Genomic DNA, 115,343 nt, shown 5'->3' with positions numbered 1-115,343 from the left:
GACCAAATGTCCTTTCGTCATGAAAATCACCTTATACAGCGGGATAAATCGGATTGACTGTCATCTGGACTTTGAAAATAATGCAAGGGATCACAGGCTCCAGGTACAGTTTCCGTCAGGAATACGGACGGAAACCAGTGAGTCTTACCAGATTTTTGATATAACAGAGCGTCCCGTTGAAGTAGAAGTTCCGGAAAAATGGATGGAATATCCACAGTCCACACATCCTAATCACGGTTACGTTGGAGTTCATGACAGTTGTGAGGCGATGAGTGTGGGAACAACAGGGCTCCCGGAATATGAAGCAGTACAGACAGAAGCGGGAACAGCCGTAAACTTGACACTTCTCCGGTGTGTGGGGTGGCTTTCCAGAACGGATTTGCTGACACGGCATGGAAACGGAGGCTGGACAATTGAGACGGAGGAAGCGCAGTGTATCGGGAACCACAGCTTTGATTTTTGTGTAGTATATCATCCAAACCGCACGGCCGAAGCCTTTGATGTGATAGAGAGATTCCGCTGCCCTGTCTATACGCAGTCTTTAAAAAGCGGGTGCAGGAGTCTCCTGGCTGAAGAACATACGGGCAGTTTTATGAATAAGCTGCCAAAAGGCGTTCAGCTTTCAGCCCTGAAGATCTCGGAAAGGCAGGATGGAGTTATCCTGAGGATCTACAGCATTCTGGACAACAGGCAGGAAGTGGTTTTGCCGGTGCTGCCCGGAATGGATAAGGTATACATGGCGAACCTTGCGGAGGAAAAGCAGAAAAAACTGGAAGTGCGAAACGGAGAAATAAGATTTGATATCAAACCCGGACAGATTATAACGTTATATATCGATACAAAACCTTAGGAGGCGGAAATGAGATTCAAAGAGGATATTGATATAGTAAGAAAAAGACTGTATGCATTCTGGGACAGAGAGATGATAGACAGGGTACTGATATCAGTGACAGCCCCGAAAGAAAAGGGGAAAAATATTTCCATGTTCCATAATTCCCAAGATCTTACAGGAAAGCCCGAAGAGCTTCGGAAATACTGGGAAGATCCGGAGACAATATACCGAAATAACATGGAAAGGCTTGAAAATACGTTCTTAGGGGGCGAAACTCTCCCCATTATCTTTCAGAATTACGGAACCAGCGGGCACTGTAATTATTACGGGGCTGTCCCTGCTTATGGGAACGACACGATCTGGTTTGACCCGGTGTGGGAGGATTTATCTGAAGCAGAGGGCAGTTATACGGAAATACGCCTGAAACAACATCTTGAAATCACCCGCTGTCTGACGGAACACGCCAAAGACAGCTACTTTATAGGAATGCCGGACAGCAGCGGAACACTGGATGCACTGGGGCACCTCTACGGAACGGAAAACGTTCTGATGGATATGCTCTCCCAGCCGGAAGAAGTAAAGAAAGCAGTCCGGATTCTGAATGAAGGATGGATAAAAACGAATGAAATGTTTTATGGGATAACCGAGCAGCTCAATGGAGGCGGGGCACATGCCTGGATGCATCTTCTTGCTCCGGGGAGACTGGCGCATATGCAGTGCGATATGTCGGTGATGTTCTCGAAAGAGATGTACGGAGAATTCGTGGTGGATGAACTGGAACAACAGATGGAATGGCTGGAATACCCCGTGTACCATTTTGACGGTGTTGAACAGGAACAGCATCTGGATTACATACTGGGCCTGGAAAAATTGAAAGCAATTCAATGGACTCATGTCGCAGGACAGCCCCCGGCCTCCCATTACCTGCATATTCTGAAGCGCATGCAGGAGGCGGGGAAAGCCCTGATTATCATGGCGCCTCCGTCTGATGTCCCAATCCTGCTTGAACATCTTTCCGGGAAGGGATTGTATATTCATACAGAGACGGAGGAGATGGAGTCCGCAAAAGAGATTATAAAATATGTAGAGAAACACGGAAAGGAATAGATATGGAAAAAAGATACAAAGAATATCAGCATCATTTTCCGGCGGTTCTGAAGGGGGTGGAGACGGAAGGCGGAAACTTCAGAATCAAAGCGCTGGATAATTTCGGGGAATCAATCAACCTCTGCCTTTGTGCATTTCAGTCAGGTATCATACGGGTAAGGATTGCCAGGGGAGAATTCACACCGGTGAAGTATCCGGTGGTCAGAAGAGAATTTCTGCAGGAGGCATCTGTAAAAACAGCAGAGACAGAGGAAATGTACTGCATCACTACGGAAGAATACCGGATAGAAATAAAAAAATCCCCTTTTAGCTTCCGGATCTGCCATGCAGACGGAAGGATTGCCTGCCGGGAGAGCCAAAACGATGTGGATTCTGTGGGGGACGGATATAACCAGATACCACCGGCAGGGTACAGCATGGACGGAGACGAATTAAAGGGGATGAATCTGGGGTTTTTGCTTCATTATGATGAAAGTATCTATGGACTGGGCGAGCATTTTACACAGTTCGATAAGCGGGGGCAGACAGTGTCCATGCGGAATTTTGACACCCTGGGATGCAGGGATGAAACGGCATATAAGAACATTCCATTCTATATGAGTAGCTATGGCTATGGACTTTTTGTGCATCATCACGGAATCTTTGATTTTCATATCGGGAGTGAATCAGCGGCTACACTCAGTGCTCATATTCCGGACAGCTCGCTTGAATACTATCTGATTGTCAGACCGTCCCCGAAGGAGATACTTTCTGCCTTTGTAAATTTGACCGGGCCGGCTGTACTGCCTCCGAAATGGTCCTTTGGGCTGTGGTACTCAACGGGCTTTAAAGGGAATTCCGAAAAAAATGTGGAGGAGGACGCAAAGCGTTTCCGGTTGGAAAAGATTCCGTGTGATGTCATGCATTTTGACTGTTACTGGCTCAGAGAAGATAAATGGTGTGATTTTGTGTGGGATGAAGCGCAGTATCCGAACCGAAGCGCTATGATAGCCGGACTGAAGGAAAATGGCTACAAAATCAGCCTGTGGATCAATCCCTATGTGACAATTACCACGGAAATGTATCAGGAAGGAAAGGAAAAGGGTTACTTTGCAAAGAACAAAGAAGGAGAACCTTATGAGGCGGACTTATGGCACGGACTGTTGTCGCCCTGCGTCCTTCTGGATTTTACCAATAAGGATGCGTCTGCATGGTTTAAGGCAAAGTTGAAAACTGTGCTAAAGGAAGGTGTGGATGTCCTGAAGACTGATTTTGGCGAAGACATTCCTTATGATGCTCTGTTTTCTAACGGGATGACAGGAAAAGAACTGAGGAATGTATATTCCAGGCTTTATAATCAGGCGGTATTTGAGGTTTCACAGGAATGCAAGGGAGCGGGAAATGCTCTTGTCTGGGCCAGAAGCGGCTGTGCAGGTATGCAGCAGTTTCCGGTCTGCTGGTCCGGAGATCCTCATTCCAGCTACGAAGGGATGGCCGCAACACTGCGTGCAGGCCTTTCTATGGCGATGTCAGGTGTCCTCTTCTGGAGCCACGACATGGGAGGGTTTTATGGTGACGTAACAAAAGAAATCTTTATCCGCTGGTCGCAGTTCGGTCTGTTTACATCGCACAGCCGCCTGCATGGTACAACCACAAGGCAGCCATGGGCTTACGATGAGGAGACGACTGACATTCTCAGACAATTTATCAGTCTGCGTTACCGGCTGATGCCGTATATCTGGAAAACCGCATCCGAGTGTGCAGGAAGCGGACTTCCGTTTATCCGCCCCATGGTACTGGAATATCCCGAAGACAGAAATGTAAGAGGGATGTATGACCAGTATTTCTTCGGAAAAGATATCCTTGTGGCCCCTGTTTTCGGCGGCAGAGATGCTGTCAGGCAGGTATATCTGCCTGAAGGAGCCTGGGTGGAGATGCTGGGGGATAAACGGACCTATACGGGTGGAAAATGGTATTCTTTCACGTGTCCCCTGGATTATATGCCTGTTTTTGCAAGAAAGGAAGCTGTCATTGAAACGGAAGCTGTTAAAATGTATGTGGAGGATGAAAGATGTTACTGTTCACACCCTGCGGGCGTACACAGTAACGGCATCTGCCCATTTAAAGTCGCCTACGGCGAGGGGCAGATGCTCCGAGACCATCACTTCAGCGGCTCCGATGCCGTGCAGCGAGGTGCACGGCACGGTCTGAACAGTAACAGAAAGATGACATCAAAAGAAAGAATGCTCTGTGCAATTGAGGGTGGGATCCCTGACAGACTGCCGGTGACGGTTCATCAATGGCAGCCGTATCATTTAAAAACATATATGAACGGAATGAGTGATATTGAGGCAAATAAAGCGTGTGGTCTGGATGCTTCGATCAATGTATTTTCTGTGTCAGGCGAAGAAAGCGATACGTGGAAAGTAAGCAGTACACGGGAGCAGAGGGAAGGCTTTTATGTGAAGCACTACACGATTGAGACGCCGGATGGAATACTGACGACCTCAGAAGGCATCAGTCCCATGACCAGCTGGGTGATGGAACATTTGATAAAAAAGGAGGAGGATATCCATCTTCTCAGGAAATACCGGCCTGTTCCAAAACTGGATCGAAAACTAGCTGTGCAGACTTATGATGCATTGGGAGAGGATGGTATATTAAGAACCTTCATATGGGGAAAACAGGGCGGTTGCTGGCAGGACGCCTGTGAATTGTATGGTGTCGAGAACCTGATACTGATGACCTATGACGATCCGGAGTGGGTACACGAGCTGCTTCAGATTTTGTTGGAGCAAAAGCTGGCTTATATTGAGGAAAATCTGCCGGGGATGCCCTTCGACCTTGTGGAGACCGGAGGCGGAGCTTCCAGCAACACCGTGATCTCACCCGATATCCACGAAGAATTCTGTCTTCCTTACGATATAAAAATGCATGATGCCCTGAAAAAGCACGGGTTTCGTTCCGTCTATCACACATGCGGGGGGATGACACGGATTGCGGATTTGATAGCAAAAAATCACTGCAGCGTATCGGAGACACTTTCTCCTGTGGCAGTTGGCGGGGACATCGGTAACAGGGCGGATGAGCAGAAAGTTTACAATGCACTTCATCCGTTTGTGGGGCTGATCGGGGGAATGGACCAATTCCATATTCTGGAGACGGGCACAAAAAAAGAGATCGAAACAGAGGTAAGACGGCTCTATGAAAGTTTTGGTCTGGACGGAGGATACATTCTGTCTGCCTGTGATCATTTTTTTGAAGTGCCGCCTCAAAACCTGCGCTATTTTTCCGATGCAGCTAAACATATTTTTTATTAATTTAAAGTCTTTCTGACGGGGGGGCGCACTGCGGCGTAAGAGGCTGCTGCTGCGATGCGGCCGCCGAAGGCACGGGTTTTGTGGGAGAAACTCTATTTGATGAGAGGAAAATAAAGGAGGTATCTATGATAGCGAGAGAACAGTATGAAGAATACAAGGTGAATACGCTTTCTGCACTCGATAAGGCAGGCATTGCCCTTACTGAAGAAGAAAAGAATCAGGTTGAAGTTGCAGATTTTGGGTTGAATCGGCTTAATGAAATCGGGCTGCAGGTTATTACATATGTAAATACGCAGAGGTGCTGTGCAAAGGAACTGGTTCTGATGCCTTACCAGATCTGTCCGGAGCACAGACATCCGGAAATTGACGGATTGAAAGGGAAGGAAGAGACATTCCGCTGCCGCAGGGGAACGGTCTTCCTGTATGTAGGCGGATTTGCAGACAGCGGACAAAAAGAAGGGATTGCCGGGAAGATTCCAAAAGATATGGAAGAATACTTTACTGTTTTTCATGAGATCTGTCTGCATCCGGGAGAACAATACACACTTGTGGAAGATACCCTGCACTGGTTCCAGGCAGGAGAAGAAGGATGTATTGTCTCGGAATTTTCGACCAGAAGCGTAGACGAGGCTGACATTTTTACAGATATTCACATAAACCGCATGCCGCAGGTGGGAGAATAGGAGGCAGGAGTATGCAGGATTACAGCAGTCAGGCAGCCTATATCAGAGAACTTGCCAAAAAGCTTGCAGAACTGCCTGATACACAAGAGAACATCAGTAAGCGGAAACGCTGGGCAGATCATAACGATCTGAGATCCCCTCAGCAGCCATTAATCTGGGTCTGCCCGGATGATGACGGCGGGTGGCTGGAACTTGTCCCGGAGTCTTCTCTGCAGTGTGAAGATCCCCTTCTGAGGGATATGGAGAATAAAATCAAAAAGTACCTTTACCAGGCCCAATACCTGAAAGATGATTTTGTGTTTGAAAAGCGTCTCTATTTTTCTTATCCGGGCACTTACACCGGGTATCTCTATGGTAATGCCAGGCAGGAGACGGCATGGGGGATTTCCATAGTAAAACCGGAGATTGGAACGAATGCATACCACCTTGATAATTTCCTGAAAACAGAAAAAGACTATGAAACCCTTCTGAATCATGAAGTGGATTTCCTGCCTGATATAGAGACAAAGAATGCGATGCAGGAGAAAGCCGGAGACGTACTGGAGGGGATTCTGGATTTTGAGTTTCAGCTTCCCTACAGTGTTCTTGTACAGAGCCATCTGATAGAAATGGTACATTTAAGAGGCCTGGAAAATCTGATGTATGATCTGTATGATGAGCCTGAACTTCTGAACAGCGTGTTCAGACATATGGGAGAGAGTAAGGCAAGGCTTTTGAAACGTCTGGAAGAAAAGCGGCTTTTATTTGATAACCGGATTAATATCTATACGGGTTCCGGGAGTTTAGGCTACACGAATGCTCCCTGGAAAGAGCCTGAAGACGTTAAGCTGAAGGATATGTGGGGATTTGCAGATGCCCAGGAATTCAGTAATGTTTCCCCGGAGATGTTTGAAAAATTCGCAATTGCCAACCAGAAGATTGGGCTGAATTTATTTGGAAGGGGATGCTATGGCTGTTGTGAGCCTCTCGACCACAAGTATGAGGCTATATACAGACATATCACAAACATAAGACGTCTGAGCGTCAGTCCATGGTCGGATATAGATGAAGCTGCAGAACAGATAGGCCAAAAAGCAATCTTTTCGTGGAAGCCGGATCCGTCCAAAATATGCACGGGATTTGACGAAAATGAAATACGGAAGTATCTGAAAGAAGTTGCTATAAAGACAAAGGACTGTTATATGGAGGTGATCTTAAAAGATATACGGACATGCGGACATACAAACAGGCATCTTGTAAAGTTTATAGAACTGGCCAGGGAGGCGTTTTCGTAATATAGCAACTTCCAGACAAATTTCCTATATCACAAACCCCTCAGGGGGGATGCACATGCTGCGAAAAGATATATTGCTGCAATGCTGCATTGCGGCGGGGCAAAGTGCGTATCCATATGATAACCAGAGAGGATATTAAAAGAAAGGCGTCAGTATGACAAAAAAAGAGAGAGTATCAGCGGCAATCCGGCATCAAAAAACTGATCGGGTTCCAAAAGGCGAACTGCATATTGACGCGGAACTTGCAAACCGGCTTCTGGGCAGGGAATATCCGCTGACCTATGAGTGTTTTGAGCGGGAGAAGGCGATTCGTGAACTTTTGCGGATGGATCTGGTTAATGTAGGCGAATGGCCGGAGTGGGAGCTTTCGCCAGGACAAAATGGGAAGCATCTGATACAGACTGTTTACGGCCAGATTTACGAGATGGGATCAGGAAGCCGGCGGCTTGTCAGAGCGGCTGTAGAAGAAATAGAAAATGCAGAGGCATACAAAAAGCCCGATAGTTCAAAAGTAACGGGGGAGATTGTAAAGCGTTTTGCACAGGAGACGGACTTTTTTGTGTTTGCTCAGATTGGCGGACCTGTCACACAGCTTGATGAAATGTTTAGTATGGAAGATTTTATGGTTTACAGTCTGACCAATACAGACGATATGCATAAGATTGCGGTAAAAGTGATGGAATATGAGATTGAGAAAGCCAAGATCTTTCTTGACAACGGGGCCGACGGGATCGTAATCGGGGACGATGTGGCCTTTAATACCGGTGTATTTCTCCCGCCCCATATTATGGAGCAGAATGTTTTTCCATTTTGGGATCAGGCTGTAAAAGAGATAAAAGCCTATAAAAATGTCCCTGTATTTCTGCATAGTGACGGAAATGTAAATGCTGTTTTAGAAAAAGTAACAGAAGCGGGATTTGATGGGATACAGTCCCTTCAGCCATCTGCTGGGATGGATATCGGCGAGGTAAAAAAGAAATACGGTAACAGACTGTGTCTGTGGGGGAATATTGATTTAGACTACATAATGTGCCATGCATCACCGGATGAAGTCAGGGCTTCCGTGAAAAAAACCATCAAAAAAGCAGGAGCGGATGGGGGATATATTTTGTCAACATGTAACACTTTGATTTCGTCAATTCCTCAGGAGAATATTTATGCAATGATTGGAGCAGCAGAATAAGGTATACCTTATTCTGCTGCTATGCCGCAGACCCGCCCGCAGGGCATGAGTTACGGGGTGCCCTTTGGGTATACATTATTCTGCAGCTGTGCTGCAGACCCGCCCCGAAGGGGCATGTATTACGGGGTGCCCTTCGGGTATAGGATAAAAGGAGGATCAGGAAGTATGAAAAAATCAGGAATTCTAAATAGCGATATCTCAAGAGTACTCTCGTATATGGGGCATACAGATACCATAGCAATTGGAGACTGTGGGCTGCCTGTGCCAGAAGAGACAGAAAGGATTGACCTGGCTTTAAGAGAGGGGATGCCCTCCTTTATGGACGTGCTGGAGACAGTCTCGGCTGATATGAAAATCGAGAAAATTGTTCTGGCTGAGGAGATCAGGACTGACAATCCGATGGTTCTGGAACAGATCCTTGAACTTTGTGGAAATCTGCCGGAGCCGTGCAAGGTGGAATATATTTCACATGAAGAATTAAAACTTCGGCTTAAGACATGCAGGGCGGTGATCCGTACAGGGGAAGCGACACCTTATTCAAATATCATTCTGCAGTCCGGATGCAGGTTTTAAATAGGTGCAGGTATCGCAGCAAGGTCTAGTAAACAAATTTAATAGAATTTTTCTTGAATTCGCAGGAAGATTATGCTAAATTAAATGCACCCGGATGGGAAATATCCGGGTGCATTTCAAACATTCTTTCTATCTAATCATAAGGATTTCATTCTTTTGGACAAATTCGTCCGGTAATTCAATGTTTGAAAAAGAAATAAAAGTATATAAAAGCAGAAAAGGGTGATGCGTATTGACTGTGTAAATATGAAAGTCAAGGTTATTTTTTACATATAAATCATACCAGGAGAAAATAGAATATGGGAAAAAATGATGTATACATGAAACGATGGCTTTCCGACAAAGCCCGTTTTGCTGATTTGGTAAATGGTTTTTTGCTCCAGGGGAAACAGATTTTTTCAGGAGAATGCCTGTGCGTGGAATGTTATATGATGCTCTGAGCTATGCGGATCAGGTAAGCGAGATAAGAAAAAACAGAAAGAAAGACAGGACTTACGGAAGTCCTGCTGAATTTCTCTCAGGGTTGAACCAGACCGATCAGCTGTTTCCGATTATAACAATTATTTTTTATTATGGAGAAAAGGAATGGGATGGAAAGCAGGAATTACACGGTTTGCTGGGGATTGACAGAGAGGATTATAAGTTGCTGAAAAAGTATGTGCCCAATTACAAAATCAATCTGATTGATCCAAGAAAGTTGGATGAGTTAATGTGTTTTCAGACTGATTTACAGATTGTTTTCGGAATGCTAAAATGTAGAAAAAGCAAGGAAGAGTTATTGGGCTATGTGGAAAAAAATCAAGAATACTTTAGCAGTATAGACGAGGAGTCTTATAATGCGCTGCGGGTTATGCTTGGATCAGAGCTCGGTTTAAAGGAGAAGAAAGTAAAAACAGGAGGGATAGATATGTGCAAAGCATTGGATGACTTATATCAGGATGGAGTAAAGAAAGGATTAGAACAGGGAATTGAAGCGTTTATCGCCGATTATCGTGAAGAAGGCTTCAGTGAAGAGAAGATAAGAACAAAGCTGGTAAAACGCTTTTTAATAACCCCGGATCAAGCTCTGGATTATTGCAAAATGATTGTTTAGACAGAAAGGTGTAACAGTTCAGATAAGTCTGAACTGTTACATAAATGCTATATATCTTTCGATATATGTCAAAAACACGTTAATTTAACCGCCTCTTATAGAGTATCATCACTAATTTATCCGAAAGGTACATTGTAATTCATACCCTTTGGTTTAGAAAAAAGCAATGTCATAAGTTAAATACCCTGGTTGCAATACTGAAGTATACCAGTATAGAGCAGGTGTCTACCATAGTAGTAATAAGCGGTGAAGCCATAATCGCCGGATCCAGGTTCACCTTTCTGGCCAGCAGCGGCAGGATACACCCGATCAGCTTGGACAGGATGATCGTGATAACAAGGGAACACCCGATAACCAGAGCCAGCATCGAATCATGGTACATAATCAGGATCCGAATTCCGTTGGCCACTGCCAGTGCAACCCCGACGATGAGGGATACCCTGAATTCTTTGAATATTACTTTGAAAATATCCCGGAACTGAATCTCATTCAGCGCAATTCCCCGAATAATCAGCGTAGCACTCTGGGATCCGCAGTTTCCGCCGGTATCCATCAGCATAGGTATAAAAGAAACGAGCAGAGGGATAGCAGCAAACGCATCCTCATACTTTGTAATAATAGTCCCCGTGATTGTCGCAGAGAACATCAGGATCAGAAGCCATGCGATACGGTGTTTTGCGTGGCTGAACACGGAGGTCTCGAAGTAGGACTGTTCGCTTGGGCTCATGGCGGCCATCTTTGTGATATCCTCGGTAGCCTCCTCCACCATGACATCCATTGCATCGTCGAACGTGACGATTCCCACCATCAGTCCCTCGGCATCCAGTACCGGGAGAGCGAGCAGGTCATATCTGCGGAAGAGCTGAGCCACTTCCTCCTTGTCGGTGTGTGTGGAGACAGAGATGATTTCTGTTTCCATCAAATCCCGGATCAGCAGGTTGTCATCCGAGGTCATCAGTTCCTTGGCTGTCACAATGCCGATCAGTTTTCTCTTATCAGTTACATAACAGGTGTAGATCGTCTCTTTGTGAATTCCTGTTCTTTTAATATGGGCCATGGATTCCTCCACAGTCATTGACTGGCGCAGACCCACATATTCCGTCGTCATGATGCTTCCTGCGCTGTCATCCGGATAATTCAGGAGAAGATTGATCATGTTTCTCTCTGACTGGCTTACTGTATCCAGAATCCTAGTGACGAGATTAGCCGGAAGTTCCTCCAGCAGATCCACGGTATCATCCATATATAAGTCATCTAACAGCTCTTTTAATTCTTTTTCTGTAAACATTTCCACCAGATAAGTCTGCATGGAATTGTTCATATTGGCAAATACTTCTGCCGCTTTATCCTTGGGAATCAGGCGGAAAGCAAGGGCCAGTTCCCTGTCGTCTAAGTCCGAAAGAAGGGAGGCTATGTCCACTTCGTTCATGACATCCAAAATGCTCCTTACAGCTTTGTAGTGGTGCTGCGTAAGGAGTTCTACAAATATAACTTTGTCCATCATAATAACATCTCCAATCTGTATTCAATTCTAGTTTCTTACACGAATGATAACTGGCACCAGCGTCCATAACCTCACCACCTTTCTATAATGAAAAAAAACCGTCACTGCCTGAACAGTGACGGAAGCATAGCATACCCGTATATAAAAATCCACCGTTCAAGCTTTAGCATCACAGGGCATATCAATTGCATTAGGTTATGCCTTCACGACATAGCCTGCTAACCAGCTCGTTGTGTCTCCACAATCTCGCGGCAGCAATCTCAGGAAAATCCAAATCCCTGTGGTAGCCTCACCTACCGAAATGTTTTATTTAATTATCCTTACCCATTGTAGATCAACAAAAGAGATGTGTCAAGAAAAAACTGGAGATTAGTTGACGGGCTTTAGGGGGGGCGATGGTTGGGGGGCGCGATATGAAGGGATAGCCGCAAGCCGCCCAAGTGCACATATGCCGTTGCGGAATGCGGACACGAACCTAAGAAATTCTAGGAAGCCGGCAGCCGTGAAAGTGGAGCACGGGCATGACACATCACGAAAAATCTGATGATTTTTCGCGCTGGGTCAGCCGATTTTGTGATTCGGTGATCACAAAATCTCTCCGCTTTCACGGCTGCCGGCTTCCAAGAATTTCTAAGGTCCGCTTTAGCATTCCGCAACGGCATATGTGCATTTGGGCGGCTTGCGGCTATCCCTTCATATCGCTGGGCACATCCAATCGGTAGTAAAGATCGTCAACTGGGAGTGACTCCAAATCGGGGGCAGCGTATTGATTCGTTTGGCGGTATTGGATTGCTCCGGTACACTGTGCGTTTTCTGTTCAGGTGGTGCGAAAATATTGAACATTAAATGTGAACTATGCCAAGGAGAACTTTCATGTGCTTTCAGTGCAACTATTCCCGTTTCTGTAAGTTTATACTCTTACCTTCAATTAATGGAGCCTTTCTGTTCCACCAGACGAATCAATACGCTGTCCCCCTTACGGAACCGCTTCTGGTCGACGAGCTTAACTGCCGATTGGATGCGCCTAGCGAAATGAAGGGATTGCCGCAGGCCGCCCAAATGCACATATGCCGTTGAGAAATGCTAAAGCGGGCCTTAGAAATTCTTGGAAGCCGGCGGCCGAAAAAGCAGGGAGATTTTGTGATCACCGAATCACAAAATCAGGCGGCCCAGCGCGAGAAATCATCGGACTTCTCGTGATGTGCCGCCTGTGCCCTGCTTTTTTGGCTGTTGGCTTCCTAGAATTTCTTAGGTTCGTGTCCGCATTTCTCAACGGCATATGTGCATTTGGGCGGCCTGCGGCAATTCCTTTATTTCGCGCCCCCCCTCCCATGTTCTAAGGCCAGATTCCCCGCATATTTTTGGCGTCAATGACGCGCTTAACCGAGATCAGATATGCCCCTGTACGCAGGGAGACTTTCTTTTCCCTGGCGATATCCCATACGGACTGGAATGCCTGATCCATAATCTGCTTCAGCTGCTCGTTTACATGCTCCTCGCTCCATGAAATGGACTGGATATTCTGGACCCACTCGAAGTAAGAGACGACAACGCCGCCTGCATTGGAGAGAATATCGGGAACAACGGCGATTCCTTTTTTATCGAGTATCTCATCGGCGTCAATGGTTGTGGGGCCGTTGGCGGCTTCTACGATAACCCGGGCCTGTATCTTATCGGCGTTGGAAGTGTTGATCTGGTTTTCCAGTGCGGCAGGGATCAGTACGTCTACATCGAGTTCCAGTAATTCTGCGTTGGAAAGATGGATGGCGTTTCCGTCGTGATATCCTTCCAGAAGGTTGCCACGCTTCTGGGAAAGGTACTCCAGGATGGAAGGAATATCCAGTCCGTCCGGGTTGTACAGGGCGCAGGATACGTCGCTGACAGCGACGATTTTTAAGCCTTTTTCAGAGAGGAGCTTTGCGGACACACTGCCTACATTTCCCATGCCTTGAATGGCGGCTTTTGTATTTTCCGGATTCATCCCCAGAGCCTTTAGAATGTTCAGGGTTGTAATCATGACGCCGCGCCCTGTTGCCTCGTTTCTTCCCAGTGCTCCGCCGAGTTCAATTGGTTTACCGGTGACAACACCGGGGACGCAGTGGCCTTTCAGCATGCTGTACGTATCCATGATCCAGCCCATGACATTCGCATTTGTGCCGACATCAGGTGCGGGAATATCCTGGTCTGGCCCTATGATGGGGGCAATCATGGCTGTGAAGCGTCTTGTCAGGCTTCGAAGCTCGGTTTCCGAGAGCTTTGTGGGATCGCAGATAATACCCCCTTTTCCGCCGCCATAAGGGATATTAACAACGGCACACTTGAAGGTCATCCAGGCTGCCAGTGCCTTGACTTCGTCGAGGTCAACATTCTGGTGATAGCGGATGCCGCCTTTTGCAGGGCCGCGTGATGTTGAGTGCTGGACGCGGAACCCCTCAAAGACTTTTACGCTGCCATCGTCCATCCGGACCGGTACGGCAACCTTCAGTTCTCGTTCCGGGTATTTCACAGCCTCATAGTCGCTGGGTGTATAGCCGAGTATTTCGGCTGCATTGCTTACAACAGAGAGCATGTTTTCGTAGGGGTTATATTTTGCTTCCATTTTAATTATCTCCTTTCTGTTTGCTTTAAAATTTCAGCAGGGACGAGATGTCTGCAAGCTGGCATCCGGGGTTTAAATCACATGCACGCATTAGAAAGTTCAGCTTATCGATCCGTTCACCGGAGCGGGGAGCTCCGTTTTTGATGAAGCCAACCTGAAGTCCTACGGCGAAATCCATCACTACATCTCCAATAACGCCTCCGGCTCTTCCGGAAGGAATTGCAAGCAGACCATGTTCCTTTGCAAAGTTATAGGCATTCATAGCCTCTGTGATGGTGCCGACCTGATTTGGTTTTAGGATAAAACCGTCCAGAGCATTCAGTTCATAAGCTCTTTTCAAACGATCTAAGTTTGTTACAATAAAATCATCTCCGATGATATTCGTTCTGGTAATTTCCTTATGTGCTTTTGGATAAGACTCCCAATCTTCTTCGTCCAGCAGATCTTCGATAAATACAAAATTGAATTTCTGAGTCAGCATCTTCACATAATCGATCAGGGTTTCGGCAGTCACGCGCTCTCCCTTTAAAAGGTATGTATTGTTCTTCCGGTCGTACATTTCACTGGAGGCACAATCGAAGGCAAAACCGATTTTTCCTGTGTAACCGCATTTTTCTACTGCTTCAGAGATCAGATTCAAATTCACTTCCGGATCGGCAGACGGTGATGCATATCCATAGGAAGGTGCAACCACTGGTTTATGTCCCAAATACCTTTCAATTACTTTTTCCAGCTCTTGGAATGTATTGATGCCCATTTCAACTGCTTCGTAAATATCCGATGCACCGTATGGCATGATGATAAACTCATTGAATGGCTGTGTTAAGTCTGCGTAATGACCGCCATTTATTACATTAAAACTTGGAACCGGGACTGTTTGGATGGTATCACCGGCGATATACTGATATAATGTCTGGCGGGATGCCTCGGCAGCAGCACGAAATACTGCGATGGAAGTGGAGTAAATTGCGTTTCCGCCCAGACTCTTTTTTTCTGGTGTGCCGTCCAGATCGATCATGATCTGATCGATTTCTTTTTGCCTGGTGACATCCATACCGCATAATGCAGGCGCAATCAGATTGTTCACATTGTCAACCGCTTTATGTACACTCAAACCATGGTATTCGTCGGGATTGTTATCCCGCAGAACATAGGATTCAGACATGCCTACCGAAGAACCGGTGGGGGCGCACCCTCTGCCGAGACATCCGTCCTCAGTTACGACATCCACTTCTACCATAGGTCTGCATTTACAATCTACAATTTGCCGGGCATGGATTGATTTAATATTTGAATTCATAGCCTTAACCCTCAACTTTCGGAATATATAGTACGTTAAAGTCACAGAGATTTGTTCCTGTATTGCCGGTAAATACAGTATCTCCTATTGCTTCTAATGCCTCATAGCAGGCATGGCCCCGAAGGGCGGCGAATACATCGACGTCTTTATCAAGCGCCTGCTGATAGCTTCTGGAGTCACAAATACCTCCGGCTACAGGAGTAGTTCCGTCTGTTCCTTCGGAATCAATGGACAGCATGCAGGCCCCTTTTGTCTTTGCTGCAAGAATAGAAAAACTTAAAGTCAGTTCCTGTCCCGGACCGCCATGTCCGGTGATTGTACTGTTGTCCAGAATTTGTGTTGTAGTTTCGCCGGAACTTAAAATGACACAAGGCGGTTTGATTGGATTACCATATGCCTGTGCTTCTCTGGCGATGGAAGCGAAGAAGGAACCGGCGTCTTTACTTTCCCCTTCTAAAAAGGAAGAAAGTATGATAGCTGGTATCCCCATCTCTTCTGCGATCTCCTTTGCATAAATGCAGGAATCAGGCAGTGTGTTCAGCAGAAAATAGGTGTTGTCCGGAAAAGCCTTTGGTGTTTCTCCTTCTGGTCCGACGTTCATGAGATAATCTACGACATTTTTAGGAAGACGTTCGGCAACGTTGTAGTCCCGTATGACTCTCCTGGCATCTTCTAAAGTGGTCTTGTCAGGTCCCATTGGAGTACTTGCATACTTTTCGTAGGGCACGCCGATATCACCGGTTGCTGGATTGCCCACAGCATCGCTGATACCAAATCCAATCAATTCTGCCCCGACAGACTGGATCCGTTTTGCGAGCATCCCGCCGTTCATGGCGGAAATATGACGCCGGATGGCATTGATCTCATAGATTCCCGCACCGGATTTCAGCATGACGTCTGTAGTTTTGATTTCATCTTCCAAAGTGATTCCTTCGATAGGACAGCTCATAAGAGCAGAACTGCCGCCGCTGATCACAACGATAAATAAGTCATCCGGTCCGGCATGATCTACCAGATCTAGGATTTTTAGGCAGGCTTTGTAGCCGGCTTGATTTGGCAATGGATGGCCGCCTACATATACATCTGTGTTTTGAAAATGGTCTGTTTCTTCCGCAACTTTTACAATTGCGATCCCTTTGGTCAATTTATCACCAAGAACTTCATCTACAGCCATTGCCATATGATTGCAGGCTTTCCCTGCTCCGAGCAGATAAATATGTTTCTTTTTAGATAAGTCCCATGATTTGGAACCGATATGCAATATATCGCCGTTGAGTTTCATAATACTTTTTATGCGGTAATACGCATCGAGACGCTGTAATGTCTTATCTGTGATTTCGAGGACTACCTTCCTCGACTCCACATCTCCGTGGTCAATCAGTTTGTCGTAATTCTTGATTTTTTTCATAGATAGAATCTCCTTTAAATCTAACAACTAGCTGGTTAAAATATTAAATAAAACAAAAAACAGGATAAAAATGAAGGAATGTATTAAATTATACTTAAAGTATATTGCGATATATCAAATATGTCAATGTTAATTCTGAAAAATAAAATCATATTGGTGTTAATGCATAAAAAATGAGCGTATAATTTGGTAAAAATGGAAAAGTGAACAAAAAATAAGATAATTCGATTGACATATGCAATATATCAATATAAAATGGATGTATTAAATAAAACATTTTAAGGGAACGAAATGAAAGACAAATTGTTTTAGTATGGAAGGAGAAAAAACATGTCACACAAAACAGAATTTCTATATTTATCAGAAAGCGACACTATTGCGGCAGGGGTTCTTGATGCGGAAAAATGTATCGACAATGCAGAGGAGGTCTTTACTTTATTAAGCCAAGGGGATTATTTGATGGGAGGCAGTAATCATAACAGTCACGGATTGGGTATTGTATTTCCAAAAGAAACTCCATTTCCGAATATGCCGGTTGCGGGGCCGGACAGAAGATTTGTAGCAATGCCTGCTTATTTGGGCGGACGTTTTGATGTATGCGGAAATAAGTGGTATGGATCGAATGCCGAGAATCCAAAGAAGGGACTGCCGAGATCTGTTTTGACTGTAACCCTTAATGATAAGGATACAGGCGAACCGCTTTCTTTTATGTCAGCCAATCTCTTGAGTGCCGCCAGAACGGGAGCTGTTCCTGGTGTAGCTGCAAGGCATCTGGCGAGGAAAGATTCAGAAGTGATAACAGTACTTGGATGTGGTCAGATCAATCGCTCATGCTTACGTTCGATCTTAACACAGCTGCCCAATGTTAAGAAAGTTGTGTGTTTTGACATTTTTGAAGCTGCAGCACAGAAGTTCCTGGAGTGGGAGAAGGAAGAGCTGGGAGTTGACGGTGTTGTGGAACTGGATCTGGAAGCAGCATTGAAAGATGCAGATGTGATCACAGTCGCTGCCTCAAGACTAAAACCATTATATGTGAAAGACGAGTGGATGAAAGATGGCGTTACTTTGCTGATCACAGGACCAATGCAGACAGATGATTCTTATTGGATCAATACAAAACTGATCTATGATAATGTAAGACTTCATGAGGCTTACGTGCAGGAAGCAATCGAATCCGGGGATAAAGCAGGTTATTATAAAGGGGTGATTGGAGGTCCTATTTATACTTTGATTGATGACGGCAAGATGCCGTCTCTGGAGGAGTCTGCCAGTATCGGAGAAGTGATCATGGGAAGCAAGCCAGGCAGAACGGATGAGAAAGAAAGAATTACATTTGTTGCTTGTGGTATGGCTACATTTGATGTAGGTCTGGGGTATGATCTATACCAGACCGCATTAAAGGAAGGTATCGGAACGAAATTAACGTTATGGGATGATCCGTATCAAAAATAATGTGCGAAGGGAGTAATGAAAAGTGTCTTTATCTTTACTTATTATGATCATATGCTTTTTACTGCTAATGGTAATTGGCCTGCCCATCGCATATAATCTGATCGTCACGACACTCGTTTATACAATGGTCGCGGGATTTGATCCAATCCAGATGGCAATCAAAATGTATGGAGGAATGAACAGCTTTTCCTTTTTGGCGGTTCCGTTTTTTGTATTAACAGGACAGCTCATGCTCAGGGGCGGATTGCTGGAGCGGCTGATTAAGTTTGTAAATGCATGGTTCGGACGGTTTAAAGGGGCGATTGCGATCGTTACGATCGGGGCATCTCTGTTGATGGGATCGATCGTGGGGCTTGCAGTGGCATCGGCGGCATCTCTGGGAGCATTTTTGATTCCAATGATGAAAAAAGAGGGGTATTCAGCACCGTTTTCAGCAGCTGTCATGTCTTCAGCTTCCTTGCTCGGACCAATTATGCCACCAAGTGTTTTGATGATCCTTTACTGTACGGCAGTGGGAAAGACTTCCATTACTGGTATTTTTATGGCCGCCGTAACACCAGCCATACTGATTGCTCTGCTGCAATGTATGGTGGCGCACCGTGTTGCCAAGAAAAGGGATTATGCGTCTTATGGTAAGACGACCTTGTCGGAGAAGATGCATGCCACAAAGTCAGCGATTCCGGCACTGGTGCTGCCAGTGATTATTCTGGGCGGTATATTCAGCGGCATTTTCTCTATCACTGAGGCATCTGGCGTAGCAGTTGTTTATAGTGCTATTCTTGCTTTCTTTGTGAACAAGAGTGTGAAGTTAAAAGATATACCGGATATGATAATCGAAGCGGCTTCAACATCCGGCCTGGTATTGATCTTGGCAGGTGCGGGAACTGCAATGGCATGGGGAATTGCCAATGAACGAGTGATGGATATGCTGATCGGACCAATGTCAGCTCTTCCGCCGTGGGTGTTCTTGCTGATTGTGAATATAGTAATGCTGATCTGCGGGATGTTCATGGATGATTATGCATCTACGGTCATACTTGCACCTATTATTGGACCGATTGCATGGGCTCTTGGAATCAATCCGTTACATATCGGAGTGGTATTTTGTGTCAATCTGGTTGTGGGACTTGCGACTCCGCCATTTGGAATCACCTTATTCGTTACAAGCCCTGTAGCAGGGGTAAAATTGGAGGAAACGGCCAGAGAGTCCCTGCCATTTTTGGCAGTGACGATTGGAGTATTACTGTTAATCACGTTTGTGCCTCAGGTGGCACTTTGGCTGCCGAGTCTGATGGGATATACAGGATAAGAATAGAATATTAAGGAGAGAAAGATTATGAAGAAAAATATAAAACGATTTTTAGCAGCAGCTCTTGTCCTCTGTTTCAGTGTTTCAGCAGCCGGGTGCCAGATGAAGACCACGAACAGCTCCGGCGGTTCATCGGACGGAGGGGCTGCAGAGGAGGATGTTTCCGGAAATTACGTGATCCGTATCGCGTGTGAGAACTCAGAAACCTATCCTGCGACTCTTGGACTTGAGGTCATGAAGGAATATATTGAAAAAGAGACAGATGGTAATGTTGAGGTAAATATTTATGCAAGCGGTCAGCTGGGAGGAGAGGAAGAAACTCTGGAGCAGGTAGCTCAGGGCTCTTTGGAAATGGCAGTTGCATCTTTTGCTCCTGTGGTGACCTATGATCCGGAATTTGAAGTTATGGATATTCCGTTTGTATATAATACATATGAAGAGGCATGGATGGTATTAGACAGCCACATTGGAACAGATATGCTGGATTCTTTAAAAGAATGTGACATGATCGGCCTTGCATTTATGGAGAACGGTTTCAGACAAGTGACGAGCAGCAAGGCTCCGATTACCGGCATAGCTGATCTGAATAGTCTGAAGATTCGTACGATGCAGAATAATAACCATATGGAATTCTTTGCAGCGCTAGGTGCAAACCCGACTCCGGTAGCTTTTTCTGAACTTTATATGTCACTCTCTCAAAATACGGTAGATGCTCAGGAGAACCCGATCGCAAACGTTACAGATAAGAAACTTTACGAGGTACAGAAGTATTTATCGCTGACAAAACATATCTATGACGCAATGCCATTAGTCTGCAATCTTAAGTTTTTTGAAAGCCTGCCTGGAAAATATCAGGGCATCGTGAAAACAGGGGCCGTACTTGGTATGGAATACAGCCGGTTCTGTAACGCAGAGAGGGAAGAACTAATCTTAGATGAAGTGACCAATCTCGGAATGAAAGTAAATGAACTGGATGATGCGGCACGCGAAGAGATGAAAGCTGTTGCACAGCCAGCGGCAATGAAATCAGTTGCAAAGGATATCGGCCAGGATAAGGTAGATGCATATCTTGCTGATGTTGAGAAGGTACTTAATGAAATTAGCGATTATTAATCGGGAGAGGGTTAGAAATGATTGAAGCATTTGACAAAGTAATAACGGTTCTTTATAAAATTATAAAGGTGATTTTATGTGTTGTCCTGCTTACAATGGTTGGTGTATTGATGGCTCATATTATTTTCCGTTATGTTCTGAACAATTCTCTGACCTGGTCAGAAGAACTGTTAAAAATCCTGCTTGTATGGTTCGGGATGATGAGTGTGGCGATCTTAGCTGTTCGAAGAGAGCATGTATCGATCGTGATTTTTAAAGAGCATATGCCCAAGAAAATGTCCGCAGCCCTTACTAAGCTGACACAGATTATTACAGTTGTGATCTGTCTGATCGTCATTTACGTCGGCATACAATATGTACTTGCAGCCGGACATCGTCCCACACCTGCACTTCGTCTGCCATATGGATATGCATATGCATCAATTCCGGTATCTTTTGTCTTTGTAACGATTTTTGAACTTCGTAATCTGATCGTAGATCTGACCGGCAAAGGTAATTATGCCGCAATTGAAAAAAAAGAAGAAGATTTGACAGGCGGCAGTGATATGAAGCTGGATTAAACAGAAGCGGATTCTTATGTTGCTGGTACAGCGGTTTTTATGCGGATAGCAGAGAAACGCTGTGCCAGTTTTTGTATGGAGGAATGTGGAAGATGTATCATTTAGAAAAAAAGGATCAGTGGATTTATACAGACCGGGAACTTGATATGAAGGTCACAGTACCTTCAGGCTGGAACGCGGTCAAATTGGAGACGCCCAGGCTGCCGGCACTGCAAGATGAGGAAGCAGTAAAGAAGGCGATCAAATGCCCTGTTTATGGAAAATCGGTAAAAAATCTGGTTGTTGAAAAAAATGCAAAATCTGCATGTATTTTAGTATCGGATGCGACGAGAGCTGTTCCCACCGCGCGAATGCTGAAATATGTGGCAGAAGAGCTGCTCAGCGCAGGTATTCCTTATAATCAGATTTACGTTTTTGTGGCAATTGGTGTCCATCGGGAAGCAACGGAAATGGAGATGAAAAGTTTTCTTGGAGATCTTTATGGCAGGATATCCATTGAAAATCATACGCCTTTTGACAAGTCTAATTTGATCTTTTTAGGCGAGACAAGTCATGGTACACCTGTCTGGGTTAACCGGAAAGCATATAATTGTGATCTGCATATTCAGATCGGAAAGGTAGAACCCCATGAATTTGCGGGATTTTCAGGTGGGCGAAAATCTGTTTTACCGGGCGTCAGTGGGGAAGAAACAATCTTGATCAATCACAGGCCGAAAATGATCCTATCGGAAAATGCAGTCATAGGGGTGCTGGAAGGAAATCCGGTTCATGAGGACATGGTGGAGAGTGCGGAAATATTCAGGATTGACTTCGGAGTTAACTGTATTATCAACAATCGGCTGGAACTTTCCGCGGTTTTTGCAGGGGATATGACGAGGTGCCATTTGGCAGCGATAGAATATATCAAAAAATATCTTGGCGTCAAAATGAAGGCTCCGGACATTTTGGTAACTACACCGGGGCAGCCATTGGATATTGATTTTTATCAGGCAGTAAAGGCACTGATAGCTCTTACAGAAGTTCTCGATAAAAAAACGAAAGTGGTATTGTACTGCGAATGTCCGGAAGGAGTGAATTCGGAAGATATGCTGGGAGCTTTTAGAAGTGGAGAGAGTCTTGAACAAGTAATTTCTTATACGAAAGAAAACTATAAAATTCAAATGGATCATGTTTTGCTGCTTTCAAAGGTTTTGAAGAAAAATGTTGATATTTTTGTATGCTGTAAAAATGTTTTTGATGAAGAAATCAGGGAAATGTTCATGACTCCTTGTAAGACGCTCCAAGATGCGGTTGACGAGGCAGTCAAGCTTACAGAGAAGAAGGAAGGCGAGATTCTGTTTTATCCGAGACCTCAGACCGGGTTGCCGGTTTTGGAATAGGGATTCATTCTATTTTAGGCGCTGCAGTGCTTGGACTGAAAATATTCCAGGAACTGCAGCGTTTTTATAACCCCAGGTAAAATCCCTGGTTTAGAATAGATTCTGTCCGTTCGAGAACTCTTTGTGACTCTGCATAGTTCTTCTGAGCGATGGCGGCAATGAGATAATTGGAAAGGCTCAAAGGAGCTGCGTAAGAATTTTTGTAGGAAAGACTGGAAATGGAACAAGGCAGGATGACATCGCCATATCCCTGAACAGCACTATAGTTTTGACTGGTAAAAAGTATGATAGTGACCCCCTCGTTTTTCAGCCATGAAAGTACAGTGGTGCTTAGCTTTGAGTATCGGGGAAACAGATAAGCAACACAGACATCTCCTGGCTTTGCACTTACGATTTCTTCCGGATACAACATTCCTACGGATTGAATCAGATGAATGTTTTCCCGAATTTCACTTAAACGGGAAGCTGTGTAGTAGGATATGGAGAAGGAACTTCTCATTCCCAAAACATACACCGTAGGCGCGGTAGAGATCAGATCGATCGCCTTTTGCAGATCTTCTACATTTTGTGCCTCCAGTGTAGACTGAATGTTATGGATATCGTTTTGGAAAGAATCAGCCAATAGCGTGTTCGACGGATAGTCTTTGTGCAGTAATAATCGTTCTGGAAGGCTGACTTTTGTCTGGAACCCGTTTTGAATATCTTTTTGCATTTCTGAATAACCAGTGTATCCAAGCGCTCTTGAAAAACGTATGACGGTCGTAGTACTGACGCCAATACGGTCTGCAAGTTCTTCTAACGTACAGAATGCAATGGAGTTTAGGTTATTGGATAGATAATCTGCGATTACTTTTTGAGAGCGTGTAAAATCATTATAGTTATTATTTAAGGCTTGTAAAAAATTTGACATACCATATCCCCTGCCTATGTGTAATATATGTAGATTCTATCATTTGTTGAAAGGGGTGTCAACGAATGAAGTGAAAACGTCTTGCTGCTGTTCACGCCCGAAGCGTGAGAACAGTAACAATGTTATTCCTGCGTTGTGAGGAAATAATATAAAAATCTGGAATGTAGAATTGATTTCTGGTATGATTGAAAAAAGAAAGAGAGGTGCTGTGTATGCCATTGCCAAACAAAGAGTTAGCGTTTGAAAGGACATCAGCGAAACAGAGGGTATACGAGACCGTAAAAGACTGGATTATTGAAGGGCAGTTTAAACCTGGGGAAAAGGTTTCGGATATTGAGATCGCAGATTATTTTAAAGTCAGCAGGACTCCGGTACGTGAGGCGCTGCAGCTTTTGGAAGCGCAGAAATTGGTGAAATCTTACCCGGGGAAAGCGACAATTGTAACAGAATTAGAGAAAGACGATATTGAAAAATGGTATCTGCCGATGGCCATGCTGCAACAGCTGGCGATCACACTCGCTGTAGAGAAGATTACACCGGCCCATATAAATCATCTCAAAAAGCTGAGTGATGTGTTCAAAGAGTGCATAAAAGAACAGGAAAAGCCCATGCCTATATTAAAAGCGGATAAAGCTTTCCATAGCTGTATATTGGAGGCAGCTGGAAATGAATACATTACGGATTTTTGCGATGTGCTGTGGATACATATTCAGAGACTGGAATACAGCTTCTTCCGGGACACTCCTTTGGAAGCATCTGTGGAGGAGCATGAAAGGATGATTAAGGTGCTGGAAATGAAAGACAGTTATCTGGCTTCTGTACTTGCAAAGGAACATTGGGATAGGACGGCATTGTCGATCCGTGAGTTGAATAAAAATGTGTAGGAGATTGGGTGTAGAGGAACGGATCTGTTTTATTTAGGATCCGTTTTCTTCTATTCACCATTTGTCATACTCGTGACTGTTTACAACCTGCGGGCGTGTACAGTAACGCATACTCCACGCTGAATCCACGCTGAAGACAGGGGAAACAGTTGTCTTGTGCCGAATGTTTGTGATATACTATATAAGTTATGACAAAAGGATTTTTCTGAAATATCGGGAGGCTTACAGGTGGAGGCTTATACGAGTTTTGCGTCCGTGTACGATACATTTATGGACGATGTGCCCTATGAGGAATGGGGAGAATATCTGCACGGTCTTTTAAAAGAATATGGGATCAATGACGGCCTGGTGCTGGATCTGGGCTGCGGGACGGGGACGATGACGGAGCTGCTGGCGGATCTGGGATATGATATGATCGGGGTGGACAACTCTGCGGATATGCTGGAGATTGCATTGGAAAAAAAGGTGGAGTCCGGGCACGATATCCTGTATCTGCTGCAGGATATGCGGGGATTTGAGCTTTACGGGACGGTTCGCGCGATCATCAGTATCTGTGATTCGGTGAATTATATTACGGAGCCGGACGAGCTGCGCCGCGTGTTCTTTTGGGTGAATAATTATCTGGACACGGATGGGGTTTTTATTTTTGATTTTAACACAGAATATAAGTACCGGGAGGTACTGGGTGATACGACCATTGCAGAGAACCGGGAAGAGTGCAGCTTTATCTGGGATAATTATTATTATGAAGAGGAGCAGATCAACGAATATGAGCTGAGTCTGTTTATAAAGGATCAGGAATCCTCAACGGGTGGTGCTGAGATCTACCGGAGATACCAGGAGACGCATTTCCAGCGGGGCTATACCCTGGAGGAGATGCGGGAGCTTGTGAAGACGTCCGGGCTTAAGCTTTTAGCTGTGTATGACGCATTTACCAAAGAGGCTCCGAACACTGAGAGCGAGAGAATTTATGTGATTGCAGGAAAAGGACAAAGAACAGGAGAATAGGAATGGAAGATTATATTGTAAGAGCAACCGCTGCGAACGCGCAGATACGTGCATTTGCCGCATCGACAACAGAACTGGTGGAGCAGGCAAGACAGCGCCACAATACAAGTCCGGTGGCGAGTGCAGCGCTGGGACGGCTTCTGACGGGAGGCGTGATGATGGGGAGCATGATGAAGAATCCTACCGATATCCTGACGCTGCAGGTGAAGTGCGCAGGACCCATAGGCGGACTTACCGTAACAGCAGACAGTCAGGGGAATGTAAAAGGATATGTAAATAATCCGGATGTGCTTCTACCCCCAAAAAACGGGAAACTTGACGTCGGAGGAGCTCTGGGGGCAGGTTTTTTAAATGTAATCAAAGATATGGGGCTGAAAGAGCCATATTCCGGGCAGACTGTACTTCAGACAGGGGAAATTGCGGAGGATCTGACCTATTATTTTGCAACTTCTGAACAAGTGCCCTCATCCGTGGGGCTGGGAGTCCTGATGGAAAAGGACAATACCGTCAAATGTGCAGGAGGATTTATCGTACAGGTGATGCCGTTTATTGAGGATGAGGTGCTGGAACGTCTGGAAAAGAATATTCAGAATATCCAGTCCGTTACAGCAATGCTGGACAACGGTCATACGCCTGAGGACATGCTGGCAAAGGTTCTGGAGGGACTGGAGCTGGAGATCGTGGATACACTTCCGGCACATTTTTCCTGCAATTGTTCCAAAGAGCGGATTGAGAAAGCGATTATCAGCATCGGGAAAAAGGATATCCAGTCCATGATTGATGACGGAAAGGATATCGAGGTAAAATGCCATTTCTGCAATACCGCTTATAACTATACGGTGGATGAATTGAAGGAACTGCTAAAAAAGAGTAGATAGAGACGCGGTAAATGAGCACTCTGCATTAAAAAAGGAGGAAGTCAATGAAACAAGGATTTGTGAAGGTTGCAGCGGCAACACCGGATATCAGGGTTGCAGATGTGCCATATAATATGAAGAAAATCTGTGAGGCAATCGGGGAAGCGGCGCAGGAACGGGCTAAGATCCTGGTATTTCCGGAGCTGTGCATCACCGGATATACATGCGGGGATTTATTTACCCAGGAAGTGCTGCTGCGGGACGCAAAAGCTGCACTTTTGAAAATCGCAGCATTTACGGCGGATAAAGATATTCTGGTCTTTGTGGGTCTTCCTCTTTGTGTAGACGGAAAGCTTTACAACGTAGCGGCAGCGCTGAACCGAGGCGAAGTGCTGGGGCTGACGACCAAGATGTTCCTGCCAAATTACGGTGAATTCTATGAGATGCGCCAGTTTACTCCCGGACCGGATACCGCCAGAGAGATCCTGTTTGACGGGAGCCTCGTTCCCTTTGGCCCTCAGATTCTATTCCAGGCAACAACGATGGAGGAACTGATCGTATCGGCCGAGATCTGTGAGGACGTATGGTCTCCGATCCCGCCGAGCATTCACGCGGCTATGGAGGGAGCCGTAGTGATCGTGAACTGTTCCGCCAGCGATGAGACAATCGGAAAGGGACGCTACCGCAGAGAACTGATCCAGGGGCAGTCAGCCAGGCTGATCGCGGGCTATATCTATGCCAATGCAGGGGAGGGGGAATCCACCACAGACCTTGTATTCGGAGGACACAATTTGATTGCCGAGAACGGGGCTGTTTTAAAAGAGGCGAAGCGTTACTGCAATGATATTATTTATTCTGAGCTGGATATTCACCGGCTGACAGGAGAGCGGAGAAAGAATACTACATTTAAGACAACCGGTGAGCGCAGCCTTATCCGGGTGCCGTTCTATATGGATATAGAGAAAACGGCTCTCACCAGGCATTTCCCGAAGCAGCCCTTTGTTCCTTCTAATGAGAAGGAGCGGGCAAGAAGGTGTGACGAGATTCTGACGATTCAGTCCATGGGGCTGAAGAAGCGGCTGGCACATACCCATGCAAAATGCGCTGTCGTGGGAATTTCCGGCGGGCTGGATTCCACGCTTGCGCTGCTTGTAACTGCACGGGCTTTTGAAATGCTGGGAAGAGACAAAAAGGAGATCATCGCCGTGACAATGCCGTGTTACGGAACCACGGACAGAACCTATCAGAATGCCTGCAAGATGGCGGTTCAGCTGGGGGCCAGCTTGCAGGAGGTGCGGATTGCCGATGCAGTAAGCGTTCATTTCCGGGATATCGGGCACGATCCGGAGGATCACAGCGTAACGTATGAAAATGCGCAGGCCAGGGAGCGGACCCAGGTGCTGATGGATCTTGCAAATGAGATGGGCGGTATGGTTATCGGAACCGGCGATATGTCGGAACTGGCGCTGGGCTGGGCGACTTATAACGGAGACCATATGTCCATGTACGGAGTCAATGCGTCCGTGCCGAAGACGCTGGTGCGCCATCTTGTGAAGTACGCGGCAGATGTGACCAGAGACGGTCAGCTAAAGGAAGTATTATATGATGTTCTCGATACGCCTGTGAGCCCGGAACTGCTTCCGCCGAAGGACGGGGATATCGCGCAGAAGACAGAGGATCTGGTAGGACCCTATGAACTGCATGATTTCTTCCTGTATTATTTTGTGCGTTTTGGCTATGAGCCGAGCAAGATCTTCCGCCTGGCTGTGGAAACTTTTGAGGACAGCTACGACAATGTTACGATATTGAAGTGGCTGGAGACATTCTGCAGGAGATTTTTCTCCCAACAGTTCAAGCGCTCTTGTCTGCCGGACGGGCCGAAGGTGGGAACCGTGGCTCTTTCCCCGCGGGGAGACTGGAGGATGCCAAGCGATGCGTGTGTGGCTGTGTGGCTGAAGGATCTGGAAAATATTTCGCTGATGGATACGCTGTAGAAATAAAAAGTACGGTTGGGGATAAGGAGGAATTGCAGGATGAAGCTGATCAGAACAGAGGAGGCAGAGGGATGTGTGCTGTGCCATGATATCACACAGATTATCCCTGGAGTTACAAAAGATGCGGTATTTCGGAAAGGGCATATCGTGACAAAGGAGGATATTCCGGTGCTGCTGTCCGTGGGCAAGGAGAATCTGTTTGTGTGGGAAAAACAGGAGGGGATGCTCCACGAAAACGATGCTGCCGAGATCCTGCGCCAGGTATGCCAGGGGAGCTATATGGAACCCTCGGAGGTAAAGGAAGGAAAAATCGAGCTGACAGCTGCCTGTGACGGTCTTCTGAAAGTCGATCGTGATAAACTGAACCGGATCAACGGCATGGGGCAGATTGTGGTGGCTTCCCGGCACGGGAATTTTCCGGTCAGAAAAGGGGATAAGATAGCCGGCATGCGTGTTGTGCCGCTGGTGATTGAGGAAGAGAAGATGGAGCAGGTGAGGCAGGCATGCGGAGCCGGCCCTATTTTTCAGATTCTGCCTTTCCGGAATATGAAAGCAGGAATTGTGACAACAGGAAGTGAAGTATATTATGGGAGAATCCAGGATAAGTTTACCCCTGTGGTGATTGAAAAGCTTGAGGAGTACGGGATCGAGGTTCTTGGAAACACCGTGTGCAATGACGATTCGGAGATGGTGACCGAAGCCGTCCGGGAGTGGCTCGGGCAGGAGGCGGACATGGTGGTCTGTACCGGCGGTATGAGCGTGGATCCGGACGACAGGACCCCCCTTTCTATCCGCAATGCCGCGGATGAAGTCATCACATATGGGGCGCCGGTTCTGCCGGGCGCGATGTTCATGCTTGCCTATGCCGGGGATGTGCCCGTGATGGGGCTGCCGGGTTGCGTCATGTATGCCAAACGAACCATCTTTGATTTGGTTCTGCCGCGGATCGTGGCGGGAGAGAGGCTGACGGAAGAAGACTTTACGGTGCTGGGGCAGGGCGGGCTGTGCCTGTCATGCCCGCAGTGCACGTTTCCGAATTGTGGGTTTGGGAAATAGAGATTTGGGGCCGGTTTTGGGGGTGCGATGGGTGGGGGGACGCTGAAAAACCGGTCGCTGGGAAAAACCCGCCCTCAGGAGGGGCTCTAAAACGGGGGCGGCGTATTGATTCGATTGGCGGAACATGTAAGTTCCGGTATGTTATTGTGGATTATTTTACCTTTTTTATAACTGCTGCTATATATAGAGTGCGTATATGTAATTACAGTGAATGGTTATTACGTTAATCCTACTGACTAAAGAACATGCTATCTTCTTTACCTACTGGAGCTATTTTATACCACCAAACGAATCAATACGCTGGCCCCGTTATAGCGCCTCCCCTGTTGACGCGCTTTACTCCCGATTGGATGAACCCAGCGAAATGAAGGGATCGCCGCAAGTCTTCCAAATGCGTATATGCCGTTGCGTAGTGCTAAAACGGGCCTTAGAAATTCTTGGAGACCGACAGACGAAAAAGCAGGGAGATTTTGTGATCACCAAATCACAAAATCAGGCGGCCCAGCGCGAGAAATCATCGGATTTCTCGTGATGTGCCGCCTGTGCCCTGCTTTTTTGTCTGTCGGTTTCCTAGAATTTCTTGGATCCGTGTCCGCACAACGCAACGGCATATACGCATTTGGAAGACTTGCGGCGATCCCTTTATTTCGCGCCCCCATCCGTCGCCAAGTCTAAAGCTTGCCAACTGCAAAGTTTATATTGACAGTAAATTTCTGAGGTGTTAGGATTATATATATAGAATAATAAAATGAGAGAATACTTATATAGGTTCATAATCGGATGGACGTTTCTACCAACTACCGTAATAGTTGACTATAAGTATCTGCGGAGGCATCTCTGCAGTTACTTGTGCGGCAGGGATGCGGGAAGGAGGCGTCAGCAGATGAATGAATCTATTTTTATATTAAAAGGAAATATTGTATACAGCAGGAGTGCAGAGGAACTGGAGATATGCGAACACGGCTATCTGGTCTGTGAAAACGGACGGGTGAAGGGGGTGTACCAGACTCTGCCCTTTGTGTATGGAGGAATTCCGATTACCGATTATGAGGACCGGCTGATTATACCGGGTCTGGTGGATCTGCATGTGCATGCACCGCAGTATTCGTACCGGGGACTGGGAATGGACATGGAGCTTCTGGAGTGGCTGGAGACGAATACATTTCCGGAGGAGGCGAAGTTCCGGGAGACGGAGTACGCGAAGAAGGCATACCGCATTTTCGTGGATCGTATGCGCAGAAGTGCTACCACCAGAGCATGTATCTTTGCCACTGTGCACAGAGAGGCAACCCTTCTTTTGATGGATATGCTGGAGGAAGCCGGATTAAGTACGATGGTCGGCAAGGTGAATATGGACAGAAACTGCCCGGATTACCTGCGGGAAGAGTCGGCGGAAGTATCTGCCGCGGAGACTGTGGAATGGATCAAGGATGTGCTGCATAAGAAATATAAGCATACAAGGCCGATCCTGACGCCCCGTTTTACGCCGAGCTGTACGGATGACCTGATGGAGCGGCTGAAAATGATTCAGATGCGCTATGAACTTCCCCTGCAGTCACATTTGTCGGAGAATCCGGGGGAGATTTCCTGGGTGAAGGAGCTCTGCCCATGGTCAGAGTTCTATGGGGATGCTTATGACAAGTTCGGCCTTTTTGGTTCGGACTGCCCGACGATCATGGCACACTGCGTATATTCGGATGAGAAAGAAATAACCAGGATGAAGGAGAACGGCGTATATATTGCGCACTGTCCGGAATCCAATATGAACATTGCCTCCGGTGTGGCTCCCGTGAGAAGGTTCCTGGCTGAGGGACTTCATGTGGGGATGGGAAGCGATGTGGCCGGAGGTTCTACGGAGAGCATTTTTACGGCTATGGCCCACGCCATCCAGTCATCCAAGCTCCGCTGGCGGCTGCTGGACGATTCCTTAAAGCCGCTGACCGTGGAAGAGGCATTTTATATGGCCACAAAAGGCGGCGGAGAGTTCTTCGGCAGGGTTGGAAGCTTTGAAGAAGGCTATGAGATGGACGCGGTTGTGCTGGATGATACAAGGCTGGAACATCCCCAGCCACTGGATGTGAAAAAACGACTGGAGCGGATGATTTATTTCTCGGATGACAGAGAGATCTATGCAAAATATGTAGAAGGCAGCAGGCTGTTTTAACGTAGGTAACAGTCTGTCATGTGAATGATAGGATGCGGAGGTGGAAATATGGAGGAAAGGGAACACATTGTAGGGAAAAGTGTTAAGCGGGTGGATGCCTTTGAGAAGGTGACAGGACGCGCCAAGTACACGGACGACTTTTGCGATAAGAGCGCTTATGTGGCTAAGATACTGCATTCCACGGTTGCACACGGTATTGTGAAATCCGTTGATACAAAAGAGGCGGAGCGGATTCCGGGTGTTGTAAAGATTGTGACATGTTTTGACGTTCCAAAGAATTATTTTCCAACGGCGGGACATCCGTGGTCCACAGATCCCGCACACCAGGACGTGCAGGACCGTCTGATCCTGACGGACCATGTGCGGTTTTACGGGGATGATGTGGCGGCTGTGGTGGCTGAGAACGAAGTGGCCGCGGTGCAGGCCGTGCGTGCGATCAAGGTAGAATACGAGGAACTGCCGTTTGTGCTGGATGTCCAGAAGGCGATGGAGGCGGATGCCCCGCTGATCCACGAGGAGTATCCGGGGAATATTCTGAAGCACACGGCGATCAGGAACGGCAATTATGAGGAAGCGAAGAAAGAACCGGGCCTGATCCGTGTGGAGGGCTGGTATAACACACCTACGGTACAGCACTGCCACATTGAGAATTTTATCTGCTATGCCTATATGGAACAGGGGCGGATTGTGCTCGTCTCCTCCACACAGATCCCGCATATCTGCCGCAGAGTCGTAGGGCAGGCTCTGGGGATCCCCTGGGGGCAGGTGAGAGTGATCAAGCCATACATAGGCGGCGGGTTCGGCAATAAGCAGGATATCTTATATGAACCGCTCTGTGCATATCTGAGTACAGTTGTTGGGGGACGTCTTGTAAAGCTGGATGTATCCAGGGAGGAGACGTTTGTATCCAACCGGGTAAGGCACGCCATACGCACCCATATCATTTCCTACGTGAGGCCCGACGGCAGTTTTGCGGCCCGGAAGATCGAGTGTTTCTCAGATCAGGGGGCTTATGCTTCCCACGGGCACAGCATTGCGGCAAAGGGGCTGGGTGCATTTCCGCAGCTTTATCCCTGTCCGAATGTGGAGGGGGACGCATACACAGTATTTACGAATAAGCCGGTGTCCGGGGCCATGAGAGGTTACGGCATCCCGCAGGCAATGTTTGCGGTGGAGAGCCATACGGACGATGTGGCAAAGGCGCTGGGAATCCCGCCCTATGAATTCCGGTGGAAATATCTGATGCCAAAAGGATTTACGGACGGATTTTCTAAAAATAAGAACTATTATGATACCTTCCATCAGTGTATGGAAAAGGGAAAAGCATACATAGACTACGACAGGAAGCTTCAAGAATACAGCGGACAGACAGGAGAGATCAGAAAAGGCATCGGTGTGGCGGCTTTCTGGTATAATACGGGCGTGTGGCCCATTTCCCTGGAAACCTCTTCCTGCCGGATGGTGCTCAACCAGGACGGTTCCATACAGGTACAGGTGGGGGAGACGGAGATTGGCCAGGGTGCGGATACGGCATTCGGTCAGATGGCGGCGGAGACGCTGGGAATACCATTCGAACAAGTCCATGTCATGTCCGTGCAGGATACGGATATCACTCCGTTTGGAACCGGGGCATATGCATCCAGGCAGACCTATATGGCAGGCTTCTCAATCAACCAGACGGCGGCGCTTTTGAAGAGCCATATTCTGGACACGGCCCAGGAACTGACCCGGCATACAAAAGAAAGCCTGGACCTTATAGACGGCAATATTATCCGGAAAGGAGACGGGGAGATTCTCATGAGCCTGGCGGAGCTGGCCACAGAAAAGCTGTACAGCCTGACGAACAACGGGCATCTGACCGCGGAGAGTACCTATCAGGCGAAGACAAATGCGTATTCCTTCGGATGTACCTTTGCGGAGGTAGAAGTAGATATCCCGGCCTGCAGGGCGGTACTGACGAATATCGTCAACGTGCATGACTGCGGGAAGCTGATCAATCCGGCCCTGGCCGAGGCCCAGGTGCACGGGGGCATGAGCATGGGGATCGGGTACGGACTGTCGGAAAGACTGATTTTTGACGAAGAAACAGGAAAACCGCTGAATAATAACCTTCTTGACTACAAGTTATCTACCTTTATGGATCATCCGCACCTGGAAGGCCATTTTGTAGAAAATTATGAGCCCACCAGTGCATATGGTACGAAAGCGCTTGGAGAGCCGCCGGTCTGTTCCGTTGCTCCGGCAATCCGAAATGCCGTGCTGCAGGCGACCGGGGTGGCCATAGATGAGATTCCGCTGACACCGCATATACTTTTCAGGCGGTTTAAAGAAGAAGGACTGATCTAGTACAGCAGTATAGTCCGCTATACTTGTTCGTGAAGGGAGGATACGAGATATGTATGATATGAAAGCGCTGTACGAGGCAGAGAGCGTGGCCCATGCCATTGCGCTGCTTCAGGAGCATCCGCAGGCCCAGATCATTGCCGGCGGAAGCGACGTTCTGGTACAGATGAGAGAGGGCAAGCGCGCAGGAGCAGAACTGGTAAGCCTGTTTGGCCTGGATGAACTGCGCGGGGTAAAACTGGAGGAGGACAAAACCATCCGCATCGGTTCCCTGACCAGCTTTTCCCATATAACAAAAGATTCAATTATACAAAAATATATCAACGTACTGGGGGAGGCCGTAGACAAGGTAGGAGGCCCCCAGATCCGCAACATCGGTACCATAGGAGGCAATACCTGCAACGGCGTTACCTCTGCAGACTCCGCATCCACACTTTTTGCATGGGATGCCATCATCGAGCTGACCGGTCCGGAAGGGATCCGGAAGCTGCCGATCCGGGAATTCTACATCAAAGCCGGGAAAGTCGATTTAAGGCCGGCAGAAATACAGACAGGAATCCTCATCCCCCGTAAGTCGTACGAGGGATACTGCGGGCATTACATCAAGTACGCCATGCGGGGAGCCATGGACATAGCAACCCTCGGCTGTTCGGTTAACGTAAAGCTTTCCGAAGACAAAAAGCAAATAGAAGATGTAAGGATCGCCTACGGTGTAGCCGGCCCGATTCCCATGCGTGCCGTCCACGCAGAACAGGCCGGCAAAGGCCGGCAGATCGAAGATTCTACTATAGAATTAATCGGTGACACCGTATTGGAAGACGTAACCCCAAGAGACAGCTGGAGAGCCAGCAAGGCCTTCCGGGAACACATCTCAAAGGTCCTGTGCAAACGGGCCCTGAAAGAGTCGATCCGTCTGGCAGGAGGTGTTTATCATGAGTGAAAAGCAATATAAGCTTATAAAATGCACAATCAACGGAGAAAAGCGGGAAACCATGGTAGATGTAAGGGCATCCCTGACTGACATGCTCCGTAACGACTACCGTCTGACCAGCGTAAAAAAAGGCTGTGAAGTAGGAGAATGCGGAGCCTGCAACGTCATCATAGACGGAGAATGCTACAACTCCTGTATCTACCTGGCCGTATGGGCCGACGGAAAAGAAATCCGAACCCTGGAAGGTCTCATGGGCCCCGAAGGAGAACTCTCCGACATCCAGCAGGCCTTTATAGACGAAGCAGCAGTACAATGCGGCTTCTGCACCCCGGGAATCATCATGAGCGCTGTAGAAATCCTCGAATCCCAAAAACAATACACAAGAGAAGAACTAAGAAAATTACTGTCCGGCCATTTATGCAGATGCACCGGCTACGAAAACATCCTCAACGCGGTAGAGAAAACAATGCGGGAGAGAGGGGGTGGAGGTCGCCTGTCTGAAACGGGGAGCGTGCTGCCGCCGGGATAAAAGTGTATGGGGGCTGGGAGTAACCCACTTATGGAGAAGTACTAACGCAAAAGACGCCGCCCACGAGGGCACATCCAACATGCAGCCAGAAAGCCTGATGCTTTCTGGCCTTAGTTGGAATGGGAAATGATTTTGGAAAATCATTTCCCATCCCTCGTGGGCGGCGTCTTTTACGTTAGTACTTCTAAACCATGCGTTCTAAACTCCCAGCCCCCATACACTTTTATCCCGGCGGCAGCACGCTCCCCGTCTCAGACAGGCTAGGTGCCTCCAATCGGAGGGCCGGCAGCCCAGAAGGAACCGCCAGGCGGGGCCAGCGTATTAAACCGCCTACCCAGCACATAAACCCTTCCAGCAATTCATCGAACCGCGAGAGCGGGCACTGTCAAGCTGCCCGTACACGAGCCTGCCAAACAGTCCCCCTTTGCATATCCCCCACATTCCCAACCTAAAACTACTGGGTCGAACACGGGTCGTTTTGCCAGTTCAATACGCTGCCCCCCGTCACACCGCCATTCTAAAGCGGCTTCCCTATTACTGTCCGGTGCGGACAAAGCTAAGTAAAAGGCGAGGCAGACTCCCGGGGGAGCTGTCCATGCCATTTCAAAGTCCATAGAGAGCGCGGTTAGAATCCGTTAGAGAAAAAACAGGGAACTTGGAGGGCAGAATTTGTTTTCCGAAACAAATTCTGTTGCCGCCGGCGGCGCGAATGCATCGGCATTCGGGCCAACTGCGGCAAGCACCCTCCAAGTTCCCTGTTTTTTCTCTTACGGATTCTCCGCAAACGGTCAGGATATTGAAATGGCATGGACAGCTCCCCCGGGAGTCTGCCTCACCTTTTACTTAGCGTCTCCACTACCTGCATCATCCGGAGCCGCTTCCAGCGGAACCTCTTTGTCTCTTGGCAGGATGATGTTTAGCAGGACCGCTATGAGTGTTGCGATTACGACCGGTGATTTTCCGAAGATTGTGACAAACCAGTCCGGAAATGCTGCCAGCGCGCCGCTTGCTTGTGAGATCCCCATTCCCAGTGCGGCGGCGAGCCCTACGATGGATGTGTTGCGGTAGGACATATTTTCTGTGTTGATCAGCTTCATACCTGTCATGGCAATGGAGGCGAATACAGATACGGTTGCACCGCCAAGGACACTGTATGGTATGGTGGTCAGCAGGGATGAAAACTTGGGAATCAGGCCTGCTACCAGCAGGATGACCGCGGCCAGGCCGAGGACGCAGCGGTTGACTACCTTTGTTGTAGCAACGATCCCGACGTTCTGGCTGTAGGTTGCCGTGGGAAGGCCGCCCAGGAGAGCGCCGATGATGTTCGTGATTCCGTAGCCGACGATCCCGCCCTGCAGTTCATTGCTGGATGGCATACGGTTTAATCCGCCGCTTGTGGTGGCTGAAAAATCTCCGATGGCCTGGATGGCGTTGATGGCGAATAACAGTCCGATCGCTACGCAGGAGGAGATCTCAAATTTGATTCCAAAGTGAAGCGGCATGGGGAGCTGGAAAGCGGAGGCCTGGCCGATGGGGGTAAAGTCTACCATTCCGAAGCACAGGGCTACGATGTATCCTCCAATGATTCCGATCAGGATGGAGGCCAGTTTCCAGATTCCTTTTCCGTAGTGGTTTAATACGGTTACGATTGCGAGTGTTATGATCGCAACCAGCCAGTTCTGCCAGGAACCATAATCCGGGCTGCCTGTTCCGCCGGCCATATAGTTGATGGCGGTAGGGTACAGGGAAAGGCCGATTGTGAATACCACAGTCCCGGCGATCAGAGGCGGGAAAAACCTGCGGATTTTTTTAATAAATATACCTACCAGAATTGCCACGCAGCCGCCGACAATCTGTGCCCCGAGTATGGTGGGGATATCAAAGTCTGAGGCGATAGACTGCATGCTGGGCAGGTAGGCAAAGCTGATGCCCATGATGACAGGAAGTCCCGAGCCGATAGCAATCCACTTTGTTTTGATAAATGGAAACAGCTGGAGTAATGTGGACAGTGCGGATACGATCAGCGCTGCCTGGATCAGTATTACGGAGTCGCTTTCAGACAGGCCGCCGACTCCAGCAACGATGATTGCGGGCGTTACGCAACCCACAATCATCGCAACAACGTGCTGGAGGGCAAGAGGAAAGGCCTGTTTGAAATTAGGCACACCGTTAAGGTCAAATATAGTGGAACGGGTCACTTCTTTTTTCATGCGTTTATCCCCCTTTAAGCCTGACTGATTCTGGTGCCTGTGGTTCCCTTGATTCCGTCTTTGGCTTTTTCAAGAAGGGTAATCAGAGCCTGGCGTCCCGGCGCGGATTCCGCGAATTCTACGGCAGCCTGTACCTTAGGCAGCATAGATCCGGGGGCAAAATGTCCCTCAGACATGTACTGTTTTGCTTCCTTTGCAGTGATATTATCGAGCCATTTCTCGTTCGGCTTTCCATAGTTAATTGCCACTTTTTCCACAGCGGTCAGGATGATCAGAAAATCTGCATCCAGTTCCCGTGCGAGCAGGCTGCTTGCAAAATCTTTATCGATCACGGCGCTGGCGCCTTTTAGGTGGTTTCCCTGGCGGGTAACTGGAATACCTCCGCCGCCGCATGCAATGACAAGATCGCCAGATTCTACCATGGTACGGATCGTTCCGATCTCAATGATCTCCTGCGGTCTCGGGGATGCTACCACACGGCGGTAACCGCGGCCTGCATCTTCTTTCATGACATAGTCATATTTTTCTGCCATATCATCGGCCTGTTCTTTTGTTAGGAAACGTCCGATCGGCTTGGCGGGATTGCCAAATGCAGGGTCGTCCGCGTCAACGCGCACCTGTGTGATCATGGTTGCCACCGGGATATCATTGATACCGCGGTTCAGCAGTTCTTCGCGCAGGGCATTCTGCAGGTCGTAGCCTATGTATGCCTGGCTCATTGCCACGCAGACAGACAGCGGCGTATTGGGCTGCTGCGGGTCTTCGTGGGTCAGTGCCAGCATTGCGTTGTTTACCATTCCAACCTGTGGGCCGTTGCCGTGTGCGACCACGACCTCACAGCCCTCTTCAATCAGGTCTACAATGGCACGTGCAGTAATCTTTACCGCCGTCATCTGCTCGGGCAGGGTATTGCCAAGGGCGTTTCCGCCCAGCGCGATGACGATGCGTTTCTTTTTTGCCATTTTATTTTCCTCCGACATATGCGATGGTTTCTACTTCACAAAGAACTCCTTTTGGCAGATCCTTTACGGCAACACAGGAACGCGCCGGTTTTCCTACAAAATACTTTGCGTATATCTCATTGAATGCTGCAAAGTCGCCCATATCCGCGAGGAAACAGGTGGTTTTTACAACGTCTTTGAAGTCTGCACCCTGACTTTCCAGAAGGGCGGCTACATTTTTCATTACCTGTTCGGTCTGTTCCTGGATTGTTGTGCCCACTACTTCGCCGGATTCAGGTGAAAGCGGGATCTGCCCTGAAAAGAAAGCGATATCATTTACGATGATGCCCTGTGAGTATGGTCCGATTGCTGCTGGTGCGTTTTTTGTATCAACATATTTTAACATGTCAAATACCTCCTAATGTTTTTCTTCTTATTATACCAGTTACTGTGTGTGCTGCTTTTTATGTTTACGGTACGGCAAGGGTTTATTCAAAAACTCTTGGAGTGCCTTTTTCTTCCAGTTTCTTTAAAACATCGGCAGGATCTGCGAATTTTGCGAGGAAGATCATGGCTGCGATGATGTATGGTTTGTAGCTTGCTTCTTTGTAGAGAGGATCTCTGTAGCGGTCGAATACACTGGCGTCCACTTCTCCGGTCTCGCAGCTTACGCCTGTGATGTCAGCCGGCAGGCAGTGCATGTAGAGTGCCTTTCCGTCTTTGGTAGTTGCCATAAGTTCTTCTGTGCAGGCCCAGTCTTTATGCTCAGCATTTTGTGCAAGAAGTTCCTTTTCCAGTTTAGAGATGCCGTCGAAGTCACCGTTTCCATAGAGCTCTGTACGTTTTTCCATGGCAGCGAAAGGAGCCCAGCTCTTCGGATATACGATATCTGCGTCTTTGAAAGCCTCTGCCATATCGTTTGTTTTTGTGAAGGTACCGCCGGATTTTTTAGCATTGTCCGCAGCAACGGCTTCTACTTCCGAGAATACTTCGTATCCCTCCGGATGAGCCAGGACAACATCCATCCCAAAACGTGTCATCAGACCGATGATACCCTGGGGAACGGACAGAGGTTTTCCGTAAGACGGAGAGTAAGCCCATGTCATGGCCAGTTTTTTGCCCTTCAGATTCTCAACGCCGCCGAACTGGTGGATGATATGAAGCATATCTGCCATCGCCTGTGTCGGGTGGTCGATGTCGCACTGCAGATTCACAAGTGTCGGTTTCTGTTCCAGAATGCCGTCTTTATTGCCCTGTGTTACAGAGTCAACCACTTCATGCATATAGGCATTTCCCTTGCCGATGTACATATCATCGCGTATACCGATAACGTCAGCCATGAAAGAGATCATATTTGCTGTCTCGCGGACGGTCTCGCCGTGGGCTACCTGAGATTTTCCTTCGTCCAGATCCTGAACTTCGAGTCCCAGCAGGTTGCAGGCAGAAGCAAAAGAAAAACGGGTACGTGTAGAATTATCGCGGAAAAGTGAGATGCCAAGTCCGCTCTCAAATACTTTTGTGGAGATATTGTTTTCTCTCATGAAACGGAGCGCGTCGGCAAGAGTGAATACTGCCTCCAGTTCATCATCTGTCTTCTCCCATGTCAGGAAAAAGTCTCCGTTGTACATTTCCTTAAAGTTCAGTGCGTTCAGCTTATCAATGTAATCCTGTAATGTTTTCATCGTAAAATCCTCCTAAATTTTGTGAATATTCTGAATATGGTGTGCAAGGGGGTCAGACCCCTCGGCAGAGGGGTCTGACCCCCTTGCACCTGTTTGTTAAATTATTTGCAATAAAGTGTCGGCAGTGCAGCGTATACAGCAGCGCATACTATCAAATCTGCTTTCCATGTTTTCTCGTTCGGAGCATGAGCCTGCGCCTCTGCGCCAGGTCCAAATCCGATGCACGGGATTCCATTTCTTCCCATAATGGATACGCCGTTTGTCGAGAAGGTCCATTTGTCGGTTAACGGACGGGCTTTTCTCATTGCCTCTGTCTCTGCGGTTCCGATTCTGGTGTCGCCGTAGAGGCTGGTGTATGCTTCCTCAAGTGCTTTTGTTACGGCGTGATCCTCCGGGATGACCCATGTCGGGAAGTAGCACTCGATCGGATAGGTAAGTCCTGTGTAGGAGGGCCTGTCGTAGTTGTACATGGAAACCTTTACGTCATCACCGTATTTTTTCACGCTTGGAAGTGCACGGATCTCATCCAGGCAGCTCTCCCAGGTCTCGCCTGCCGTCATGCGGCGGTCCAGAGATACGGAACAGGAGTCTGCAACTGCACAGCGGCTGGGAGAGGTAAAGAAGATCTCGGATGTCGTGACAGTTCCTCTGCCCAGGAAACGCGCTTCTTTCCATTCCGGATTGAACTTTTCATCCAGCATCTTGACGAGGCCTTTGATCTCCGTGCCTTCCTCAGCGTCGTTTTCATTTAAAGCACGGATATCCTGCAGGATATCGGCCATCTTATAGATTGCATTGTCACCGCGCTCCGGTGCTGAACCGTGGCAGGAAACGCCTTTGACATCCACACGGATCTCCATGCGTCCGCGCTGTCCGCGGTAGATACCGCCGTCTGTCGGCTCTGTAGATACAACGAATTCCGGGCGTACCTTATCTTCATTGATAATGTACTGCCAGCAGAGACCGTCACAGTCTTCCTCCTGGACAGTTCCGGTTACGAGAACGGTGTATTTGTCGCTCAGCAGTCCCAGGTCTTTCATAATCTTTGCCCCGTATACGGCAGAAACAATACCGCCGCACTGGTCGGATACACCGCGGCCGCCGATCTCTTCGTCGTTTTCATATCCTTCGTACGGATCAAAAGTCCAGTTCTCAATGTTACCGATACCTACAGTGTCGATGTGGGCGTCAAATCCGATGATCTTTTCGCCTGTTCCCATGTAGCCGAGAACATTTCCCTGGGGATCGATTTCCACTTTATCAAAACCCAGGTTTCTCATCTCTTCGGCGATCCGTTCAATATGTGCTTTCTCATCACAGCTCTCGCCCGGGAATTTTACAATGTCCCTTAAAAATTTGGTCATGTCAGCCTGATAACCTTGTGCAGCTTCTTTGATTTTGTTAAAATCCATGATTACTTCTCCTTTTTAGAATTTATTATATTGAAATTGCTTCGTTTAACGGTCATTTCCGCCCCACACGATGGATTCGTATCTCTCCGGATCTGTATCTCCTTCGGTGGAGAAGAGAAGGACTCTTGACTCTTCATTCAGTCCAAGATGCTCTCTTAAGTCTTTATATTCATCCATACACATGATGCACGCCAGCGCGCCGAACGGTGCGGCTCCGGATTCCCCGGAAGTAACAGGTGCATCTCCCTTTACCGGCGCTGCCAGCATACGCATGCCTTTTGCGGCTACCCAGTCAGGCGCTGCGATGAATGTATCCACATGGTTCTTCAGGATATCCCAGGAGATCGTGTTCGGCTCTCCGCAGGCCAGCCCGGCCATGATCGTTACCATATCTCCATCCACGATCTGGATGCTTCCGTCCCCCAGGGCAGCACCCTTGTAGAGGCAGGCAGCGGCTTCGGCCTCCACTACGATAACTTTCGGAGGATTCTCCGGATAACGGTTGGCAAAATATCCCTGCACAGCTCCTGCAAGAGATCCCACGCCAGCCTGGATAAATACGTGTGTTGGTCTGCCGCAGCCATATTCCTTCAGCTGTTCATTCGCCTCCATTGCCATGGTTCCGTATCCCTGCATGATCCAGGCCGGAATCTCCTCGTAGCCGTCCCATGCAGTATCCTGCACCATAATGCCGTTTTCAGTCTTCGATGCCATGTCCGCAGCCATGCGCACACACTCATCATAGTTGTATTCCTCGATCGTTGCCTGTGCGCCTTCGGCGAGAATGTTATTGAGGCGGGTCTGTGTGGTGCCCTTGGGCATCAGCACGACGGCTTTCTGCCCCAGCTTATTGGCCGCCCATGCAACGCCGCGTCCGTGGTTGCCGTCCGTAGCCGTGAAGAAGGTTGCCTGGCCGAATTCCTTTTTCAGTTCTTCGGAAGTCAGCACCTGATAAGGAAGCTCAGAAACATCTTTACCCACCTGTTTGGCGATATAGCGCGCCATTGCGAATGAGCCGCCCAGCACCTTGAAAGCATTGAGGCCAAACCGGTAAGATTCATCCTTTACGTATACTTCCTTTAAGCCCAGCCGTTTGGCCATCTGATCCAGCCTGGCAAGCGGGGTGATACTGTACTGTGGAAAGCTTTCATGAAAAGCCCGTGCTTTTTCAACCTGGCTAAGCGCCATAACCTTCAGTTGTGCATCGTCTGTTTTAGGCATATGGTTCACTGCCCATTTGATTGATTCCATGTGTGAAAAACCTCCTTCTAACTATTTGAGCACTCACGGGAACTATCTTGCACCCATCTTTGCGGCTGATTTTCCGCGAGTACTCTATTTGCCTGCGTCCATGTAACTATAAAGTGTGAATTTTGAAATTCCCAAAAGAGAAGCAATTTTGTCTCCGGATTTAGTGATCAGAAAAGCGCCGGCGTTGTTCAGGTACTGAACGACTGCGACTTTGTCATCCTTATTCATGATAGCAACCGGTTTGCCAACGAGTGCAAGAGCCTGTTCGATCAGGGTATCCAGCAGCTCGTTTACATTGTGGGTGATTTTTGGGGGCTGGTTGTTATCGGTTTCCTGTTCCTTTTTTTGTTCCGTGCTGATGAATGAATGGATGGCGGATTCGACAGTGAGCAGTGAGGTGATGTCATAGTTAAGAGAAAATATGTAAGCGATGCTGTCATCATCATCCCTGATATACATGGTGCTGGATTTGAGAATCCTACCGTCTTCTGTCTTGGTGAGATAGGAAAGACGGTCCTGAATCTGTGACGGTTTCCGGCTCAGTGTCTCCAGAACCACGCTGGACGGTCCGTCGCCAAGCTTCCTGTTGGATACATGCCCATTCTCGATATAGACAATGGAGCTGTCCAGTTCTTTCTTTCTCAGATCGTGGATAACAATCTCACAGGAACTGCCAAACTGTACGGCAAGGCCGTGGGCGATCTGCTTTAATAAGTCTAATTTCTGGCTCAAAGTTACCATTCCTTTCGCGTGTGAGTATGGGAAATGATCCCGAAAACTTTTTGCTTCTAAACTCATCATAGCATAAAAAAAAATTAAATCAATACTTTTTCTAAAAATTTTTTAGGTTACCTAAATTTTTTTGAGATTCTGTATTGCAATTATCTTATATAAATGGTATTCTATATACAACAAAAGCAGTCCTTAAAAATCTGTGCGAAAAAGAAAGGCCTGTTTTTACAAAAGGATATACAAAATATAGTGCGACGTGCAAGGAAACCAACCCCCTTGTAGAATTTGTATACGCGGTGACATGCACCGGAAACCTTTAGGACATTTCATTAAGAAAAGGAGACGAATAGTATGCTTATTTTAGGAAACGGCAGGGTAATCACGCGTGACGAGAAGAATCCGTATCTGGAAAACGGCGCTGTGGCGATCGAGGGAAGCACCATCCAAAAGGTGGGATCCTTAGGTGAAGTCAGAGCGGCATATCCGGAGGCGGAATTTATTGATGCCGGAGGAAAAGTAATTATGCCGGCATTTATTAATGCGCACGAACATATTTACAGTGCCTTTGCAAGAGGGCTTTCTGTAAAGGGATATGACCCGAAGGGATTTTTGGATATTCTGAACGGCATGTGGTGGACCATAGACAGGAATCTCACACTGCAGGACACATATCTGAGCGCTATGGCTACGTATATTGATTGTATTAAGAACGGAGTGACGACCATATTTGACCACCATGCCAGTTTTGGATCAATCCGGGAGTCCTTATTCCATATAGAAAAAGCAGCTAAGGAAACAGGGGTGCGTTCCTGTCTGTGCTATGAGATATCCGACCGGGACGGCAGGGAGAAGGCAAGGGAATCTGTGATGGAAAATGCAGAATTTATCCGCTATGCCCGGCAGGACGGAAGCGGGATGATAGCCGGAATGATGGGGATGCACGCACAGTTTACCATATCAGATGAAACCATGGAACTGGCAGCAGCAAATAAGCCGGACGGTGTGGGTTACCATATCCATGTGGCCGAAGGGATTGAGGATCTGCACCACTGCCTGAAACACTATGGGAAGCGTATCGTTGACAGGCTGATGGACTGGAATATTCTGGGGGAGAAGACCTTGCTGGGCCACTGTATATACATTAACGGACACGAGATGGAGCTGATTAAAGACACTAATACCATGGTTGTACATAATCCTGAATCCAACATGGGCAACGCCTGCGGCTGCCCGCCGACGATGGAACTGGTGCACAGAGGCATCCTGACCGGTCTGGGGACGGACGGATATACCCACGACATGACGGAGTCTTATAAAGTAGCCAATGTTTTGCACAAACACCACCTGTGCGATGCGACGGCGGCATGGGGCGAGGTACCGCAGATGCTCTTTGACGGCAACGCTCAGATTGCAGGCAGATACTTTGACCAGAAACTCGGCGTTCTGGAAGAGGGCGCGGCAGGGGATGTCATCATCGTAGATTACGATCCGCTGACCCCCTTCGGAGCAGAGAACTGCAACGGGCATATCCTGTTTGGTATGAACGGGCGGAATGTAGTAACTACGGTGGCTAACGGGAAAATCCTGATGAAGGACAGAGAATTGCAGCATATCGACGAAGCAAAGGTGATGGCGGACTGCAGACAGGCTGCGGCAGAACTTTGGGGACGGATTAACAAGTAAAAGCGGAAAAGTGTTGCAAGGGGGTCAGACCCCTCTGCAGAGGGGTCTGACCCCCTTGCACTACCGTTTTCAGAATATTCAGATTATTTAGGAGGTTTACGCAAATGAGTGATATTATGACCCCGATGTCTTTCGGGCATTTAGTAGATTGGATGATGACGGAGCGTGAGAAGTCAGGCACTGTGTTCGGAGAGCATGCACCTTATCAGGCCGATTCCAGATATAACAGGACAATTTTCGGACGCCCGCTGGAGACTCCGGTCGGCCCGGCAGCCGGCCCGCACACGCAGCTGGCACAGAATATTGCGGCCGCTTATTATACCGGAAGCCGTTTCTTTGAACTGAAGACCGTGCAGGTGATGGACGGCGCCGAATTGGCGGCATGCGTGAGTAAGCCGTGCATCAAGGCTGACGATGAATGTTATAACTGTGAGTGGTCTACGGAACTCTACGTGCCGCAGGCAATGGAGGAATACATTAAGGCGTGGTTCCTGCTCAAGGTGATGGCAAAGGAGTTTGAGCTTGGCAGCATGGACGGATTCCAGTTTAACATCAGCGTGGGGTATGACCTGGAGGGGATTCAGTCTCCAAAGATAGACCGTTTTCTGAACACCATGAAGGATGCCGGAGATTCTGAAATCTTCAGGGATTGCAAAGCATATCTCCTGGAGCATGCGGACAGATTCCAAAAAGTAACAGAGGAAGATATTGAGAGTATCTCATCAGAGATCTGCAACTCCGTCACAATCTCCACACTGCACGGATGTCCTCCGCAGGAGATTGAAAAGATTGCAATGTACCTGGTTACGGAAAAGGGCTTCCACACCTTTATCAAATGTAATCCTACCTTATTAGGATACGAATTTGCCAGAAAGACCATGGATGAGATGGGATACGATTATGTGGCATTCGGGGACTTCCACTTCAGGGATGACCTGCAGTACGTGGATGCCGTTCCGATGCTCACCAGGCTGATGAAAGTGTGTGAGGAGCGTAACCTGGAATTCGGCGTGAAGATCACCAACACGTTCCCTGTAGATGTCAAACAGAACGAGCTTCCCAGCGAAGAAATGTATATGTCCGGAAAATCCCTGTATCCGCTCTCCATCTCTCTGGCCGCAAAGCTGGCAAAAGAGTTCGGCGGTAAACTCAGGATCTCATTTTCCGGCGGAGCCGATTTCTACAATATAAAGGGCATCGTGGACGCAGGTATCTGGCCGGTCACCGTTGCCACTACACTGCTGAAGCCGGGCGGATACCAGAGAATGTGCCAGATCGCCCGTATCCTGGAGACAGAGGGCGCTGTATTTGAAGGCGTAAGCATCGAAGGATCAAAAGCACTGGCAGAAGCCGCAATCGTGAGTCCCCATCATGTGAAGGCGGTCAAACCGCTACCATCCCGCAAGATGAACAAGGAGGTACCGCTTTTGGACTGTTTCGTGGCGCCATGTAAAGAAGGCTGCCCGATCCACCAGGATATCACCACATACCTGCAGCTTGTGAATGCCGGAAAATATGAGGAGGCAATGGAGGTCATTACAGAGAAGAACCCACTGCCGTTTATTACCGGAACGATCTGTGCACATAACTGCATGAGCAAATGTACCAGAAATTTCTACGAAGAACCGGTACATATCCGCGCTATGAAGCTGGAGGCTGCAGAAAATGGCTATGAGGCGTGGCTGGCAGATGTGTCGCCAAAGCCCCTGACAGAGAAAGGGAAAGCTGCCGTCATCGGAGGCGGCCCTGCCGGTATGGCAGCGGCATATTTTCTGAGACGCGGCGGCATGGAAGTTACCCTCTTTGAGCAGACCGGCTCCCTGGGCGGAGTGGTGCGCCACGTGATCCCGGAATTCAGGATCCCGGGAAGCTCCATTGACAAAGACGCAGAAATTCTTAAGGCAGCAGGCGTTGATATTCAATACAATACAAAAGTAGAAAGCGTGCAGCAGTTAAAAGAACAGGGGTATGGTGCGGTCATATTTGCAGTGGGCGCATACAAACCGGGTATGCTGAAACTGGAGGCCGGCGAGACGATGAATGCGCTGGAGTTCCTCGGGGCGTTTAAAGAAACAGAAGGCAGCCTGGACATCGGGAAACATGTCGTTGTCATCGGCGGGGGAAACACCGCAATGGACACGGCCAGAGCCGCAAAACGGACCAAAGGCGTCGAGACGGTTTCTCTGGTCTACAGAAGAACCAAACGCTATATGCCGGCGGATGAGGAGGAACTGCTGCTGGCAATTGAGGACGGTGTGGAATTTCAGGAACTGCTTTCCCCTGTCAAACTGGAAAATGGCAGACTGGTCTGCAGAGTAATGCAACTTGGCGATTTCGATGATTCCGGCAGAAGAAGTGTGATTGAAACCGAAGAGATCCGGGAAGTTTTGGCAGACACCGTGATTGCCGCCGTGGGTGAAAAGATTCCGACTGAGCTGTACGAGGCGAATGGTATCCATGTAAATGAGCGCGGGAAAGCAATGGTTAACGCGGAAACCTGCGAGACAAACCTGGAAGGTGTCTATGTAATCGGAGACGGCCTGGGCGGTCCGGCAACGGTAGTAGAGGGCATAAGAGATGGCCGGAAGGCGGCAGAAGCAGTGATTGGACGGAGCCTGGCGAAAGATTTCGACAGGCAGGCGGACGAGGCTAAGGTCTACAGCCGCCGCGGCATCCTGCGGGATATGGAGAACGGGAAGGCAGAGACAGAGCGCTGCCTGGGATGCTCCAGTATCTGTGAAAACTGTGTGGAAGTATGTCCAAACCGTGCAAACATCGCCATCCGGGTGCCGGGCATGGCAAAACATCAGATTATCCATATAGACTATATGTGCAATGAGTGCGGCAACTGCAAGAGCTTCTGTCCATATGAGAGCGCCCCTTATCTGGATAAGTTCACGCTCTTTGCCGGAGAAAAAGATATGGAAGACAGCAGAAACCAGGGATTTACGGTAGTGGACAGGGAAAAGGGAGTATGCAGGGTGAGATACCTTGGAGATACTTTTACCTGGACAAAGGGTGAAGAGACAAAGCTGCCCGCGGGACTGCAGCAGCTGATTGAAACAGTCGTTCAAGATTACCCCTACCTCCTGGGATAAAAGAGCACAGCATAAAAGGCGGGGCACGGCCCCGTGAATAGTATCCAATAAGCGCCCATGCACAGAAAGACAGAAAGAAGGAATGGTTATGAAACGTTTGTTTAAAGGCGGAATCATCGTCAGCGGCGAAGGACAAAAGAAGCTGGACATCCTGGTAAAAGGCGAAAAGATTCTGGCAGTCGGTGAAAATCTGGAATTCAGGGACGCCGAGATAGAAGACGTCCGGGGCAAGTACCTTTTCCCGGGATTTATTGATGCACATACCCATATGGCTCTGGAAGTCAGCAACACCATAACTGCAGACAAATTTGACACGGGAACCAAGGCGGAGATTGCGGGAGGAACCACCTGCATCATAGATTTTGCCACACAGAACAAAGGAGAGACACTTGCCCGGGCGCTGGATAACTGGCACCAAAAAGCAGACGGACACTCCTCATGCGACTATGCGTTCCATCTGGCGCTATCCGACTGGAATGAGAACGTCGGCCGTGAACTGGAGCAGGTTGTGGCGGAAGGAATCTCTTCTTTCAAACTGTATATGACATACGACAATATGGTCGTGGATGACAAGACCATGTATGAAATCCTGTCCCGTTTGAAAGAACTCGGCGGAATCGCAGGAGTACATTGTGAAAATAAGGGAATCATAGATGCAAGGCTGGAGGAAGTTCTGCAAAAAAAAGGAAACCGCAGGGATGTCTCTGATTATCCGGGAACGAGGCCGCCGGCAGCAGAAGCGGAGGCCATCAACCGCCTGCTTAAGATAGCGAAGTGTGTGGATACACCCGTCATTGTGGTGCATTTGAGTTCGGCAGAAGGCTACCGGGAAATCCAGCGGGCCAGGGACGAAGGGCAGACGGTCTATGTGGAAACCTGTCCCCAGTACCTCCTTATGGATGACAGCAAGTACTCCCTGCCGGATGGGGAAGGCAGGAAATACATGATCGCGCCGCCGCTGCGCAGAAAGAAGAATCAGGAGGTGCTGTGGAAGGCGCTTACGGAGGGCAGGATCCAGACAATCTGTACAGACCACTGCAGCTTTAATCTGGAACAAAAAAGCGCGGGGATCGAAGACTTCTCTCTGACACCGTGCGGAATGCCAGGCGCAGAAGAGCGTCCTGGCCTGATTTACCAGTTTGGCGTAAACGAGGGACGCATCACTATAGAACAGATGTGCAAATATCTGTCCGAGAATCCAGCAAAGTTATACCACATGTATCCACAGAAAGGAACGCTTTCTCCGGGAAGCGATGCAGATATCGTAGTATGGAATCCCGATACCGAGTGGATTCTGTCAAAAGAGTCACAGCAGACCAACATCGACTATTGCCCAATGGAAGGCACCAAGATTAAAGGCAGGGCAGAAAAGGTATTTCTGCGGGGCCGGCTGATAGCGGAAAACGGGGAAATTAAAATAGAAAATGCAGGGCAGTATATAAAGCATGGAGTCACGAAGGAAGCTGACAATTAAAGAAGGGCGGCACATGATAAAAGCATACCTTAATCCGCAGTTTACTGCGGATCCGCCCGAAGGGCATGGGTTAAGGGATGCCCTTTGGGTATACCGGGAGGGAAAACTGGTACAGTTCCCCTCTCTTCTGGAGGCATTAAATATAGAAAATTCAACGGCTCCCGTTCTCTCATTCACAGGAGCGGGAGGCAAGACAACACTGATTACACGGATGGCAGGCGAGTATCTGCGAAGGGGAACCAGAGTTGTCGTGACAACGACTACCCACATGATGGCCTGGGATTACCCGTGGTTTCTTTTGGAACCCTCGGCAGAGAAGATGGAAAGAATCCTGGCTGACGAAGGCATGGTATGGCTGGGCCTGCCCGCCGGTGATGGGAAAATGCAGGCTCCGCCCCGCGGGTTTCTGCAGCAGGTTTTGAAAAAGGGATACCCGCTGCTGATCGAGGCAGACGGTGCGAAGAGGTTCCCGGTCAAAGCGCCGGCTTCCCATGAGCCGGTGCTGCTCCCCGAGACGACACATGTGATCAATGTCTGCGGACTGGACAGCCTTGGAAAGCCCATGGAAGAAGTCTGTTTCCGGCCTGAAATTGCTGCCGGACTGCTTCATAAACAAAAAACGGATCCGGTCACGCAGGAAGATATTGTAGATCTGGCGCTGGACAGCCGGGCCGGAAAAAAGCATGTAATGCCCCAAATGTCTTACCATCTGGTTTTGAACAAAGCCGACGGCGCGAAGGAAGAGGCACAGGCCCTGGAAATCTGCAGGTTGGCAGAAAAAAGGGGATTCGCACAGATCACAGTAACAGCAGGAGGAAGACAGATACAGAGATGAAAATACTAATTAAAGGCGCGGGGGATCTGGCAACAGGAATCGCTTCGCGCCTCTATCACAGCGGGCACCAGATTGTTATGACAGAGATCGCAGTTCCTCTGACGGTGCGCAGAATGGCGGCGCTTTCCAGAGCTGTCTATGAGGGGACGGCCGTCGTAGAGGATATGAAAGGCGTTCTTGTATATTCGGAAAAGGAAGCAGAACAGGTTCTGGCGGACGGGAATATCGCGGTGATTGTGGACGCAAACGCTAAAATAGCCGCTGGACTTCAGCCGGATGTCATTGTGGATGCAATACTGGCGAAAAGAAATACCGGGACAAGAATAACAGACGCCCCCTTTGTGATTGGGGTGGGCCCGGGATTTACTGCGGGAATTGACTGCAATTGTGTTGTGGAGACAAAAAGAGGGCACACACTGGGGAATATCTTTTATTCTGGCAGTGCGCTTCCAAACACCGGAATTCCGGGGGATGTGGGAGGTTATACGACAGAACGCCTGATCCGCGCCGCAGCAGAGGGGGAGATGCAGCCGTTGGCAGCCATCGGGGATATCGTAGAAAAAGGCCAGGCGGTTGCCGTTACCGGTGGAAAAGAAGTATATGCCCGGATGAGCGGTGTGATCCGGGGAATGCTTCAGTCCGGTGTCCGTGTAAGTGAAGGAATGAAAATAGGGGATATTGATGCGCGCTGCGAAAAGTCCCACTGCTTCACCATTTCTGACAAAGCAAGGGCCGTGGGCGGAGGCGTACTGGAAGCGGTAACCCGGCATGAACACATGAAGGGGAAATATGCCCTTGTCTTGCTTGCGGCAGGAAAAAGCACACGGTTTGGGGAAAACAAGCTCCTGGCACAGATCTCCGGCAGACAGATGTTTGAATACATGCTGGACAAAATCAGCGCGTTCGGAGCCTTTCCCACATATATTGTGACGGGATATGAAGAGATTGAAAAAAAAGCAAGGCGAAAGGGGATACGGGTTGTGAGAAACGATGAGCCTGAACGGGGGATTTCCCGTTCCGTCAGGCTGGGAGTGGAAGCCTGTACAGAGCAGTTTCCTGATATTCAGGGCATTCTTTTTTCCGTGTGTGATCAGCCCGCTTTGCATGCGGCCACGATCCAGCGGATACTCAATGCAGCAGGGCTCCACAGGGGAAAGATTATCAGCGCCTGCCATAAGGACCGGCCGGGCAATCCGGTTCTCTGGGACAAAAAGTTCTTCCGCGATCTCAGGCAGCTTTCCGGAGACAACGGAGGGCGGCAGATTATGTCCGGTCTGCAGGACAAAGTAAGATATGTGGAAGCACAGGAAGAAGAATTAAAAGATATTGACTTCCGGTCAGATCTTTCAGAATAAAGTTCCGGGAAACGTAACAGTTCAGGCTTGCCTGAACTGTTACCGGGAAAAGGAGGGTATTATATGTTCACAGTACATGTAAATGGGAAAGATTATCAGGCAGAGCAGGACAAAAAGCTGATGCGGTTTCTGCGTGACGACCTCCGTCTGACATCCGTGAAAGACGGGTGCAGCCAGGGCGCATGCGGCACCTGCACGGTTCTGGTAGACGGAAAGACAACACGTGCGTGCATTCCCATGATTTCTAAGATGGAGGGCAAATCCATTGTAACAGTTGAGGGATTAAGCGAAAGAGAAAAAGAAGTGTATGCTTATGCTTTTGCCACGGCCGGCGCCGTTCAGTGCGGCTTCTGTATTCCCGGCATGGTCATGAGCGCAAAGGGCCTGATTGATGTCAACCCGGATCCGACCCGCCTGGAAGTGATAGCGGCGATCCGCAATAACATCTGCCGGTGCACAGGGTATAAGAAGATTATCGACGGAATCCTTCTCAGCGCCAGAATATTCCGGGAAAATCTCCCTGTGGCGGACAACAGCGGCATCGCACTGGTAGGTGATGCAATCCAGAGGATTGATGCCAGAGAAAAGGTGTTGGGAACCGGAGAATATCCGGACGATATCTATCTCGACGGCATGATCTACGGCAGCGCAGTGCGTTCCGAATATCCCAGGGCAAAAGTACTGGCGATCCACGCGGAGGAGGCTCAGGCGCTGGAAGGCGTGATCGGAGTCTATACCGCAGAGGACATTCCGGGGCAGGTAAAGGTGGGCCACCTGAAGCAGGACTGGGATACCATGATTCCGGTCGGGAAAACCACGCATTACCTCGGGGATGCGATCTGTCTTGTGGCGGCGGAAACACCGGAGATACTTGAACGGGCTAAGAGCCTTGTGAAGGTGGATTACGAAGTGCTGGAACCGGTGCTCAGCCCCTTTGACGCCATGAAAGAGGATGCGCCGCTTGTCCATGCATCCGGAAATATTCTGGCACATGAGCATCTGGTCCGGGGAAATGCCGACGAGGTCATTGCCAATTCGAAATATAAAGTAACAAAGCATTACGAAACACCATGGACCGAGCATGCATTTCTGGAGCCGGAGTGCGCGGTCGCCATGCCTTTTGACGACGGGGTATTTATTTATTCCACAGATCAGGGTACATACGATACCCGGCACGAATGCTGTATCATGCTGGGACTCCCTCCGGAGAAGGTGATTGTGGAAAACAAACTGGTCGGCGGCGGATTTGGCGGAAAAGAGGATGTCAGCGTCCAGCATCACGCAGCGCTTCTGGCGTACCTGACCAAACGGATCGTAAAAGTAAAGCTATCCAGGCAGGAAAGCATTGTCATCCATCCAAAACGTCATCCAATGTGGATGGATATCACAACAGCCTGTGACGAGAACGGCATACTGACCGCGATGAAGGCGGTAGTCGTATCGGACACAGGGGCCTACGCATCCCTGGGCGGGCCTGTGCTGCAGCGTGCCTGTACACATGCTGCGGGGCCGTATAATTTCCAGGTAATCGATATAGACGGAAAGGCGGTGTACACGAATAATCCGCCTGCCGGTGCATACAGAGGCTTCGGAGTAACCCAGACCTGCTTTGGATCCGAGCGGAATCTGGACCTGCTGGCAGAGATGGCCGGCATTTCTCCCTGGGAGATCCGTTACCGTAATGCCATCCGTCCGGGACAGGTGCTGCCGAATGGACAGATTGCCGATGATTCCACGGGTGTTGCGGAAACATTGGAAGCCGTAAAAGACATCTATGAGAGCGAACCCTATGCAGGGATTGCCTGTGCCATGAAAAATGCGGGCGTAGGCGTGGGACTGCCCGACTGGGGCCGCTGCCGCCTGCTGGTAAAGGACGGAAAAATACAGATCCATGCGGGTGCGTCCTGCATCGGGCAGGGGCTTGGAACGGTTCTGACACAGGTGGTATCCGAGACGACCGGCCTGCCGGTTAACTGTATCAAGTACTGTCCGCCCAATACCGCGGATTCCCCCGATTCCGGAACTACCTCCGGTTCACGGCAGACACTGATTACCGGGGAGGCCGCGAAGCGGGCGTCGGAAGATCTGAGAGAAGAGCTGGCAGGGCAGACACTGGCGGCTCTGGAAGGAAAAGAGTATTACGGTGAGTATCTCGCCAAGACCGACAGGATGGGCAGCGATGTGCCAAATCCGGTGTCTCATGTGGCCTATGGTTATGCTACTCAGGTATGTGTCCTGAATGAGGATGGAACGGTCAAGAAAATGGTGGCGGCCCACGATGTGGGCAAAGCCGTGAACCCGGTCAGCGTGGAAGGCCAGATAGAAGGCGGCGTTGTGATGGGAATGGGATACGCACTGACGGAAAGATATGAGATCAAGGAAGGGTATCCGGTATCCAGATTTGGTACGCTGGGGCTGTTTAAGGCGGATAAGGTGCCGGAATTGGTATCCCTTATTGTGGAAAAACCAGGCGTGGACGTGGGGTATGGGGCTATTGGAATTGGAGAGATCACATCCATACCAACGGCTCCGGCTGTTGCAGGGGCTTATTATAAATGGAATGGAGAGTTTCAGACTGTATTGCCGCTGGAGGGAACTCCATATACCAAAAAGAAGTAAATCGGGAGTTAGTGACGAGCTATAGTCTCGGCGCGGATGGGGACGCTCTATGAAGGGATAGCCGAAAACCTCCCGGAGAACATCCATGTCCTTTCAAAAATGCGGCCGCGGACCTAAGAAATTCTAGGCGGGAAACAGCCCTGAAAATGGAGCACTACTGACACATCACGAGAAATAGATGATTTCTCGCGATGGGTCAGCTGATTTTTGGATTCGGAATCCAAAAATCTCTCCATTTTCAGGGCTGTTTCCCACCAAGAATTTCTAAGGTTCGCGGCCGCGTTTTTGAAAGGACATGGATGTTCTCCGGGAGATTTTCGGCTATCTCTTCATGGAGCTGGCGCATCCGGCCGGCAGGACAAGACTCGTTACTAAGGTGGGACCTAATACGGGGGCGTCGTATGGGATTGGACTGGCGGGAATTTTATGGCTTTGGGAGGTGTTAGAAGACAGGGGGAATGAAAAAAAGGATTAAAACAGTGTGCTGAACGGTTTAAAATGAGCTGTATAAAAACAGTTTTAAACTTAACTGAAAACTTACCCGGAAATTTACCCCAAAACTTACCGGAGAAGCAAGTTGTTTTTATAAATAACTTGCTGTATAATATGTACAGTGGACTTTATATTTGATGATATGAGGTTTAATAGAAAAAAGGAGAAAGAATATGAAAAAGTTTAAAAGAGCAGGAAGTGTGTTTCTTATGGCAGTGATGATGGGGGTTTTGGTTTTTGGGTGTTCTTCTAACGAGGATGAGAAAAGGGCTGACGCGAAAGACGGTGCAAAAACAGAGGTACAGGATGCCGAGGATGAGGGGGCGGAAGAACCTGCAAAATTACTTGTTGCAGCGGCAGCAAGTCTGGAGTATTCTTATGAGGACGAACTGATTCCGATGTTTGAGGAGGAGAATCCAAATATTACCGTAGAGGGGACATACGATAGTTCGGGGAAATTGCAGACGCAGATCGAGGAAGGGATTGAGGCTGATGTATTTATGTCGGCAGCTATGAAGCAGATGAATGCATTGGTTGACGAAGATCTGGTGGATAAGGATTCCGTAGTGAAGCTTCTTGAGAATAAAATTGTGCTCATTGCCTCTGCAGATTCTGTCCTGGATCTGCAGGAATTTACGGATATTACGAAAGCCGGATCAATTGCTATTGGCGACCCGGCAAGTGTTCCGGTAGGGCAGTACTCACAGGAAGCGCTGACATCTCTTGGTATCTGGGACGAAGTGTCAGCAAAAGCGAGTCTTGGTACGAATGTAACAGAAGTGTTGAACTGGGTTGCAGAGGGAAGTGCGGAGGCAGGGATTGTTTATGCTACCGATGCAGCAACAACGGATAAAGTGAAAGTGGTAGCAGAGGCGCCGGAAGGCAGCCTTGCAGAAAAGGCAATCTATCCGGTAGGTGTTGTCTCTGCTTCAGCACAGAAAGAAGCAGCGGAGAAATTCGTGGATTTCCTGCAGAGTGACAAAGCAATTGCAGTATTTGAAAAATATGGATTTATACAGAATAAATAGTATAAGAAAATGAAAGCGGAGGGCTCAGGATGGATTTATCACCGATACTGATATCGATGAAGACAGCAATGACGGCGATTGTGATTACCTTTTTTGCAGGGATAGCAGTCGCATACTGGGTTGTAAACATGAAGCATGAAAAGATCAAAATGGTTTGTGACGGAATCCTGACCCTGCCGCTTGTGCTCCCCCCCACTGTGGCCGGCTTTTTCCTGTTGTATATTTTCGGGATTAAGCGTCCGGTCGGTAAACTGCTCCTGGATTTTTTCGGAGTAAAAATTGCATTTTCCTGGTGGGCAACTGTCCTCGCGGCAGTGGTCATATCATTTCCATTGATGTACCGCTCTGCGCGCGGGGCTTTTGAACAAGTAGACTTTAATCTGCTATATGCGGGAAGGACGCTGGGAATGTCCGAGTGGAGTATTTTTTGGAGGATTCTGATCCCAAACGCCCTCTCGGGCATCTTATCCGGGGGAATTCTGGCCTTCGCAAGAGGGCTGGGAGAGTTCGGGGCCACTGCCATGATTGCGGGCAACATCGCAGGAAAAACGCGCACCCTTCCCCTTGCGGTCTACTCCAACGTGGCGGCAGGGGACATGCATGGGGCATATCAGTATGTGCTGATTCTGGTTGTAATCTCGTTCTTTGTAGTAACAGGAATGAATTATGTAACCTACGTGTTTGGAAAATATGGCCGGAGATAAGCGCTGCCTCCGGAAGAATAAAAGAAAAAGGAAAAGAGAGAAGGTGCCGCTATGTTTCATCCGGTTATAAAACTGAAAGTCTACAATGAAGATCTGGTATTTGGTCCGGGGCTGATAACTTTACTGGAATACCTCAGGCAGACCGGTTCCATGAAAGAAGCATGCGCCGCCATGGGAATGTCCTACAGCAAAGGCTGGAAGATCGTGAACCGGGCGGAAAAAGAACTGGGATACGAGCTTTTACTGCGCCGGCACGGCGGCAGTATGGGAGGAAAATGCGAATTGACGGAAAAAGGGGACTCTTTAGTCACGCGGTACAGAAATATGGAAAAGATGGTAAACCAAAAAACTCAGCAGGCATTTAAAGAATACTTTCCAGAGTATACAGTTGAAACACAATGACTGACAGTACAAAAAATAAAGAATCCCTTTTGACATATCAAAATAAAGCGATCTAATAATTACATCCGTACTCCAGTCCCCATCCGTCTCAGCACGTCGATGCCCACCCGGTTACTAAGCCCTTAACTACCAATTGGATGCACCAGCGAATGCCAAGGCGAGTCCGGCGGCTGGCGGGGCAATGTCTGTTGGTGAAAAGTCCATAAAGCAAGCGTTAGAAGCTGTTGAAGAAAACGGAGCGGAAAGGGAGGGCAGAATTTTCCTTACCAGGAAAATTCTGGTGCCGCCTGCGGCGCGAATGCATCGGCATTCGGGCCAAATGCGGCACGTACCTCCCTTTCCGTTCCGTTTTCTTCTACAGCTTCTTAGCGAAGTGTCCGGACTTTTCACCAACAGACATTGCCCCGCCAGCCGCCGGACTCGCCTTGGTATTCGCGTCCCCTCTCCAATACTTAATTTTGGCTTAATAATCATCGTTTCGGTAGATTTCCACAGTCAATTGGAGTATAATAAACAAGGCTTGTGAAAAAGCTGATTATACAGGAGGTTGAGATTATGTGGACGAGATATGATTTAAAGATGAGAGGACGGGAGGCATTCCTGAGAAATTACTGGGCTTCGGTTGTTGTTGCACTGGTGATGTCCGTTGTAGCAGCGGTTTTCAGCGCCACAAGTTCTCATGGTTCCAGGGGATTCCGTGGAAATTATAGTGGGTGGGGTTATTTTTCAGAGTATTCCCTGCTTTGGGCTGCGCTTGCAGGAATCGCTGCAATACTGGGCATAGGTTTACTTCTGCTGGCCATTTTTGTCGGTAATGTACTTATCGTCGGCGGCTGCCGTTATTTTGTACTGAACCAGACAGAGATGCCGACAGTCGGATATCTTGGATACGGTTTCAAAACCGGTCATTATGGCAACATAGTCCTGGTCATGTTCCTGCGGGATTTGTTTACCTTTTTATGGACTTTGCTGTTTGTCGTGCCGGGAATCATCAAGCATTACGAATACCTCATGGTGCCGTATATTCTGGCCGAGAATCCCGGAATGGGAAGAGAGGAAGCATTTCTGATCAGTAAGAAGATGATGATGGGACAGAAATGGGAAGTATTCGTTCTTGATTTATCCTTCCTGGGATGGAGGATACTTGAATATATAACATTTGGAATAGTTGGAATATTCTATGTAGAGCCTTATTATCAGGGAACAATGGCGGAATTATATAGCGTAAACAGAACATTGGCTTACCAGAATGGGTATATTCGGTAGGGAGATGGGAGGGGGACGCCTGCCTGTGACGGTTTATGCTGTACCGGAGGGGATCTCTGTGGGTGCTTTGGGATACCGGCCGTTTAGCCTAGTTTTCGTAAGGATAAAATTGAAAAATCTGATGGAACCAGCGACATGCAGCCTCAAATCTGATGATTTGAGGCCTTAGTCGCCTCAGACTTTGCCTGGTAAGGCAAAGTCTGTCCATCAGATTTTTCAATTTTATCCTAACGAAAACACGGCACACTTAGAGGCATCCCAAAGCACCCACAGAGATCCCCTCCGGTGCAGCATAAACCGTCACAGGCAGGCTGGGCGCATCCTGGCGGAAGTGAGCATGTGGTTGGAAGGGTAAAAGGGGAACACTTTACGGTTGAAAACGGAATGGTAAAAGGAAAGAGCTGTTGCAGTTTGTATGTGCAGCAGCTCTGAGAAAAGGGAAAATCTATCTGTTGTTTTGAATTGTTTTATTAGGCGAAGTCCAATGGCCGCAGATGCAGTGCTGCAAGTGCAGCCATTGTCTTCTGTTTTTCATGTTTATAGAATATCAGGTAATTGTGAATGCATTGTGACAACATTTGGAAAATTTTATTAATTAAATATAAGATATTCATAAACTATATAATAGAAGAGAGGGCATATCGGATCGTGTATTTTATGATGTACTAGGGCCCTGCAGTTATATTTTCAATTGAATATTAACGGCTGTCAGGATATAATAATTTTATATTTATCTTGAAAGAAGATTCTGGGGGATTGGTTATGGAGAAGAATGAAATGAAAAAAGAAAAGTTTGCGTCTGATACTTCAAAACGGAGCGCAAAAGATTGGGTGAGGGCGCTGGCAGTCCTGTTGGGGGGATTGATCGTGGCGCATTTGGGGGTCACTCTTTTTCTGTTGTCTGAGCTGGGAACAGATACATTTACGGTCTTCATTCAGGGGCTTGCGAGGACGGTGCATTTGACTGTGGGGACGGTACACGTGATTATACTTTGCATCTTGATGGTTATTATGCTGTTGACCACAAAGGGGTACATAAAACCGGGAACCGTAGTGTGTGCATTCTGCGGCGGCCCTATTATTGATTTGTTTACGTGGATGTTTCAGGGATATATTAACGGAAGTGCTTCCTTGATACTTAGGATCGTCAGTATGCTGGCAGGATGTGTGATTCTGTCTGCAGGAATGTCGATTGTAATCAACAGTAATGCGGGCACCGGGCCGAATGATCTGGTTGCCATCATATTATCGGATAAATTGGAAAAAATAGAGTTCAGATGGGTCAGAGTCGGATGCGACTTATTCTTTGTTGTGCTTGGATTTTTCCTTGGAGGAACAGTTGGTATCGGTACAATTGTGGCTGTTTGCCTAACGGGACCGCTGGTTCAATTCTGGCTTCCGAAAACGAAAAAACTGGTGGCAGGGATCGAAAAGGGGCGGTAAGCCCCTGGGGGTTTAAACCTTTCATGGATCGTCAGACGGGGCATGGCCATCAGACGGTTCCTTTATGGACAATGTGCATGGCATTTTTGGAGGATTCCTGCCAAAGTTCTTTCTTCTGCTCATACATACTGTACAGCCATTCTATGGCTGAGTCCATGCCCTCGTCTGACATGGGAAAGGATTCATGCTCTTTCTTTTCTTCGGGGGTTTTTTCAAAAGACCATGGTTCCGGGTAAATAGTGGCCGTGAATGTCTCTTTGCTGTCATCTACCCTGAATATATAACGCATTCCGCCATGTGATCCGGAAAAGGGCTCCCTTTTTAGTCCCCCTACGGGGATTAGTTTTTTATCGATCATAAACGTCACATACCTTTCTGAATACTATTAGTAACGGGAATCCGTTCTGCAGAAGATTATAGCATATTTCAGGAGAATAGGGCAATTTAAGTTAAAACGTGGAAAAAATTAACGGTGATATTAAAAAAGTAATATAATAGAATAATCGAAGGGCATCCCGTAACACATGCCCTGCGGGCGGGTCTGCAGCAAAGCAGCAGAATAAGGTGTGATTAATTCAGTCTCAGGAGGGCAGATATGAATGATATGATGAGCAGTGCCGACAGTTTAGTCTATGTAATCGATGAAACATATCACATAGTTCATTTTAATGATGTGCTGCAGGAAGTGTTCCCGGAAATACATAACGGGGATATTTGTTACGAGGTGCTCTGCGGGGAAAGCTCTCCGTGCCGGAAATGCCCGCTTGCAGAGGGGAATGCTTCTACGATGGATATGTATAATGAAAAATTAAAGTGCTGGGTGGAACAGAGTACAGGGAAGATCGAATGGCCCGGGAAAGGAGCATGCAGCATTATTATTTCCAGAAATATTCCGGAACATAAACTGCCGGAGGCAAAAGAAGGCGGGGCTTGCGCAGAAGGCATCAATTCTCTCACCGGTCTCTATAAAAAAGGGAAATTCTTTCAGGCAATGGAGGCCTTTCTGCGGGACGCGGGGGAGGAAAGGTATTGCCTCGTGGCCGTGGATATTGAACATTTTAAGCTGTTTAACGAATGGTATGGGAAAAAAGCGGGGGATGAATTTCTGGTAAATTTCGCAAAGTGTCTGAGGGAGATCAGGAATGAATACGGCGGGCTTGCCGGTTATTTGGGTGAGGATGATTTTGGTCTTCTGATTCCCTGTGGTGAGGGACATCTGGACTGTCTGCAGAACCGCATTCTGAGGTTTGTCAGACAGTACAGAGGGAATGCCGGATTTCTGCCGGCCTTTGGTGTGTATGAGATTACGGACAGATCCGTGCCCGCCAGCATGATATATGACAGGGCTGCTATTGCGATGTCTATGGTAAAGGGAAATTATGCAAACCGGATGTGCCGGTATGATGCGGTTATGATACAGAGAATGGAAGAGAAACATTTGATGCTTTCGGAGGTGCAGAGAGGGCTGGAGAATGGCGAATTCACATTCTATCTGCAGCCAAAATGCAATATGAGTACCGGGCGCATTGTGGGAGTGGAGTCCCTGGTAAGATGGCAGCATCCGGAACGGGGGCTGGTCACGCCGGGAGCGTTTATACCGCTTTTGGAGCAAAGCGGATTTATTGCCAAACTGGATCTTTATATCTGGAAAGAGGTCTGCAGATATCTTAGAAAATGGCTGAATGAAGGGAAGACGCTTCTTCCGATTTCAATCAATGTATCCAGGGTGGATATTTACACGCTGGACGTGGTAGAGTGCCTGAAAAGTATGGCAGAGGAGTACTGCCTTCCGGCAAATCTTCTGGAGATCGAGATTACCGAGAGTGCTTATGCGGAGGAGTACCAGAAGATTACAGGTGTGGCGGAGCAGCTGCGCGGCGCAGGATTTACGGTTCTGATGGATGACTTCGGAAGCGGCTATTCTTCACTGAATATGCTGAAAGATATTAATGTGGATATCCTGAAAATTGATATGAAATTTTTGGATATGGATGAAAAGAGCGCGGATAAGGGGCTGGGAATACTCGAAGCCATTATCCGGATGGCTACGCTCATGGGACTGCGTATTATAGCAGAGGGGGTGGAAACCGAAGAACAGGTTAAGGTGCTCCTGGAAATGGGGTGCCTGTACGGACAGGGGTATTATTTTTTTCAGCCGCTTGCCATTGAGAGTTATGAAAGACTGCTGGAGACGCCGGAAAACTTTGATTACAGAGGGATAAAGGCAAGGGATGTAAAAAGTCTCAGTATTAAGGATCTTCTGAATGCGGACATATTCAGTGAGACAATGATCCATAATATACTGGGCGGGATCGGGATTTATAAAGTGTCCGGTGACCATGTAGAATTGCTGCAGGTAAATGAACACTATTATAAAGTTACGGGAAGCAGTCCGATTGATCTGGAAGCGCAGCGTATGCAGTTCCAGAGCGGAATATATGAGGCGGACCGGAAAGAACTTCTGGACATCTTTCAACGGGCGGATAAAAACAGGCTGAACGGCGGCAGCGGACAGATCCGTCATATCCTGGCCGATGGTTCTGTCATCTGGATACGGCTGCACGCCTTTTTCCTGAAGGCACAGGAGGACGGCAGAATCTATTATGGAGCCGTTTCAGACGTTACGGAACAGAGACGGCGGGAGCAGATCATCACGGAGAATATGAAAACACTGGAGATATTCCGCAGTCAGGCGCTGTATGATTTTAAAGTCTGCCTCACAAGGGATAGCGTGTGCGGCGGAAGTATTGACAGCTGGGTGGGTGAGACCGGATGCAGTCAGATTATGCTGTTAGAAGGTGCATCGGATTACATGTGCAGCGAACTGATTCTGCCTCGTTATCAGGATCTGTTCCGGACATTTACGGATAAAGAAAGAATGTATCAGGCATATCAAAACGGCAAGGTTATGGAAAGCATGGATTATCAGCGGATGTACAAGGGGGCTCCGAGCTGGATGCGGATGCTCATGCACTATACCCGGTCTGAGGAAAACGGTGAGGTCTATGCCTATATATTTGTGACAGATATCGACGCGCAGAAGAAGCAGGAGCTTCAGCTGGCCAGGATGGCCGAGACGGATGCTATGACAGGCCTGTATAACCGCTGCACTGCCAAGAAGAAAATTGAGGATTATATGAAAGAATATCCGGATGAGGAGTCGGCAGTGATTATGTTTGACATGGATAATTTTAAGACGGCAAATGATGTATTTGGGCATGCGTACGGTGATTCCATGATCCGTAAGAATGCGGAGAAGCTGAACAGTTATTTCAGGGAGAATGATATTGTATGCCGTATGGGCGGAGATGAATTCCTTGTTCTATGCAGGAATATCAGGGAAGAAGCAGTGAATGAGAAACTGAGGCAGATCCTTTCCGATATGGAGGTTACTTACCATACAGGAAAAAAGGCGATCAAATTTTCGATATCGGCTGGGTATGCGATGATTCCACGGCAGGGAAATACATTTGACGAGCTGTACAGGAAAGCGGATACTGCACTGTTCACAGCAAAAATGAATGGAAAAAGTACATTCGCTCAATACGATTCCGGTATGAAGGAGGTTCGTCCGGAGCTGGCAGATCCGGAAAAGACTTCGGAATAAAAGGAAAGAGTCACAGTAACTGTGACTCAAGGGGGAAAAAGTTTATGAAAAAGTGTTCTTTTCTTTTGAACAATTATAGTATACCTTTTACTTGTGGAAAAATTGTGATACATTTTTGAATGAATTGTAAACAGATATAAAATAAATTATGAAGAACGGCGATATAAAGAATGAAACGAGTATGGAAAAGAATCTTTCTGGCTGCGGGTATCATGTGCGCTTTGGATTGTGTGGCAGTAGGTACATTTTTTAGTATGGCGGTGGGGCGCTCCTGTGTCTTCTTTCGAAAAAAGAGAGACAAAAGGAAAAAAATGTGCAGGAGGACAGTACAGAAAGAGGCGGAAGAACTTAAAGAACGCAGTGAGGGAATCCAATGGATCGAGGGGATGCACTGTGAAAGTGTGCACATAAAAAGCGAAGACGGGCTGAGGCTAAAGGGATATTATCTGGAGGCAGAGCAGGCTGAGCGAATTGTTGTGATGTTCCATGGCTGGCGTGGATCCTGGCGGCATGATTTTGGGGCGTGCCTCAAATGGCTTTACGAAGAAAACAGCAGCCTTCTGCTCGTAGAACAGAGGGCGCAGGGGGAAAGTGAAGGAAAATATATGGGATTCGGGCTGCTGGAGCGCATGGACTGCCGGAAATGGTTAAATTGGCTGGCAGAAAGGAATGCCAGCCGCCTTCCTGTCTATCTTTACGGCGTATCCATGGGTGCGGCAACCGTACTGATGGCGGCAGGGGAGAAGCTGCCGGCAGAGATAAAAGGGGTAATTGCCGACTGCGGCTTTACCTCCCCTTATGAGATGGTATACCGTTTTGGACGAACGAACTTTAAACTGCGGGAACATCCGGTTATGGATCAGCTGAACTGGCTGTGCAGGAAGCGCGCCGGTTATGACCTGAAGGAATATAGTACGCTTGAGGCGATGAAACACTGCAGCGTGCCGGTTCTTTTTATCCACGGCAGGGCGGACACATTTGTGCCCTGTGAGATGACGCTTCGCAATTACGAGGCCTGTACGGCAGAAAAGAAGCTGCTGCTGGTGGACGGGGCGAAGCACTGTATGAGCTTTATAAAAGACCGGGAAGGGTATACGCAAGCGGTCAGAAAAATGTTTTCCTGTGAAGAAAAATGCGGTACCTGACTGCATCAGAGGGCGGTCAAATGGCAATACTCCGTTAAGTAGGCAGGGATAAAACGGACATGGTGTACTTCTCTTTTATTTTTATTGGTGCTATGCTTAGTGGCAGCAGTGCTGTTGAATCTTATCACTAAGATGGCAAAAGAGTATCCAAACAGCCATCCTTAACTACATCATTATTATGCTGGGAGGTAGAAAGATGCTTGAAGAGAATGTTTTAGTATCGTTTTTAAAAAAGTTTGATGAACATCCATTTCTTGTGAAGATGGACGACAAAGAATACTTAATCGGAGAAGGGGAACCTACCTTTACGATAAAAATCCATAAGATGATTCCGCTGACGGAACTGATGACAAGTACATCGCTTGCTCTTGGAGAGGCATACATGAACGGGGATCTGGAGGTTGAAGGCGACCTGTATGAAGCACTGAATCATTTCCTGGGGCAGATGGGCAAATTTTCAACGGACAAGAAAGCGCTTAAGAAGCTTATTTTCTCGTCCTCCGCAAAGAAAAACCAGGAGAAGGAAGTGCGCAGCCATTATGATATCGGGAACGACTTTTACAAGCTTTGGCTTGACGATACGTTAAGCTATTCCTGCGGGTATTTTGTGCATGAAGACGATACGCTTTACCAGGCTCAGGTCAACAAGGTGGATCATATTTTAGCAAAACTTTACCTTAAGGAAGGGATGACTCTGCTGGACATTGGCTGCGGCTGGGGGTTTCTGCTGATTGAGGCTGCGAAAAAGTATAAGGTACATGGGACTGGGATTACACTCAGTGAAGAACAGTATAAGGAATTTAACCTCCGTATCCAGGCGGAGGGGCTGGAGGATCTGCTTAAGGTGGAACTGATGGATTACCGTGATCTGCCCAAAACAGGGTGGAAGTTTGAACGCATCGTGAGTGTTGGGATGATTGAGCACGTCGGGCGTGACAATTACCAGGAATTTATAGACTGTGTAAACAAGGTGATGGAGCCGGGCGGCCTGTTCCTGCTGCATTTTATCAGTGCATTGAAGGAGCATCCGGGCGATCCCTGGATTAAAAAGTATATCTTCCCGGGCGGTATGGTTCCAAGTCTGAGGGAGGTGCTTGCAGACGCGGCGGAGGATAACTTCCATACGCTTGATGTGGAGAATCTGCGGCCTCATTATAACCGTACACTATTGTGCTGGGAGCACAACTTCAGGGAACATATTAACGAGGTGCGGCAGATGTTTGATGAAAAATTTGTTAGAATGTGGGATCTCTATCTGTCCTCCTGTGCGGCGACCTTCAATAATGGAATTATTGACCTGCATCAGATCCTTATGACCAAGGGAATTAACAATCAATTACCTGCTGTGAGGTGGTATTAAAGGATCAAGTCGGGCCGGCAGACCGTATGCAACGGCCACGGAACGTTCACCTTTTGGAAGATCCAAAATGGCGGACGTTCTTTTTGTGCAGAAAAAAATATACAGGTATGGTAACAGTTCAGGCCTGTCTGAACTGTTACCTGGTATGAATATCTTCAGCAAAACAATTGGTGATAGCGTTTGAAGCCGGAGCGTTTATATGATAAGATAAATTATAATACACTGAAAAATGGAGGAAGCTATGACAGCGCAGATAAAAAATGCATTGGCCATGACGGCCTTTGGGACCATCTCCATTTTTGTACGGGGGATTGCCCTTAGTTCCATGGAGATAGCCTTCTGGCGCGGGAGTATTGCGCTGGTGGTATTGTGGTTCATTAAAAAGGCCTTTTATAGGGAAAATAAAGTACATATCAGCAGGAAACAAAAAGTTCTCCTGTTTTTATCAGGGATGGCGGTTGGCTTAAATTGGGCGCTGCTGTTTATGGCTTATGAACATACGACTATCGCGGTGGCTACGTTGGCCTATTATTTTGCCCCGGTGATTGTGATGATAGTGTCGCCCCTTTTGTTTAAAGAGCGGATGACGCTGTTTCAGCTTTTGTGTTTCGTAATGGCAACTGCAGGGCTTGTACTTGTGGTGAGTGCCGGTAACAGTATGTCAGGCGGGAGCAGGGCGGGCATTGGCTTTGGACTGGGAGCCGCTGTGTTCTATGCTGCTGTAGTGCTGATGAATAAATGGATCCGTGAAGGGAGCGGGCTGGAACGTACGATAATCCAATTTTTCGGGGCAGTGGCCTTGTTGTTTGTGATTCTGATGGTGCAGGGCGGGTTCCGGATTCAGACTGCTTCCCCCGGAAGTATTGGAAATCTACTGATAGTAGGAGTGATTTATACAGGGCTGTGCTATTGGCTGTATTTTTCATCGATAAAAGATTTGGCTGGGCAGCAGACGGCCATCCTCAGCTATCTTGATCCCTTTGTGGCAATTCTTGTCTCAACGTTGTTTTTTCGGGAGCCTATACGGGTGCTTCAGGGAATTGGCGCCGTGTTAATTCTGGGATTTACCTGTGCTTACCAGCTTGACAGAGGCCAACGTGACGCCGCGGACAAGGAGTAGGCAGGGGGCTGCAGAATTTGTCAATATAAAGGTATCCCCAGAGGGCATCCCGTAATCCATGCCCTTGCGGGCGGGCCTGCAGCAGAACATTATATACTTAGGAAAATACAGGGTCAACTATTTACATGATACGTGAAAGCAGGTGTGATATGGGAATTCAAGAATATTTAGACGATTTATTAGGAAACCAGTTGAGAGAAATGAAATATCGATATAGACAACAGATTGCGGCCGATATAAAGAACAGAATGTGTTCCCTGTTATCCAAATGGGACGATGAGGAATACAGGCGGACAATCTTGTTTGTAACGGATGAAGAGGCATTGTTTTATGAACCTTATGCAGCAGCCGAGGTAAAGGAATTTGTCGTTGCAACGTTAAGAGATAGTATGCTTGAGGTAGCAGCAAGTGTTAATTGTACCCAATTTAAAATGCAGGATCCCCTGTCAAATGAAAAAATAAGACAGTTGACATCGGATGCGATTGTATATTTCAGGCAGTGCAGTTTCGCATCTTTACAGGAAGAAGCACAGAGTATGGAATTCAAAGATGTTTACGGACAAGCTATAAAGAAATATCCACTGGCATGGGAGATCTTGAAAAAGACGGCATTAATGACGGAAGAAATATTAGAATTTGCAGGTACTGATCAAACAGTTTCAGAATATGAAGACCAAAAACTGGAATGCAGAAAATATGATAAAGTGATTTGTGATGGATATAGCCTGGAGTTCGATGAATATTTGGAGGAATCGCTCGTAAATCTAATTTCAGGATATACGGAAGTGTTTTTTGTAGATTCGTTTAAAATATTATCGAGAAACTTTGAAAAGGTTTTGCATGTCCTTCAGATCATCTTTGAGAATGGGCGGACTTTCGTGACCTGCAATTATTATATTAGTAATGGATATATCGAAAAAAGAAAGGAAATATTGAGAGCAGCACATAGTGAAAAAAACGTACTGAAAAACCTGTGGAACATGAGGGGGACTCCGGCAGAGTTGAGAACTATCCTGAAAGGACTGGCGGATGCTGAGCTCTAAATGTACATTTCATATGCTCATGATGACAGAGTTTTATTAATATGAAGAATACTAGAGAGAACCCCGATATTTGAAGGTGATTTATGGAGCCATAAGATTGGAGACCGCTATGCCAAATTATAATTTTTACGATGTGTTTTTGGATTCGCCCATACGTTTCCAACAGTTCGCCTGTGCCGTGATCAGTGTCAGGGAAGGCTGTACATTTCAGCGGTTTGGCGAGGGCCGGGACGGGGCAATCGACGGACTGTTTGTCGCGGAAAATGGCAGAACTGTTCTGCAGGTAAAAAGGACAGAAGCCAAAGGTAAGGCGCTGATCGGAATGATGAGACAGGAGCAGAAACGGATCAGACCCGGGACCTGCGACAGATATATCCTGGTGATTGCTTCCAGAACGCTTCGGGATGAACTGAAAGAAGAAATAAGGAAGATGATTCCGGAAATACGGGATACCGGTGATATCGTGACCGGGATAGATTTGAATGGTTATCTGGAGAGGCCGGAGTACGCCCATATTGAAAAAGAGTATAGAGAGCTGTGGCTTCACAGCGGGAACTACCTGGAAGAGATGCTGTCGTCTTCTGCACTCCGGGAATTAAAAAAGCGCTCGAATCCAAAGTTCAAATTGATGGAAAAGGAGAAGAGAACTTTTGTAGAGACAAAAGCGTTCCAGGAGGCCATCCGGATTTTGGAAACATATCAACGGGTCGTTATTTCAGGAGACCCGGGTGTCGGAAAGACGGCGCATGCGCTTTGCCTCGCCGATTACTATCTCTGTACGGAGAAATATGAGGCTTTCTATTTCGTAAACTCTCTGGAAGAAATTGAACGGATCATGGGAGAAGACTCGGAAGAAAAGTCGGTTATAGTATTCGATGATTTCTGGGGACACAGTCATTTTTCTGAAAGCAGGCTGGAGTTAAACGCAGACAAAAAGATGCTGGATTTATTCCATGTGCTTTCTTCTTATCCCAATATACGTCTGATCTTTACGACCAGAGAATTTGTTCTTCAACAGGGATTTCTGTGTTTCCCGGAGCTGGAAGACTTTTGCGAGATAAGAAAAATCAATCTGCGGTTACGTTCTTATACACTGGCCCAGAAGGCGGAAATATTGTACCGGCATCTGGATGAGTCCTGGTTAGAGTACCGTTATGTAAAGGCAGTTTTTAATGCGCGGGAAAATATTCTGCACAGTGGAGCGTACAGTCCCCGGTCGGTAGCATATTATCTGGAACATGTCCTGCCGGGCGATGGTGAGGGCTCCGAAGAATATGCAGAAGCGTTGGCGGCGTATGTAAAATCACCGAAGGAATATTATGATAAAGTATTCAGCCAGCTTTCGTATGGGGCAAAAATAATTTGTATGCTGCTGGCAGTATCAGAAGAGGAAATCCGGGTTCATCACGAATTGAGACAGGGATTTATGGGAGTGGCAGATGCCTGCGGCGGAAAAGCAGAAAAGGAACAGTTTGATAATTATCTTCGGGAACTGGAAGGTGTCTTTACAACCATACAGGAATCTATGTTTGAAGAAACAGTAATTGTTTTGGATTTTCTGAATTACTCCATACGCGATTTTATGATTGAGTATTTAAGCCAGCATATAGAGGCTTATGAAATGATACTTGCAGAGAAATGCAATTGCTTTAATCAGCTTTTCTATCTTGCAACTGAGATGAAGGTTTCAGATACATGCCTGGCATATCTGATAGACAGAATGATGAATGAACGGAGAAAATTAAAATATTCATATGTGTATTCTATGGATGTGGATCCGTATTATTCAGTAGATGCCGCTTCGGATAGTTATGACAGCCATAAGGTGTGGCAGTTGAACCGGGTATATGAAATCACACATAATGCAGAGCTATCCCATTTTCTTACAACTTATACAGATGCTTTAATAACGGATCTGTATGAGGGAAGAGCGGATCATGAAGATATGGAAAATATCATAAATCTAATCCCGAGGATGTGTGAAAATGGGTATCGTATTGATTGTAAAAAGTTTCTGGAGGCTTATTATAAAAATATATGGTGGTCAACGGAATTTGGTTGGTTGAAATTTTTGAAATCCTGTTGTTTAGACTGTTATGATGCATTTATGGAAGATCATGTGCAAGAGATCAGGCAGAAACTGCCATGGTTGGTTTTTCAGGATATAGAATATTTGTTTGATGAGCTTGACTATGATGCAAAAATAGAAAATTTAATAATGCAGGTGCCCGACCTGTTCGAAACATTTGGAATTGACTACACAAGGAAGTATGAGAGGGAGTTATATGAAGCTGCAGAGCTTCCGCTGCCTAAGAAAATGAAAAAAGCAGATATAGGTCGGAAAGATGACGAACCGTCAGAATATCAGATAGATCAGGCAAATTACGAAGAAGTGACTACCCGCGCAGAAAGCTGGCTGGTGCCGGAGACAAAGTATTTGTCGCCGAAAGAGATTAAGGCCGCGGAACGCATGGTTGGGAAAGACTATCGCAAAGGGTATCTGACCAATGATAAATTCACGAAAGATGATTTTATGATTGTAATGGAATATCTGGAACATCTATCGAAACTGCCGCCCGATAAAAAGGAATTTTATAATGGCCTGTTGGATTATATGCTTGGGGAATTGACAGTTGAAAAAAGAAGCGTGCTATGGAAGGCTGCCAGGAAACTATCTGAAAATGCAGTTATTTATTTCACAGAGCGTGAATTAGAAAGGTACTGCGGCTGTGAAGATGGTAATGAGATGCTCCGGGCACTACTGGAGTCCGGGTTAATACATAAAAGCGGTAAATGGTATCATTTCTGGAATCATGATATGCTGTGGTATTTATCTTTAAAAAGCATTCAGGAGATGAGTGAGGAGAGGAAACAATTATATTATCAGGAAGACTTGCCGGTGCTTTGGGATGAGGAAGGTACAGAAGACTGGATTTCTTTTTTGAAAGAAAATGACTGGGAGAACTTTAAGGATTATTTAGTAGTTCCAGGCTTCTCTGAATTTCTCAATACAGCAGAACTTGAAGGTCAGAAGGCTCCGGAAAAATGGCTGATAGAGGAATTAAAGTTCGAATGGCTTGTTTTTGAAGTAAATAAAAGTGAAGAGGTACATATGATATTTTATTGTCCTTTTCCCATCATGATTTTGGAGAAAGTAAATGATTCGATAATATCTGATGTATACGATTTGTTTGAAGAAATGATAGATGAACAGATCGAACATGTAAAAGAGTTTAAAATACCTGACGGAGGACATAGTAAGATTACAATTCAAAGTTTACTTCATTCCAAAAAGGGGCAAAAACTTCTGAAAGAATACGGATGTTTTGAAGCAATGGAAAAGATACTGGATACGATGAAAGCATATTTGGACTAAACATGCCACCTGGAGATAGGGACGCGTGCTTTAAAAAAGGTACATTTATCTTTGGCAAATAGTTATAATTAGAATATCCCGCGGAGAACTCTGTGATGAAAAGCATCGAGTTCCACGGGATATTTTTTTGTAAAGGACTTAAAATCAGTATTAAGTGCCCCCGGACTTTTCCGTCTAATGCTTATTGAGCGAAAGATACTCGTTTACATTGTCGATCAGCGGCTGCAGGCTGCTCTTTTTTTTCATCAGAACGGATAGATACAGCGTATCCAGCAGACACAGCGCAGGCACACGCTTGGCCAGCACTTCGTCCATTACATCGTAAGAAAAAGAAGCGGTCAATAAAAGAATATCCGAGTGCTTTGCCAGCGGCGCTCCGGGAAAATTGGTGATGGTGATGACTTTAATGCCGTGCTCCCTTGCCACCTTAGCCAGGCTGCAGATATTGCGGGTCTTACCGGAATGCGAGATACAGATGAGAGCATCTTCAGGCGTCATCTGTGACAAAGCGATCAGCTGTGAATCGAAGTCTGAGGATGCCGTGGTCTGATAGCCGATGCGCATGAACTTTTGGGCGGCCGAGGCAGCTATAAAAGCGTCCCCCCCCTCACCAAGCGCTCTTAGATAAATTGCACAAAATCTCCCCCTCTGATTTGTGAATTTGTGAGAGTTGACAAACCGCTCATGCATTGTTAATATAATGTTAAATAATATTTATAAACACTATTTAGAAATATTATTTAGGAATAAAACCAATCAATGCTGAGAAAGAAAAGGAGAGAACTATTATGGCAAAGAATTTATTTACAACAATTTACGGAAGAAACCTGGTAGGAGAGCTTAAGAATATTGTGCAGAGGCCTTATCTGGTTGTTACGATGGAAGACCTGTGGGATACATTCAAAGATGAGTTTGACGATGACTGCATTGTACATTTTGTAAAGACGCTGGAGTACGATGAGATTATGGCGAATGTCGACAGCCTTCCCAAGTTTGAATCTGTGATCGGCCTTGGCGGCGGCCAGGCTGTGGATTATGCCAAGATGGTAGCCTGGAAGAGCCACATGCCTCTGTATCAGGTACCGACATCTATCGCAACAAATGCGGTATTCGGACACCGTGCAGGCGTTCGCTTCAACAGTGTAGTAAGATATGTCGGATATGTGGAGCCGATTGCAGTTTATGTGGATTATGACGTTATCCAGAACGGCCCCAAGGCGTTGAACAGAAGTGGTGTATGCGACGTCCTCTGCTATAACAATTCCATGTTTGACTGGAAGTATGCAAACGACCAGGGCAAATGCGAAGAAAAATGGCCATATGACCAGGAGATGGTGGATGAGGTAAGGGAAGTATATCAGTCGGTTGTCGACGGACTTGATGATATCTACGCTTTAAATGAAAAGGGAATCCGCATCCTGACAGAAGGACTGAGATGGGGCGGCGGAGCTTTCCATAACAACGGCTGGAATCCAAGACCAATCGAGGGAAGCGATCACTTCTTATTCTATACATTAGAGTACATGACAAAGAAGAAATTTATTCACGGACAGCCGGTGTGCCTTGGTATTTTCGTTGGTTCGGCTATGGGCGGCAACGATCCGGACAATATTCTGGATATTATACATAGAGCAGGCGTAGAGATCCGTCCGGAGGGTATGGGAATCACATGGGACGACGTATTCGCGGCAATCAAATACGAAAAAGAATTTTTGGAGAGCCACGGATACTGGTATACCGTAGTAAATGATTTCGAAGTGACAGACGAGTTCTGCCAGATGATTAAAGACAAGGTAACCGCAAAATATGGTGAATGGAAATAACCAATTTCCGGATCGGGGGATTTTATGAGGAAGAGATTAATGAGAGCGGCCGCACTTATGCTTGCGGCAATGATGATATGTACAACAGGATGTGGTTCATCGAAGAAAGAAACGTCAGAGGGCAAAGGAGAAGGCGCCCGTAAGTTTGAAGGAACGACACTTTATATGATTGCTGAGCAGCAGACCCCGACAATTGCACTTCAGTCTCAGCTGGATGATTTTGAGGAACTGACCGGGATAAAGGTAGAACTGCAGATGGCGCCTTATGATGATGTGGTACAGAAAGAGACGCTGGCTTTTGAAAGCAAATCCGGCGCCTATGACATCGTGGCGTCAGCGTACCAGTTCCTTGGTAATATGGTAGAAAATAATTATATTCAGTCCATTGAACCTTTTATGGAAGACGAATCTCTGGCGATTATACCGGATTATAACGCGGACGATATTATCGACGCGATGTGGGATGCTTCCGGCAACTGGAAGGGAACGATGTATGGTGTTCCCGCCAACTCCTGTATCGGATTCTTTGCATACCGCAAGGATTTGTTTGAAAATGAAGAGGAACAGGCGTCCTTTAAAGAGAAATACGGCTATGACCTGGAGGTTCCGAAAGACTGGGATACGTACCGTGATACAGCAGAGTTTTTCACCCGCGCAAAAGGCGAAAAGCTGGCCGGTGAGACTCTGGACCGGGATTTCTACGGAGTATCTATGGAAGGTAAGCGCCATGGCGCCACAACCTGTGAATGGATGAATTATATGTGGTCATTTGGCGGCGGCATCTTTGATGAAGAAGGAAATATCGCTGTCAACAGTGACAAATGCGTGGAATCTCTGGAATATTTTACAGATCTGACTCAATATGCACCTCCGGGTGTCACATCCAAGACATGGGATGAGCAGACCACAGAGCTGCAGCAGAGCATTGCGGCCATGGCTATTATATTCAATGACAATGCACCGGCTCTGGAAGATCCGTCGGCATCCGCAGTTGCGGGCAAGATGGGATACGGCGCAGTTCCGGTAGGCGAGGCACAGGCTGCCCATTATGGCGGCTGGGGCTACTATATTCCGACGGATTCCAAGAATCCGGAGGCAGCCTGGGTATTTATGCAGTGGTTTAATACACCAAAGGTACAAAAAGCCATTGCTTTAGAGGGTGGTTTTATTAATCTGCAGTCAGTATATGACGACGAAGAACTCAATGAGCTTCCGTACTGGCAGGCAAGCAAGGATGCATACGAGATCAGCAGCACGCGTCCTCGTATTGCTGAGTGGAATAATATGGACAATGTCCTGATGCTGGAATTATCGAATACACTGGCGGGCAAGACAACTCCAAAAGAGGCGCTGGATCATGCGGCATCGGAATTTGAAAAAATCCTGGACGGCAAGTTACCCGTCACTTACCAGTAAGAGCAGAATAAAAGTAAGAGTGTCAGGGAGAAGGTTACTGTCCACAGCCTTCGGGCGTGTACAGTAACAGTATCTCCCGCACAGGAAGGGACGCCTATGAAACACAGGAAACAGAAAAAATTAACGAATTATACAACGCTGGCTGTCAGGTTCCATCTGCCTACGTTCATTACGCTTACTTTGATTACCCTGGTACCGCTGCTTTATACCTTGAAAATAAGTTTTTTTGACTATCAGCTGTCCAATCCGGGCAGTGAGCACACCTTTGTCGGTCTGAAGAATTATATCGCTTTGTTTCAGGATCCGGAACTGATGAATTCCATGGGCAAGACCTTTATTTTTATGTTCTTTGCCGTCGTATTGGAGGTTATCATCGGAGTGGCTCTGGCCATGGCGCTGAACAGCATTCCGGCCTGTCGTAAGCTGTTTACCTCTCTGACCCTGATTCCCATGATGGTGGCTCCGCTGGTAATCGGCCTGATGTTCAGTTTTTTTACAAATCCGCAGTTCGGGCTTTATGTATGGCTGGTAGAGAAGCTGCATCTTCCGCTTCCCACGGTGCTGACGGACAATTCATTTACCGCTATGGTGATTGTCATCATCATGGATGTCTGGGAATGGGCTCCTTACCTTGGTCTGACCTTCCTGGCAGGACTTCAGGCGATATCCGGTGAATTTTATGAGGCGGCAGATGTGGACGGGGCCGGTAAATGGCAGACATTCAGATACGTGACACTGCCCCTTATGAAGCCGGTGCTGGCTGTCAGCATTCTTCTGAGGGCTATGGAGACATTTAAGGAATTTGATAAGCCATATATCCTGACCGGAGGCGGCCCTGGCAATGCGACCGAGGTGATTGACATCTATACTTACCGTCAGGCGTTTACGGCATTCAAATTCAGCTATGCGGCGGCAATCTGCGTTGTACTGTTCATCATACTGGTTGTATGCGGGATGGTGTACCAGAGAATCGCCATGGGAGGGGAGGATTAAATGAAACAAAAAAGAGGAAGAAGAGCAGTAATTATTTATATCATTTTGATCATTTTTATTCTTATCACCCTGCTTCCTTACCTGTGGCTGGTGCTGACATCGTTTAAGACAAAGCTGGATGCATTTTCAATACCCCCGAAGATCTTTTTCACGGCCACTTTGGATAATTATTACCAGGCATTTATAGAAAGAGGGATGCTTTCAAGCCTGAAAAACAGTCTGATCGTAATGATAGCTACGGTCGTGATCGGTATGGTGATCGGACTTCCGTCCGCATTTGCATTTTCCAGATTTAAGACCAGGGGAGATAAGCTGATGCTGAACTATCTGCTGGGCACCAGATTCACACCGTTCGTAGTCCTTGCGCTGCCGCTTTATCTGATTATGAGTAAATTCGGTATGCTTGACAGTTATGTGGGAATCATTATTGCACATATATCTTTTAATCTGCCGTTTATTGTATGGATGATGAAAGGCTTCTTTGATGCGGTGCCGAAGGAGATTGACGAGGCGGCCCGGGTAGAAGGGTACTCCTGGTTCCGGGTGTTTGTCTCTATTGACATACCGCTGGCGAAAAGCGGCCTGGCGGCAACCTCGGTGTTCTGTGCCATCAACTCATGGAATGAATTCCTGATGGCCCTGATTCTGACCGGAAGAGGGACGGCGACCATGCCGGTTGCAATTCCTGGTATGATGACTCCCCAGGGAACCCTGTGGGGGCAGATCGCGGCAGTCGGCACAGTGATCACAATTCCTGTCCTCATATTTGCCATCATGGTGCAGAAACACATGGTTGCGGGGATGACAATGGGAGCGGTGAAATAAAGGAAGGAAGAAAGAGGGTGGTCTTTTGGGAAAATCAATTATCGGTATCGATTTGGGCGGAACAAATTTAAGAATCGGTGCAGTAGAAGAGAATAACGAAGTGGTATCCTTCTGCAAAATTAAAAGTGACAGAATCGCCCGTTCTGCAGATCCTATGAAAGAACTGACTGCAATTATCAAGGAATATATAGAAGAAAACCATATTACCGAAGTACAGGCCGTGTCTATAGGAGTTCCATCTTCCGTGGCAAACGATAAAAAAACGGTTATCTGTACTACTAATATACAGAATACGAAAGGGGAACCTGTTTTTATAAATAGAAATATGGCAGAAGAAATTGAATCGTTTTTACACGTGCCTGTCTATGTAAATAACGATACAAATAATATCCTTTTATATGATGTGATGACAAATCGTCTGAATCAAGATTCCGTGATTATAGGGATATATATAGGCACCGGCGTGGGAGCGGCTGTTCTGATGAACGGGCAGATGCTCGACGGAAAAGACGGTGCAGCCCTGGATCTGGGTCATATTCCTTTCTATAACGGTGATATTCCCTGCAGCTGCGGAAAGAGGGGCTGCTGTGAATGCTATGCATCCGGCTGGAGGCTTCAGGAAATCCGCAGGGAATATTTCCCGGATACAAAGATAAAGGAACTGTTTCTGAAACATGGTGAAGAGAAGCCTTTGAGAGAATTTATCCGCTCCTGTGCCCATGTGTTCGCCGTGATGGCAACGATTTTCAATCCCGAAGTTATGGTGGGCGGAGGCGGAGTCATGGAGATGCCGGGTTTCCCAAGGGCGGAATTCGAGCGTGAGGTCAACGAAGCCACAGGAAAGGATGTTATGCAGTACGGCTTCCGGTATGTTTACTCGGAGGACGTGGAGAGTAAGGGGGTAGTCGGCGCAGCTCTTTTTGCAAGGAGAAAGATGAAGATTACGATTCCCGGGGCCGTGCACCACGCTGCAGGGCATCCGCGCCAATAAAGTGATGGGGGTGTGCCGCACCCCCTCATTTATTCAAAGCACTCATTAACACGCAGCTCATGAAGGAGAACTGGAATGAAGATTTACAGAACAGACAATTATGAAGAGATGAGCAAAAAGGCGGCCAATATTCTGGCAGCCCAGATTACATGGAAGCCGGACAGCGTACTGGGGCTGGCTACGGGGTCATCACCGGTGGGAATGTATCAGTATCTGGCAGAAAAATATGAGATGGGAGATCTGGATTTCTCAGAGGTCAGAACAGCGAACCTGGATGATTATAAGGGCTTGAAAAAGATGGATCCGCTGGGCTACCGTTATTATATGGAAGAACATCTCTTCTCCAGAGTAAATATCCGTAAGGAAAATACATATATCCCTGACAGCTCAGAGGAGGACAGTGCCAGGGCCTGTGCAGATTATGATGACGTCCTGTCAGAACTGGGCCCGGCAGATATTCAGGTGCTCGGACTGGGACATGACGGGCATATCGGATTCAACGAACCGTTCGCCAGTTTTTCGGAGCATACGCAGTGCGTGGATCTGAACGAGGCTACGATACAGGCAAACAAACGGTTTTTCGAGAAAGAGGAGGAGGTTCCGCGCCAGGCATATACGATGGGTATTGGTACAATTATGAAGGCTAAGATGATTCTTCTGCTGGTCAGCGGGGCTGATAAGGCGGAGATTCTTCAAAAGGTACTAAGCGCGGAAGTTACCCCGCAGATTCCGGGAACCATCCTGAGATTCCATCCCAATGTGATTCTCATAGCAGACAAGGACGCGCTGCCTTAGAAGTCCGCAGATAAAAGAGGGATCGGACAGGGGAGGCTAAGATGAAACAGATATTATGCTATGGGGATTCCAATACCTGGGGGTATATGGGAAGCGACCTGAAACGGTATCCGTGGGACATCCGGTGGACCGGAAGAGTGCAGGAGAGACTGGGGGATAAGTGGAGGGTTATTGAGGAAGGGCTGTGCAGCCGCACCGCGGCGGTGGAAGACCGGGTACAGCCGTACCGGAGCGGACTGGAATATATTGTTCCGTGCCTTATGTCACATCATCCTCTGGAGATGATTATTGTGATGCTGGGAACCAATGATACAAAGCGCAGATATCACCTGTCTCCTGAGGAGATCGGAATGGAAATGGAAGAATTGTTAAGGCGCATCAAAGAAACGCTTTACTGGCTGGAATCCCGGCACACAAAGATCCTTCTGGCAGCGCCCGCAAGACTTAGGGAACCTGTACTGGCAAATGGAGAGATCGACGGGACATCCGCGGAAAAGTTAAAAAAGCTGCCCGCAGTATATAAAGAAATTGCAGGACAGTATGGCGCAGCGTTCATGGATGCTGGCAGATATGTACAGGATTTTCAGCCGGATGGAATTCATTTTTCTGAGGCTGGGCATCAGCAGTTTGCAGAAGCGGTTTTAAAAAGAATGAAAGCGATATGAAAGATAGAGGATTAAAAGATGATACCGCTTAAACGATGTTTAAAAATACAGGTGAACCAGCGCTGTGTTATTCATTTTACACATACTTTGCGTTATAATAGAGCTATGGCAGATTCATCGCGGAATGCGGAGCATACCGGGAATAGAGGGAGGTGCGGTTTTGAGCGGAAAACGTGACCCATATGATATTGACTTTACGTCAACGACAGCCAGGGTTCCCTGGTACGATAAAATAATCCACAGCATGTATGGGGCGTACAGCTTCCAGATATCCTGGGTGATCTTCGGATATTATCTCGTATATTTCTATACAGACGTTGTAGGTTTAAGTGCAACCGTTGCCGGCACGATCATGCTTGCAGCAAGGTTCGCGGACTGCTTTACGGACCTGTGGGTAGGCTATATGCTGGATAATGTCTGTTACCGGTGGGGCCGTTACCGTTCCTGGGCAATCTTCGGAATTGCCCCGCTGTTTCTTCTGTTTGTCGGAATTTTCACCGCACTTCCTGCAGAGAGTACCGGTCTGAAAATTGCATGGGCGGCTATATGCTATGGATGTTTCGGATCCATCGGCGCAACATTTTCCTTTATGCCTCAGATCGCACAGTTCTGTAATATGACAAGGAATCCGCGGGAGAGGGAGACGATCGCAGTGATAAAAAGCGTCTGCACCAATCTGGCACAGGTTGTTGCTGCATCGCTGTTCCTACCGCTTGTAGACCTTTTTGGCGGAAACAGCGGGGATCCGGCGCGCGGGTACTTTTGGGCTGCAGTGACCATCGGACTGTCCGTCATGCTGTTCCAGATACTGAACGTATGTATGAGCAGAAAATACGAATTGAACAAGGACGGATCCTGCCGGGAACATCTCCGCCAGGTAGAGCATGAAAATCTGTCCGCACAGCTGAAAAGCTTCGGCAGGAACCGCCCGGCGATCATTCTGCAGTGTGGGGAGATTCTTAAGCAGGTGATGCAGGCGATCAAGAACGGCATGGTCATCTACGTGTTTACATATTATCTGGGAATCAAAAGATTCTATTCCGTAGCAATGTTTGCCTTTACTGTCGCTTTGATGGCAGGCGTATTCTTTATGAAGCCGCTGATCCGGATGTTCCGGGATACGGGAAGGGCTTATCAGTTCTGCATGGCGGCCAGCGCCGGGTGCAGCATCCTGCTCTTTGTCATGTGCCGGTGATACGGGCCGGGCGTTGCAGGGAATTCTATGCAGTTCGGGCCGCTGTTCGCGGTGTTTGTCCTGAACGGTATATTCAGCGGTGCATATTATTCATTTTCCAATGTTATGATACCTGCTACAGTTGATTATGGAGAATGGAAAAACGGAAAAGGACAGGCCGGAATCATTTCCGCGATCAATGGTTTCTGCATTACAGTCGGCGCAGCGCTGGGAGCACAGATCATGGGAATCCTCCTGGACAGTTCCGGATATGTGGCAAATAAAGCGCAGACAGATTCCACATTGAACTGGCTTTTGATCCTGGCGTTTGTGATTCCGGCAGTAGTGACGGTGATTCATTTTTTACTGCAGATGTTTTACGGGCTGAATGACAAAAAACTGGATGCCTGCATGCGGGAAGTCAGGGCAAGAAATAAGAATAATGTGATTTGAAGAAAGGAGAGTTTCGATGACAACTCTTGAAAAAGATAAACAATATTTAATACAGTGTTATACAACTGACGATATCGTATTTACCAATGGAAAAGGAATGTATATGTATGATGAGGCCGGCAAAAAGTATCTGGATTTTTCCGGACAGTTTTCGGCCTGTACATTGGGCCACGGCAATGAAGAGCTAATAGAGGCTTTGAAGGAGCAGCTGGAAAAGCTGGTGTCAGTAACATCCTGTTTTGCCACCGAAGAGAGGGCGGCGCTGGCGGAAAAGATGGCAGAGATATCGCCGGAAGGCCTGGACAAAGTCATGTTCGGATGCACAGGCTCCGATGCCAATGAATTTGCCCTGAAACTGGCAAAATACTACAGGGGCGGAGGCAGAGTGATTTCCTTCAGAAGAGGGTTCCACGGTTCAACGGCGGGAGCGGCGGCAGCTACCGGCAAGTCAGAGATGATCCAGGAAAACTCCGGTATATCAGAACTGCTTCCCAGAGGCTTTGTCCATTCTGCACCGCCCTACTGCTATCACTGTGATTTTGGAAAAGAGCCGGGTACCTGCGGCCTGCAGTGCCTCAAATACCTGGAGCAGACCATGCTGCACGAGGGCGGGGACAGGATAGCCGCTGTAATCTCAGAACCGATCTTTGCTGCCGGTGGAGTGATTGTTCCCCCACCGGGATTCTGGAAGGGTGTGCGGGAACTGTGTGACAAATTTGGTGCGCTTTTGATCTTTGACGAGGTTGTTACAGGAATCGGACAGACGGGAACAATGTTTGCATGTCAGTATGAAGATGTGACCCCGGATATCCTGGTGACGGGAAAAGGGCTGACCAGCGGGTACGTGCCAGGCTCTGCAGTCCTCTGCCGCAGTGAGATCGGTGAGGCGATGAGCCAGATCAGCCTTCATGGGCACACACATTCCTGCTATCCATTGACCTGCCGCAGTGCACTGAAGAACATTGAGATTATCGAGAGGGACAATCTGGTAGAGAACAGCCGTGTAACCGGAGAATATCTCCATAAAAAGCTGCTCGGTCTCAAAGAAAAATATGATGTCATCAAAGATGTGCGCGGACGAGGGCTTCTGCAGGGCATAGAAATAGAAGGCAGCAGCCATGCGGATAAATATGTTCTGGGACAGGAGCTGTATGAGACGATGCTGCAAAGCGGCCTGATTACTGAACTGGAGAGCCGTAAGAACCTGGAGAACGTAGTAATCGTTATGCACCCCGCGTTGATTACATCCAGGGAAAATGTGGACGAAGCAGTTGAAATCATTGACAAATCTCTGCAAAGCTGTATAAAATGATTTTTAATAGCATCTTATGAATTAAAAAAGTAACGATGATTCTTAAAAAAATAGAAGCAGAGGGAGTCACACATAAAATGGCGGCAGAAAAAAAACAGGTTCTGACAGTAAAGAATATCAGAAATGTAAACACAGAAAATATATTGCAAAGTATCATACGAAACAATAATACGACAAGGAGCATCCTTGCCAAAGAGAATAATATCAGTCTGATGACTGTAAAACATGTTGTGGACGATTTAATTGCCGCCGGATTTCTTGTGGAAAAAAACTCTTCGAACGCAGATGTGGGAAGAAATCCCAAAGTGCTTGAAATGACAGAGGAATACGGGAATATTGTATGCGTGAATCTTACCTCTGAGGATGAGATCAGCTTTCTGATCTATGACATCTATCAGAATCTGCTGACAGAAAGGTGTCTGGCCTTTAGCGGACAGGACTATAAAGCAGAACTGCTGGCGGTGATAAAGAAAATAAAAGAAGAATTAGCAGGGATAGCTGCAAGAACCGTCGGCATAGCAGTGTTTGTGCCGGGTGCCTATGACAGTGAGGCGGATCAGGTGAACTATGACCTGATACCGGCATTTAAACAACTGCATATCAGGGAACTCTTCGAAAACGAGTTTGCAATCAAGAATATACAAATTCTTCACGACGTTTTTGCAGCGGCCAGATCCGAATATGACAGCCTGAACCCGGAAATGGAAAGCCAGTTTTATTTCTACTGCGGCTATGGTGTGGGCGGATTCTTTATCCACAAAAACGAGGCTGTTGAAGGAGCGGGGAATATGGCGGGAGAAGTGGGGAAAATGCTTGTATCCATGGATGGATATGGGGATAACTATGTTACTCTGGAAGAGATTGTCTCGATTTCAGCCGTGAAAAAAAGGATGAAGGAATATGGACTCGATATTTCTTTTACGGAACTGCTCGTGCTGCATCAGGAACAGGATGCGCTGGCAGTTGAGATTATGACGCCGGTACTAAAGACAATTTCCAAGGTGCTTTACAATCTGCTGTGGGTATATAATCCGACCAGGATCGTGGTAGACAGCAGCCGGGATGGATACAGCAAACTGATAACAGAACATTTTCAGACGTTTCTGGAAGATATGAAAAATGACGCAATTCCGATACATGCAGAGATCAGGGCGGCAAAGTATGACGAATATCATATGATGCGCGGATGTTTCTACATGACAAGAAATGCATGGATAGAAGAGACGGCAGATTCCATACAATAAAGAACAAAGTGGGCAAGCCCGCAGGGGCTTCCCAACCCCTCACTCATGAGGGGCTTGCACACTTTGGCGCCGCCGCGATGCCGCTTTGCGGCTATATACCTTATCGCGGCGTGTGCATCCCGCCCGGAGGGCTTTTTATATAATAGGAAAGGGCAGAGCACTTTCCTATTATATAAAAACAGACAGGGCACATATGTTTCATAGGAATATGTGCCCTGTCTGTTTTCATCAATGGATGTGTTGTTTAATCGCATCAAAGCTTTCTTTACTTATCACATGCTCGATCTTGCATGCATCGTCGGCCGCTGTATCCTGGTCTACTCCCAGGCGTACAAGCCATGCGGTCAGAAGTTCGTGTCTTTCATAGATCATTTCGGCAATTTCCCTGCCAGTTTCCGTCAGAGTAATAAACCCCTCTTTTGACACCGTGATATGCTCATTTTCCCGAAGATGCTTCATTGCAACGCTGACACTGGACTTCTTAAACCCCAGTTTTTCTGCAATATCTATAGAACGCACCGCTGGTTGTGCTTTGCTCAGGATCAGGATGGTTTCCAGATAGTTTTCAGCGGATTCATTTGTTTTCATAGGCATTTAATTTACCTCCGTATTTTTGTAAATAATCGTAACAGTTCAGGTCTGCCTAAAGTGTTACAAATAATCTTTGGATATTGGATATATGTTAACATATTTTACTGTACAGGGCAATCAGATTATAAAAACCATATATTTATTATGTGTTACTGTTCCCAGGCAGGCCTGTAAACAGTAACTTTTTTATGTTACAAATACACTAGTTAAATGAAATACCTTATGCTAAAATTAATATACAGCATTATATTTCTAATTATTCTAAGTGGCATCCGTCACATCTGAAGCAAATCTTCCTAATATTAGGAAATCAACCATGGAAATCTCAATGCTTGCAAACCCACAAGAACAGCAGCGAGGTTTCATAAGACTGGATAAGGTTTTTAAACCTCCTGCGCCAAAAACAAAGGAGGTACTATGAGTATTACCGAACAAACAAAACCAAACCGTAATTATAAGTCCAGATTATTTGGACTGGTATTCAGTGACAGGAATGAGCTGCTGAAGTTGTATAATGCGATGAACACAACAGACTATGAAGACCCGGAATTATTAGAGATCAATACCTTGGAGAATGCAATTTATTTGTCCATGCATAACGATGTATCTTTTATCATTGACTCAAGGCTTGCACTATAGTAAGAACAGAGCGGAGGCGAAAAGCGTGAGTATTTATGAATACGATGAAGAAAAACATATGCGCCAGGAAAGAGAAGCCAGCAGAGAAGAGGGAAGAATCGAAGGTAAAATAGAAGGTGCTGAAAGTGTACTTGAACTGACAAGGCTGCTTATAGAGGCTGGGAGATTTGAGGATTTAAAACGTGCGACTGCAGACAAAGAATTTTGTGAAAGTTTATTTAAAGAATTTCAAATATTCGGGGTTTAGCGACGAGCTTTAGCCTCGGCGCGGATGGGGGACGTGAATGACGAGGTGAGCCCAAAACCGTAGCAGCGGATGGAACAGAATTAGTGGTTCGTTAGATCCCATACATAAAATCTTTAAAATCAATGTAAGCAGAATGCATGATACGCATACCCAACTTCATCCGCCTCCCCCGTCTCGGGCTCCCAACCTGGGAACGTGTTTTTTACTGCCGGTCGGATGAACCAGCCAAGCGAGCTGTAAGCCGCAAGTCCTCCGGCCTGTATGGTCGGTTTAAAACGCCTTATAGCGGACGATTAGAAGCTCTTAGAGCTTCTTCGTTAAGCGGTCAGGATTTTAAACCGACCATACAGGCCGGAGGAGTTGCGGCTTACAGTTTGCTTGGCGTCCCCCATCCGCGTCTAAAGCTAGTCGCTGAATCCCGATTCATAAAAGTGCTTGACAAATACTGGGAGTTAGATTATACTAACCTTGTAAATGAAAAGTATTATCAACTATTCCAAAGAAAGAAGATGAAAAGTGATGCCATTGACAATGATGAGAGAAGGCGAGCCCAATGTTATCCGCAAAGTCGGAGGTAAGGAAGAGACCAGGAGATTTCTGGAGAACCTTGGTTTTGTTGCCGGTGGGACAGTTACGGTTGTCTCAGTAATCGGAGGAAATATGATTGTTAACGTAAAAGAATCCAGGGTTGCCATTGGCAGGGATATGGCGAATAAAATCATGGTTGGCTAAAGGGAAGGAGAAACAAGATAATGAAGACATTAAAGGAGATACCGTGCGGTGAGACGGCCAGGGTGACGAAACTGACTGGTGAAGGCCCGGTAAAGAGACGTATTATGGATATGGGAATCACAAAAGGTGTGGATGTTTTCGTGAGAAAGGTAGCGCCCCTGGGCGATCCTCTGGAGATCACAGTCAGAGGGTATGAGCTGTCTGTGCGCAAAGCAGATGCGGAGATGATTCTGGTTGAATAGATCATAGCGGACATTTCTGCATCTAATTTTTCACCTGCTGGTTAGCGGTGACTAATTCAAGGGCAGACTTGAAAGAATATAGAACACAATAAGTTGATTAGCTTGAATTGTTGTCAGGAGGAAAGGGTAAAATGGCTATTAAAATTGCTTTGGCAGGAAATCCGAACTGCGGAAAAACGACATTGTTTAACGCTCTGACCGGTTCCAATCAGTTTGTAGGGAACTGGCCGGGGGTTACGGTTGAGAAAAAAGAAGGAAAACTGAAAGGGAATAAGGATGTTATCATCATGGACCTTCCGGGTATCTACTCCCTCTCACCGTACACACTGGAGGAAGTAGTTGCAAGAAATTATCTTATCAATGAAAAGCCGGATGCGATACTGAATATTGTAGACGGAACGAATATTGAAAGAAATCTCTATCTGTCCACACAGCTCATGGAACTGGGAATACCGGTTGTTATGGCAGTAAATATGATGGATGTGGTCGAGAAGAGCGGAGACAAGATACATATTGATAAGCTGAGCAAAAAACTGGGCTGCGAAGTCGTTGAAATATCAGCGCTGAAGGGAAATGGAGTTACAAAGGCTGCAGAGAGGGCTGTGAAGATTGCAAAGAGCAGAAATGCAGCGCCTCCGGTTCACAAATTTGCACCGGAGGTAGAAGATATACTGAATCTGGTGGAGAACAAAATCGGCAGCGGCGTACCGGAGGACCAGAAGAGGTTTTTCGCGATCAAGCTTCTCGAGAAGGATGACAAGATTTCTTCCCAGATGAAGTTTGTACCCGATGTTAAGGAAGAGATCAATGCCATAGAAAAAGAGATGGATGATGATACCGAGAGCATTATTACAAATGAAAGGTATGTTTATATTTCTTCTATTATAGATGAGTGCTATACTAAGAGCAGCCGAGGAAAGATGACGGTTTCCGACAAGATCGACAGAATTGTTACAAACCGGTTTTTGGCGCTTCCGATTTTTGCGGTTGTCATGTTTATTGTCTACTATGTGTCGGTCACAACGGTGGGCACCTGGGCTACGGACTGGGCAAATGACGGATTGTTCGGCGACGGCTGGAGCCTGTTCGGGCTGGAGGTCCCCGGCATCCCGGTTCTGATTGAATCCGGACTGAATGCGATCGGCTGTGCGGCATGGCTGCAGGGACTGATCCTGAATGGTATTGTAGCCGGTGTCGGTGCGGTGCTCGGGTTTGTACCGCAGATGCTTGTACTGTTTATCTTCCTTGCTTTCCTGGAGGCATGCGGATATATGGCCAGAGTTGCATTTATCATGGATAGAATCTTCCGTAAATTTGGACTTTCCGGAAAATCTTTTATCCCAATGCTTATTGGCAGCGGTTGCGGCGTACCGGGAATTATGGCATCCCGTACGATTGAGAATGACAGAGACCGCAAGATGACGATCATGACGACAACCTTCATTCCGTGCGGTGCGAAACTGCCGATCGTGGCACTGATCGCAGGCGCTTTGTTCGGCGGAGCCTGGTGGGTGGCGCCAAGCGCTTACTTCGTAGGAATTGCTGCGATCATCTGCTCCGGGATTATTTTAAAGAAAACAAAAATGTTTGCAGGCGATCCGGCTCCGTTTGTTATGGAACTTCCGGCATATCACCTTCCAACTGTGGGAAATGTACTTCGCAGCATGTGGGAACGCGGTTGGTCCTTTATCAAAAAAGCCGGAACCATCATCCTGCTCTCCACGATCCTGGTATGGTTTACTTCCTACTTCGGATGGATCGACGGTCAGTTCAGAATGCTTGAAGATATGGAATTAGATCACAGCATCCTGGCGGCAGTTGGCAACGGAATCGCTTGGATATTCACTCCGCTTGGATGGGGAGACTGGAGATCAGCGGTTGCGGCAATCACTGGCCTGGTAGCAAAGGAAAATGTAGTCGGTACATTCGGTATCCTCTATGGCTTCGCGGAAGTGGCAGAGGAAGGAAACGAAATCTGGGGATCACTTGCAGGAAGCATGACCGCAGTTGCAGCATATTCCTTCCTTGTATTCAACCTCCTGTGTGCACCATGCTTTGCAGCAATGGGCGCGATTAAGAGAGAGATGAACAACGCAAAATGGTTCTGGTTTGCAGTAGGATATCAGACACTGCTCGCATATGTAGTTGCACTCTGTGTATATCAGATCGGAACATTTATTACGGCGGGAACCTTTGGCGTTGGAGTTGTTGCGGCAATTATTCTTGTGATTGGATTTGTTTATCTGTTAGTAAGGCCATATAAAGAGAGTAAAACGTTAAAAGTTAACACAAAGAATCTGGCAAGAGCCAAGTAACAAAGAATTCAGGAACCGATATTCAGCCGGTTCCTGTATGAAAGGAGGCAGCTTCTATGGGAACACTTCTGGCGGGAGCTATCGTAGTGGGTGCGGTTGCACTTGTAATCCGCGGCATGATACGGGATAAAAAGAACGGTAAATCAATTCAGTGCGGCGGGGACTGTAAACATTGCGGAGGTCATTGTGGAAAGTAAAGAGTTGATCATTGAGAAACTAAAAGAGAACGGATGCAGGATTACGAAGCAGCGTCTCGTGTTAATCGATATCATTCTGGAAGATGAATGTCAGAGCTGCAAGGAAATTTATTATAAAGCAGCCCAGATCGACCATAAGATCGGCATGGCAACGGTATACAGAATGGTGAACACCCTGGAAGAAATCGGGGCAATGAACCGGAAGCTGGTACTCATTCTCTGAGACAGGAGAAAAGGTACGGCTGCCTGTATGAACAGGACGCTTCTGCCTCTGCGGCATTATAAAACAATTATAGCGCTTAATGAGAGACACTCCCACTAAGCGCTTTTAAATTGGGATAAAAAGGAAATGTATGATCAAAAAGAGGTGAATATGAAAAAGATTATCAATGGTATATTTATTGCGCTGGGATTTTTTTTTGTCGGACTGGGGGTCGTGGGGATTATCCTTCCGCTTCTTCCGGCAACTCCGTTTCTGATACTGGCGGCGGTCTGCTTTGCCAGGGGTTCAGAAAAGTTTCACACATGGTTTTTGTCAACCATAATGTACCAGAAATATGTAGAGCCAGCCGTGAACAAGAAAGAGATGGAGAAGGCTGCAAAGAAAAAAGCGCTCGGTACACTGTGCCTGATCTTTACAATCAGTTTTCTGATCGTGCCTGTATGGCAGGCAAAAGCGGTGATTCTTGCGGTTGCTCTGTTCCACATCTATTATTTTACTTTTAAAATCAAGACGGCAAAGAGCGAGAACAGGGAGATCGCAGTAAATGAATAATAAGACAGATGCCGGGAAAAAGCGCAGGCAGGAGATGGAGATGCTGGATGCCATGATCTCCATTTACTGCAGGGGAAATCATCATACAAAAGAAGAACTGTGCCCCTCATGCGAAAGCCTGAGGGAATACGCACTGAAACGGACAGAAAAATGCCCGTTTATGGAGACTAAAACGTTCTGCAGCGCTTGCACAGTACACTGTTATGCACCAAAGATGCAGGAGCAGATCAGGCTGGTTATGCGGTATGCGGGACCCAGAATGCTGCTGGTACACCCGGTACTGGCGGTCCGCCATGTGATGGTTACACTGAAAGAAAAGCGAAAGGGAGCGGCACATCAATGAAAAAGTATGGTGAGGTTTTGTTTTATATTGTAACAGTGATTATGGTTCTTTCCGGATTTTTAATCCACCCCCTGGGAGGCGTGATGGCGGTGAAAATCCTACATAAGATGTCAGGACTCGTATTCTGTATCTTCCTGATCGGTCATATCACGCGTTATGGGAGAAGAATCAGAAAGGGGAAAAAAGCACATGTTTCATAAACGGTTATTAAAAGAGTTTCGGGATAATCAAAAATATGTCGCCGGCATGGTAGCCGCACAGTGGGGCATCCTGCTTGCGAATGTAATTCTTATGCTGGCAGCAGCTGATTTTATAGGTGATATGAGGACGGGCAGCCTGGAGACAGCCGGCATCTGGCGGATGCTATTGATTCTGGCAGCAGTGCTTCTGGTCAGGGGGATCATGAATTCTCTGAACAGCAGGTTCTCATATCGGGCGTCCACGGAAGTCAAACGCCGCCTTCGGGAGAAAGTCTATGCAAAGCTGATGGAACTGGGCGGCAGGTACAGAGATACGATTGCAACCTCCGAGGCAGTCCAGATCAGTACGGAAGGCGTGGATCAGCTGGAGATCTATTTCGGGAAGTATGTACCGCAGTTCTTTTACAGCCTGCTGGCCCCGCTGACCCTGTTTGTGATCGTGGGAACCATGAACATGAAGGCAGCAGTTGTCCTGCTTCTGTGTGTGCCGCTGATTCCACTTTCCATCGTGGCAGTACAGAAATTTGCAAAGAAAATGCTGAACCGCTACTGGGAGACGTACACGGAACTGGGGGATTCTTTTTTAGAGAACCTCCAGGGGCTGACCACTCTGAAAATCTATCAGGCGGATGACAGATATGCCAGGAAAATGGATGAGGAAGCAGAAAAGTTCAGGAAGATCACTATGCGTGTGCTGATTATGCAGCTGAATTCGATCAGTGTCATGGATCTGGTCGCATACGGGGGCGCCGCAGCGGGAATCATTCTGGGTATCCTGGAATTTGGAAAAGGAAGGATCAGCCTGGAGGAGTGTTTCTTCATGATCATGATATCGGCCGAGTTTTTCCTGCCCCTGCGCCTGCTTGGATCTTTCTTTCACATAGCCATGAACGGTAACGCAGCGGCGGATAAGATCTTCCTGCTTCTGGATGCACCTGTGCCGCAGAAGGGGACGGTCTGTCGGACGGAAGGCAATGAGGTCCGCTTTCAGGATGTATCCTTTGGCTACGATGAGGAAAAGCAGGTGCTAAAGGGCGTCAGTTTTGAAGTGCCCCAGAAGGGATTCACAGCGCTGGTAGGCGAATCCGGATGCGGAAAGAGCACCATCGCATCTCTTCTGATGCAGGATCACGTGTCATATAAGGGAGACGTCACCGTCGGCGGCGTCAGCATCCGTGATCTGGCTGAGGAGACGCTTTACAGCAAGATTACCAGGATCCGTCATGACAGTTACCTGTTCAAGGGCACGGTCATGGAGAACCTGCGGATGGGCAGGGAAGACGCATCGGAGGCAGAGATGCTGGATGTGCTCAGACAGGTCAGCCTGTATGAAACTGTGATGGAAAAAGGAGGACTTTCTATGCAGCTGGATGAGAAGGCATCGAACCTGTCCGGCGGCCAGAAACAGCGCCTCGCCCTGGCACGCGCCATACTGCACGACAGCGATATCTATATCTTTGACGAAGCGACGTCCAACATTGATGCAGAAAGCGAGAACCAGATCATGAAGGTCATTCACGGGCTTGCGGGCACGAAAACAGTATTTTTGATTTCCCACAGGCTGGCAAATGTGACTGGCGCAGACCAGATTCTGATGATCAGGGAGGGCCGGATTGCGGAGCAGGGCACCCATGCGGAGCTGATGAAGATGCAGGGAGACTACGCAAGGCTTTATACAGGCCAGAAAGAACTGGAAAAATATACAGGAGAGGGGGCGGCATAATGGGACATAAAGAAGAAAAAACAAGGAGTTCATTCCAGGTGATGGCCGGGCTGATTGGTATGGTTAAACCGCTTTTGGGTCTTATGGCGCTGGCGGTCCTTATGGGATGTATAGGGAATCTTGCCGCCACATTCCTGACCGTTTTTGGGGGATATGGCCTGCTGTCCGCGGCGGGGCTTTACGATGGAAAACCATTTTATATGATCGCAGCCGTTTTGATTATATTCGCTGTATTCAGAGGGATTCTGCGCTATGCGGAGCAGTCATGCAATCATTACATCGCATTTAAACTGCTGGCTAGAATCCGCCATAAAGTTTTTGCATCCCTTAGAAAGCTGGCGCCGGCGAAACTGGACGGCAGCGGGAAGGGAAACTTGATATCGATTATTACCAGTGATATTGAACTGCTGGAGGTGTTTTATGCCCATACCATTTCACCGGCTGCCATTGCGGTGATTACATCGGTCTTTATGACCATATTCATCGGGCTTCAGCATCCTGGGGCAGGCGCGCTTGCTCTTGTGTCCTATGCGGCAGTGGGTGTGGTAATCCCCCTGTTAAACGGGAAAAAAGGAAAAGACAGCGGACAGAAGTACCGGGATTCTTTTGGTGAGCTGAACACTGCCGTGCTGGATAATCTTTACGGGCTGGAAGAGCTGCTGCAGTATGGACAGACCAAGAAGCGCATGGAGAAGATGGCGGAGCAGACAGAAGAACTGGAAAAGACCAGTAAAGGGCTGAAAAAAGATGAAAACGTGCAGCGGATTTCCACAGACACGGTGATTCTTGCCGCCGGGATTCTCATGCTGGTTCTCTGCGGTCTTCTTATCCGCGGGGGCAAAATGGAGTTTTACCAGGGTGTAACAGCGGTCATTGCTATGATGAGTTCCTTTGGCCCTACGGCGGCATTATCTGCACTGTCAAACAACCTGAATCATACACTTGCAAGCGGAAACCGCGTTCTTAATATCCTGGAGGAGAAGCCTGCTGTAGAAGATGTGATAGCCGGCGCAGCGCTGGGCGAAGGCGCCGCCTGCTGCCGTGATATCAGTTTCCGGTATCAGGAGGAGCAGGATGGCGTTCTGGAGAACTTTAACGCTGATTTTGAACCTGGTAAAATCCATGGGATATTCGGAAAAAGCGGCTGCGGGAAGTCTACCCTGCTGAAGCTGATGATGCGCTTTTACGAGACGGATCAGGGGAAGATTACCTATGGAACTGAAAACGTGAACAACATCCGGACGAATTCCCTGCGCCGCGGCATGTCCTATGTGACACAAGAAACATTTCTGTTCCATGATACGATCGAAAATAATATCAAGATTGCGGATGAGAATGCCACCAGGCAGGAAGTGGAGGAGGCGGCAAAGAAAGCGTCCATCCATGAATTTATCATGTCGCTGCCCAAAGGGTATGAAAGCAGGCTGACAGAGCTTGGAGACTGTATATCCGGCGGGGAGAAGCAGCGGATCGGGATTGCCAGGGCCTTTCTGCACAAAAGCCGGATGATACTGCTGGATGAACCTACCAGCAACATTGACAGCCTGAACGAAGGCATCATACTGAAGAGCCTGAAAAAAGAGAAAGAAGGGAAATTGATTCTGCTTGTCTCTCACAGAAAATCTACAATGGGGATTGCTGACAAAGTAGTGCAGATGTAGGAAACGATAAAATTTCCCGACAACGAAAGTCAGCCTTGCATTTGAATGAAGAGAATGACATCTAATTGAGAAAAAGTTTCCGTATATGTTATTGATTTTTTGGATAAAACCGGTTATGATATATATAAGTTAGTTTAAACTAACTAAAAATGCAAAGCGTTAGAATATGAATCATAACATGGAAGAATTATGCAGAAAGTCAATAAGGAGGATTTTATGAGTATAGTAATAATTGGAGGACATGACCGTATGGTAGGTCAGTATAAAAAAATCTGTAAACAGTTCCACTGTAAAGCAAAGGTATTTACCCAGATGTCTGCGGCGCTGGGAAAACAGATTGGCAGTCCGGATCTGATCGTGCTCTTCACGAATACTGTATCCCATAAAATGGTGAAATGCGCTGTGGATGAGGCAGGAAGATGCAATGCAGATGTAATCAGATGCCACACAAGCAGTAAGAATGCACTCGAAGAAATATTAGGGGGCGTCTGTGGCAACGCATAATCACCAAGAATAGTTTATATGAAGATGGCGTTCGGATTATTGAAGTCCGGACGCTTTTACGTTGCAGTGATATTCGGCGGCCAAAGGGAGATAAGATTGTGTTTTCCATTTAGGTCTGATATAATAAATCCTGTTAATATGAACAATGTATAGAGAAAAGAGCTGAGAGAAACGCAGAAGAAGGAGGGATTACATTGCCATTTCCGATCTACCTTGGCTGGGGGCTTCTGGTGCCCGTCGTTTTATCCCTTCTTTTTGCCTGTTTATCAGAACACGCTATGAGTACTTTGGGATACAAGCAAAAGAATACGGTACTGAAGCGGATTTTGAACTATCTCCCCGCTTTTCTTTTGTTTTTCTTTTGGGGAATGGTCAATATTCCTCTGCCCTTGTTTTATATTTTGGCATATGGAGGGAAACTCTCCCGGCTGCTCCGCAACAGCCGGTATCGCTCCCAAGAACTTTTTCTGATTAATCTTACCCATTTGACAACTATGGCGCTGCATATGATTCTGGTTGGTACCATTTCACTGGCGACAGGGATACAGATGAACGAGCTTTTGCAGCAGCCCTCCTGGCGGATTGCCACAGCCGGCGTTGTATTGGCTGCGAATAGTTTGACTGCCTGGCTGATCCCGCGCTGGGGTATGATACTGGAGGTACTCCGCACGCAGTCGGAGAGCGAGGAAGTCCGGCCATTTATGATATTTCTCTGGTTCTGTAATATTTTCCTGCTGCTGGACAGCGTGCTGTGCATTGCAGATATCAGCTGGGGGCTGCTGCCGCTTTTTTTAGTCGGAAGCACGCTGCTGCTGGAGTTTTATCTGATCAGGTTCCTCAGTCATTTCTACCGGATTCTGAAGGTACATTATCTGGAGGAGGAGCACCATCATCTGATGGAAAGACTGGAAGAGCAGAATCGGACGGCTGCTGAACTCCGCAGTAAGATCGTTCTGGACTCAATGACCGGAATCTTTACACGGCGCTACGCCACGGAACGAATAGGATTTCTTCTGCAGGAGAAGGAACCGTTTTCTCTTGTATTTATAGATCTGGACCTCCTCAAACAGATTAATGACCGGGAGGGCCATCATGCAGGGGATCTCTACCTTATACGCTTTGCAAAAGAGCTTAGTTCCTGCCTGAGAAAGGCGGATGTATTTGCACGGGTAGGCGGGGATGAGTTTATTGTCATGCTGCCCGGATGTTCTCTGGAAGCAGCGGAAAAACGGATGAAATCCATACGTATACATATGGAGGAGCAATGCAGGCCCTCATTTTCTTTCAGTTACGGAATCGCTTTTGTTACAGACAATTATAACGGCAGCGTAGAACAAATCTTACACCGGGCTGATCAGGCGATGTATCTGGATAAACAAAAGAGGAACGGATCAGAGAGGAGAGAATGAGATGCTTTTGCTGATCACGGCTGCGGCTTATTACTATTTTAACTGGCAGTATTTTTCGATGGCCGGAAAGCTTCGTCAAATGCAGGAAAGACGCGTCCGGTTCGTCCTGCTCAGTTTTATCCTCAATTACCTGTTCTTCGTTGCCTGCAGTGTGTTAGAATTCCCATTAATTGTAAACTGGTTTCTGTTCGCGTTTCTTTTGTTTTTTGAAACGCTTATCTTCGGTAAAGGAGATGGAAAATGTGCGCTGTTCAGTACACTTACGGGGATTATCTATGGACTTTCGGCCAATATTTTCTGCCGAAGTATCATTGCGGTTATGTTGAATCTGCCTCTGCAGCGCTTTGATAACCATATAACGAATGCTGATAATCTGAAGGGGTTACCCGTGCTGTTGGGATTTCTATTGGCGGGCGCCATCATGCATGTATTCAGCACAGTATTTATTGAGCGGCTTCGCCTAATATTAAGCCATCCCCAGCATCATGCATTTCTGCTGGAAATGATGGCAGGACTCTTTTTTTATCTGTTCCTGAATCTGCTCCTGTACTCTACACCACTAAACGATCTGCTATTGAAGGTATGGAGCATCAAATCCTGTCTATTCAGCGTGATTGGGTTTTATATTGCCGTACGCTATACGGTCCGGATCTGTGAGCTGGACGACTATCGGGAGAAAAACTTGCATATAGAACAGGAACTGAGGGAGCAGGAGTGGGAAGCACAGTACCTGCGGCGGCAGGCGGCTATTGATTCTCTGACCGGGCTTTATAACAGGCAGTATGCGGAGGAAACCGTCAATGCAATGCTGGCAGAGGGCACCCGCTTTGCCTTATGCTTTCTGGACCTGGACGGCCTCAAAACTGTCAATGACCGACATGGACATGAGGAGGGGGACCGCTATATTCTGACAGCAGTCAGGGAGATCCGCAGTGTCTGTCGTAACAGCGACTCCCTGTTTCGCTATGGAGGCGATGAGCTTCTGCTTCTTCTTGCCGGCATGAGGGCAGAAGAGGCTGAGAAGAAGGCGGAAGCGATCAATGACAGGCTGCGAAATCTTGCAGAAGAAAGTGGATTTCCCTACCCGCTTTCTTTTAGTTATGGTATTGTTGAGAGTACGGAGATCTCCGATTGCGAGTTGCTGATCCGGGAGGCGGACCAAAAGATGTATGCGCAAAAAAGGAAAAAACGTATGGCGCGGGAGTAAAGATATTTAGATATAAAAGCAGCTTAGATATAAGACCCAAGTCTCTGTAAATGAAGTAAAATCAGGGCTGAGATCTACTATGGTGGATTTCAGCCCTGGCTTTTTTAAATACCTTGTGCTGCAGTTTTACTTCAGCCGCTTCTGTGATGGTAAAACAGGACAGTAAATAAAGAAAAATAAAAAAACAAGACAAGATAATTCAAATATTTAATATAAAAATTAAAATAATTAATATTTGTATTGAATAATCTAAACATAAGTGCTATATTATTAACAGAAAGGAAGTGGATATATGAAAAAAGTCATTAGCCAGTGCCCGGTCTGTGACGGGGAACTCAGTGTTGTGCGTTTGAAGTGTGCCAAGTGCGGGACAGTGATAGAAAATGATTTTACACTCAGCAAGTTTGACTACCTGTCGGCCGAGGAGCTGCATTTTACCGAGACATTTATCAAGTGCCGGGGAAACATCAAAGAAGTGGAAAAGGAACTGGGAATCTCTTATCCCACTGTGAGGGCGAAACTGGACGGCGTCATTCAAAGGCTTGGGTATGAGAAGGATGCGGCACAGGACGAAGAGATGCTCCTGCGGGAGGCTGTCCTTAAAGCATTGGAGCAGGGCGAGATCACCGCGGAGGAGGCGATCCGCAAGCTGAAGTAAGTAATAATAAGCAGGCAGGGGGAGCGGTAATACAAACTCTGCAGAAAGAATTCATGATAATAGACGAAAAATCGGAGGTCATTATGGACGAGAGATTAAGAATTTTAAAAATGGTGGAAGATCGTACGATAACCGCGGAGCAGGCGGCAGAGCTTATGAAAGCGATGGGAGTAGAGGCGGAGCAGACGACAGCTGTTGCGCACAGAAGCTATGACAAGAAGATGTTCCGCATCATTGTGGACAGTACTGCGGGAGATAAAGTAAACATCCAGTTCCCGGTTGGCGCAGTGAAAAAGGTGCTCAAGGCAACCGGAAAGCTTCCGCTGCCGGAACAGGAACTGCAGGGGATGGATTTATCTTCCATTATGGATGCCGTATCCGAGTGCCTGGATGAAGAGGTTGAAGGCGATTTTGTGAATGTCAGTGCGGCAGACGGTACTACAGTCAGAATCTATGTGGACAAATAGCAGGTAAGCGAGGATATGTATCATGATGGTAGTAGTCAGATCAAAAGATGTAAATCTTAGAATTCCGGTTCCCATGGGGATGGCGTCACTTGCGGTAAAAGTTATACCGGAAGCTGCTTTCCGGCAGATGCGCAGGGATGTGCCCCCGCCCTATGATGTGTTGATTACCAGACAGGTCCTTGTGATGCTGCTGGACGAATGCATGGATATACTGAAGGAAAATAAGGGACTCGAAGTAGTACATGTGGAGGCAGCAGACGGAACCTTTGTTTCTATTAAGCTGTAGGATTTTGTAGATATGAAGTGAAACAGAGACGTTTTACCGTTACTATGCATAGCCCATAGGCCGTGCATCGTAACGTTTTACCGCCCGAAGTATATGATCCTGCGGGGATTGTACACTCCGGGCGGTATTTTTCGATTGAAGATTATTATAAAAATGTCCCTGGTTAAACCACACCTTTAATATGGAAGATTTTCCAGAATTCTTAAAAATTTATTAGGATTTATGAAAGAAACGGATAGAAGAGGTGCAACTTTCCAAAAGTCTGTTATAATAGCAATAGACTGAAGAGAAAGGGAGACTGTTATGGGGAAAATATCCGGAAAAAGAAAACCGGTTGTACCACAATATGCGGTGTTCCCGCTGCTATCCTGTGTGATCCTGAACTTTATAGTTTATACCGGCACGGATTTGCTGGCGGGATCATGGAAACATTATGACTTAACGCTTCCCATAGACCGGGCGGTTCCTGTTATTCCGGGATTTGTTGCCGTCTATCTGGGGTGCTATGTGTTCTGGATTGTGAACTATATATTAATTGCACGGCAGGGGGAAGATCACTGCATCCGGTTTGTGACAGCGGATATGCTGTCCAGGCTGGTATGCGCATTTTTCTATCTCGTGCTTCCCACCACCAATGTCAGGCCGGTGCTGTCCGGCGGCGGGATCTGGGAGACGCTTCTGGGAATGGTGTACGGGGTGGATGACCCGACCAGGCTGTTCCCCTCCATCCACTGCCTTGTGAGCTGGTTCTGCTATATCGGTATCCGGGGGCAGAAGAATGTGCCGAAGGCATACCGAGCCTTTTCCTGCCTGTTTGCGCTGCTGGTCTGTGCATCCACGCAGTTTACAAAACAGCATTACATAGTAGATGTGATCGGAGGGATCCTGCTGGCTGAAGGTATGTACCGGGTGGCATTCCACACACAGCTGTACCGTTTTCCAAAACGGGTATTTGACATGCTGGACAGAAAATGTTTTCGCAGGCGGGTGACGTCTGCGGGAAAGCAGGTGGGCTGTGACGAGTAAAAAGAAAAAGATTGTAAATATCGTCTTTCTCCTGGTCGTATTTGCATTGACGATCTATAGTGTATTTAAAGGGGAGGACCTCCGGGCCGTGATTAAGGCCATCCTGCAGGTAAATCCATGGTATCTTCTTCCGGGAATACTGGGAGTGGTTGTATTTATCTGGGGAGAGTCCATCATCATCCATTATATGTTCGGAACGCTGGGGATCCGGGAGAAGAAGCGGACCTGCTTTTTGTATTCCTGCGTTGGGTTCTTTTTCAGTGCCATTACCCCGTCGGCCAGCGGCGGGCAGCCGATGCAGATATATTACATGCGGAAGAATAAAATTCCGGTTCCTGTCTCGACATTGGTGCTGATGATTGTTACAATTACATATAAGTCAGTATTAGTAGCTGTTGGATTGTTTGTCGCCTTTTTCCAAAGGGGATTTGTACATAAATACCTGGAAGGAATTCTGCCGGTATTCTACCTGGGGGTAGGGTTGAATGTGGCGTGCTGCATAGCTATGTCAATTCTGGCATTCCATCCGGCTCTGGCGAAGGGAATTATGATGCGGTGCCTGAGAATACTGGAGCGTATCCATATCATGAAGCACAAGCCGGAGAGAACTCAGAAGCTGGAGAATTCCATGGATCAGTATAACGCGACGGCAGCCTATCTGCGCAGCCATGCCAGAGTCATGGTCAATGTCCTTCTGATTACATTTTTTCAGCGATTCGCCCTGTTTTTTGTAACATGGTTTGTGTACAGGTCTTTTGGACTTCACGGGGCTCATATATATGATGTCGTTATGCTCCAGGCAGTGGTATCAGTATCGGTCGATATGCTGCCGCTTCCGGGAGGCATGGGAATCAGTGAGAATCTATTTTTGATTATCTTCAAAGGGGTATTTGCAGCGGGTCTTCTTCTGCCCGGGATGGTACTAAGCCGCGGAATTGCGTACTATGTACAACTGTTGCTCAGCGCGGGAATGACGCTGTTCGCGCATTTGACGATTGGCCAGAAGGCAGCAGATAAAATATAAACAAAGGAAAAGAGAGAAAACATGATTGGATTTTATAATTATACGGTGGTATTAACCTATACAAGCCTTGGCATATCCGTATTCGGGATGACGCAGGCGATTCACGGAAGATTTAAAACGGCTATTATCTGCCTGGCTTTATCCGGACTCTGCGATATGTTTGACGGGAAGATTGCCCGGGCAAAAAAGGACAGGACCGAGGACGAGAAAGCATTTGGGATTCAGATCGATTCCCTGTGTGATGTTGTCTGTTTTGGGGCATTTCCGGCATTGATCTGTTATCTGCTGGGCGTACGGGGGCCGATCGGTCTGGCAATTATTATCTTATATTGTATCAATTCCGTGGTCCGGCTTGCGTTTTTTAATGTAATGGAGGCTAAGAATGCCCTGGTATCGGAGGACGGGGAAAAGTTTTACCGGGGGCTTCCGATTACATCCATGGCCATTGTTCTGCCGCTGGTATTTATGATTCAGTTTTTCGTACCGGACTTTGTGTTTCGGATCTGCCTGCATCTGGCGCTTTTGGTCGTGGGCATCCTGTTTATCGTGAATTTTAAACTGAAAAAGCCGAAAAACATGACATTGGCGGTTATCGTGGGCGTTGTTGCCGCAGCGGTTGTGATTATGCTGTTCTTTACACGTTACAGAATCAGTTTTCACCCGGGCTGGCCCTGGATTGTAAGGCGGTAATGGAGAAACAAAACGCGTAGCTTAAACGAGAAGCTTACAGGAATACGGCAGAAAGGAAATCCCCGGGAAGCTGATATGGATATAACAGGCGGGGATGCAGTGATTACATATGAAATATATCGACAGAGACGGCAATATGACCGAAGAAAAGAACGGGCAGGACAGTCTGCTTGAGTGGCTTTATACCCACAGGAGCGGAAGGATGCTCGTCGGCCTGCTGGTGAGGCCGGGGATTTCAAGAGCAGGAGGATGGCTGCTGGACAGAAGATGGTCCACATGCCTGATTGATCCTTTTGTGAAAAAAAACGGTATCGATCTGTCCTGTTATGTGGATCAGAGATATAAGTCCTACAATGAATTTTTTACGCGGGAGATCAAACCGGGAGCACGTCCGCTGGAAGGCGGGGAAGGGACGCTGATCAGTCCCTGTGACGGGAAGCTGAGTGTATATCCGATTACTGTAGAAGAAGGGAAGAAGAGCAGATTCTGCATCAAAGATACCGAGTATACGGTGGAATCGCTGCTGCGCTGTGCGAGTCTGGCTAAGCGCTATGAGGGCGGCTGGGCCTGCGTGTTCCGTCTGACGGTGGATGATTATCACAGATACTGCTATGTGGATGACGGGGAGAAGTCAAAAAATTACCGCATCAGCGGCATTTATCATACAGTAAATCCAGCGGCAGGGGATGTGTATCCAATTTATAAAGAAAATACGAGGGAATATTCACTTCTAAAGAGCAGGCATTTTAAGACTGTGCTGATGATGGAGGTCGGCGCGCTGATGGTGGGACGTATTACGAACTACCATGAGGCATGTCGGGTCAAGAGAGGTGAACCTAAGGGGCGGTTCGAGTTCGGAGGGTCCACCGTGGTTCTGCTTTTTCAGAAAGATGCGGTAGAACTGGAGGAACGGCTGATTCTCAATACCCGGGCAGGATGCGAAACAATCGTAAAAATGGGTGAACGGATTGGAATGGGGGGACGCTCCGCCAAAGGAGAGACAGGATGCGTCTGTAAAAGAAGACAGGGGGGCTGGAAACGGAATACGGCAGCAAGCTGGAGTAGAGCAAAAAGGAAGGAAAACCAGGGCAGACCTGGGCACAGTACCTGAAGCCTTGATGGCTTCAGGCCCTGGGGCCAGGGAGATATGTGATTTGTGATCACATATCTCACCCTGGTTTTTCTTCCTTTTTGCTCTACTCCAGCTTGCTGCCGTAAAGACGCTTCCAGCCCCCCTGTCTTCTTTTACAGATGCATCCTGCCTCTCCTTTGGCGGAGCTGGGCGCTTCCGGGCGGTAGAGCAGGAAGGGCTGGAGGGGATATGGGGAGTTTTCGTAATCGTTTAGATTTGCCTGAGTTTTTACGAGTTTTCTTTGTATAAGGAAGAGAAGGGAATTTATGATAGAAAAATATTTGGTTCAGGCGTATAATGAATAGCGTTTAGCAATATTTTTTGTTTATGAGGTGGTGGGAATGGTTAAGGATCGAGCGTTTTATGTGAATTTTTTTAAGATATATAGTGCGCTGGTGCTGCAGAATGTGATTACTTTGAGCGTGAATCTGGCAGATAATCTGATGCTGGGGGCTTATAGTGAGACTTCGTTGGCCGGGGTTGCGGCGGTGAATCAGATTCAGTTTATTTATCAGCAGCTGTTGATGGCGCTGGGGGACGGGCTTGTTATTTTCTGCAGCCAGTACTGGGGAAAGAAGCAGGTGGGGCCGATGAAGAAGATTGCGGCTTCTGCCATGCATGCGGCGCTTGCTGTCGGGGTGCTGCTTTTTGTTTTGGTCAGTCTGTTTCCTTACCGGGCATTGGGGATGTTTACGACGGATCAGGCGATTATTGGTGAAGGCGTGAAGTATCTGGGGATTATTCGGTTTACATACTTGCTTTTTGCTGTTACTCAGCTGCTTTTGGCGGCTCTGCGCAGTGTGGAGGTGGTGCGGATCGCTATGTGCCTTTCTGCAGTGACATTTTTTGTGAACTGCGGGATTAATTATGTTCTTATCTACGGACGCTTCGGAGCGCCGGAGCTGGGAGCCAGAGGGGCGGCAATTGGGACTTTGATTGCCAGAATCATAGAATGTGCGGTTTTGATCGTCTTTGTAGTGAAAAAGGAGAAGAGGCTGAACCTGAAATTGCAAGATTACCTGCAGTTTGACCGGGTTCTCTGCAGGGATTACTTCAGGATTACAGCGCCCATGCTGGTGGTGCAGGGGCTTTGGGGCCTGAATACGGCTCTGCAGACCGTAATACTGGGACATATGACTGCTGCAGCGATTGCCGCTAACAGTGTGGCATCGACCCTCTTTATGATGGTCAAATCCATGGCAGTGGGCGCGGCATCCACCGCTTCTATTATTATTGGCAAGACCATCGGGATGGGAGATATCAAAGTGGTGAAACAATATTCCATCCGGCTGCAGAAATTGTTTCTGGGAATTGGGATTGTTTCCGGGATTATTCTGTTCTTTATTAGAATCCCCATCCTGAATCTGTATGAACTTTCCGCTTCCACGAAGGAGATGGCGAATACATTCCTGCTTATCCTGAGCGTGGTGATCGTGGGCATGTCTTATCAGATGCCCACGAATAACGGAATTATCCGGGGCGGCGGCAATGCAATGTTTGTTGTGAAAATGGATCTGGTCAGTATCTGGATGATTGTAATTCCGCTTTCCTTTATTATGGCATTCGTCGTAAAAGCATCCCCGGCTGTGGTTGTATGCTGTCTGAATGCCGACCAGATTTTCAAATGTGTGCCGGCTTTTCTGGAATCACATTATGGAAATTGGATACGCAAGCTTACTCGGGACGCTTAAAGAGCGTATTTTCCTGCTGCAGTGTGATCCGGATTTTTAATACATTTTGTTCCAGAACTGCATCGGCCGTTCCGCCCATCTTCTCCGTCATTTCCCTGACGATTGCAAGCCCCAGTCCGGAGGAACCCTTGCGGCGTGCCCCGTCTGCCTTATAGAACCGGTCAAATATCTGTTCCACATCCATCTGAGTATCTTCGGCGACAGGATTTTCAAAAGACAGCACGCTGCCGGCCTGCTTCACTGTAATCCCGCCGGTCCCGTGCAGAAGAGCATTTTGAATCAGATTGCGGAAAATGCGCGTCAGGCATTCTTCATCCGCCATACCCCGGACTCCTTCATCTTCGAATTCCACGACTGGTTCAACTCCCTTTTCTTCAAACTGCCGGTACATACCCACCAGGCACTCACCCAGCAGAGGAAGTATCTGTACTGGCTGGATAGAAAGTTCAAACTCACTGCTGGATAGCTTCGTGTACAGGAACAATTCCTCCAGCATATCTTTCAGCTCTTCCAGCCGGTCCTGGCTGACGGTCAGATACCGGTCTCTTTTTTCACCATCCGTGCACTCCATTCCCATCTGAAGATACCCCGCTGCACTTGTCAGCGGGGTGCGGATATCATGTGCCAGGGCGGAAATGTTCTGCTTCAGCCGTTTTTGAGCCTTGTCGTACTGCATCTCTTTCTGGCGGCTCAGTTTCATCACCAGATTCAGTCTGCGGCACAGTTCCACGAAAGCTTTATCCTTACGATTTACAAACAGTTCCATGTGGCTGCCCTGGGCCAGTTCATCCAGCTGCCGGCAGACGGACCGGATTTCCAGGCGGTAACGGATGCAGCGTATCAGCAGAATCACTGCGGCGGCACCAAAGGCCAATGTGAAGATTATCATATGAACATACCTCCTGTTACTTATCTCACAATCTGGGCAGACTTACTCCGGACGCCGGTCAAATATCTTTCTTACTTAAGGCGGTTCCTGCAATTACCATATACACAATCAGGAACACAACTCCCACGGCAAATCCCGCCAGGTCTGCAGGACTTTGGTACACCTCCGGCGCGTCCCACAGGCTGAAGTATAACGTATATTTCAGCCAGCCATTCGCGTGAAAGAGCCCAAGGAGCGCATTCAGCAGGGTGGCGATTACTCCGCTTGCCACCAATACGGCTGCAAGAATTCCGGCTGCAATACTGCGGGTGAGCATACATACCAGGAGAACCAGCGCCAGCATTGCCATAGTCAGAACCCATGCCTGAGCCAGGAAAAACAGCACAGAGCTGAATCTGGTAACAGGAATATTCCCGCCCATTAACAGATTTACTAAAAAGGTAAACAAATAAGCCGCAGCAAGATAGATAATATCTAAGATTGCGAAGGAAAGTAACTTACTCCCAACATATTTCCAGCGGTTTACATGCACGGACATAATGTTTTTAATAAATCCATTTTTAAAATCAGCACACACAAATATAGTAAAATATATCGTGAGTACAAGGGCGAAAAATCCGCCGTCCATGTTGGACTGTCTGAATACCAGAAGAAGATTAATCTCCCTGAACAGGGCTTTTGCTTCCTCCACCTCTACAAAATCCATCATGCCAAGTCTGCTTGCGGCCGCCTGTCCTGTGGGTGTGAGCATCAGAAAGAGAAGAAAATAAACAAGTGCGATTGTCGCCAAAATTATGCCCAGGCAGATATAAGCAGCCTTGCCTTTTCTCATCCGGTATAGATCCATACGCAGTAAATTAAGCATTGCGGGCACCCCCTTCCATCTTATCCAGAAAGTATTCTTCCAGATTCATGTGGTGGAAGCCCGAGGAATACACCTGGACCTGATTGGTGACCAGCAGCTGGATCAGCCATGCGCTGTCCGTGAAACCGTAGATGCGCAGGGTCTGGTTATCATAAACTTCCACACCGGCATCGCTTAGATTCTCGGAAATAACGGGAAGCGCACGGTCCACATTATCCACTTCAAGCTGGAAATAATCGCGGCACTTTTCCTCCAGTTTTTCCCGACTGATCTGTTCAATCATCCTTCCTTCACGAATGATCCCATAGTGGGATGCGATTTTACTCAGTTCGCCGAGAATATGGGAGCTTAAAAGTATCGTTTTGCCTTCCTCATTCAAGGTATTCATCAGTTCCCGCAGTTCCCGGATTCCTTCCGGGTCCAGTCCGTTGATCGGCTCGTCCAGAATCAAAAGATCGGGATTCCCAAGGAGCGCAAGGGCGACTCCCAGTCTCTGCTTCATTCCCATGGAAAAATGTTTTACCTTCTTCTTACCTGCATTGGCAAGTCCGGTTATTTCCAGTACTGAATCGATATTCTTTGGGTCGGCCAGCCCCATGCATTCCGCCTTCATCCGCACATTATCCCGTGCCGTCAGGTCGTGGTGCAGTCCGGCTTCCTCAATCAGCACGCCCATTCTTCTGCGGACCATTGGTTCATTTACATTCCTGCCGAATAGTCTGGCCTCCCCATGTGTTGGGCGCACCAGTCCGCAGAGCATTTTCAATGTGGTGGACTTACCGGAACCGTTCGGTCCTATCAGTCCATATACTGCCCCTGTCTTTACCCGCATATCCAGCTGGCTGACCGCGTCTGTGTTTCCGTATGTCTTGCAGAGCCCTTTTGTCTCTACAGCGTATTCTTCCTTCATAAGCTTAACTCCCTTTTCAAGTTTTTGATTATGGCATTATTATAAAACGCAAAGTTTCATAAAGTGCTCAAAAATGTTTAAGAAAGTTTAAAGCCTAATCCCCAGACCGTCTGGATATAAGAATCCGTTCCGCTGTCTTTCAGCTTGGAGCGGATATTGCTGATATGGACATTAATCGTCTTATCCTCTGCCAGATACTCCTCACCCCAGGCATATTCATAGATCATTTGCTTAGAAAACACCCGTTTCGGATTCCGCAGGAACAATTCCATGATCAAAAACTCATGGCTCGTAAGCTCGATGGGAACTCCGCCCGCCGTCATCTCATGATTCGCGGGATTCATCGTCCATTCCCGATAAGACAGAATCGTCTCATCCGTTCCTGTCTCAGGCTGCCGTCCGCGTTTGCGGAGCTGAACCTGGATCCGGACCAGCAGCTCCGGCAGTTCAAAAGGCTTGCACATATAATCATCCGCCCCCGCCTTTAACAGCTCAATCTTACTATCCAGCCCATTTTTAGCCGAAAGCACAATCACCGGAACCCGGTCTGCAAAAACTTCGATCAGCTCCTCCCCCGGGATCCCCGGCAGCATCAGATCCAGAATAACCAGATCAAACTCCGACATAGAAAAAAGCAGCTTTCCTTCGCTCCCCGAGAAGGCCTGGGAGCAGCAAAATCCCTCTCCGTTTAGATATTCACAAATCATCTGATTAATATCAGAATCATCCTCAACAATAAGAATACGATACATACTGTTACACTCCTTAACCTGCCGGTATATTTTGAATCTGCCGGCAATATACATACACGATAATCATACCATAAAATCCCGAAGAACACCAAAAAACCTGCAGGAAAAGGATGGATGCCTCAACCAACATGTTTTCGTACGGTCTGCGCAGTAAATGTAACAGTTCAGACAGGCCTGAATTGTCACTGGATATTTGACATATTTGCCGGCAAAGTATAAAATTCTTATTAGAATGGTTCTCTGAAGATAATGGAAGGTAAGGTGGTACATATGGGAAGACCAATGAAATGCAGGCGGATATGCCAGATGCCCAAAGTGGATGAGTTCATCCCTTCAGGTGCTGGATGCGATGAAATAATAGAAATGACCGTAGATGAATACGAGACGATCCGCCTGATTGATCATCTTGGATATTCACAGGAGCAGTGTGCTCAGCAGATGAACGTAGCCAGAACTACGATCCAGGCAGTTTATGACTCAGCCCGAAAGAAACTGGCGGATGTGCTTGTGGAGGGGAAAAAGCTGAAGATTGGGGGCGGATCATATGAAGTGTGCCCGAAAGCATCCGGATGCTGCAGAAGGCAGTGCGAACATGCCAAGTGCAAAAACTCTGTGCAGGAGTGAGAAAAATATAATCAGAATACTAAAACACAAAAGTTATTGACATATGCCGGAAATAGGTGTACAATTTTGTTACAAAATCATTGGGAGGTATAGAGATGAAAGTAGCAGTTACCTATAAAGACGGAGAGATATTCCAGCATTTTGGCCATTGTGAGCAGTTTAAGATGTATGAGACAAAAGAGAACCGTATTGTTTCCTCAGAGATTGTAAGTGCGGTCGGGAGCGGACATGGAGCACTGGCAGGATTTTTGAAAGAGCACGATGTACAGACCCTGATCTGCGGAGGAATCGGCGGAGGTGCACGGATGGCCCTGGCAGAGGCAGGCATTGAATTGTACCCGGGAGCAGAGGGGAATGCAGATGCCTGTGTTGAAGCATTGCTGCAGGGTAATCTGGCGTACAATCCGGATACAATGTGCAGTCATCATCACGGCGAAGGACATGACTGCGGAAACCACAGCTGCGGAGAAGACAAACACGGGTGTGCAGGAAATCACTAAAACAGGAAAATCTTCATGGAAAAGACCAGAACTGAGCGGGATCATTTCCATGGAGATTTTTTGTTTCGGGGGGAAAGTACTTTTGAACCGAGCTATTTCCTGCTGTGTCCTACAAGCTCGTCTAAAGAAATATCGAACAGATCTGTAATTTTTACAAGTTCGTATATATCAGGAACGCGTTTGCCAATCTCATAATTGGAAAGCGTCTGCCGCTTCAAATATAACTTTTTTGCCATCTGTTCCTAGGTCATCCGGTTTTTTTTGCGCAACGTCTTTATATTATTGCCAATTGTATTATGTGACATATATGATCAATCCTTTAAACAATTTTTTGAGATAGGTTTCATAAGCTTATAAGCTATAATGTATTATATAAATAATGTATACTTATAAGTATATGATATCAGTTCTTAACTATAAATACAAGTAATGTTTTGCGGGAATAGGACGCAATGAAACTGAGGAGCCATTGCGCCAGCAGAAGATTCATCTGCTTATGCAACGGCTCCCTATTCACCCATTCAGACTGTATTATTTACTTGCATTTTCTGCAAATTCTGTGGTAACAAGGTCTTTATAAGGCGCACGTGTATCGAGTTCGCCTGCACTTTCCAGGATATCCTGCAGCAGATCCAGGCTGCTTTCCTCGAATACAAGATTATCTTTCCATGTATCCTGATCGTAATATCTGGTTACAATTTTTGTGATCGTCTCCAAATCTGTTTCCGGGAATTGGGGTTCAATGACTGCTGCAATCTCTTCCGGTGTGTGTGACTGTACGTAATCCATGCCTTTCTGCAGAGCATTTACAAAGCCCTGGATGACGTCCGGGTTCTTTTCTATAAAGCTCTTCTTTGCACTGTAGGCCGTATAAGGCACATACCCGCTGTCTTCGCCAAGGGAAGCGACAACGTAACCCTTGTTCTCTGATTCCAGTGTGGTTGCCCCGGGTTCAAATTCAACGGTAAAGTCTCCCTGTCCCTCGGCAAAGGCAGCTGCTGTGGAACCAAAGTCAATACTCTGGTTGATCTCCAGGTCAGCGGACGGGTCGATGCCGTTCTGCTTCAGTATATACTCAAACACCATTTCCGGCATTCCGCCTTTTCTTCCGCCAAGTACGGTACTGTCCTTGATGTCATCCCATGAAAAATCAGGCATTTCTTCCCTGGCAACCAGGAAATTTCCTGCGCGTTGTGTCAGCTGTGCGAAATTGACAACGTAGTCATTGGCACCTTCGTTGTAGGTGTAGATCGAGGCCTCGGATCCCATAAAGCCGATATCGGCTTCCCCCGACAGGACAGCGGTCATGGTTTTATCAGCACCAAATGGAACTAACAGCTTAGTACAAGACGGATTATAAAAAATCCACCTTTTCAACCTGATGGTCTTCGGTGATATATATCTGCTTTATAACGGTCTGCCAAAATGCTCGCTTATTCTCATCGGTTAGCTTAGAATAAATGCTGATAAAATCTTGCTCAAGAAGCGATTCTATATGGCTATAGTCTTTCTTTTGTATTTCGATAACTGGAGACAGGCTTTTCAGTTCACCATCCAATTTGGTGTACTCATCGTTATAATAATCCCATTCGATACGTCCCTTTTGAAAAAGCATGTTAAGCCTGCTCATTTCGCGCTGTATTATCTCGGGAGTCCTAAGGTTCTTCTCTTTCTTTTTTAATTCAGCAATCCTGGAATCCCGTATTTTGAAATCATTGAATAGAGTTTCTAAGTTTTTCACGAGGTATTCTTCGATCAGATTTTGGCTCATTTTATGCGTATAATTACAGATGCGATCTATGATTGCACGATTGCAGCGGTAATAGCAATATGTCCTTTTTTCTCCAGTCTTTCTATTTATTACAGAGGAGCATCCTGTTCCACACAGGAGCTGGCCACACACGGGACAACGGATTAATCCGGTAAAATAATAAATTCGCCCAGAAGGTGTATTTTTAATATTACGCTTAGATATTTCAAGAATTTCGTCACGCTCTTCTTTGGTAAGATATGCAGGACAGTAAGGTATTCCACGATATGTTCCAACATAAAATTCACTTGTCAACATAGTACGTAGCATGCTATATGAAAAATCGGGATCCCATTTGCTCTGCATATATCGGATAGTATCACATTTGCTGTGAGTCTTTTTCAAATGTGCAAAAAAGGCATTCACAAGCGCTTCTTCATCCGGGTTTTTGACCATCCGCTTGACGCCATCCACAACACCAACCTTATATCCACGCGGCATATTAGAGTCTCCGAAAATAACCTTCCCCTGTTTGATGGACGCTTCGTTAACAAATTTGATTCTCTCCGATGTGGTGTCGACCTCGTTTTGCCCGATCGACAGGACGACATTAAGCTGCAGTCGACCGTCACGGGTCTCCATGTTGATTCCTGGCTCAGATGTGGATATCCAACGCACACCATGTTCATCAAGTATATCCTGGACTTTGTAAAAATCAGAAAGATTACGGAACCACCGGTCGATCCGCCAGAACAAGATAACATCTATTTTACCTTGTTTGACATCACGAATAAGCTCGTGGATTGCTTTACGCTTTTTCAACTCCTTACGGGCAGTCTTCCCTTCATCTGCATACAATCCTACAACCACCATGCCATGTTCCTTCGCATATTTTAGCAGATGCTCCCTCTGGGCCTCGAGAGATTTGCCGTGTATCATTTGTTCGGTTGTTGACACTCGGATATAGATCGCGCATCTTAACATTTTGTTATGCATTTAATCACTCCTTCTCTTAATCATATTAAAATAGGTACAAAAATACACCTATACAGGTGTAAGAGAACTGTGATATAATACATTTGGTTGGATATTATATCGGTCTCTGACCTGTATAGCATCTATTGAAGCCGTTCCTGATTGCAGTCAGGGGCGGTTTTTGAGCTTTATTCTTCTTCGTCATCTTCCTCATCAAGCGTGTAGTCTGAGGTATATAGCGATTCAGAAGATTGTGACTGCCTAAATTCTTCTGCTAACATAGTTTTATTAAATTCAGCAGTAGGCTCGATCTGAGTTACAAGTTCTTCTAATTCATCTACGGAAGTGTAGAAAAATTCTTTTCTCATATTTACTTTGTTGACACGTTTATCATTTAATATACTATGTAATTTATTTTCAAGGCTAACCGCATCTTCGGAAAAGATAAAACTGTGTACATCAAATTTAAAAGGAACAGAAGCATCGCCTAATTCGTTTACACGATCTTGCGGATTAAGCCGACGAGTCATTCCTATTTTGAATACATCGTTTCCGAATGAGCCAAGATTGCTGATTACATATACATTACCCGCTTTCCCATTTGCCAGATTGGAGATTTCCTCTTTTTTAATTACGACATCGGCTAATTGGGCTTGCAGTTCAAGTATTCGAGCATTCAGCATTTCAAGTTCATTATCCTTTGCTACTGTCAATTGTTCTTTTAGTTTTTCAATTTCAGCAGTATATTTACATTCCTCTTGTTCGACTTTTTTTCGTTCGGCTTCAAGCGCTTTCCGTTCTTCGGCTTCTTGCCGCATTTGTTCTCGAATTGCCAATTGCTCCTGACGCGCTTGTTCCTTTTTTACATAATAATTGTATTCGATTTTAACGGCATTGATAAAGAGATATTCTATTTCGCCTATAAATTTTGCAAGTGTTCCCGCTATGCTCTGATTTCCCTCACCAGCAATTTTGAGATATTTACGCGTTACAGACTTAATGTCTTCTACAGACTTGTCAAGTTTCTCATATTTTAAATTATATAGAACATTTTGCAATTCAGCCCTTAATGCTATAACCATTAGCTTGTAAATAGCTTGATTTGCTTTAGTAGTATATCTTGCTGAGTATTTTTTTAAAATAGTATCTATCTGCTTATCATTATCTCTATATGCCTTTCGCAGATCTTTAACATCCATGCAATGTAATTTGAGAATTACAGAGGGACTGATTTCTTCAAGCTCCTGCAGCTTGTCGTCCGGAAAACGAAGAATGCTTTGCGATGGTTCGTAGTTGAGATATTTATCAAAAGTATAATTAATTGCTTTTACAAGTTCCTTTGAGCGGTTTAATTTATTTGTTTGGGTTTTGACAGATTTATTTATTTTTGCCTCTTGCAATCGAAGCTCATTAAGCTGTTCCAAAATTTGCTGGCATTTAGCACTTCTATCAGATGTCATTCGTTCGAAATCAGAAATAGTTTTCTTGAACTCATCTTCGGCATTCTGAGTTTTTGAACTATAATCACTTTTTAGTTGCTTTTCCTTTTCAATGAAATCATTTTCAAGTCGCATTGTTTTTTCTTTGATTTCATAGTAATCCAATGCACCTAAATCTGACAGTTGTTTATGCGCCGCTTCGTTCTTGGAAAGCAGACTTTGATTTTCCTGACGCAATTGTTCAATCTCAGCTTTGAATTCCTTGATTTTAAAGATATCCGTAAATCCCATTTTTTTTCTCCCTCGTACACTGTGCCGAGAAAACACCACATTTTCTCTTATGTCAGCGCTTGTGCGCGTAACATCAATATATTTTTTTGAATTCCATAATCCTTTCATCATATCCCAGAATTCTTGCTATTTGATTTTTGGTCATGCCCGGATGCTCGTATATTAAATCATCAGGTACAAGCAATTCTGCGGCAAAAGAATTGGCTTCATTTTCTTCTTTACTTTTTGAGAAAAGTGTACTTCCGTAGAAATAGCAGTCATTTTTCCAGTGCATATTGGAATGGCCTAATTCATGAGAGAGCACCACTTTTTCTAAAGGTGTTCGAAGAATTCTTTCATTAAGAATTATGCATTTCTGCCTTTTAATTAATAAATAGCATCCTAACGCGCTTCCCAAATCCCCTATTTGCAATAACACATTCATGTAGTCACAAAGTTCATAGGGATCTCTGGTATTATATTTCGATACAATTTTATCGACTGTAGTTTTAATATCATGGCGCAATGCCTATCACCTACTTCTTATTTTTTCCGGGATGGTATTTTACCTTATTGATTTCCTTAACTGTGGTGACCAACGATTTTAACTGCTGTTCAAAAAGTATTTTTGTTTCTGGAGTTATTTCTTCACCGTCAAAGAATAAAGGTGCTCCATCCTGTGAATCTAACTTACTCATCAATTCAGATACGGTTTTAGCGATATCACGTTCATCCTTTGAAGTAAGAAGAGGTTCTTTTTTTACTGGTTCATCTCCTGTCATTAAATACTCAATTGATACACCAAAGAAATCGGCTATTTTTTGTAACTTATCATTTTTAGGCTTGCTACGTCCACTTTTCCAATCCGAAAAAGTTGATTTTGTAATTTTAGTTTCTCTAACAACATCAGCGTCTTTTAAACCTCTTTCATCCCTCAGTCTGCAATAAATTTCGTACATAATTTACTCCTTTTAAAATAAGTTCTAAAATCCGTACAAAAACTATTGACAAGTTCTGATATCCGTGCTAGTATACTTGTACAAGGTTCGGAAATCAAAACAAGCCATTGGCTTTATGTAATATATCTGGTAAATGTATTATAACTGATTTCCGAACTAAATTCAATAGAAAAGTTCGGAAAGGAGGTAAAAAAATAAATGTACGAAAATTATGTCGCTTTACGCGATAAGAGAGGTATAACGGATTATAGAGTATCCTTAGATACTGGTATCACTAAATCCACGTTTGCTGACTGGAAAAGTGGGCGTAGCAATCCTAAAATTGACAAGCTCAAAATTCTTGCAGAGTACTTCAATGTATCAATCGAGTACTTCCTTGAGTAACAATTACATAGTAACACAAGATGTGTCCCATAAAACGGACTCATCTATTGCAGAAAGTATTACCAGACAAAGAGAAGGAGGTGGTATGAGATGAAGTGTCCTAAATGTGGACAAGAATCAAGTATTAAATTTAACGACATATATTGTCGTTCTTGTGGCTTTCCATTAAAAGCTGTATCGCATGATGGAGAACAAAGTGAGCTAGAATCCATTTATGTTGATGTTAATTTTGGAATAATGCTGGTGAACGGAAAAGAGATAAATAACGTGACCGCATTCTCACTTGAATTAAAAGATGGAAAATACGGTCTGTCAGTTGTACATGATGATTGTTTCAAAGCATCTATTCCATGAAGTATTGGAAAAGTAATTTCATCAACATCTCTGGAAGCCAGTGATGCTTAGATAGTATGTTGCCGAACTTAGATAAGAACCCTCGTTTTAGAGGGGTGTCGTTTTCTTCAAGTGTTTCAATATAGGTAAGAATTTTATCTATTTCAGCTTTTTCACTGTCTGAAATAGATTGAGCCTGGACGAAGTCTCGTACTTCCTGAAATGATGCACCATTACTTATTGTGATGTTTCCAGAATTACCTATAGCAGATCCAGAGACAGGGGCGTTAAAAATATTGGTTTGTTTAACCGGGGTGGCGCTGGATTCTAATTCGTTATAATGAAGAGCTTTATGAGTTAGTGATCGTATGAATCCGCCATTTTTATAACGCTTGATTTTCAGATAATCTTTTGATTCTAAGTGCCGTAAAGCAATATCGGTTTCGTACGCAGACATGTTTACATTTTCAGCCACTTTGTCAAAGCAAATCATATCGTTTCCGGCTTTGAATTCGGGAATTAAATAATTGAGTAGTTGTTTTTCTTCGTTCGTGAGCATTATAGACAACTCCTTTCTTTCGTACTCGGCGTGACAGCGCCTGTAAGTACATTATAAAGGATAAAAATGAAAAAGCAATATAAAGAGAAGGTGGTGGTATGAGAGATGGTAAGACCAAGAGGAACTGATTCGGCAAAAGTAATACAAGTAATTGAGACAAAAGCAAAACGTGGATTAGGAACAGAAAGAGACCCAGTACGTGAGATCATACAATACTGGGACTTAGATGGGAACTTTCTTGCAGAAATGGACAGGGAAATGCTGATTCCACAAATATATGCTGAATGTGATGCCATTAAAGATTCTATTTCGGAGATTGCAGGAGGTTAAGTGCTTCCCTGCAAAAAATCAGAAGGAAAAACGGAATTTGATTAGAAGAGTAGAGAAGGAGGTGGTGCGAGGTGCTGAGAAAATTTGAGGCATTACAATTAATCACAGATGTGAAAAAGTATTCAGAATTGGTTTTTGATTTAGTGACACACACAGGAACACCTGAAAAACTGACAAAACTCCTTGATGAAGAGTTTTCCGACAAAGGGCTACAGACCGTGGAATCCATAGCCCGGTCAGATTACCCATTATCTTTAGGACGCAAACAATAATAACAATGGGAGAATATGGGAAAGCAATAGTAAACGGTACAAGCACATCAGGAAACACGGACAATCAGCACGGCATACATATTAGAGAGGTGATAAGTATGGAACCTAATATGGAAAAAATTATACGGATCTTGCTAGACCTCCTGGGAGAGCAAGAAGGAGTAAAAATTGAATATACGTTGGAGAAAACCGCTTAGGCGGTAGAACGGAGGACGAGCCTATGAATATTAAGCACGAACCAATACACAGAAAATACCGACAGCGTGACCGCCCGATGACAATATGGGACTGGTGCTATTTAGGAGTGGCACTGGCAGTATTATTCCTGATCGGGATAGCGGCAGTGTAAACCAGAAAAAGAAAGGAAAAAAAAGTGAAAACAATAACAAAAACAATTGTATTAACGATGATGGCAGGGGTGTTATTGACTGGATGTACAGAAGCAGACCGGGTATCAAGT

General features: G+C 46.9%; 104 protein-coding genes, 2 pseudogenes and 2 riboswitches (1 of these 108 running past the window's edge). Of the genes and pseudogenes, 80 read left to right on the top strand and 26 right to left on the bottom strand.

Annotation, left to right across the window (positions count from 1 at the left end; all coding sequences use genetic code 11):
* The 9 genes from ARB69_RS07955 to ARB69_RS07920 all read left to right on the top strand — a co-directional run.
* On the top strand, nucleotides 1–850 hold the end of the coding sequence (locus ARB69_RS07955) for an alpha-mannosidase (protein ID WP_055152494.1). 1,856 nt of this gene lie to the left of the window's left edge; the window shows 850 of its 2,706 coding nt (coding positions 1,857–2,706); its start codon lies beyond the left edge, outside the window; it ends in the stop codon at nucleotides 848–850.
* A gap of 9 nt (nucleotides 851–859) precedes the next feature.
* A complete protein-coding gene (locus tag ARB69_RS07950; RefSeq protein WP_050641362.1) occupies nucleotides 860–1,939 on the top strand; it encodes a trimethylamine corrinoid protein 2 in 1,080 nt (359 codons plus the stop codon).
* 2 nt (nucleotides 1,940–1,941) lie between these two features.
* A complete protein-coding gene (gene yicI, locus ARB69_RS07945) occupies nucleotides 1,942–5,238 on the top strand; it encodes an alpha-xylosidase (RefSeq protein WP_055152492.1) in 3,297 nt (1,098 codons plus the stop codon).
* Nucleotides 5,239–5,363: 125 nt separating this feature from the next.
* On the top strand, nucleotides 5,364–5,921 hold the full coding sequence (locus ARB69_RS07940; RefSeq protein ID WP_087148804.1) for a D-lyxose/D-mannose family sugar isomerase: 558 nt from the start codon (nucleotides 5,364–5,366) through the stop codon (nucleotides 5,919–5,921).
* A gap of 11 nt (nucleotides 5,922–5,932) precedes the next feature.
* A complete protein-coding gene (locus ARB69_RS07935) occupies nucleotides 5,933–7,195 on the top strand; it encodes a hypothetical protein (RefSeq protein ID WP_055152490.1) in 1,263 nt (420 codons plus the stop codon).
* 154 nt (nucleotides 7,196–7,349) lie between these two features.
* On the top strand, nucleotides 7,350–8,378 hold the full coding sequence (locus tag ARB69_RS07930; RefSeq protein WP_055152488.1) for a uroporphyrinogen decarboxylase family protein: 1,029 nt from the start codon (nucleotides 7,350–7,352) through the stop codon (nucleotides 8,376–8,378).
* Between the two features lie 165 nt (nucleotides 8,379–8,543).
* A complete protein-coding gene (gene rbsD, locus ARB69_RS07925) occupies nucleotides 8,544–8,951 on the top strand; it encodes a D-ribose pyranase (RefSeq protein ID WP_050641357.1) in 408 nt (135 codons plus the stop codon).
* A gap of 299 nt (nucleotides 8,952–9,250) precedes the next feature.
* A complete protein-coding gene (locus ARB69_RS27650; protein ID WP_242857559.1) occupies nucleotides 9,251–9,391 on the top strand; it encodes a hypothetical protein in 141 nt (46 codons plus the stop codon).
* Nucleotides 9,373–10,044: an Rpn family recombination-promoting nuclease/putative transposase gene (locus ARB69_RS07920; protein WP_055152486.1), complete on the top strand. Its 672-nt coding sequence runs from the start codon at nucleotides 9,373–9,375 to the stop codon at nucleotides 10,042–10,044. The genes ARB69_RS27650 and ARB69_RS07920 overlap by 19 nt, the downstream gene beginning before the upstream one ends.
* A 169-nt stretch (nucleotides 10,045–10,213) precedes the next feature.
* On the opposite strand, the gene mgtE is transcribed toward ARB69_RS07920, so the two are convergent.
* From mgtE to ARB69_RS07895, 4 genes are all read right to left on the bottom strand, one after another.
* Nucleotides 10,214–11,545 carry a magnesium transporter gene (gene mgtE / locus ARB69_RS07915; protein WP_050642709.1) on the bottom strand — a complete coding sequence of 444 codons (1,332 nt, stop codon included), beginning with the start codon at nucleotides 11,543–11,545 and terminating at the stop codon, nucleotides 10,214–10,216.
* A 143-nt stretch (nucleotides 11,546–11,688) separates the two neighbouring features.
* Nucleotides 11,689–11,856, bottom strand: a riboswitch (M-box (ykoK) riboswitch).
* Nucleotides 11,857–12,884: 1,028 nt separating this feature from the next.
* A complete protein-coding gene (locus tag ARB69_RS07905; protein ID WP_050641355.1) occupies nucleotides 12,885–14,147 on the bottom strand; it encodes a Glu/Leu/Phe/Val family dehydrogenase in 1,263 nt (420 codons plus the stop codon).
* Nucleotides 14,148–14,172: 25 nt separating this feature from the next.
* Nucleotides 14,173–15,447 carry a phosphopyruvate hydratase gene (eno, locus tag ARB69_RS07900; RefSeq protein WP_050641354.1) on the bottom strand — a complete coding sequence of 425 codons (1,275 nt, stop codon included), beginning with the start codon at nucleotides 15,445–15,447 and terminating at the stop codon, nucleotides 14,173–14,175.
* Nucleotides 15,448–15,451: 4 nt separating this feature from the next.
* On the bottom strand, nucleotides 15,452–16,855 hold the full coding sequence (locus ARB69_RS07895) for a glycerate kinase type-2 family protein (protein WP_055152484.1): 1,404 nt from the start codon (nucleotides 16,853–16,855) through the stop codon (nucleotides 15,452–15,454).
* A gap of 330 nt (nucleotides 16,856–17,185) precedes the next feature.
* On the opposite strand from ARB69_RS07895, the gene ARB69_RS07890 reads away from it, so the two are divergent.
* From ARB69_RS07890 to larA, 5 genes are all read left to right on the top strand, one after another.
* On the top strand, nucleotides 17,186–18,307 hold the full coding sequence (locus ARB69_RS07890) for a tyramine oxidase subunit B (RefSeq protein ID WP_050641352.1): 1,122 nt from the start codon (nucleotides 17,186–17,188) through the stop codon (nucleotides 18,305–18,307).
* Nucleotides 18,308–18,329: 22 nt separating this feature from the next.
* A complete protein-coding gene (locus ARB69_RS07885; protein WP_070102362.1) occupies nucleotides 18,330–19,616 on the top strand; it encodes a TRAP transporter large permease in 1,287 nt (428 codons plus the stop codon).
* Between the two features lie 27 nt (nucleotides 19,617–19,643).
* Nucleotides 19,644–20,729, top strand: coding sequence for a DctP family TRAP transporter solute-binding subunit (locus ARB69_RS07880; protein WP_050641351.1), 1,086 nt, complete (start codon nucleotides 19,644–19,646; stop codon nucleotides 20,727–20,729).
* 17 nt (nucleotides 20,730–20,746) lie between these two features.
* Nucleotides 20,747–21,289, top strand: coding sequence for a TRAP transporter small permease (locus ARB69_RS07875; RefSeq protein ID WP_055152483.1), 543 nt, complete (start codon nucleotides 20,747–20,749; stop codon nucleotides 21,287–21,289).
* A 92-nt stretch (nucleotides 21,290–21,381) separates the two neighbouring features.
* Complete coding sequence (gene larA, locus ARB69_RS07870; protein WP_055152481.1) at nucleotides 21,382–22,668, top strand: nickel-dependent lactate racemase; 1,287 nt, start codon at nucleotides 21,382–21,384, stop codon at nucleotides 22,666–22,668.
* A gap of 64 nt (nucleotides 22,669–22,732) precedes the next feature.
* Here the strand turns inward: larA and ARB69_RS07865 are convergent, their stop codons facing one another.
* The gene (locus tag ARB69_RS07865; protein ID WP_050641348.1) at nucleotides 22,733–23,578 is read right to left on the bottom strand and encodes a MurR/RpiR family transcriptional regulator; all 846 of its coding nucleotides are present in this window, start codon (nucleotides 23,576–23,578) and stop codon (nucleotides 22,733–22,735) included.
* A gap of 212 nt (nucleotides 23,579–23,790) precedes the next feature.
* On the opposite strand from ARB69_RS07865, the gene ARB69_RS07860 reads away from it, so the two are divergent.
* The 9 genes from ARB69_RS07860 (at nucleotide 23,791) to xdhC (ending at nucleotide 35,344) form a co-directional block, all read left to right on the top strand.
* Nucleotides 23,791–24,462 carry a GntR family transcriptional regulator gene (locus ARB69_RS07860; RefSeq protein WP_050641347.1) on the top strand — a complete coding sequence of 224 codons (672 nt, stop codon included), beginning with the start codon at nucleotides 23,791–23,793 and terminating at the stop codon, nucleotides 24,460–24,462.
* A gap of 228 nt (nucleotides 24,463–24,690) precedes the next feature.
* Nucleotides 24,691–25,470 carry a class I SAM-dependent DNA methyltransferase gene (locus ARB69_RS07855; RefSeq protein WP_050641346.1) on the top strand — a complete coding sequence of 260 codons (780 nt, stop codon included), beginning with the start codon at nucleotides 24,691–24,693 and terminating at the stop codon, nucleotides 25,468–25,470.
* Between the two features lie 2 nt (nucleotides 25,471–25,472).
* Nucleotides 25,473–26,348, top strand: a complete 876-nt coding sequence (gene hslO / locus ARB69_RS07850; protein ID WP_050641345.1) for an Hsp33 family molecular chaperone HslO — start codon at nucleotides 25,473–25,475, stop codon at nucleotides 26,346–26,348.
* A 44-nt stretch (nucleotides 26,349–26,392) separates the two neighbouring features.
* Entirely contained in the window at nucleotides 26,393–28,321 is a 1,929-nt protein-coding gene (locus ARB69_RS07845) for an NAD(+) synthase (protein ID WP_055152479.1), read from the top strand.
* Between the two features lie 39 nt (nucleotides 28,322–28,360).
* Nucleotides 28,361–29,377 (top strand): molybdopterin-binding protein, encoded by a 1,017-nt coding sequence (locus tag ARB69_RS07840; protein WP_055152477.1) that lies wholly within the window; start codon nucleotides 28,361–28,363, stop codon nucleotides 29,375–29,377.
* Between the two features lie 740 nt (nucleotides 29,378–30,117).
* Nucleotides 30,118–30,213: riboswitch (purine riboswitch) on the top strand.
* Between the two features lie 47 nt (nucleotides 30,214–30,260).
* Nucleotides 30,261–31,541, top strand: a complete 1,281-nt coding sequence (locus ARB69_RS07835) for an amidohydrolase family protein (RefSeq protein ID WP_055152475.1) — start codon at nucleotides 30,261–30,263, stop codon at nucleotides 31,539–31,541.
* Between the two features lie 48 nt (nucleotides 31,542–31,589).
* Nucleotides 31,590–33,887, top strand: a complete 2,298-nt coding sequence (gene xdhA / locus ARB69_RS07830) for a xanthine dehydrogenase subunit XdhA (protein WP_055152471.1) — start codon at nucleotides 31,590–31,592, stop codon at nucleotides 33,885–33,887.
* 49 nt (nucleotides 33,888–33,936) lie between these two features.
* Complete coding sequence (xdhB, locus tag ARB69_RS07825; RefSeq protein WP_050641340.1) at nucleotides 33,937–34,824, top strand: xanthine dehydrogenase subunit XdhB; 888 nt, start codon at nucleotides 33,937–33,939, stop codon at nucleotides 34,822–34,824.
* Nucleotides 34,817–35,344, top strand: a complete 528-nt coding sequence (gene xdhC / locus ARB69_RS07820) for a xanthine dehydrogenase subunit XdhC (RefSeq protein WP_050641339.1) — start codon at nucleotides 34,817–34,819, stop codon at nucleotides 35,342–35,344. The genes xdhB and xdhC overlap by 8 nt, the downstream gene beginning before the upstream one ends.
* Nucleotides 35,345–36,183: 839 nt before the next feature.
* On the opposite strand, the gene ARB69_RS07815 is transcribed toward xdhC, so the two are convergent.
* The 7 genes from ARB69_RS07815 to ARB69_RS07785 form a co-directional block, all read right to left on the bottom strand.
* Complete coding sequence (locus tag ARB69_RS07815; RefSeq protein ID WP_050641337.1) at nucleotides 36,184–37,554, bottom strand: uracil-xanthine permease family protein; 1,371 nt, start codon at nucleotides 37,552–37,554, stop codon at nucleotides 36,184–36,186.
* A gap of 14 nt (nucleotides 37,555–37,568) precedes the next feature.
* Entirely contained in the window at nucleotides 37,569–38,516 is a 948-nt protein-coding gene (arcC, locus tag ARB69_RS07810) for a carbamate kinase (protein WP_050641336.1), read from the bottom strand.
* Nucleotide 38,517: 1 nt separating this feature from the next.
* Entirely contained in the window at nucleotides 38,518–38,901 is a 384-nt protein-coding gene (locus ARB69_RS07805; protein WP_050641335.1) for a RidA family protein, read from the bottom strand.
* 82 nt (nucleotides 38,902–38,983) lie between these two features.
* Nucleotides 38,984–40,177: a knotted carbamoyltransferase YgeW gene (ygeW, locus tag ARB69_RS07800; protein ID WP_055152469.1), complete on the bottom strand. Its 1,194-nt coding sequence runs from the start codon at nucleotides 40,175–40,177 to the stop codon at nucleotides 38,984–38,986.
* Between the two features lie 101 nt (nucleotides 40,178–40,278).
* Nucleotides 40,279–41,589 carry a YgeY family selenium metabolism-linked hydrolase gene (locus tag ARB69_RS07795; protein ID WP_055152467.1) on the bottom strand — a complete coding sequence of 437 codons (1,311 nt, stop codon included), beginning with the start codon at nucleotides 41,587–41,589 and terminating at the stop codon, nucleotides 40,279–40,281.
* Between the two features lie 45 nt (nucleotides 41,590–41,634).
* Nucleotides 41,635–42,840 carry a diaminopropionate ammonia-lyase gene (dpaL, locus tag ARB69_RS07790; protein WP_050641332.1) on the bottom strand — a complete coding sequence of 402 codons (1,206 nt, stop codon included), beginning with the start codon at nucleotides 42,838–42,840 and terminating at the stop codon, nucleotides 41,635–41,637.
* A gap of 84 nt (nucleotides 42,841–42,924) precedes the next feature.
* Complete coding sequence (locus tag ARB69_RS07785; protein ID WP_087148803.1) at nucleotides 42,925–43,572, bottom strand: helix-turn-helix transcriptional regulator; 648 nt, start codon at nucleotides 43,570–43,572, stop codon at nucleotides 42,925–42,927.
* Between the two features lie 351 nt (nucleotides 43,573–43,923).
* On the opposite strand from ARB69_RS07785, the gene ssnA reads away from it, so the two are divergent.
* The 11 genes from ssnA to ARB69_RS07720 all read left to right on the top strand — a co-directional run bounded on the left by ssnA (nucleotide 43,924) and on the right by ARB69_RS07720 (nucleotide 59,971).
* Complete coding sequence (gene ssnA / locus ARB69_RS07780) at nucleotides 43,924–45,255, top strand: putative aminohydrolase SsnA (RefSeq protein WP_055152465.1); 1,332 nt, start codon at nucleotides 43,924–43,926, stop codon at nucleotides 45,253–45,255.
* A gap of 104 nt (nucleotides 45,256–45,359) precedes the next feature.
* On the top strand, nucleotides 45,360–48,353 hold the full coding sequence (gene ygfK, locus ARB69_RS07775; RefSeq protein WP_055152463.1) for a putative selenate reductase subunit YgfK: 2,994 nt from the start codon (nucleotides 45,360–45,362) through the stop codon (nucleotides 48,351–48,353).
* 88 nt (nucleotides 48,354–48,441) lie between these two features.
* Nucleotides 48,442–49,827, top strand: a complete 1,386-nt coding sequence (gene hydA / locus ARB69_RS07770; RefSeq protein WP_055152461.1) for a dihydropyrimidinase — start codon at nucleotides 48,442–48,444, stop codon at nucleotides 49,825–49,827.
* A gap of 13 nt (nucleotides 49,828–49,840) precedes the next feature.
* Entirely contained in the window at nucleotides 49,841–50,662 is an 822-nt protein-coding gene (gene yqeC / locus ARB69_RS07765; protein WP_055152458.1) for a selenium cofactor biosynthesis protein YqeC, read from the top strand.
* Complete coding sequence (gene yqeB / locus ARB69_RS07760) at nucleotides 50,659–52,017, top strand: selenium-dependent molybdenum cofactor biosynthesis protein YqeB (protein WP_055152456.1); 1,359 nt, start codon at nucleotides 50,659–50,661, stop codon at nucleotides 52,015–52,017. The genes yqeC and yqeB overlap by 4 nt, the downstream gene beginning before the upstream one ends.
* 63 nt (nucleotides 52,018–52,080) lie before the next feature.
* A complete protein-coding gene (xdh, locus tag ARB69_RS07755) occupies nucleotides 52,081–54,636 on the top strand; it encodes a selenium-dependent xanthine dehydrogenase (RefSeq protein ID WP_055152454.1) in 2,556 nt (851 codons plus the stop codon).
* 665 nt (nucleotides 54,637–55,301) lie between these two features.
* A complete protein-coding gene (gene modA, locus ARB69_RS07745; RefSeq protein ID WP_050641324.1) occupies nucleotides 55,302–56,156 on the top strand; it encodes a molybdate ABC transporter substrate-binding protein in 855 nt (284 codons plus the stop codon).
* Nucleotides 56,157–56,185: 29 nt separating this feature from the next.
* On the top strand, nucleotides 56,186–56,860 hold the full coding sequence (modB, locus tag ARB69_RS07740) for a molybdate ABC transporter permease subunit (protein ID WP_050641323.1): 675 nt from the start codon (nucleotides 56,186–56,188) through the stop codon (nucleotides 56,858–56,860).
* 51 nt (nucleotides 56,861–56,911) lie between these two features.
* Complete coding sequence (locus ARB69_RS07735; protein ID WP_050641322.1) at nucleotides 56,912–57,262, top strand: winged helix-turn-helix domain-containing protein; 351 nt, start codon at nucleotides 56,912–56,914, stop codon at nucleotides 57,260–57,262.
* Between the two features lie 555 nt (nucleotides 57,263–57,817).
* Nucleotides 57,818–58,528, top strand: a complete 711-nt coding sequence (locus tag ARB69_RS07725) for a DUF975 family protein (protein WP_050641320.1) — start codon at nucleotides 57,818–57,820, stop codon at nucleotides 58,526–58,528.
* Nucleotides 58,529–59,290: 762 nt separating this feature from the next.
* Nucleotides 59,291–59,971 (top strand): YczE/YyaS/YitT family protein, encoded by a 681-nt coding sequence (locus tag ARB69_RS07720; protein ID WP_173020127.1) that lies wholly within the window; start codon nucleotides 59,291–59,293, stop codon nucleotides 59,969–59,971.
* A 49-nt stretch (nucleotides 59,972–60,020) separates the two neighbouring features.
* On the opposite strand, the gene ARB69_RS07715 is transcribed toward ARB69_RS07720, so the two are convergent.
* Complete coding sequence (locus tag ARB69_RS07715; RefSeq protein WP_055152448.1) at nucleotides 60,021–60,329, bottom strand: hypothetical protein; 309 nt, start codon at nucleotides 60,327–60,329, stop codon at nucleotides 60,021–60,023.
* Between the two features lie 237 nt (nucleotides 60,330–60,566).
* Between ARB69_RS07715 and ARB69_RS07710 the strand changes: the two genes are divergently transcribed.
* From ARB69_RS07710 to ARB69_RS07685, 6 genes are all read left to right on the top strand, one after another.
* Nucleotides 60,567–63,578 (top strand): EAL domain-containing protein, encoded by a 3,012-nt coding sequence (locus ARB69_RS07710; protein WP_055152446.1) that lies wholly within the window; start codon nucleotides 60,567–60,569, stop codon nucleotides 63,576–63,578.
* Nucleotides 63,579–63,748: 170 nt separating this feature from the next.
* The gene (locus ARB69_RS07705; protein ID WP_055152444.1) at nucleotides 63,749–64,723 is read left to right on the top strand and encodes an alpha/beta hydrolase; all 975 of its coding nucleotides are present in this window, start codon (nucleotides 63,749–63,751) and stop codon (nucleotides 64,721–64,723) included.
* 196 nt (nucleotides 64,724–64,919) lie between these two features.
* The gene (locus ARB69_RS07700; protein ID WP_055152442.1) at nucleotides 64,920–66,083 is read left to right on the top strand and encodes an SAM-dependent methyltransferase; all 1,164 of its coding nucleotides are present in this window, start codon (nucleotides 64,920–64,922) and stop codon (nucleotides 66,081–66,083) included.
* 241 nt (nucleotides 66,084–66,324) lie between these two features.
* Entirely contained in the window at nucleotides 66,325–67,203 is an 879-nt protein-coding gene (locus tag ARB69_RS07695; RefSeq protein ID WP_050641313.1) for a DMT family transporter, read from the top strand.
* 299 nt (nucleotides 67,204–67,502) lie between these two features.
* On the top strand, nucleotides 67,503–68,246 hold the full coding sequence (locus ARB69_RS07690) for a hypothetical protein (RefSeq protein ID WP_242857557.1): 744 nt from the start codon (nucleotides 67,503–67,505) through the stop codon (nucleotides 68,244–68,246).
* Nucleotides 68,247–68,355: 109 nt separating this feature from the next.
* Nucleotides 68,356–71,622, top strand: a complete 3,267-nt coding sequence (locus tag ARB69_RS07685) for an ATP-binding protein (protein ID WP_055152438.1) — start codon at nucleotides 68,356–68,358, stop codon at nucleotides 71,620–71,622.
* A gap of 174 nt (nucleotides 71,623–71,796) precedes the next feature.
* Here ARB69_RS07685 and ARB69_RS07680 read toward each other — a convergent pair whose 3' ends face one another.
* On the bottom strand, nucleotides 71,797–72,312 hold the full coding sequence (locus ARB69_RS07680) for a MurR/RpiR family transcriptional regulator (protein ID WP_083487047.1): 516 nt from the start codon (nucleotides 72,310–72,312) through the stop codon (nucleotides 71,797–71,799).
* A 98-nt stretch (nucleotides 72,313–72,410) separates the two neighbouring features.
* Here ARB69_RS07680 and ARB69_RS07675 point away from each other — a divergent pair, with 98 nt between their 5' ends.
* The 10 genes and pseudogenes from ARB69_RS07675 (at nucleotide 72,411) to ARB69_RS07625 (ending at nucleotide 83,313) form a co-directional block, all read left to right on the top strand.
* The gene (locus ARB69_RS07675) at nucleotides 72,411–73,445 is read left to right on the top strand and encodes an iron-containing alcohol dehydrogenase (protein WP_055152434.1); all 1,035 of its coding nucleotides are present in this window, start codon (nucleotides 72,411–72,413) and stop codon (nucleotides 73,443–73,445) included.
* A 24-nt stretch (nucleotides 73,446–73,469) separates the two neighbouring features.
* Entirely contained in the window at nucleotides 73,470–74,861 is a 1,392-nt protein-coding gene (locus ARB69_RS07670) for an ABC transporter substrate-binding protein (protein ID WP_242857556.1), read from the top strand.
* A gap of 96 nt (nucleotides 74,862–74,957) precedes the next feature.
* Nucleotides 74,958–75,854: a carbohydrate ABC transporter permease gene (locus tag ARB69_RS07665; RefSeq protein ID WP_055152433.1), complete on the top strand. Its 897-nt coding sequence runs from the start codon at nucleotides 74,958–74,960 to the stop codon at nucleotides 75,852–75,854.
* On the top strand, nucleotides 75,855–76,679 hold the full coding sequence (locus ARB69_RS07660; RefSeq protein ID WP_055152431.1) for a carbohydrate ABC transporter permease: 825 nt from the start codon (nucleotides 75,855–75,857) through the stop codon (nucleotides 76,677–76,679). It abuts the gene before it with no gap.
* Between the two features lie 25 nt (nucleotides 76,680–76,704).
* The gene (gene alsK / locus ARB69_RS07655; RefSeq protein WP_055152429.1) at nucleotides 76,705–77,670 is read left to right on the top strand and encodes an allose kinase; all 966 of its coding nucleotides are present in this window, start codon (nucleotides 76,705–76,707) and stop codon (nucleotides 77,668–77,670) included.
* Nucleotides 77,671–77,745: 75 nt separating this feature from the next.
* Complete coding sequence (gene nagB / locus ARB69_RS07650) at nucleotides 77,746–78,465, top strand: glucosamine-6-phosphate deaminase (RefSeq protein ID WP_055152427.1); 720 nt, start codon at nucleotides 77,746–77,748, stop codon at nucleotides 78,463–78,465.
* A 41-nt stretch (nucleotides 78,466–78,506) separates the two neighbouring features.
* On the top strand, nucleotides 78,507–79,130 hold the full coding sequence (locus ARB69_RS07645) for a GDSL-type esterase/lipase family protein (RefSeq protein WP_055152425.1): 624 nt from the start codon (nucleotides 78,507–78,509) through the stop codon (nucleotides 79,128–79,130).
* 124 nt (nucleotides 79,131–79,254) lie between these two features.
* Nucleotides 79,255–80,757 (top strand): annotated as a pseudogene (locus tag ARB69_RS07640) (MFS transporter).
* 16 nt (nucleotides 80,758–80,773) lie between these two features.
* Nucleotides 80,774–82,069 (top strand): aspartate aminotransferase family protein, encoded by a 1,296-nt coding sequence (locus tag ARB69_RS07630; RefSeq protein WP_055152419.1) that lies wholly within the window; start codon nucleotides 80,774–80,776, stop codon nucleotides 82,067–82,069.
* Between the two features lie 77 nt (nucleotides 82,070–82,146).
* Entirely contained in the window at nucleotides 82,147–83,313 is a 1,167-nt protein-coding gene (locus tag ARB69_RS07625; protein WP_055152417.1) for an ROK family protein, read from the top strand.
* A 228-nt stretch (nucleotides 83,314–83,541) separates the two neighbouring features.
* Here ARB69_RS07625 and ARB69_RS07620 read toward each other — a convergent pair whose 3' ends face one another.
* A complete protein-coding gene (locus ARB69_RS07620; RefSeq protein ID WP_050642706.1) occupies nucleotides 83,542–83,901 on the bottom strand; it encodes a metal-dependent transcriptional regulator in 360 nt (119 codons plus the stop codon).
* 420 nt (nucleotides 83,902–84,321) lie between these two features.
* Here ARB69_RS07620 and ARB69_RS28045 point away from each other — a divergent pair, with 420 nt between their 5' ends.
* The 23 genes and pseudogenes from ARB69_RS28045 (at nucleotide 84,322) to ARB69_RS07505 (ending at nucleotide 103,072) form a co-directional block, all read left to right on the top strand.
* Nucleotides 84,322–84,543 carry a hypothetical protein gene (locus ARB69_RS28045; protein WP_055152415.1) on the top strand — a complete coding sequence of 74 codons (222 nt, stop codon included), beginning with the start codon at nucleotides 84,322–84,324 and terminating at the stop codon, nucleotides 84,541–84,543.
* A 25-nt stretch (nucleotides 84,544–84,568) separates the two neighbouring features.
* Nucleotides 84,569–84,790, top strand: a complete 222-nt coding sequence (locus tag ARB69_RS28040) for a hypothetical protein (protein WP_055152413.1) — start codon at nucleotides 84,569–84,571, stop codon at nucleotides 84,788–84,790.
* Nucleotides 84,791–85,306: 516 nt separating this feature from the next.
* Nucleotides 85,307–85,522 (top strand): FeoA family protein, encoded by a 216-nt coding sequence (locus ARB69_RS07605; RefSeq protein ID WP_025655372.1) that lies wholly within the window; start codon nucleotides 85,307–85,309, stop codon nucleotides 85,520–85,522.
* A gap of 20 nt (nucleotides 85,523–85,542) precedes the next feature.
* A complete protein-coding gene (locus tag ARB69_RS07600) occupies nucleotides 85,543–85,764 on the top strand; it encodes a FeoA family protein (RefSeq protein WP_050641300.1) in 222 nt (73 codons plus the stop codon).
* A 131-nt stretch (nucleotides 85,765–85,895) separates the two neighbouring features.
* Entirely contained in the window at nucleotides 85,896–88,079 is a 2,184-nt protein-coding gene (gene feoB / locus ARB69_RS07595; RefSeq protein ID WP_050641299.1) for a ferrous iron transport protein B, read from the top strand.
* Between the two features lie 56 nt (nucleotides 88,080–88,135).
* Nucleotides 88,136–88,276: a FeoB-associated Cys-rich membrane protein gene (locus ARB69_RS25915; protein ID WP_035312429.1), complete on the top strand. Its 141-nt coding sequence runs from the start codon at nucleotides 88,136–88,138 to the stop codon at nucleotides 88,274–88,276.
* Nucleotides 88,266–88,481: pseudogene (locus ARB69_RS07585) on the top strand (transcriptional repressor); the annotation flags it as partial. The gene ARB69_RS25915 and the pseudogene ARB69_RS07585, both read left to right, overlap by 11 nt.
* Nucleotides 88,482–88,649: 168 nt before the next feature.
* The gene (locus tag ARB69_RS07580; protein WP_050641297.1) at nucleotides 88,650–89,051 is read left to right on the top strand and encodes a YbaN family protein; all 402 of its coding nucleotides are present in this window, start codon (nucleotides 88,650–88,652) and stop codon (nucleotides 89,049–89,051) included.
* Nucleotides 89,044–89,394 carry a nitrous oxide-stimulated promoter family protein gene (locus ARB69_RS07575; RefSeq protein ID WP_050641296.1) on the top strand — a complete coding sequence of 117 codons (351 nt, stop codon included), beginning with the start codon at nucleotides 89,044–89,046 and terminating at the stop codon, nucleotides 89,392–89,394. The genes ARB69_RS07580 and ARB69_RS07575 overlap by 8 nt, the downstream gene beginning before the upstream one ends.
* Nucleotides 89,391–89,594, top strand: a complete 204-nt coding sequence (locus ARB69_RS07570) for a hypothetical protein (RefSeq protein ID WP_050641295.1) — start codon at nucleotides 89,391–89,393, stop codon at nucleotides 89,592–89,594. Before ARB69_RS07575 ends, ARB69_RS07570 begins: the two co-directional genes overlap by 4 nt.
* Nucleotides 89,584–91,317 (top strand): ABC transporter ATP-binding protein/permease, encoded by a 1,734-nt coding sequence (locus ARB69_RS07565; protein WP_055152411.1) that lies wholly within the window; start codon nucleotides 89,584–89,586, stop codon nucleotides 91,315–91,317. The genes ARB69_RS07570 and ARB69_RS07565 overlap by 11 nt, the downstream gene beginning before the upstream one ends.
* Complete coding sequence (gene cydC / locus ARB69_RS07560; RefSeq protein WP_050641293.1) at nucleotides 91,317–92,978, top strand: thiol reductant ABC exporter subunit CydC; 1,662 nt, start codon at nucleotides 91,317–91,319, stop codon at nucleotides 92,976–92,978. Before ARB69_RS07565 ends, cydC begins: the two co-directional genes overlap by 1 nt.
* Before the next feature lie 216 nt (nucleotides 92,979–93,194).
* Entirely contained in the window at nucleotides 93,195–93,482 is a 288-nt protein-coding gene (locus tag ARB69_RS07555; protein WP_050641292.1) for a DUF2325 domain-containing protein, read from the top strand.
* Between the two features lie 194 nt (nucleotides 93,483–93,676).
* Nucleotides 93,677–94,891, top strand: a complete 1,215-nt coding sequence (locus tag ARB69_RS07550) for a GGDEF domain-containing protein (protein WP_055152409.1) — start codon at nucleotides 93,677–93,679, stop codon at nucleotides 94,889–94,891.
* A 1-nt stretch (nucleotide 94,892) separates the two neighbouring features.
* On the top strand, nucleotides 94,893–96,098 hold the full coding sequence (locus ARB69_RS07545) for a GGDEF domain-containing protein (protein WP_055152407.1): 1,206 nt from the start codon (nucleotides 94,893–94,895) through the stop codon (nucleotides 96,096–96,098).
* Between the two features lie 292 nt (nucleotides 96,099–96,390).
* Complete coding sequence (locus tag ARB69_RS07540) at nucleotides 96,391–96,756, top strand: DUF2089 domain-containing protein (RefSeq protein ID WP_050641279.1); 366 nt, start codon at nucleotides 96,391–96,393, stop codon at nucleotides 96,754–96,756.
* 83 nt (nucleotides 96,757–96,839) lie between these two features.
* Complete coding sequence (locus ARB69_RS07535) at nucleotides 96,840–97,223, top strand: SHOCT-like domain-containing protein (protein WP_050641278.1); 384 nt, start codon at nucleotides 96,840–96,842, stop codon at nucleotides 97,221–97,223.
* Nucleotides 97,224–97,245: 22 nt separating this feature from the next.
* Complete coding sequence (locus ARB69_RS07530; RefSeq protein ID WP_025655387.1) at nucleotides 97,246–97,509, top strand: hypothetical protein; 264 nt, start codon at nucleotides 97,246–97,248, stop codon at nucleotides 97,507–97,509.
* 303 nt (nucleotides 97,510–97,812) lie between these two features.
* Nucleotides 97,813–98,535 (top strand): phosphatase PAP2 family protein, encoded by a 723-nt coding sequence (locus tag ARB69_RS07525; RefSeq protein WP_055152405.1) that lies wholly within the window; start codon nucleotides 97,813–97,815, stop codon nucleotides 98,533–98,535.
* Nucleotides 98,525–99,559: a lysylphosphatidylglycerol synthase transmembrane domain-containing protein gene (locus ARB69_RS07520; RefSeq protein ID WP_055152403.1), complete on the top strand. Its 1,035-nt coding sequence runs from the start codon at nucleotides 98,525–98,527 to the stop codon at nucleotides 99,557–99,559. Before ARB69_RS07525 ends, ARB69_RS07520 begins: the two co-directional genes overlap by 11 nt.
* 21 nt (nucleotides 99,560–99,580) lie before the next feature.
* Nucleotides 99,581–100,249 carry a CDP-alcohol phosphatidyltransferase family protein gene (locus tag ARB69_RS07515; protein ID WP_050641275.1) on the top strand — a complete coding sequence of 223 codons (669 nt, stop codon included), beginning with the start codon at nucleotides 99,581–99,583 and terminating at the stop codon, nucleotides 100,247–100,249.
* A 109-nt stretch (nucleotides 100,250–100,358) separates the two neighbouring features.
* Entirely contained in the window at nucleotides 100,359–101,360 is a 1,002-nt protein-coding gene (locus tag ARB69_RS07510; RefSeq protein WP_083487045.1) for a phosphatidylserine decarboxylase, read from the top strand.
* A gap of 362 nt (nucleotides 101,361–101,722) precedes the next feature.
* Nucleotides 101,723–103,072, top strand: a complete 1,350-nt coding sequence (locus ARB69_RS07505; protein WP_050641274.1) for an MATE family efflux transporter — start codon at nucleotides 101,723–101,725, stop codon at nucleotides 103,070–103,072.
* Here the strand turns inward: ARB69_RS07505 and ARB69_RS07500 are convergent.
* From ARB69_RS07500 to ARB69_RS07485, 4 genes are all read right to left on the bottom strand, one after another.
* A complete protein-coding gene (locus ARB69_RS07500) occupies nucleotides 103,056–103,961 on the bottom strand; it encodes a sensor histidine kinase (protein WP_055152401.1) in 906 nt (301 codons plus the stop codon). The genes ARB69_RS07505 and ARB69_RS07500 overlap by 17 nt on opposite strands.
* Nucleotides 103,962–104,019: 58 nt before the next feature.
* On the bottom strand, nucleotides 104,020–104,826 hold the full coding sequence (locus tag ARB69_RS07495; protein ID WP_055152400.1) for an ABC transporter permease: 807 nt from the start codon (nucleotides 104,824–104,826) through the stop codon (nucleotides 104,020–104,022).
* Nucleotides 104,819–105,736: an ABC transporter ATP-binding protein gene (locus ARB69_RS07490; protein WP_050641271.1), complete on the bottom strand. Its 918-nt coding sequence runs from the start codon at nucleotides 105,734–105,736 to the stop codon at nucleotides 104,819–104,821. Before ARB69_RS07490 ends, ARB69_RS07495 begins: the two co-directional genes overlap by 8 nt.
* 77 nt (nucleotides 105,737–105,813) lie before the next feature.
* Nucleotides 105,814–106,488, bottom strand: coding sequence for a response regulator transcription factor (locus ARB69_RS07485; RefSeq protein WP_055152398.1), 675 nt, complete (start codon nucleotides 106,486–106,488; stop codon nucleotides 105,814–105,816).
* Nucleotides 106,489–106,758: 270 nt separating this feature from the next.
* Between ARB69_RS07485 and ARB69_RS07480 the strand changes: the two genes are divergently transcribed.
* Both ARB69_RS07480 and ARB69_RS07475 read left to right on the top strand, forming a co-directional pair.
* Nucleotides 106,759–107,112: a DUF134 domain-containing protein gene (locus tag ARB69_RS07480; RefSeq protein ID WP_044926621.1), complete on the top strand. Its 354-nt coding sequence runs from the start codon at nucleotides 106,759–106,761 to the stop codon at nucleotides 107,110–107,112.
* Nucleotides 107,113–107,207: 95 nt separating this feature from the next.
* The gene (locus ARB69_RS07475) at nucleotides 107,208–107,612 is read left to right on the top strand and encodes a NifB/NifX family molybdenum-iron cluster-binding protein (RefSeq protein ID WP_055152396.1); all 405 of its coding nucleotides are present in this window, start codon (nucleotides 107,208–107,210) and stop codon (nucleotides 107,610–107,612) included.
* A gap of 92 nt (nucleotides 107,613–107,704) precedes the next feature.
* Here ARB69_RS07475 and ARB69_RS07470 read toward each other — a convergent pair whose 3' ends face one another.
* The 6 genes from ARB69_RS07470 to ARB69_RS07445 form a co-directional block, all read right to left on the bottom strand.
* Nucleotides 107,705–107,848, bottom strand: a complete 144-nt coding sequence (locus ARB69_RS07470; RefSeq protein WP_242857554.1) for a helix-turn-helix domain-containing protein — start codon at nucleotides 107,846–107,848, stop codon at nucleotides 107,705–107,707.
* A 295-nt stretch (nucleotides 107,849–108,143) separates the two neighbouring features.
* Nucleotides 108,144–108,989: an ABC transporter substrate-binding protein gene (locus ARB69_RS07465; RefSeq protein WP_242857552.1), complete on the bottom strand. Its 846-nt coding sequence runs from the start codon at nucleotides 108,987–108,989 to the stop codon at nucleotides 108,144–108,146.
* Nucleotides 108,967–110,358, bottom strand: a complete 1,392-nt coding sequence (locus ARB69_RS07460) for a recombinase family protein (RefSeq protein ID WP_055152394.1) — start codon at nucleotides 110,356–110,358, stop codon at nucleotides 108,967–108,969. The genes ARB69_RS07465 and ARB69_RS07460 overlap by 23 nt, the downstream gene beginning before the upstream one ends.
* Before the next feature lie 167 nt (nucleotides 110,359–110,525).
* On the bottom strand, nucleotides 110,526–112,178 hold the full coding sequence (locus ARB69_RS27370) for a GIY-YIG nuclease family protein (RefSeq protein WP_242857550.1): 1,653 nt from the start codon (nucleotides 112,176–112,178) through the stop codon (nucleotides 110,526–110,528).
* Complete coding sequence (locus tag ARB69_RS07450) at nucleotides 112,141–112,572, bottom strand: ImmA/IrrE family metallo-endopeptidase (protein ID WP_055152390.1); 432 nt, start codon at nucleotides 112,570–112,572, stop codon at nucleotides 112,141–112,143. The genes ARB69_RS27370 and ARB69_RS07450 overlap by 38 nt, the downstream gene beginning before the upstream one ends.
* Before the next feature lie 10 nt (nucleotides 112,573–112,582).
* Entirely contained in the window at nucleotides 112,583–113,005 is a 423-nt protein-coding gene (locus ARB69_RS07445; protein WP_055152388.1) for a helix-turn-helix domain-containing protein, read from the bottom strand.
* A 198-nt stretch (nucleotides 113,006–113,203) separates the two neighbouring features.
* Here ARB69_RS07445 and ARB69_RS07440 point away from each other — a divergent pair, with 198 nt between their 5' ends.
* Together ARB69_RS07440 and ARB69_RS07435 are read left to right on the top strand one after the other, a co-directional pair.
* Complete coding sequence (locus tag ARB69_RS07440) at nucleotides 113,204–113,389, top strand: helix-turn-helix domain-containing protein (RefSeq protein ID WP_055152386.1); 186 nt, start codon at nucleotides 113,204–113,206, stop codon at nucleotides 113,387–113,389.
* Nucleotides 113,390–113,479: 90 nt separating this feature from the next.
* Nucleotides 113,480–113,743 carry a hypothetical protein gene (locus ARB69_RS07435; RefSeq protein ID WP_055152384.1) on the top strand — a complete coding sequence of 88 codons (264 nt, stop codon included), beginning with the start codon at nucleotides 113,480–113,482 and terminating at the stop codon, nucleotides 113,741–113,743.
* Here the strand turns inward: ARB69_RS07435 and ARB69_RS07430 are convergent.
* Entirely contained in the window at nucleotides 113,733–114,281 is a 549-nt protein-coding gene (locus ARB69_RS07430) for a hypothetical protein (protein ID WP_055152382.1), read from the bottom strand. The genes ARB69_RS07435 and ARB69_RS07430 overlap by 11 nt on opposite strands.
* A 105-nt stretch (nucleotides 114,282–114,386) precedes the next feature.
* Here ARB69_RS07430 and ARB69_RS07425 point away from each other — a divergent pair, with 105 nt between their 5' ends.
* The 3 genes from ARB69_RS07425 to ARB69_RS27900 all read left to right on the top strand — a co-directional run bounded on the left by ARB69_RS07425 (nucleotide 114,387) and on the right by ARB69_RS27900 (nucleotide 115,232).
* Complete coding sequence (locus ARB69_RS07425; protein WP_070102360.1) at nucleotides 114,387–114,611, top strand: hypothetical protein; 225 nt, start codon at nucleotides 114,387–114,389, stop codon at nucleotides 114,609–114,611.
* A gap of 71 nt (nucleotides 114,612–114,682) precedes the next feature.
* Nucleotides 114,683–114,883, top strand: a complete 201-nt coding sequence (locus ARB69_RS07420) for a hypothetical protein (protein ID WP_055152380.1) — start codon at nucleotides 114,683–114,685, stop codon at nucleotides 114,881–114,883.
* Between the two features lie 220 nt (nucleotides 114,884–115,103).
* Nucleotides 115,104–115,232 (top strand): hypothetical protein, encoded by a 129-nt coding sequence (locus ARB69_RS27900; RefSeq protein WP_278312364.1) that lies wholly within the window; start codon nucleotides 115,104–115,106, stop codon nucleotides 115,230–115,232.
* Nucleotides 115,233–115,343 lie beyond the last annotated feature (111 nt).

The organism is Faecalicatena contorta, assembly GCF_001404335.1.
In the GTDB taxonomy this organism is placed as follows: Bacteria; Bacillota; Clostridia; order Lachnospirales; family Lachnospiraceae; genus Faecalicatena; species Faecalicatena contortus_B.
Note: the sequence above shows the minus strand (reverse complement) of the source record. Positions and strands in the feature narration are given on the sequence as shown.

What these genes read in the sequence shown, in the direction of transcription:
- ARB69_RS07950 (WP_050641362.1), top strand. Translation starts at nt 860, where the DNA reads ATGAGATTCAAAGAGGATATTGATATAGTAAGAAAAAGACTGTATGCA.
- yicI (WP_055152492.1), top strand. Translation starts at nt 1,942, where the DNA reads ATGGAAAAAAGATACAAAGAATATCAGCATCATTTTCCGGCGGTTCTG.
- ARB69_RS07940 (WP_087148804.1), top strand. Translation starts at nt 5,364, where the DNA reads ATGATAGCGAGAGAACAGTATGAAGAATACAAGGTGAATACGCTTTCT.
- ARB69_RS07935 (WP_055152490.1), top strand. Translation starts at nt 5,933, where the DNA reads ATGCAGGATTACAGCAGTCAGGCAGCCTATATCAGAGAACTTGCCAAA.
- ARB69_RS07930 (WP_055152488.1), top strand. Translation starts at nt 7,350, where the DNA reads ATGACAAAAAAAGAGAGAGTATCAGCGGCAATCCGGCATCAAAAAACT.
- rbsD (WP_050641357.1), top strand. Translation starts at nt 8,544, where the DNA reads ATGAAAAAATCAGGAATTCTAAATAGCGATATCTCAAGAGTACTCTCG.
- ARB69_RS27650 (WP_242857559.1), top strand. Translation starts at nt 9,251, where the DNA reads ATGGGAAAAAATGATGTATACATGAAACGATGGCTTTCCGACAAAGCC.
- ARB69_RS07920 (WP_055152486.1), top strand. Translation starts at nt 9,373, where the DNA reads ATGTTATATGATGCTCTGAGCTATGCGGATCAGGTAAGCGAGATAAGA.
- mgtE (WP_050642709.1), bottom strand. Translation starts at nt 11,545, where the DNA reads ATGGACAAAGTTATATTTGTAGAACTCCTTACGCAGCACCACTACAAA.
- ARB69_RS07905 (WP_050641355.1), bottom strand. Translation starts at nt 14,147, where the DNA reads ATGGAAGCAAAATATAACCCCTACGAAAACATGCTCTCTGTTGTAAGC.
- eno (WP_050641354.1), bottom strand. Translation starts at nt 15,447, where the DNA reads ATGAATTCAAATATTAAATCAATCCATGCCCGGCAAATTGTAGATTGT.
- ARB69_RS07895 (WP_055152484.1), bottom strand. Translation starts at nt 16,855, where the DNA reads ATGAAAAAAATCAAGAATTACGACAAACTGATTGACCACGGAGATGTG.
- ARB69_RS07890 (WP_050641352.1), top strand. Translation starts at nt 17,186, where the DNA reads ATGTCACACAAAACAGAATTTCTATATTTATCAGAAAGCGACACTATT.
- ARB69_RS07880 (WP_050641351.1), top strand. Translation starts at nt 19,644, where the DNA reads ATGAAGAAAAATATAAAACGATTTTTAGCAGCAGCTCTTGTCCTCTGT.
- ARB69_RS07875 (WP_055152483.1), top strand. Translation starts at nt 20,747, where the DNA reads ATGATTGAAGCATTTGACAAAGTAATAACGGTTCTTTATAAAATTATA.
- larA (WP_055152481.1), top strand. Translation starts at nt 21,382, where the DNA reads ATGTATCATTTAGAAAAAAAGGATCAGTGGATTTATACAGACCGGGAA.
- ARB69_RS07865 (WP_050641348.1), bottom strand. Translation starts at nt 23,578, where the DNA reads ATGTCAAATTTTTTACAAGCCTTAAATAATAACTATAATGATTTTACA.
- ARB69_RS07860 (WP_050641347.1), top strand. Translation starts at nt 23,791, where the DNA reads ATGCCATTGCCAAACAAAGAGTTAGCGTTTGAAAGGACATCAGCGAAA.
- hslO (WP_050641345.1), top strand. Translation starts at nt 25,473, where the DNA reads ATGGAAGATTATATTGTAAGAGCAACCGCTGCGAACGCGCAGATACGT.
- ARB69_RS07845 (WP_055152479.1), top strand. Translation starts at nt 26,393, where the DNA reads ATGAAACAAGGATTTGTGAAGGTTGCAGCGGCAACACCGGATATCAGG.
- ARB69_RS07840 (WP_055152477.1), top strand. Translation starts at nt 28,361, where the DNA reads ATGAAGCTGATCAGAACAGAGGAGGCAGAGGGATGTGTGCTGTGCCAT.
- ARB69_RS07835 (WP_055152475.1), top strand. Translation starts at nt 30,261, where the DNA reads ATGAATGAATCTATTTTTATATTAAAAGGAAATATTGTATACAGCAGG.
- xdhA (WP_055152471.1), top strand. Translation starts at nt 31,590, where the DNA reads ATGGAGGAAAGGGAACACATTGTAGGGAAAAGTGTTAAGCGGGTGGAT.
- xdhB (WP_050641340.1), top strand. Translation starts at nt 33,937, where the DNA reads ATGTATGATATGAAAGCGCTGTACGAGGCAGAGAGCGTGGCCCATGCC.
- xdhC (WP_050641339.1), top strand. Translation starts at nt 34,817, where the DNA reads ATGAGTGAAAAGCAATATAAGCTTATAAAATGCACAATCAACGGAGAA.
- ARB69_RS07815 (WP_050641337.1), bottom strand. Translation starts at nt 37,554, where the DNA reads ATGAAAAAAGAAGTGACCCGTTCCACTATATTTGACCTTAACGGTGTG.
- arcC (WP_050641336.1), bottom strand. Translation starts at nt 38,516, where the DNA reads ATGGCAAAAAAGAAACGCATCGTCATCGCGCTGGGCGGAAACGCCCTT.
- ARB69_RS07805 (WP_050641335.1), bottom strand. Translation starts at nt 38,901, where the DNA reads ATGTTAAAATATGTTGATACAAAAAACGCACCAGCAGCAATCGGACCA.
- ygeW (WP_055152469.1), bottom strand. Translation starts at nt 40,177, where the DNA reads ATGAAAACATTACAGGATTACATTGATAAGCTGAACGCACTGAACTTT.
- ARB69_RS07795 (WP_055152467.1), bottom strand. Translation starts at nt 41,589, where the DNA reads ATGGATTTTAACAAAATCAAAGAAGCTGCACAAGGTTATCAGGCTGAC.
- dpaL (WP_050641332.1), bottom strand. Translation starts at nt 42,840, where the DNA reads ATGGAATCAATCAAATGGGCAGTGAACCATATGCCTAAAACAGACGAT.
- ssnA (WP_055152465.1), top strand. Translation starts at nt 43,924, where the DNA reads ATGCTTATTTTAGGAAACGGCAGGGTAATCACGCGTGACGAGAAGAAT.
- ygfK (WP_055152463.1), top strand. Translation starts at nt 45,360, where the DNA reads ATGAGTGATATTATGACCCCGATGTCTTTCGGGCATTTAGTAGATTGG.
- hydA (WP_055152461.1), top strand. Translation starts at nt 48,442, where the DNA reads ATGAAACGTTTGTTTAAAGGCGGAATCATCGTCAGCGGCGAAGGACAA.
- yqeC (WP_055152458.1), top strand. Translation starts at nt 49,841, where the DNA reads ATGATAAAAGCATACCTTAATCCGCAGTTTACTGCGGATCCGCCCGAA.
- yqeB (WP_055152456.1), top strand. Translation starts at nt 50,659, where the DNA reads ATGAAAATACTAATTAAAGGCGCGGGGGATCTGGCAACAGGAATCGCT.
- xdh (WP_055152454.1), top strand. Translation starts at nt 52,081, where the DNA reads ATGTTCACAGTACATGTAAATGGGAAAGATTATCAGGCAGAGCAGGAC.
- modA (WP_050641324.1), top strand. Translation starts at nt 55,302, where the DNA reads ATGAAAAAGTTTAAAAGAGCAGGAAGTGTGTTTCTTATGGCAGTGATG.
- modB (WP_050641323.1), top strand. Translation starts at nt 56,186, where the DNA reads ATGGATTTATCACCGATACTGATATCGATGAAGACAGCAATGACGGCG.
- ARB69_RS07735 (WP_050641322.1), top strand. Translation starts at nt 56,912, where the DNA reads ATGTTTCATCCGGTTATAAAACTGAAAGTCTACAATGAAGATCTGGTA.
- ARB69_RS07725 (WP_050641320.1), top strand. Translation starts at nt 57,818, where the DNA reads ATGTGGACGAGATATGATTTAAAGATGAGAGGACGGGAGGCATTCCTG.
- ARB69_RS07720 (WP_173020127.1), top strand. Translation starts at nt 59,291, where the DNA reads ATGGAGAAGAATGAAATGAAAAAAGAAAAGTTTGCGTCTGATACTTCA.
- ARB69_RS07715 (WP_055152448.1), bottom strand. Translation starts at nt 60,329, where the DNA reads ATGATCGATAAAAAACTAATCCCCGTAGGGGGACTAAAAAGGGAGCCC.
- ARB69_RS07710 (WP_055152446.1), top strand. Translation starts at nt 60,567, where the DNA reads ATGAATGATATGATGAGCAGTGCCGACAGTTTAGTCTATGTAATCGAT.
- ARB69_RS07705 (WP_055152444.1), top strand. Translation starts at nt 63,749, where the DNA reads ATGAAACGAGTATGGAAAAGAATCTTTCTGGCTGCGGGTATCATGTGC.
- ARB69_RS07700 (WP_055152442.1), top strand. Translation starts at nt 64,920, where the DNA reads ATGCTTGAAGAGAATGTTTTAGTATCGTTTTTAAAAAAGTTTGATGAA.
- ARB69_RS07695 (WP_050641313.1), top strand. Translation starts at nt 66,325, where the DNA reads ATGACAGCGCAGATAAAAAATGCATTGGCCATGACGGCCTTTGGGACC.
- ARB69_RS07685 (WP_055152438.1), top strand. Translation starts at nt 68,356, where the DNA reads ATGCCAAATTATAATTTTTACGATGTGTTTTTGGATTCGCCCATACGT.
- ARB69_RS07680 (WP_083487047.1), bottom strand. Translation starts at nt 72,312, where the DNA reads ATGCATGAGCGGTTTGTCAACTCTCACAAATTCACAAATCAGAGGGGG.
- ARB69_RS07675 (WP_055152434.1), top strand. Translation starts at nt 72,411, where the DNA reads ATGGCAAAGAATTTATTTACAACAATTTACGGAAGAAACCTGGTAGGA.
- ARB69_RS07670 (WP_242857556.1), top strand. Translation starts at nt 73,470, where the DNA reads ATGAGGAAGAGATTAATGAGAGCGGCCGCACTTATGCTTGCGGCAATG.
- ARB69_RS07665 (WP_055152433.1), top strand. Translation starts at nt 74,958, where the DNA reads ATGAAACACAGGAAACAGAAAAAATTAACGAATTATACAACGCTGGCT.
- ARB69_RS07660 (WP_055152431.1), top strand. Translation starts at nt 75,855, where the DNA reads ATGAAACAAAAAAGAGGAAGAAGAGCAGTAATTATTTATATCATTTTG.
- nagB (WP_055152427.1), top strand. Translation starts at nt 77,746, where the DNA reads ATGAAGATTTACAGAACAGACAATTATGAAGAGATGAGCAAAAAGGCG.
- ARB69_RS07645 (WP_055152425.1), top strand. Translation starts at nt 78,507, where the DNA reads ATGAAACAGATATTATGCTATGGGGATTCCAATACCTGGGGGTATATG.
- ARB69_RS07630 (WP_055152419.1), top strand. Translation starts at nt 80,774, where the DNA reads ATGACAACTCTTGAAAAAGATAAACAATATTTAATACAGTGTTATACA.
- ARB69_RS07625 (WP_055152417.1), top strand. Translation starts at nt 82,147, where the DNA reads ATGGCGGCAGAAAAAAAACAGGTTCTGACAGTAAAGAATATCAGAAAT.
- ARB69_RS07620 (WP_050642706.1), bottom strand. Translation starts at nt 83,901, where the DNA reads ATGAAAACAAATGAATCCGCTGAAAACTATCTGGAAACCATCCTGATC.
- ARB69_RS28045 (WP_055152415.1), top strand. Translation starts at nt 84,322, where the DNA reads ATGAGTATTACCGAACAAACAAAACCAAACCGTAATTATAAGTCCAGA.
- ARB69_RS07600 (WP_050641300.1), top strand. Translation starts at nt 85,543, where the DNA reads ATGAAGACATTAAAGGAGATACCGTGCGGTGAGACGGCCAGGGTGACG.
- feoB (WP_050641299.1), top strand. Translation starts at nt 85,896, where the DNA reads ATGGCTATTAAAATTGCTTTGGCAGGAAATCCGAACTGCGGAAAAACG.
- ARB69_RS25915 (WP_035312429.1), top strand. Translation starts at nt 88,136, where the DNA reads ATGGGAACACTTCTGGCGGGAGCTATCGTAGTGGGTGCGGTTGCACTT.
- ARB69_RS07580 (WP_050641297.1), top strand. Translation starts at nt 88,650, where the DNA reads ATGAAAAAGATTATCAATGGTATATTTATTGCGCTGGGATTTTTTTTT.
- ARB69_RS07575 (WP_050641296.1), top strand. Translation starts at nt 89,044, where the DNA reads ATGAATAATAAGACAGATGCCGGGAAAAAGCGCAGGCAGGAGATGGAG.
- ARB69_RS07570 (WP_050641295.1), top strand. Translation starts at nt 89,391, where the DNA reads ATGAAAAAGTATGGTGAGGTTTTGTTTTATATTGTAACAGTGATTATG.
- ARB69_RS07565 (WP_055152411.1), top strand. Translation starts at nt 89,584, where the DNA reads ATGTTTCATAAACGGTTATTAAAAGAGTTTCGGGATAATCAAAAATAT.
- cydC (WP_050641293.1), top strand. Translation starts at nt 91,317, where the DNA reads ATGGGACATAAAGAAGAAAAAACAAGGAGTTCATTCCAGGTGATGGCC.
- ARB69_RS07555 (WP_050641292.1), top strand. Translation starts at nt 93,195, where the DNA reads ATGAGTATAGTAATAATTGGAGGACATGACCGTATGGTAGGTCAGTAT.
- ARB69_RS07545 (WP_055152407.1), top strand. Translation starts at nt 94,893, where the DNA reads ATGCTTTTGCTGATCACGGCTGCGGCTTATTACTATTTTAACTGGCAG.
- ARB69_RS07540 (WP_050641279.1), top strand. Translation starts at nt 96,391, where the DNA reads ATGAAAAAAGTCATTAGCCAGTGCCCGGTCTGTGACGGGGAACTCAGT.
- ARB69_RS07535 (WP_050641278.1), top strand. Translation starts at nt 96,840, where the DNA reads ATGGACGAGAGATTAAGAATTTTAAAAATGGTGGAAGATCGTACGATA.
- ARB69_RS07530 (WP_025655387.1), top strand. Translation starts at nt 97,246, where the DNA reads ATGATGGTAGTAGTCAGATCAAAAGATGTAAATCTTAGAATTCCGGTT.
- ARB69_RS07525 (WP_055152405.1), top strand. Translation starts at nt 97,813, where the DNA reads ATGGGGAAAATATCCGGAAAAAGAAAACCGGTTGTACCACAATATGCG.
- ARB69_RS07515 (WP_050641275.1), top strand. Translation starts at nt 99,581, where the DNA reads ATGATTGGATTTTATAATTATACGGTGGTATTAACCTATACAAGCCTT.
- ARB69_RS07510 (WP_083487045.1), top strand. Translation starts at nt 100,359, where the DNA reads ATGAAATATATCGACAGAGACGGCAATATGACCGAAGAAAAGAACGGG.
- ARB69_RS07505 (WP_050641274.1), top strand. Translation starts at nt 101,723, where the DNA reads ATGGTTAAGGATCGAGCGTTTTATGTGAATTTTTTTAAGATATATAGT.
- ARB69_RS07500 (WP_055152401.1), bottom strand. Translation starts at nt 103,961, where the DNA reads ATGATAATCTTCACATTGGCCTTTGGTGCCGCCGCAGTGATTCTGCTG.
- ARB69_RS07495 (WP_055152400.1), bottom strand. Translation starts at nt 104,826, where the DNA reads ATGCTTAATTTACTGCGTATGGATCTATACCGGATGAGAAAAGGCAAG.
- ARB69_RS07490 (WP_050641271.1), bottom strand. Translation starts at nt 105,736, where the DNA reads ATGAAGGAAGAATACGCTGTAGAGACAAAAGGGCTCTGCAAGACATAC.
- ARB69_RS07485 (WP_055152398.1), bottom strand. Translation starts at nt 106,488, where the DNA reads ATGTATCGTATTCTTATTGTTGAGGATGATTCTGATATTAATCAGATG.
- ARB69_RS07480 (WP_044926621.1), top strand. Translation starts at nt 106,759, where the DNA reads ATGGGAAGACCAATGAAATGCAGGCGGATATGCCAGATGCCCAAAGTG.
- ARB69_RS07475 (WP_055152396.1), top strand. Translation starts at nt 107,208, where the DNA reads ATGAAAGTAGCAGTTACCTATAAAGACGGAGAGATATTCCAGCATTTT.
- ARB69_RS07470 (WP_242857554.1), bottom strand. Translation starts at nt 107,848, where the DNA reads ATGGCAAAAAAGTTATATTTGAAGCGGCAGACGCTTTCCAATTATGAG.
- ARB69_RS07460 (WP_055152394.1), bottom strand. Translation starts at nt 110,358, where the DNA reads ATGCATAACAAAATGTTAAGATGCGCGATCTATATCCGAGTGTCAACA.
- ARB69_RS27370 (WP_242857550.1), bottom strand. Translation starts at nt 112,178, where the DNA reads ATGATGAAAGGATTATGGAATTCAAAAAAATATATTGATGTTACGCGC.
- ARB69_RS07445 (WP_055152388.1), bottom strand. Translation starts at nt 113,005, where the DNA reads ATGTACGAAATTTATTGCAGACTGAGGGATGAAAGAGGTTTAAAAGAC.
- ARB69_RS07440 (WP_055152386.1), top strand. Translation starts at nt 113,204, where the DNA reads ATGTACGAAAATTATGTCGCTTTACGCGATAAGAGAGGTATAACGGAT.
- ARB69_RS07435 (WP_055152384.1), top strand. Translation starts at nt 113,480, where the DNA reads ATGAAGTGTCCTAAATGTGGACAAGAATCAAGTATTAAATTTAACGAC.
- ARB69_RS07430 (WP_055152382.1), bottom strand. Translation starts at nt 114,281, where the DNA reads ATGCTCACGAACGAAGAAAAACAACTACTCAATTATTTAATTCCCGAA.
- ARB69_RS07425 (WP_070102360.1), top strand. Translation starts at nt 114,387, where the DNA reads ATGGTAAGACCAAGAGGAACTGATTCGGCAAAAGTAATACAAGTAATT.
- ARB69_RS27900 (WP_278312364.1), top strand. Translation starts at nt 115,104, where the DNA reads ATGAATATTAAGCACGAACCAATACACAGAAAATACCGACAGCGTGAC.